At 70.0% G+C, this 114961-nt stretch carries 94 protein-coding genes and 1 tRNA gene (1 of these 95 cut by a window edge); 50 read left to right on the plus strand and 45 right to left on the minus strand.

Annotated elements, in window-relative coordinates:
• The first annotated feature begins 266 nt into the window (after nt 1–266).
• Genes JJQ90_RS10870 through JJQ90_RS10920 form a run of 11 tightly spaced genes read left to right on the plus strand, consistent with a single transcriptional unit; the run spans nt 267 to nt 14997 of the window.
• Nucleotides 267–1490 (plus strand): ABC transporter substrate-binding protein, encoded by a 1224-nt coding sequence (locus JJQ90_RS10870; protein WP_216875280.1) that lies wholly within the window; start codon nt 267–269, stop codon nt 1488–1490.
• A gap of 9 nt (nt 1491–1499) precedes the next feature.
• The gene (locus tag JJQ90_RS10875; protein ID WP_216875282.1) at nt 1500–3353 is read left to right on the plus strand and encodes an ABC transporter permease; all 1854 of its coding nucleotides are present in this window, start codon (nt 1500–1502) and stop codon (nt 3351–3353) included.
• Nucleotides 3350–4132: an ABC transporter ATP-binding protein gene (locus tag JJQ90_RS10880; RefSeq protein WP_216875284.1), complete on the plus strand. Its 783-nt coding sequence runs from the start codon at nt 3350–3352 to the stop codon at nt 4130–4132. The genes JJQ90_RS10875 and JJQ90_RS10880 overlap by 4 nt, the downstream gene beginning before the upstream one ends.
• Nucleotides 4125–4838, plus strand: coding sequence for an ABC transporter ATP-binding protein (locus tag JJQ90_RS10885; protein WP_216875286.1), 714 nt, complete (start codon nt 4125–4127; stop codon nt 4836–4838). Before JJQ90_RS10880 ends, JJQ90_RS10885 begins: the two co-directional genes overlap by 8 nt.
• A gap of 5 nt (nt 4839–4843) precedes the next feature.
• Complete coding sequence (locus tag JJQ90_RS10890; protein WP_216875288.1) at nt 4844–6874, plus strand: hydantoinase/oxoprolinase family protein; 2031 nt, start codon at nt 4844–4846, stop codon at nt 6872–6874.
• Entirely contained in the window at nt 6871–8544 is a 1674-nt protein-coding gene (locus JJQ90_RS10895) for a hydantoinase B/oxoprolinase family protein (protein WP_216875290.1), read from the plus strand. The genes JJQ90_RS10890 and JJQ90_RS10895 overlap by 4 nt, the downstream gene beginning before the upstream one ends.
• A complete protein-coding gene (locus JJQ90_RS10900; RefSeq protein ID WP_216875292.1) occupies nt 8541–9383 on the plus strand; it encodes an FAD binding domain-containing protein in 843 nt (280 codons plus the stop codon). Before JJQ90_RS10895 ends, JJQ90_RS10900 begins: the two co-directional genes overlap by 4 nt.
• Nucleotides 9380–12067: a molybdopterin-dependent oxidoreductase gene (locus JJQ90_RS10905; RefSeq protein ID WP_216875294.1), complete on the plus strand. Its 2688-nt coding sequence runs from the start codon at nt 9380–9382 to the stop codon at nt 12065–12067. Before JJQ90_RS10900 ends, JJQ90_RS10905 begins: the two co-directional genes overlap by 4 nt.
• Nucleotides 12064–13560, plus strand: a complete 1497-nt coding sequence (locus JJQ90_RS10910) for a 6-hydroxynicotinate reductase (protein WP_216875296.1) — start codon at nt 12064–12066, stop codon at nt 13558–13560. Before JJQ90_RS10905 ends, JJQ90_RS10910 begins: the two co-directional genes overlap by 4 nt.
• A gap of 10 nt (nt 13561–13570) precedes the next feature.
• Nucleotides 13571–14413 carry a UPF0280 family protein gene (locus JJQ90_RS10915; RefSeq protein ID WP_457851883.1) on the plus strand — a complete coding sequence of 281 codons (843 nt, stop codon included), beginning with the start codon at nt 13571–13573 and terminating at the stop codon, nt 14411–14413.
• Nucleotides 14410–14997 carry an amino acid synthesis family protein gene (locus JJQ90_RS10920; protein ID WP_216875300.1) on the plus strand — a complete coding sequence of 196 codons (588 nt, stop codon included), beginning with the start codon at nt 14410–14412 and terminating at the stop codon, nt 14995–14997. Before JJQ90_RS10915 ends, JJQ90_RS10920 begins: the two co-directional genes overlap by 4 nt.
• Here the strand turns inward: JJQ90_RS10920 and JJQ90_RS10925 are convergent.
• The gene (locus JJQ90_RS10925) at nt 14972–15943 is read right to left on the minus strand and encodes a GlxA family transcriptional regulator (protein WP_216875303.1); all 972 of its coding nucleotides are present in this window, start codon (nt 15941–15943) and stop codon (nt 14972–14974) included. The genes JJQ90_RS10920 and JJQ90_RS10925 overlap by 26 nt on opposite strands.
• 224 nt (nt 15944–16167) lie before the next feature.
• Here JJQ90_RS10925 and JJQ90_RS10930 point away from each other — a divergent pair, with 224 nt between their 5' ends.
• From JJQ90_RS10930 to groL, 4 genes are all read left to right on the plus strand, one after another.
• Nucleotides 16168–16977, plus strand: a complete 810-nt coding sequence (locus JJQ90_RS10930) for a transglutaminase-like domain-containing protein (protein ID WP_216875306.1) — start codon at nt 16168–16170, stop codon at nt 16975–16977.
• Between the two features lies 1 nt (nt 16978).
• Nucleotides 16979–17698 (plus strand): N-formylglutamate amidohydrolase, encoded by a 720-nt coding sequence (locus tag JJQ90_RS10935; protein WP_216875307.1) that lies wholly within the window; start codon nt 16979–16981, stop codon nt 17696–17698.
• Nucleotides 17699–17845: 147 nt separating this feature from the next.
• Entirely contained in the window at nt 17846–18136 is a 291-nt protein-coding gene (groES, locus tag JJQ90_RS10940; RefSeq protein WP_216875309.1) for a co-chaperone GroES, read from the plus strand.
• Nucleotides 18137–18206: 70 nt separating this feature from the next.
• The gene (gene groL / locus JJQ90_RS10945) at nt 18207–19808 is read left to right on the plus strand and encodes a chaperonin GroEL (protein ID WP_216875311.1); all 1602 of its coding nucleotides are present in this window, start codon (nt 18207–18209) and stop codon (nt 19806–19808) included.
• Between the two features lie 36 nt (nt 19809–19844).
• On the opposite strand, the gene JJQ90_RS10950 is transcribed toward groL, so the two are convergent.
• Nucleotides 19845–21563, minus strand: a complete 1719-nt coding sequence (locus JJQ90_RS10950) for an N-acyl-D-amino-acid deacylase family protein (RefSeq protein ID WP_216875314.1) — start codon at nt 21561–21563, stop codon at nt 19845–19847.
• A 109-nt stretch (nt 21564–21672) separates the two neighbouring features.
• Here JJQ90_RS10950 and JJQ90_RS10955 point away from each other — a divergent pair, with 109 nt between their 5' ends.
• From JJQ90_RS10955 to JJQ90_RS10995, 9 genes are read left to right on the plus strand one after another with little or no spacing between them, the layout of a single operon-like run.
• Nucleotides 21673–23256: an ABC transporter substrate-binding protein gene (locus tag JJQ90_RS10955; RefSeq protein ID WP_216875317.1), complete on the plus strand. Its 1584-nt coding sequence runs from the start codon at nt 21673–21675 to the stop codon at nt 23254–23256.
• Nucleotides 23256–24266, plus strand: coding sequence for an ABC transporter permease (locus JJQ90_RS10960; protein WP_216875318.1), 1011 nt, complete (start codon nt 23256–23258; stop codon nt 24264–24266). Before JJQ90_RS10955 ends, JJQ90_RS10960 begins: the two co-directional genes overlap by 1 nt.
• Nucleotides 24263–25138, plus strand: coding sequence for an ABC transporter permease (locus tag JJQ90_RS10965; protein ID WP_216875319.1), 876 nt, complete (start codon nt 24263–24265; stop codon nt 25136–25138). Before JJQ90_RS10960 ends, JJQ90_RS10965 begins: the two co-directional genes overlap by 4 nt.
• Nucleotides 25135–26106: an ABC transporter ATP-binding protein gene (locus tag JJQ90_RS10970; RefSeq protein WP_216875320.1), complete on the plus strand. Its 972-nt coding sequence runs from the start codon at nt 25135–25137 to the stop codon at nt 26104–26106. The genes JJQ90_RS10965 and JJQ90_RS10970 overlap by 4 nt, the downstream gene beginning before the upstream one ends.
• Nucleotides 26103–27092 carry an ABC transporter ATP-binding protein gene (locus tag JJQ90_RS10975; protein ID WP_216875321.1) on the plus strand — a complete coding sequence of 330 codons (990 nt, stop codon included), beginning with the start codon at nt 26103–26105 and terminating at the stop codon, nt 27090–27092. The genes JJQ90_RS10970 and JJQ90_RS10975 overlap by 4 nt, the downstream gene beginning before the upstream one ends.
• Complete coding sequence (locus JJQ90_RS10980; protein WP_216875323.1) at nt 27085–27813, plus strand: class II aldolase/adducin family protein; 729 nt, start codon at nt 27085–27087, stop codon at nt 27811–27813. The genes JJQ90_RS10975 and JJQ90_RS10980 overlap by 8 nt, the downstream gene beginning before the upstream one ends.
• Before the next feature lie 24 nt (nt 27814–27837).
• A complete protein-coding gene (locus JJQ90_RS10985; RefSeq protein ID WP_329959427.1) occupies nt 27838–28926 on the plus strand; it encodes a putative 2-aminoethylphosphonate ABC transporter substrate-binding protein in 1089 nt (362 codons plus the stop codon).
• Nucleotides 28926–30032 (plus strand): ATP-binding cassette domain-containing protein, encoded by a 1107-nt coding sequence (locus JJQ90_RS10990; RefSeq protein WP_230410588.1) that lies wholly within the window; start codon nt 28926–28928, stop codon nt 30030–30032. The genes JJQ90_RS10985 and JJQ90_RS10990 overlap by 1 nt, the downstream gene beginning before the upstream one ends.
• Nucleotides 30025–31725 (plus strand): putative 2-aminoethylphosphonate ABC transporter permease subunit, encoded by a 1701-nt coding sequence (locus tag JJQ90_RS10995; protein WP_216875326.1) that lies wholly within the window; start codon nt 30025–30027, stop codon nt 31723–31725. Before JJQ90_RS10990 ends, JJQ90_RS10995 begins: the two co-directional genes overlap by 8 nt.
• A 3-nt stretch (nt 31726–31728) precedes the next feature.
• On the opposite strand, the gene JJQ90_RS11000 is transcribed toward JJQ90_RS10995, so the two are convergent.
• The 3 genes from JJQ90_RS11000 to JJQ90_RS11010 are packed head-to-tail and all read right to left on the minus strand — an operon-like array spanning nt 31729 to nt 35440.
• Complete coding sequence (locus JJQ90_RS11000; RefSeq protein ID WP_216875328.1) at nt 31729–32733, minus strand: aldo/keto reductase; 1005 nt, start codon at nt 32731–32733, stop codon at nt 31729–31731.
• A gap of 12 nt (nt 32734–32745) precedes the next feature.
• Nucleotides 32746–34047 carry an NtaA/DmoA family FMN-dependent monooxygenase gene (locus JJQ90_RS11005; protein ID WP_216875330.1) on the minus strand — a complete coding sequence of 434 codons (1302 nt, stop codon included), beginning with the start codon at nt 34045–34047 and terminating at the stop codon, nt 32746–32748.
• A gap of 10 nt (nt 34048–34057) precedes the next feature.
• Nucleotides 34058–35440 carry an amidohydrolase family protein gene (locus JJQ90_RS11010; RefSeq protein WP_216875332.1) on the minus strand — a complete coding sequence of 461 codons (1383 nt, stop codon included), beginning with the start codon at nt 35438–35440 and terminating at the stop codon, nt 34058–34060.
• Between the two features lie 94 nt (nt 35441–35534).
• On the opposite strand from JJQ90_RS11010, the gene JJQ90_RS11015 reads away from it, so the two are divergent.
• Complete coding sequence (locus JJQ90_RS11015) at nt 35535–37100, plus strand: ABC transporter substrate-binding protein (protein WP_216875334.1); 1566 nt, start codon at nt 35535–35537, stop codon at nt 37098–37100.
• 1 nt (nt 37101) lies between these two features.
• Entirely contained in the window at nt 37102–38208 is a 1107-nt protein-coding gene (atzD, locus tag JJQ90_RS11020; RefSeq protein WP_216875337.1) for a cyanuric acid amidohydrolase, read from the plus strand.
• On the opposite strand, the gene JJQ90_RS11025 is transcribed toward atzD, so the two are convergent.
• From JJQ90_RS11025 to JJQ90_RS11050, 6 genes are all read right to left on the minus strand, one after another.
• On the minus strand, nt 38205–38960 hold the full coding sequence (locus tag JJQ90_RS11025) for an ABC transporter permease (protein ID WP_216875339.1): 756 nt from the start codon (nt 38958–38960) through the stop codon (nt 38205–38207). The genes atzD and JJQ90_RS11025 overlap by 4 nt on opposite strands.
• Nucleotides 38960–39919 carry an ABC transporter substrate-binding protein gene (locus tag JJQ90_RS11030; protein ID WP_216875342.1) on the minus strand — a complete coding sequence of 320 codons (960 nt, stop codon included), beginning with the start codon at nt 39917–39919 and terminating at the stop codon, nt 38960–38962. The genes JJQ90_RS11025 and JJQ90_RS11030 overlap by 1 nt, the downstream gene beginning before the upstream one ends.
• Before the next feature lie 13 nt (nt 39920–39932).
• A complete protein-coding gene (locus JJQ90_RS11035) occupies nt 39933–40700 on the minus strand; it encodes an ABC transporter permease (RefSeq protein WP_216875344.1) in 768 nt (255 codons plus the stop codon).
• Entirely contained in the window at nt 40690–41460 is a 771-nt protein-coding gene (locus JJQ90_RS11040; RefSeq protein WP_216875347.1) for an ABC transporter ATP-binding protein, read from the minus strand. Before JJQ90_RS11040 ends, JJQ90_RS11035 begins: the two co-directional genes overlap by 11 nt.
• Nucleotides 41461–41525: 65 nt before the next feature.
• The gene (locus JJQ90_RS11045; protein ID WP_216875350.1) at nt 41526–42941 is read right to left on the minus strand and encodes a glutamine synthetase family protein; all 1416 of its coding nucleotides are present in this window, start codon (nt 42939–42941) and stop codon (nt 41526–41528) included.
• Entirely contained in the window at nt 42938–44263 is a 1326-nt protein-coding gene (locus JJQ90_RS11050; RefSeq protein WP_216875352.1) for an aromatic ring-hydroxylating dioxygenase subunit alpha, read from the minus strand. The genes JJQ90_RS11045 and JJQ90_RS11050 overlap by 4 nt, the downstream gene beginning before the upstream one ends.
• 107 nt (nt 44264–44370) lie before the next feature.
• Here JJQ90_RS11050 and JJQ90_RS11055 point away from each other — a divergent pair, with 107 nt between their 5' ends.
• The 5 genes from JJQ90_RS11055 (at nt 44371) to JJQ90_RS11075 (ending at nt 50884) form a co-directional block, all read left to right on the plus strand.
• Nucleotides 44371–45171, plus strand: a complete 801-nt coding sequence (locus JJQ90_RS11055; protein WP_216875354.1) for an IclR family transcriptional regulator domain-containing protein — start codon at nt 44371–44373, stop codon at nt 45169–45171.
• Nucleotides 45172–45256: 85 nt separating this feature from the next.
• Nucleotides 45257–46498 (plus strand): NAD(P)/FAD-dependent oxidoreductase, encoded by a 1242-nt coding sequence (locus JJQ90_RS11060; RefSeq protein WP_216875356.1) that lies wholly within the window; start codon nt 45257–45259, stop codon nt 46496–46498.
• Nucleotides 46498–48324 (plus strand): hydantoinase/oxoprolinase family protein, encoded by a 1827-nt coding sequence (locus JJQ90_RS11065; RefSeq protein ID WP_216875358.1) that lies wholly within the window; start codon nt 46498–46500, stop codon nt 48322–48324. Before JJQ90_RS11060 ends, JJQ90_RS11065 begins: the two co-directional genes overlap by 1 nt.
• The gene (locus JJQ90_RS11070; RefSeq protein ID WP_216875360.1) at nt 48321–49919 is read left to right on the plus strand and encodes a hydantoinase B/oxoprolinase family protein; all 1599 of its coding nucleotides are present in this window, start codon (nt 48321–48323) and stop codon (nt 49917–49919) included. Before JJQ90_RS11065 ends, JJQ90_RS11070 begins: the two co-directional genes overlap by 4 nt.
• Entirely contained in the window at nt 49916–50884 is a 969-nt protein-coding gene (locus tag JJQ90_RS11075; protein ID WP_216875362.1) for a tripartite tricarboxylate transporter substrate binding protein, read from the plus strand. Before JJQ90_RS11070 ends, JJQ90_RS11075 begins: the two co-directional genes overlap by 4 nt.
• A gap of 12 nt (nt 50885–50896) precedes the next feature.
• Here JJQ90_RS11075 and JJQ90_RS11080 read toward each other — a convergent pair whose 3' ends face one another.
• Both JJQ90_RS11080 and JJQ90_RS11085 read right to left on the minus strand, forming a co-directional pair.
• On the minus strand, nt 50897–51208 hold the full coding sequence (locus JJQ90_RS11080; protein ID WP_216875364.1) for a putative quinol monooxygenase: 312 nt from the start codon (nt 51206–51208) through the stop codon (nt 50897–50899).
• 196 nt (nt 51209–51404) lie between these two features.
• Nucleotides 51405–52160 carry an SDR family NAD(P)-dependent oxidoreductase gene (locus JJQ90_RS11085; protein ID WP_216875367.1) on the minus strand — a complete coding sequence of 252 codons (756 nt, stop codon included), beginning with the start codon at nt 52158–52160 and terminating at the stop codon, nt 51405–51407.
• Nucleotides 52161–52301: 141 nt separating this feature from the next.
• On the opposite strand from JJQ90_RS11085, the gene JJQ90_RS11090 reads away from it, so the two are divergent.
• The 3 genes from JJQ90_RS11090 to JJQ90_RS11100 are packed head-to-tail and all read left to right on the plus strand — an operon-like array spanning nt 52302 to nt 54570.
• Nucleotides 52302–53285: a phosphatidate cytidylyltransferase gene (locus JJQ90_RS11090; RefSeq protein ID WP_216875370.1), complete on the plus strand. Its 984-nt coding sequence runs from the start codon at nt 52302–52304 to the stop codon at nt 53283–53285.
• Nucleotides 53282–53998 (plus strand): lysophospholipid acyltransferase family protein, encoded by a 717-nt coding sequence (locus JJQ90_RS11095; RefSeq protein WP_216875372.1) that lies wholly within the window; start codon nt 53282–53284, stop codon nt 53996–53998. Before JJQ90_RS11090 ends, JJQ90_RS11095 begins: the two co-directional genes overlap by 4 nt.
• Nucleotides 53995–54570 (plus strand): CDP-alcohol phosphatidyltransferase family protein, encoded by a 576-nt coding sequence (locus tag JJQ90_RS11100; protein WP_216875374.1) that lies wholly within the window; start codon nt 53995–53997, stop codon nt 54568–54570. Before JJQ90_RS11095 ends, JJQ90_RS11100 begins: the two co-directional genes overlap by 4 nt.
• 5 nt (nt 54571–54575) lie before the next feature.
• Here JJQ90_RS11100 and JJQ90_RS11105 read toward each other — a convergent pair whose 3' ends face one another.
• The 6 genes from JJQ90_RS11105 to JJQ90_RS11130 all read right to left on the minus strand — a co-directional run bounded on the left by JJQ90_RS11105 (nt 54576) and on the right by JJQ90_RS11130 (nt 65253).
• Nucleotides 54576–55733 carry a sensor histidine kinase gene (locus JJQ90_RS11105; RefSeq protein WP_216875376.1) on the minus strand — a complete coding sequence of 386 codons (1158 nt, stop codon included), beginning with the start codon at nt 55731–55733 and terminating at the stop codon, nt 54576–54578.
• A gap of 150 nt (nt 55734–55883) precedes the next feature.
• Nucleotides 55884–56498: an invasion associated locus B family protein gene (locus JJQ90_RS11110; protein WP_216875379.1), complete on the minus strand. Its 615-nt coding sequence runs from the start codon at nt 56496–56498 to the stop codon at nt 55884–55886.
• A gap of 7 nt (nt 56499–56505) precedes the next feature.
• Nucleotides 56506–63030 carry an autotransporter-associated beta strand repeat-containing protein gene (locus tag JJQ90_RS11115; protein ID WP_216875381.1) on the minus strand — a complete coding sequence of 2175 codons (6525 nt, stop codon included), beginning with the start codon at nt 63028–63030 and terminating at the stop codon, nt 56506–56508.
• 92 nt (nt 63031–63122) lie between these two features.
• Nucleotides 63123–64016 carry an amidohydrolase family protein gene (locus tag JJQ90_RS11120; protein WP_216875383.1) on the minus strand — a complete coding sequence of 298 codons (894 nt, stop codon included), beginning with the start codon at nt 64014–64016 and terminating at the stop codon, nt 63123–63125.
• 15 nt (nt 64017–64031) lie between these two features.
• Complete coding sequence (locus JJQ90_RS11125) at nt 64032–64610, minus strand: histidine phosphatase family protein (RefSeq protein WP_216875385.1); 579 nt, start codon at nt 64608–64610, stop codon at nt 64032–64034.
• Nucleotides 64611–64629: 19 nt separating this feature from the next.
• Nucleotides 64630–65253 carry a glutathione S-transferase family protein gene (locus JJQ90_RS11130; protein ID WP_216875387.1) on the minus strand — a complete coding sequence of 208 codons (624 nt, stop codon included), beginning with the start codon at nt 65251–65253 and terminating at the stop codon, nt 64630–64632.
• Nucleotides 65254–65365: 112 nt separating this feature from the next.
• On the opposite strand from JJQ90_RS11130, the gene JJQ90_RS11135 reads away from it, so the two are divergent.
• From JJQ90_RS11135 to JJQ90_RS11145, 3 genes are all read left to right on the plus strand, one after another.
• Entirely contained in the window at nt 65366–66361 is a 996-nt protein-coding gene (locus tag JJQ90_RS11135) for a Bug family tripartite tricarboxylate transporter substrate binding protein (protein ID WP_216875389.1), read from the plus strand.
• A 172-nt stretch (nt 66362–66533) separates the two neighbouring features.
• On the plus strand, nt 66534–67427 hold the full coding sequence (locus JJQ90_RS11140; protein ID WP_216875391.1) for a fumarylacetoacetate hydrolase family protein: 894 nt from the start codon (nt 66534–66536) through the stop codon (nt 67425–67427).
• A gap of 132 nt (nt 67428–67559) precedes the next feature.
• The gene (locus JJQ90_RS11145; protein ID WP_216875393.1) at nt 67560–68993 is read left to right on the plus strand and encodes an amidohydrolase family protein; all 1434 of its coding nucleotides are present in this window, start codon (nt 67560–67562) and stop codon (nt 68991–68993) included.
• 69 nt (nt 68994–69062) lie between these two features.
• Here the strand turns inward: JJQ90_RS11145 and glnA are convergent, their stop codons facing one another.
• Both glnA and JJQ90_RS11155 read right to left on the minus strand, forming a co-directional pair.
• Complete coding sequence (gene glnA / locus JJQ90_RS11150; RefSeq protein ID WP_216875395.1) at nt 69063–70502, minus strand: type I glutamate--ammonia ligase; 1440 nt, start codon at nt 70500–70502, stop codon at nt 69063–69065.
• A gap of 183 nt (nt 70503–70685) precedes the next feature.
• Entirely contained in the window at nt 70686–71024 is a 339-nt protein-coding gene (locus tag JJQ90_RS11155; RefSeq protein WP_168045998.1) for a P-II family nitrogen regulator, read from the minus strand.
• A gap of 356 nt (nt 71025–71380) precedes the next feature.
• Here JJQ90_RS11155 and JJQ90_RS11160 point away from each other — a divergent pair, with 356 nt between their 5' ends.
• The 6 genes from JJQ90_RS11160 to JJQ90_RS11185 all read left to right on the plus strand — a co-directional run bounded on the left by JJQ90_RS11160 (nt 71381) and on the right by JJQ90_RS11185 (nt 75496).
• On the plus strand, nt 71381–72574 hold the full coding sequence (locus JJQ90_RS11160; RefSeq protein ID WP_216875397.1) for an aminotransferase: 1194 nt from the start codon (nt 71381–71383) through the stop codon (nt 72572–72574).
• 1 nt (nt 72575) lies between these two features.
• Nucleotides 72576–72980, plus strand: a complete 405-nt coding sequence (locus JJQ90_RS11165) for a cytidine deaminase (RefSeq protein ID WP_216875399.1) — start codon at nt 72576–72578, stop codon at nt 72978–72980.
• A gap of 61 nt (nt 72981–73041) precedes the next feature.
• Nucleotides 73042–73114 (plus strand) — tRNA-His (locus JJQ90_RS11170).
• A 31-nt stretch (nt 73115–73145) separates the two neighbouring features.
• Entirely contained in the window at nt 73146–73931 is a 786-nt protein-coding gene (locus JJQ90_RS11175) for an SDR family NAD(P)-dependent oxidoreductase (RefSeq protein ID WP_216875401.1), read from the plus strand.
• 11 nt (nt 73932–73942) lie between these two features.
• Entirely contained in the window at nt 73943–74623 is a 681-nt protein-coding gene (locus tag JJQ90_RS11180) for a zinc metallopeptidase (RefSeq protein ID WP_216875403.1), read from the plus strand.
• A 63-nt stretch (nt 74624–74686) separates the two neighbouring features.
• Nucleotides 74687–75496: an aspartate dehydrogenase gene (locus tag JJQ90_RS11185; RefSeq protein ID WP_216875405.1), complete on the plus strand. Its 810-nt coding sequence runs from the start codon at nt 74687–74689 to the stop codon at nt 75494–75496.
• Between the two features lies 1 nt (nt 75497).
• Here JJQ90_RS11185 and JJQ90_RS11190 read toward each other — a convergent pair whose 3' ends face one another.
• From JJQ90_RS11190 to JJQ90_RS11220, 7 genes are all read right to left on the minus strand, one after another.
• Nucleotides 75498–75914 (minus strand): invasion associated locus B family protein, encoded by a 417-nt coding sequence (locus tag JJQ90_RS11190; RefSeq protein WP_216875408.1) that lies wholly within the window; start codon nt 75912–75914, stop codon nt 75498–75500.
• 200 nt (nt 75915–76114) lie between these two features.
• Nucleotides 76115–76729: an ankyrin repeat domain-containing protein gene (locus tag JJQ90_RS11195; protein WP_216875411.1), complete on the minus strand. Its 615-nt coding sequence runs from the start codon at nt 76727–76729 to the stop codon at nt 76115–76117.
• Between the two features lie 122 nt (nt 76730–76851).
• A complete protein-coding gene (locus JJQ90_RS11200; protein ID WP_216875413.1) occupies nt 76852–77202 on the minus strand; it encodes a hypothetical protein in 351 nt (116 codons plus the stop codon).
• A gap of 67 nt (nt 77203–77269) precedes the next feature.
• Nucleotides 77270–79423, minus strand: coding sequence for a hypothetical protein (locus JJQ90_RS11205; RefSeq protein ID WP_216875415.1), 2154 nt, complete (start codon nt 79421–79423; stop codon nt 77270–77272).
• A gap of 3 nt (nt 79424–79426) precedes the next feature.
• Complete coding sequence (locus JJQ90_RS11210; protein WP_216875417.1) at nt 79427–82153, minus strand: DUF4159 domain-containing protein; 2727 nt, start codon at nt 82151–82153, stop codon at nt 79427–79429.
• 250 nt (nt 82154–82403) lie between these two features.
• On the minus strand, nt 82404–83264 hold the full coding sequence (locus JJQ90_RS11215) for a DUF58 domain-containing protein (protein ID WP_230410589.1): 861 nt from the start codon (nt 83262–83264) through the stop codon (nt 82404–82406).
• Nucleotides 83257–84261: an AAA family ATPase gene (locus JJQ90_RS11220; RefSeq protein WP_216875420.1), complete on the minus strand. Its 1005-nt coding sequence runs from the start codon at nt 84259–84261 to the stop codon at nt 83257–83259. Before JJQ90_RS11220 ends, JJQ90_RS11215 begins: the two co-directional genes overlap by 8 nt.
• A 298-nt stretch (nt 84262–84559) precedes the next feature.
• Between JJQ90_RS11220 and JJQ90_RS11225 the strand changes: the two genes are divergently transcribed.
• Both JJQ90_RS11225 and JJQ90_RS11230 read left to right on the plus strand, forming a co-directional pair.
• Nucleotides 84560–85099: a DUF1285 domain-containing protein gene (locus JJQ90_RS11225; RefSeq protein ID WP_329959428.1), complete on the plus strand. Its 540-nt coding sequence runs from the start codon at nt 84560–84562 to the stop codon at nt 85097–85099.
• 11 nt (nt 85100–85110) lie between these two features.
• Complete coding sequence (locus JJQ90_RS11230; protein WP_216875423.1) at nt 85111–85722, plus strand: NUDIX hydrolase; 612 nt, start codon at nt 85111–85113, stop codon at nt 85720–85722.
• Between the two features lie 111 nt (nt 85723–85833).
• Here the strand turns inward: JJQ90_RS11230 and gmd are convergent, their stop codons facing one another.
• From gmd to JJQ90_RS11245, 3 genes are all read right to left on the minus strand, one after another.
• Nucleotides 85834–86868: a GDP-mannose 4,6-dehydratase gene (gene gmd / locus JJQ90_RS11235; RefSeq protein WP_216875425.1), complete on the minus strand. Its 1035-nt coding sequence runs from the start codon at nt 86866–86868 to the stop codon at nt 85834–85836.
• A 157-nt stretch (nt 86869–87025) separates the two neighbouring features.
• Complete coding sequence (locus tag JJQ90_RS11240) at nt 87026–88219, minus strand: glycosyltransferase (protein WP_216875427.1); 1194 nt, start codon at nt 88217–88219, stop codon at nt 87026–87028.
• Nucleotides 88216–92355, minus strand: coding sequence for a methyltransferase domain-containing protein (locus JJQ90_RS11245; protein ID WP_216875429.1), 4140 nt, complete (start codon nt 92353–92355; stop codon nt 88216–88218). Before JJQ90_RS11245 ends, JJQ90_RS11240 begins: the two co-directional genes overlap by 4 nt.
• A 252-nt stretch (nt 92356–92607) precedes the next feature.
• On the opposite strand from JJQ90_RS11245, the gene JJQ90_RS11250 reads away from it, so the two are divergent.
• A complete protein-coding gene (locus JJQ90_RS11250) occupies nt 92608–94080 on the plus strand; it encodes a glycosyltransferase family 4 protein (protein WP_216875431.1) in 1473 nt (490 codons plus the stop codon).
• Nucleotides 94081–94291: 211 nt separating this feature from the next.
• Here JJQ90_RS11250 and JJQ90_RS11255 read toward each other — a convergent pair whose 3' ends face one another.
• The 9 genes from JJQ90_RS11255 to JJQ90_RS11295 form a co-directional block, all read right to left on the minus strand.
• The gene (locus JJQ90_RS11255; protein WP_457851884.1) at nt 94292–94957 is read right to left on the minus strand and encodes a response regulator; all 666 of its coding nucleotides are present in this window, start codon (nt 94955–94957) and stop codon (nt 94292–94294) included.
• A gap of 41 nt (nt 94958–94998) precedes the next feature.
• Complete coding sequence (locus JJQ90_RS27285) at nt 94999–97656, minus strand: sensor histidine kinase (protein ID WP_216875435.1); 2658 nt, start codon at nt 97654–97656, stop codon at nt 94999–95001.
• 20 nt (nt 97657–97676) lie between these two features.
• Nucleotides 97677–98204 carry a K(+)-transporting ATPase subunit C gene (kdpC, locus tag JJQ90_RS11265; protein WP_216875437.1) on the minus strand — a complete coding sequence of 176 codons (528 nt, stop codon included), beginning with the start codon at nt 98202–98204 and terminating at the stop codon, nt 97677–97679.
• Between the two features lie 3 nt (nt 98205–98207).
• Nucleotides 98208–100241: a potassium-transporting ATPase subunit KdpB gene (kdpB, locus tag JJQ90_RS11270; protein WP_216875439.1), complete on the minus strand. Its 2034-nt coding sequence runs from the start codon at nt 100239–100241 to the stop codon at nt 98208–98210.
• A gap of 10 nt (nt 100242–100251) precedes the next feature.
• Nucleotides 100252–101937 carry a potassium-transporting ATPase subunit KdpA gene (gene kdpA / locus JJQ90_RS11275; RefSeq protein ID WP_216875442.1) on the minus strand — a complete coding sequence of 562 codons (1686 nt, stop codon included), beginning with the start codon at nt 101935–101937 and terminating at the stop codon, nt 100252–100254.
• The gene (kdpF, locus tag JJQ90_RS27630; protein WP_216876279.1) at nt 101937–102023 is read right to left on the minus strand and encodes a K(+)-transporting ATPase subunit F; all 87 of its coding nucleotides are present in this window, start codon (nt 102021–102023) and stop codon (nt 101937–101939) included. Before kdpF ends, kdpA begins: the two co-directional genes overlap by 1 nt.
• A 217-nt stretch (nt 102024–102240) precedes the next feature.
• Nucleotides 102241–102876: a potassium channel family protein gene (locus tag JJQ90_RS11285; RefSeq protein WP_329959429.1), complete on the minus strand. Its 636-nt coding sequence runs from the start codon at nt 102874–102876 to the stop codon at nt 102241–102243.
• 22 nt (nt 102877–102898) lie between these two features.
• Nucleotides 102899–104230, minus strand: coding sequence for a TrkH family potassium uptake protein (locus tag JJQ90_RS11290; protein WP_216875446.1), 1332 nt, complete (start codon nt 104228–104230; stop codon nt 102899–102901).
• Nucleotides 104231–104605: 375 nt separating this feature from the next.
• Complete coding sequence (locus JJQ90_RS11295) at nt 104606–106522, minus strand: glycosyltransferase family 2 protein (protein WP_216875448.1); 1917 nt, start codon at nt 106520–106522, stop codon at nt 104606–104608.
• A 273-nt stretch (nt 106523–106795) separates the two neighbouring features.
• On the opposite strand from JJQ90_RS11295, the gene JJQ90_RS11300 reads away from it, so the two are divergent.
• Both JJQ90_RS11300 and trxC read left to right on the plus strand, forming a co-directional pair.
• Nucleotides 106796–107791 (plus strand): class I SAM-dependent methyltransferase, encoded by a 996-nt coding sequence (locus JJQ90_RS11300; RefSeq protein ID WP_216875450.1) that lies wholly within the window; start codon nt 106796–106798, stop codon nt 107789–107791.
• A gap of 64 nt (nt 107792–107855) precedes the next feature.
• Nucleotides 107856–108296: a thioredoxin TrxC gene (gene trxC / locus JJQ90_RS11305; protein WP_216875453.1), complete on the plus strand. Its 441-nt coding sequence runs from the start codon at nt 107856–107858 to the stop codon at nt 108294–108296.
• Between the two features lie 8 nt (nt 108297–108304).
• On the opposite strand, the gene JJQ90_RS11310 is transcribed toward trxC, so the two are convergent.
• Complete coding sequence (locus JJQ90_RS11310; RefSeq protein WP_216875455.1) at nt 108305–108523, minus strand: hypothetical protein; 219 nt, start codon at nt 108521–108523, stop codon at nt 108305–108307.
• A complete protein-coding gene (locus tag JJQ90_RS11315; protein WP_216875457.1) occupies nt 108520–108732 on the minus strand; it encodes a hypothetical protein in 213 nt (70 codons plus the stop codon). Before JJQ90_RS11315 ends, JJQ90_RS11310 begins: the two co-directional genes overlap by 4 nt.
• Nucleotides 108733–108884: 152 nt before the next feature.
• On the opposite strand from JJQ90_RS11315, the gene JJQ90_RS11320 reads away from it, so the two are divergent.
• Entirely contained in the window at nt 108885–109235 is a 351-nt protein-coding gene (locus tag JJQ90_RS11320; protein ID WP_329959430.1) for an ArsR/SmtB family transcription factor, read from the plus strand.
• A gap of 181 nt (nt 109236–109416) precedes the next feature.
• Complete coding sequence (arsB, locus tag JJQ90_RS11325) at nt 109417–110493, plus strand: ACR3 family arsenite efflux transporter (RefSeq protein ID WP_216875459.1); 1077 nt, start codon at nt 109417–109419, stop codon at nt 110491–110493.
• A gap of 178 nt (nt 110494–110671) precedes the next feature.
• On the opposite strand, the gene JJQ90_RS11330 is transcribed toward arsB, so the two are convergent.
• The 3 genes in view from JJQ90_RS11330 to JJQ90_RS11340 are tightly spaced (at most 43 nt apart) and all read right to left on the minus strand, a layout consistent with a single transcriptional unit that may run on beyond the window.
• Nucleotides 110672–112489 carry a SulP family inorganic anion transporter gene (locus tag JJQ90_RS11330; RefSeq protein ID WP_216875461.1) on the minus strand — a complete coding sequence of 606 codons (1818 nt, stop codon included), beginning with the start codon at nt 112487–112489 and terminating at the stop codon, nt 110672–110674.
• 1 nt (nt 112490) lies between these two features.
• Nucleotides 112491–114164: a bifunctional protein tyrosine phosphatase family protein/NAD(P)/FAD-dependent oxidoreductase gene (locus JJQ90_RS11335; protein WP_216875463.1), complete on the minus strand. Its 1674-nt coding sequence runs from the start codon at nt 114162–114164 to the stop codon at nt 112491–112493.
• Nucleotides 114165–114207: 43 nt separating this feature from the next.
• A protein-coding gene (locus tag JJQ90_RS11340; protein WP_216875465.1) for an MBL fold metallo-hydrolase crosses the window boundary here: on the minus strand, nt 114208–114961 show its 3' portion. The gene runs 140 nt beyond the window's last position; the window shows 754 of its 894 coding nt (coding positions 141–894); the start codon falls outside the window, past its right edge — the gene reads right to left on this strand; it ends in the stop codon at nt 114208–114210.

Consider the following 114961-nt stretch of genomic DNA (forward strand, 5'->3'; position numbering starts at 1 on the left):
CGTGAGCGCCAAGCTTTGGGAACTGGCCGATATGGTGGTGGTTTTGGAGGAATGGGAAAAGAGTCAGGGTCAGAAATCAAACTGACCCACTACCGCGGAGCCGCGTCTTGTAACCATGCGTCCCGTTTCGGCAGGCCGGCGCGGCTTTGGGCAAAGGGGTGATGCCCGGGCCGCATCGGCCGCCCTTGCAGACCGCGAAAGCCGCTGGACCCAGGCCGCGACCCGGGGGAGGATGCGGCCCAGACAGCGAGATGGGGATCTCTGGCATGGCTGGTTTCACCTTCACCCGGCGCACCGCCCTGGCCGCGGGCACTGGCCTGGTTGCCGGGCTGCGCCCCGGCATGGCACCGGCGCAGGGCGCGCCGATCAAGATCGGGGAGCTGAACTCCTATTCCCGCATGGCGGCCTTCGCGGTGCCCTATCGCAACGCCATCCAGCTCGCGGCCGATGCGATCAACCAGGCCGGCGGCGTCATGGGCGGGCGGCCGCTGGAATTCGTGTTCCGCGACGACGGCTCGACCCCCGGCGACGCGGTGCGCGTGGCGGAAGACCTGCTGACGCGGGAAGGCTGCGCCTTCCTCGCCGGCACCTTCCTGTCGAATGTCGGCCTCGCCGTCTCCGACTTCGCCAATCAACGGAAAAAACTGTTCCTGGCGACGGAGCCGCTGACCGATGCGCTGACCATGGCCCAGGGCAATCGCTACACCTGGCGGCTACGGCCGGGCACCTACATGCAGACCCGCATGGTGGTGGAAGCGGCGCGCGGCAAGACCGCGAAGCGCTGGGCGATCGTCGCGCCGAACTATGAATACGGGCAATCGGCGGCGGCGAACTTCAAGAAGCTGATCGGCACTGCCATCCCGGGCGCCGAAATTGTGGCGGAGCAGTATCCGGCGCTCGGCCGGGTGGATGCCGGCGCCACGGTGGGCGCGCTGGCCCAGGCGCGGCCGGATGGCATCTTCAACGTGCTGTTCGGACCGGACCTGACCGCCTTCGTGCGGGAGGGCAATACCCGCGGGCTGTTCGAGCGCCGCCTGGTGCTGTCCCTGCTGACCGGGGAGCCGGAATACATGCTGCCGCTGGGCGATGAATGCCCCGATGGCTGGATCACCACCGGCTATCCCTGGGAACAGGTGGAGGAGGCGTCGCACAAGGCCTTCATCGCCGCCTATCGCGCCCGCTTCAACGACACGCCGCGCAAGGGCAGCGTGCTGGGCTATGTCACCGCCCAGGTCGTCGCCAGCCTGCTGAACAAGGCGAATTCGACGGAGACGGAGGCGCTGGTCGATGCGCTGGCCGACCTGCCGACCCAGACCATCGTCGGCAATGTCACCATGCGCGGCCTGGACCACCAGGGCACCATGGGCACCTGGGTGGGGGAGACGGTGCTGCGCGGCCGCACCGGCACCATGCGCAATGCGCGCTATGCCGATGGCGCCAACTACCTGTTCCCCGAGGATGAGGTGCGCGCGGCGCGCCCACGGGCCTGACCGCGGCGCATGGATCTCGGCTTCCTGCTGGTCCAGTCCCTGTCGGGGCTGGCCAGCGCGTCTTCGCTGTTCGTCATCGCATCGGGGCTGACGCTGGTCTTCGGCGTCACCCGCATCGTCAATTTCGCGCATGGCAGCTTCTACATGCTCGGTGCCTATGTGGCGGTGACGGTGGTGCCCTGGCTGCTGGATTTCGACCGATCGCCGCTGCTGTTCTTCTGCGGCGTGCTGATTTCCGCCGCCGTGGTGGGCCTGCTCGGCGTGCTGATGGAAATCCTGCTGCTGCGGCGGCTCTACAAGGTGCCCGAACTGTTCCAGCTTCTGGCCACCTTCGGCGTGGTGCTGATGGTGCAGGATGCGGTGCTGTGGCTCTGGGGGCCGGTGGAGATCCCCGGGCCGCGCGCGCCCGGCCTGCGACATGGCGTGGAGATCCTCGGCCAGCGCTTCCCGGCCTATGAGCTGTTCCTGATCTGCGTCGGCCCCGCCGTGCTCGGGCTGTTGTGGTTGCTGATGCACAAGACGCGCTTCGGCATCCTGATCCGCGCGGCGACGCGGGACCGGGAGATGGTGGGCGCGCTGGGCGTGAACCAGGCGCTGCTGTTCACCGGCACGCTGTTCCTCGGCGCCTTTCTCGCCGGGCTCGGCGGCGCCCTGCAGATTCCGCGCGTCTCCGCCTCCTCCCAGATGGATCTGTCGATCATCACGGAGGCCTTCGTGGTGACGGTGATCGGCGGCATGGGCTCGGTGCCGGGCGCCTTCCTGGCGGCGGTGCTGATCGGGCAGTTGAATTCCTTCGGCGTGCTGATCTTCCCGAAGATCACGCTGGTGCTGGTCTTCCTGCTGATGGCCGTGGTGCTGGTGGTGAAGCCCTGGGGGCTGCTCGGCCGACCGGAACCGGCGGCGGGGCGCGCCGCGCTGCCGGAAGGCGTGCTGGCCATGCCGCGCTTCGGCGTGTGGGAAAAGGCGATCGCCGCCGTCGCCGTGCTCGCCACCCTCGCCGTGCCGGTCTTCGGCGACGCCTATACGGTGAAGGTGGTGACGGAGGTGCTGATCTTCGCGCTGGCCGCCTTCTCGCTGAACCTGCTGGTCGGGCATGGCGGCATCGTCTCCTTCGGCCATGCCGCCTATTTCGGGCTCGGCGCCTATGCGGCGGGGCTGCTGGTGACCAAGGGCGGGCTGCCGATGGAACCGGCGCTGATCGCCGCCCCCATCGCCGGCGCGGCCTTCGCGGCGCTGTTCGGCTTCTTCATCGTGCGGCTGAGCGGCATCTACCTGGCAATGCTGACCCTGGCCTTCGCGCAGATCGCCTATGCGGTCTGCTTTCAATGGGTGGAGGTGACGGGCGGCGACAATGGCGTGGTCGGCGTCTGGCCCAGCCCCTGGGCCAGGTCGCGGGAGGTGTTTCACTACCTCGTTGCCATCTGCTGCATCCTCGGCATCATCGGCCTGCGCCGCGTGGCCTATGCGCCCTTCGGCGCGACGCTGCGCGCGGCGCGGGATTCGGAACAGCGGGCGGATGCCATCGGCGTGGATGTGCGGCGGCATCGCTGGCTGGCCTTCACGCTGGCCGGCGGGGCGGCGGGGCTGGCCGGCGGGCTCTATGCCTTCTCCAAGGGCTCCATCGACCCGACGCTGCTCTCCATCCCGATGTCCATCGACTTCCTGGCGATGATCCTGCTGGGCGGCATGCAGACTGTGATGGGCGCCGTCGCCGGTGCGGCCGCCTTCCACACCATCAAGGACTTCTTCATGCCGCTGACGGACCATTGGCGGTTCTTCCTCGGCGCCTCCATCATCGCTTTGGTGCTGATCTTTCCGCGCGGCCTGTCCGGTGCCTATGGCGCGCTGCGGAGGCGCGCATGACGCTGCTGTCGGTGGAAGGGCTGAACAAGCGCTTTGGCGGCGTCGTCGCCGCGAAGGACGTGTCCTTCGCGCTGGCGGCGGGGGAAATGCTGGCGATCATCGGCCCGAATGGCGCCGGCAAATCCACCACCTTCAACATGGTCGGCGGACAGTTGCGGCCGGATACCGGGCGGGTGCTGCTGGACGGCCAGGACATCACCGGCCAGCCGCCGCGCCAGGTGTGCAAGCTGGGCGTCGGCCGCACCTTCCAGGTCGCGCAGACCTTCCTGTCCATGTCCATCCTGGGCAATGTCCAGATGGCGCTGATCGCCCATCACGGCCGCACCCGCGACCTGATTTCCGACGCCGCGACGCTCTACCGAACGGAGGCGCTGGCCCTGCTGGCCCGGGTCGGGATGGAGAGCGATGCGGACCGGCCGATCGGGGAACTGGCCTATGGCGATGTGAAGCGCGTGGAACTCGCCATCGCGCTGGCCGCCGCGCCGAAACTGCTGCTGATGGATGAACCGACCGCCGGCATGGCGCCGCGCGAACGCGCCAGCCTGATGCAGCTCACCGCCGATATCGCCCGCGGCCAGGGCATCGGCGTGCTGTTCACGGAACATGACATGGATGCGGTCTTCGCCCATGCCGACCGCATCCTGGTGCTGGTGCGGGGCGAGGTGATCGCGGAGGGTTCGCCCGAATCCGTGCGCGCCAATCCGGAAGTGCAGCGCGTCTATCTCGGCCAGTCCGGCCACAAGGCGGCGCTGCGGGCAAGGCGTGCGGCGCATGGCTGAGCCCGTGCTGGAAGTCTCCGGTGTCACCGCCGGCTATGGGCCGGCGGAGGTGCTGTTCGGCGTGGACATCACCCTGGAACGCGGCGAGGTGGCGGCGCTGATGGGCCGCAACGGCGCCGGCAAATCCACCACCATGAAGGCGATCATGGGTCTGCTGCCGCCGCGCGCCGGCCAGGTTCGCTTCGCCGGCCAGGACATCACCGGCTGGGCGCCCTTTCGGATCGCGCGCGCGGGCCTCGGCTATGTGCCGGAAGACCGGCGCATCTTCACGGACCTGACGGTGGCCGAGAATCTGGAAGTCGGGCGTCGCCCCGCGCAGGGCGGCCGCACGGCCTGGACGGTGGAACGCCTCTACGAGATTTTCCCTAATCTCGCCGAGATGCGTGGGCGGCGCGCTGCCGCCATGTCGGGCGGGGAACAGCAGATGCTGACCATCGCGCGAACGCTCATGGGCAATCCGGAAGCCGTGCTGCTGGACGAGCCCTCCGAGGGCCTGGCGCCGGTGATCGTGGAGTTGATGGCGGAGGCCGTGCTGCGCATGAAGGCGGAGGGGATTTCCGTGCTGCTCTCCGAACAGAGCCTCGACTTCGCCGCCGCCGTCGCCGACCGCGCCTTCGTCATCGAAAAGGGCGCCATCCGCTTCGCCGGCAGCATGGCGGCGCTGGAAGCGGATGAGCAGGTCCGCACCACCTATCTGACGGTGTGACGCGCATGTCCCACATCACGGCCGGCATCGATGTCGGCGGCACCTTTACCGACCTGCTTCTGCAGGACGCGGAAGGGCGCGTGCGGCTCGCCAAAGTGCCGACCACCACAGCGAACCAGGCGGATGGCGTGCTGGCGGCGATCGCGGCGGCGGGCAGTTCGCCGGCGGAGCTGGATCTCATCATCCACGGCACCACAGCCACGACCAATGCGGTGCTGGAGCGCAAGTTATCCCGAGTTGGCCTGATCACAACTGCCGGCTTTCGCGACGTGCTGGAGCTCGGCCGCCGCACGCGCCCACACCCCTACGGCCTCAAGGGGACCTTCGAACCGCTGGTGCCGCGCGAATGGCGGCGCGAGGTGGCGGAGCGCATGGATGCGCGCGGTGCCGCTGTCACGCCACTGGATGAGGAAGCCGTGGCGCGGGAGGTGCGCGCGCTGCTGGCGGAAGGCTGCGAGGCGCTGGTCGTGCATTTCCTGCACGCCTATGCAAACCCGGCGCATGAACGGCGCGCCGGGGAGATCGCCCGCGCGATCTGGCCGAATGACTACGTCACGCTGGGCCACGAACTGCTCTCGGAATTCCGGGAATACGAACGCGGAACCACGGCCGCGGTGAACGCCGCCGTGCAGCCGATCCTGGACCGCTACATCACGCGGCTGCAGGCCCAGCTTGCCGCGCAGGGTCACAGGCGCGAGTTGCTGGTGATGAACGGCAATGGCGGCACGGTGCCGGCCCGGCTTGTCGCGCGGGAGGCCGCGAAGACGGTCATGTCCGGCCCGGCCTCCGGCGTCATGGCGGCGGCGGCGACGCTGGCCCAGAGTGGGCTGCGCAATGCCATCACCTACGACATGGGCGGCACCTCCACCGATGTCGCGCTGATCGCCGGCGGCGTGCCGGAAGTCTCCGCCGAGCTGTCCATCGCCTATGGGCTGCCGATCCATCTGCCGATGGTGGATGTGCGGACGGTGGGCGCGGGCGGCGGTTCCATCGCCGGACTGGACCGCGCCGGCATGTTTAGGGTCGGTCCGGAAAGCGCGGGCAGCCTGCCGGGACCGATCTGCTTCGGGCGGGGCGGCACGCGGCCCACCATCACGGATGCCAATCTGGTGCTGGGGCGGCTCGACCCCGCGCGGCTGCTGGCGGTGCGGGATGCGGTGCCTGTGGAAGCCGTGCGCGCGGCCTTCGCGGCGCAGATCGGCGCGCCGCTCGGCATGAGCGTGGAACAGGCGGCGGAGGCGACGCTGCGGCTGGCCAATGTGCATATGGCTGGCGCGATCCGCATGGTCTCCCTCTCCCGCGGCCACGACCCGCGCGATTTCTGTCTGTTTGCCTTCGGCGGCGCCGGGCCGCTGCATGCGGTGGCACTGGCGCGGGAAATCGGCATCCCGATGGTGCTGGTGCCGGCACGGCCGGGGCTCACCAATGCGCTGGGCTGCCTGGTGGCGGACCTGCGGCAGGATGCGGTGAACACGCTGAATCGCGGGTTGGACGATATTTCTGCCGAGGAGATCACGGAGACGCTGACGGCACAGCGCGATCGCGCCCTGGCCGTCGTCGCCGCCGATAGCGCGGAGATCGAGCGGACAGAAGTGCTGCACGCAGCGGACATGCAGTTTCGCGGCCAGACGCATCTGATCCGCGTCGCCCTGCCGAGGATCGATATGACGCGCCCAGAGATCCAGGCCGCCTTTGAGGCCGCTTATTTCGCCCGCTTCCAGGTGCAGCTTCCCGAGGTCCGCGCCGTCCTGGTGAACCTGACCACCACCGTCATCGGCCGCCGCCGCGCCTTCCCGCTCTCCGCACTGCTGGACCCGGCCGAACGTGGCGGTGAAGCGCGGGTCGGAGAGCGGGACCTCTATGCCGAGGGCAGCTGGCACCGCGCCACGGTCTGGCAGCGCGAAAGGCTGGCAGAAGGCGCGCGCATCGCCGGCCCCGCCATCATCCAGCAGGCGGATGCGACCACGGTGCTGGAACCGCGATCTGAAGCCGTGGTCGATGCCATCGGCAATCTCCGCATCACGGTGCTGCCATGATCGATGCCCTGACGCTCGCCGTGATCCAGGCCGGGTTGCAGCAGGTCTGCAACGAGATGGACGTCACCTTTTCCCGCGCCGCGTTTTCCCCGGTGATCGCGGAGGCCGATGACCGCTCGGATGGCATCTATGCCGCGGAGGATGGCGCGCTGATCGCGCAGGGCGAGCTCGGCCTGCCGGTCTTCGTCGGCACGATGGCGCATTCGGCGGCGCATCTGGTGCGGCTGATCGGCGAAGGCGCGGTGGCGGCACCGGAGCCGGGCGATATCTACATCGTCAACGACCCCTATCTGGGCGGCACGCATCTGATGGATGTGCGGTTCGCCAGGCCCTTCTTTGTCGATGGCGAGCTGTTCTGCTGGCTTCAGAACACGGGTCACTGGCCGGATATCGGCGGCATGGTCCCTGGCGGCTTCTCCGCCCATGCCACGGAAGTCGAACAGGAAGGCCTGCGCCTGCCGCCCGTAAAACTGTTCAAGAAGGGCGTGCTGGATCGGGAGATCCTGTCGATCATCCAGTCCAATATCCGCGTGGCCGACCAGCGCATCGGCGACATCAAGGCGCAGGCCGCGGCGCTGCTGGTGGGAGAGGCGCGGCTGGCCGAGATGGTGTCCCGATATGGCCTGGTGACCCTGCGCGAGGCCATCGCCGGCATCCGCGCGCGCGCGGCGGAGCGGATGCTGGCGGAAATCCGGCGCATCCCGGACGGCGTCTATGTCTCGGAAGCCTTCGTGGATTCGGACGGCGTGGTGGATGCACCATTGCGCATCGCGCTGACGGTGACGCGGCAGGGTGATGAGCTGGTCTTCGACCTGGGCGAATCCTCGCCGCCCTGCCAGGGGCCGATGAATTCCGTCTGGGCCACCACCTGTTCTGCCGTCTACCTCGCGATGAAGCACATTTTTCCGGATGTGCCGATCAATGCCGGCACCTTTGCGCCACTGCGCGTGATCCGGCCTGAAGGCACGTTCCTGGATGCGCGCTACCCGCGCCCGGTCTCCGGCTGCGCGGCGGAGGTCTCGCAGCGGATTGCGGAGGCGGTGTTCCTCGCCATCGCGCAGGCGCTGCCAGCGGAGGTCTGGGCGGCGCCCGCCGGCACCTCCGGCAATTTCGCGCTCGGCGGCTTCGATCCCGCGCGCAACGCCGGCTATGTGATGTACCAGATCACCGGCGGCGGCTATGGCGGCACGGCGGAAGCCGATGGGCTGACCAATGGCTGCTCCACCATCGGCATCAGCAAGACCGCGCCGGTGGAGGTGATGGAGCAGTACTACCCCGTCCTGTTCAGGCGTTTCGCGATCCATGAGGGCTCCGGCGGCGCCGGCGCGCAGCGCGGCGGCTTCGGCGTGCACTACGAGGTGGAGCTGCTGCGCGGCGAGGCCAAGGCGAGCTTCGTGATGGACCATGGCCGCTTCGGCCCGCCGGGCGTGCTCGGCGGCGGCGAGGGTGCGAAAAATAGCGTCAAACTGCACCGCAACGGCACCACCACCATCCCGCTGCACCTGTCGAAGGACCAGGGGCTGCAGCTGCGCGCCGGCGATCGGGTGGAGGTGATGACGCCGGGCGGCGGCGGCTATGGCAACCCACGCGACCGCGACCCGGCGCTGGTCGCGCGGGATGTGCGGCGCGGCTATTACACGGCGGACCAGGCGAAGGCGCTATGGGGATGACCGCCTATCACCGCCCGACGACGCTCCTCGATGCGCTGGCGATCCGCGCCGGGGCGGATGTGGCCGTGCTCGCCGGCGGCACGGATATCTTCCCCGCCCGCATCGCGCGCGCGGCTTGGGGCGATCCGACGCATCGGGATGTGCTGGACATCAGCGCCCTGCCCGGCCTGCGCGACATCGAGGAAACGGATGACGGCTGGCGCATCGGCTGCCTCGTCACCTGGTCCGCGTTGGCGCGCAGGACGCTGCCGCCGCTGTTCGATGGGCTGAAGGCCGCGTCGCGGGAAGTGGGCGGCATGCAGGTGCAGAATCGTGGCACGCTGGTGGGCAATCTCGTCACCGCGTCGCCGGCCGGTGATGGCATTCCCAACCTGCTGGCGCTGGACGCCGCTGTGGAGATCGCCAGCCCGCGCGGCACGCGCCTGCTGCCGGTGGCGGAATTCCTGACCGGCTATCGCGCCACCGCGCTGGCGGCGGATGAGCTGGTGCTCGCGCTTCATGTGCCGCGGCTGGAAGGCGCGCAGGGCGCCTTCCGCAAGCTGGGCGCGCGGCACTACCTGGTGATCTCCATCGCCATGGCCGCCGGCGTGATCGCCACCGATGACACGGGGCGCATCACCGAGGCGCGCATCGCCCTCGGCGCCTGTTCGGCGGTGGCGCAACGCCTGCCGGGGCTGGAGGCCGCGCTGCTCGGCGTGGCGCGCGCACAGGCCACGCGCGTGCCGCAGCCACATCATCTGGAAGCCATCACGCCGATCGACGACATCCGCGCCACCGCCGCCTATCGCCGCGATGCCGCGCTGGTGCTGTTGCAGGATCTGCTGGAGGCGCGCGCATGATCGACCTCGCCTTCACCCTGAACGGCGCGCCCTGCACCGTCGCCGCGCCGCCCTTCGCGCCGCTGTCGGATACGCTGCGCGAAAGGCTCGGCCTGACCGGCACGAAGGAGGGTTGCAACGCCGGCGATTGCGGTGCCTGCACGGTGCTCGTGGATGGCGCGCAGGCCTGCGCCTGCCTGATCCCCTCGGCCCAGGCGCAGGGCGCCGAGATCCAGACCGTGGACGCGACGCAGGGCGCGGTGGGCGCCGTGCTGGCGCGGCTGCGCGCGTCCTTCCTGGCCCATGGCGCGGCGCAGTGCGGCATCTGCTCGCCGGGGATGTTGATGGCCGCGGCCGACCTGCTGCTGCGCGATGCGGCGCCGGATCGTGCGGCGGTGCGTGATGCACTGGGCGGCGTGCTGTGCCGCTGCACCGGCTATGCCAAGATCCTGGACGCCGTGCTGGATGCGGCGCCGAAGGCCGTCCCTGCGCCGCTCGCGGGCGAGGCCGTCGGCGCCAGCATCGCGCGGCTCGATGGCGTGGCAAAGCTGGATGGTACGGACCGTTTTGGTGCGGATGAGGCGCCGGCGGATGCGCTGTGGCTGCGCGTGGTGCGATCGCCGCATGCCAGCGCGCGCTTTTCGCTCGGCGATCTGGAAGCCGCAAGGCGCGAGCTGGGGCTGGAGGCCATCCTGACCGCGGCCGATGTGCCTGGCGTCAACGCCTTCGGCATCATGCCGAACCTGAAGGACCAGCCCGTGCTGGCGGATGGCCTCGTGCGCTTCCGCGGCGAGGCGGTGCTCGGCCTGGTCGGCACGCGCGAGGCCGTGGCGGCGGTGCGCGATGCGGCGCTGCCGATCACCTGGCATCCCCTGCTTGCGCTGCATGGCGCCGAAGCCGCCAGCGCGGCGGAGGCGCCGCAGTTGCATGCGCATGCGCCGAACAATCTGCTGATCGAGGGACGGCTCAATCGCGGCACGCCGGCGCGCGACGTCGCCCATGCCGAAGGCCGCTTCACCACAGCCTTCGTCGAGCACGCCTATATCGAACCCGAGGCGGGCTATGCGCAGCCCGCGCCAGATGGCTTGGGCATGGAGGTTTTTGCCTGCACCCAGGCGCCCTATATGGACCGCGAGGAGACCGCACGCGTGCTCGGCGTGGCGGAGGAACTCGTGAGAATCCGCCCCAGCGCCTGCGGTGGCGGCTTTGGTGGCAAGCTGGATGTCTCGGTGCAGCCGCTGCTGGCGGTGGCCGCGCGCAAGCTGAACCGGCCGGTGCGCATCATCTATTCGCGCGCCGAGAGCATGGCGAGCACCACCAAGCGCCACCCCGCCAGCATCACCGCGCGCATGGCCGCCGATGCGCAGGGCCACTTCACCAGCTATGAATTCGATGCGGACTTCAACACCGGCGCCTATGCGAGCTGGGGCGCCACCGTCGCCAATCGCGTGCCCGTGCATGCGGGTGGCCCCTACCGCATCGCCAATCTCCGCAACCGCGCGCGCGCCATCTACACCAACGATACGCCCGCCGGCGCCTTTCGTGGCTTTGGTGTTCCGCAGGCGGCGATCGCGACGGAATCTCTGGTGGATGACCTGGCCGAACAGCTCGGCCTCGATCGCTGGGAGATCCGCCGCCGCAACGCCATCGGCCGCGGCGACACGACGCATAGCGGCCAGGTCCTGCACGCCTCCGCCGGGCTGCCGGAATGCCTGGATGCGCTGAAGCCGGATTGGGAGGCGATGCTGGCGCAGGTCGCCTCGCATAATGCCGATGAGCCGCGCATCAGGCTCGGCGCCGGCATTGCCTGCATGTGGTATGGCTGCGGCAATACCAGCATGTCCAACCCCTCCCGCATGAAGCTCACGCTGGCACGCGATGGGACGCTGACGCTGTTCAACGGCGCCGTGGATATCGGCCAGGGCAGCACCACCGTCATGGCCCAGATCTGCGCGGATGCGCTGGGACTGCCGCTGGAGAACTTCCGCTTCGTGCTGGGCGATACCTCCCGCACCTACGACGCCGGCAAGACCAGCGCCTCCCGCCAGACGTTTGTGAGTGGTCGCGCGGCGATGGAGACGGGGCTGGCGCTGCGGCGGCGGATTCTCGCCCTGGCCAATGCGGGCGACGATGCCGCGCTGCGGCTGGAAGGCACGCAACTGCATGTCGGCAGCGCGCGGGTGATCGACCTGGCGACGCTGCCCGCGGACCTCGAAGCCGAAGGCCGCTATGACCCTCCGACCACGGCGCTCGACGAGAACGGCCAGGGCACGCCCTATGCCACCTACGGCTTTGCCGCGCAGATCGCGCTGGTCTCGGTGGACACCGGGCTCGGCGTCACCAAGGTGCGGCGCATCGTGGCGGCACAGGATGTGGGCCGCGCGGTGAATCCCACGCTCGTGCTCGGCCAGATCCATGGCGGCATCGCCCAGGGCCTCGGCTTGGCGCTGATGGAGGAATTTCTTCCAGGCCGTACGGAAAACCTGCACGACTACCTGATCCCGACCGTGGGCGACGTGCCGGAGATCGCGGTGCATCTGATCGAGGATCCGGAACCCGAAGGCCCTTATGGGGCAAAAGGCGTTGGCGAGCCGGCGCTGGTGCCGACCGCGCCGGCCATCCTCTCGGCCATCCGCCACGCCACCGGCGTCACCCTGCGCCAGGTGCCCGTGCTGCCGCACCGGCTGTGGGAGCAGATGCGATGAGCGACCATGGCAGCCTCGCCGCACGTTCGCAGAAATTCGGCGCGGCGGAAGGCGACCAGGGCATCGTGCGCTGCGATGCCTGCCCCGTGCTGTGCCGTATCCGTCCCGGCCGCAGTGGCGCCTGCTCGCGCTATGCCAATGACAACGGCCAGCTTGTCCGTACCGATCCGGCGGTGACGCTGGCGCGTGCGGTGGAGAACGGCGGCCCCGTCGTGGCTTTCGCGGAGGGTGGCTGGGACGGACAGTTGCTCGATCCCTCCCACGCCTTCGTCACCGGCATCGGCGCCGGCACCACCTATCCAGACTACAAGCCCGCCCCCTTCATCGTCGGCGCCAGCCATTCGGGGGTGGATACCGTCACCATCGTGACGGAGGGAATCTTCAGCTATTGCGGCGTGAAGGTGAAGATCGACACGGATCGGCACCTCGGCGCCGAAACCGCCGCCGTGCGCGCCAATGGCGAACAGGTGGGCCATGTCACCACCGCCGAATATGGCAGCCAGATGCTGTCGCTCGGCGGCGTGCGGCACCTCACCGGCGGTTCCAAGCGCGAAGGCACCACCACCTGCGACACGCTGCTGAAACTGTGTGCGGGTGACGCGGTGGAACTCACCATCGATGGTGGCCACGCGGTCCGCGTGCAGGCCGGCCAGGCGCCGATTGTGGATGGCAAGCCGGAGGTGCGCATGCGCGTCGGCTGCGGCAGCGCCACCATCGGCATCTTCGCGCAACAGTGGCTCGGCCAGGTGGATGAGGTGATCGTGGTGGATGACCACATCACCGGCCTGCTCTCCGAACACCAGGCGGGCAAGGTGCTCGGCATGAAGCCCACCGGCATACGGCTGCGCGGGCGGCGCTCCACGCCCGGCCGGTATTTCCAGGTGGCGAATCCGGGCCTCGGCTGGGGCGGCACGGATATCAGCGACCCGCTGGCGATCATCGAGAGCATCGACCCGAAGACCGCCTGGCCCGGGCTGCGCCTGCTGCTGACCTCCACCACCGGGGAGGATGCGCTGTGGTGCGTGCTGGACGATGCGCTTCGCCCGGTGCCGGCGGAGATGCCGGATGGCGTCGCGAAAGTGGTTGAGCGGATCGGCGAGAATTGCGAGCCATCTCTCTGCAGCGTCATCTTCATGGCAGGCGCCGGCGGGTCGCTGCGCGCGGGCGTTACGGAAAATCCCGTGCTGCTGACGCGCAGCGTGGCCTCGGGCGAAACCCGCGTCACCATGGGCGGCGCGCCGGTCTATCTCTGGCCCGGCGGCGGCATCACGGTGATGGCGGATGTGCTGCGGCTGCCGAAGAACGCCTTTGGCTATGTGCCGACGCCCGCCATCGTCGCGCCCATCGAATTCACGCTGCCGCGCGCGCTGTATGAGCGCCTCGGCGGGCACATGGCCGAGATTGTGCCGGTGCAGGATCTTCTCCGGGATCTCGGCCCCTCGCTGCGCGTCGAGGACTGGCAGGCCGACAATCCCTGGCCCTTCACCGGCTGACATGCCGAGCGTGCAGCGCCTGACCGGGGATCGGCTGCATCTTCAGCACGGCCCGATCGACATCGTGCTGCGCGCCTGGGGGCCGCCCGATGCCGTCGCCGCGGCGGAGGCCGCCGCCATCGCGCGGTTCGACACTGCGCTGGACGAGTTGGTGGCCGAATTGCCGCTGCTGCGCCGCGCCACCGATGCCGCCACGCCGCCATGTGGCGCCATCGCGCGGACGATGCACGCCGCCTGCCTGCCCTATTCCGCGCGCGGCGTCTTCGTCACGCCGATGGCGGCGGTGGCGGGCGCGGTGGCGGATGCGTTGCTGGCGGCGATGCGCCACGCCGCGCCGGACCTCACCCGCGCCTTCGTCAATGATGGCGGCGATATCGCCGTGCTGGCCGGGGATGGCCTGGATATCGGCATGGCCGCCAACCCCGGCGGCGCGTTCGATGGCGCGCTGCATCTGCGCGCGGTGGATGGCATTGGCGGCATCGCCACCTCCGGCCGGCATGGCCGATCCTTCTCGCTGGGCATCGCCGATGCCGTCACGGTGCTGGCCCCCACCGCCGCGGCGGCGGATGTGGCGGCGACGCTGATCGCGAATGCGGTGGATGTGGTGAGCCCCGCCATCGCCCGCCATCCCGCCTGCGCGCTCGACCTGGACAGTGACCTTGGCGCGCGGCTGGTGACGGTGGAGGTCGGCCCGCTCACCGCGATCGAGATCGACACGGCCCTCGAATCCGGCGCCGCCTTCGCCGAATCCTGCTGTCGGGCCGGCCTGATCCGCGCTGCCGCACTGCGCCTCGGCGGCCGGTTCCGCATGGCCGGCATTCCCTTCCCCCTGCTGACGGAATCCCGCCCATGACCCAGACACTCGAAATCCGGAAGACGGTGCTTTGCGTCGAGGAAGTTCGCCACGACGGCGGCCCACCGCTGACCACGCCCATCCTGAAGGGCTGGTGCGCCGTCATCCTCAAAAACCCCTTCGCCGGACGGCATGAGTCCGATCTGATGTGGATGATGGAGGCGATGAAGCCGATCGGCCTGATGGTCGCGGAAAGGCTGCTGGCCGGCCTCGGCGGCGACCCGGCGCGGATTGAGGCCTATGGCAAGGGCGGCCTGGTCGGCGCGGCCGGGGAGTTGGAGCACGGCGCGCTGTGGCATGTGGCCGGCGGCTATGCGATGCGCGGGCTGCTCGGCCAGGCGCTGTCCATCGTGCCCTCCATGACCAAGGTCGGGCCGATGGGCGCCATGCTGGACCTGCCGATCCACCACCGCAACGCCGCCTATGTCCGCAGCCATTTCGACGGCATCACCGCGACCGTGCCGGATGCGCCGCGGCCGGACGAAATCCTGTTCGCGCTGGCCATGACCACCGGCGGCCGCCCGCATGCGCGCGTCGGCGGGCTGACGCAGGCGGCGATCAGCGCCTGGGACGGGCAGCGGTGACCTCGCCACGCCGGTCCTGCCGCGGCGATCGCCCGAAGCGCGCCGCATAGGCCCGCGAGAAATGCGCCGCGCTGACGAAGCCGCAGGCCATCGCCACCTGAAGCACCGAGAGCGCGGTCTGCCGCAACAGCCGCCGCGCATGATCGAGCCGAAGGCCCAGGTAATGCGCGCCGATGGTCAGGCCCAGATGGCCGCGGAACAGCCTTTCCAACTGCCGTACCGAAAGGCCGGCGCTGGTCGCCAGCGCCTCGCGCGGCAGCGGGTCCTCGATGGCGCGCTCCATCTGTTCCAGCGCCGCCAGCAGGCTGGGGTGGTTGGTGTCGTAGCGTTCCGGCAGGCCCATCCGCTGCGGCTCGTCCCCCGCCCGCGGCCGGGTGTGCAGGAACCACTCAGCCACCGCGCGGGCCAGGGGCCGGCCCTGCGCCGCCTCGATCAGCGCCAGCATCATGTCGAGCGCCGCGGTGCCGCCGGAGCAGGTGCAACGATCCCGGTCCACCTCAAAAAGCGCGCCGGTCACGGTCAGGCCAGGGAAACGCTCGGCCATCGCCGGCACGTAGTCCCAATGCGCCGTGCAGCGGTAGCCCTGGAGCAGCCCGGCGCGCGCCAGGATATAGGCCCCGCCGGAAATGCCGCCGATGCGGATGCCGCGCGCGGCTTCCGCCCGCAGCCAGGCGAGCGTCGCGGGATGCTCGAATTCCGCGGGATTGCCACCGGCGCAGACGAACAGCAGGTCGATCTGCCCCGGCCGCGCCAATCCCTGGTCCGCCATGATGCCCACGCCATTGGAGGCCCGCACCGGCAGCCCATCCGGCGAGATGTGCACCCATTCATAGAGTTTGGTGCCGGCCAGGTCGTTGGCGGCACGGAAGGGCTCCACCGCGCAGCCATAGGACAGCAGCGCGAAGCCGGGCAGCAGCAGGAAGCCGATGCGCAGCACGGCCGGCATGCCACGCTCCGTCCCGCGGACCAAAGCGCCCCTGCGCGGCGGTGCGACCGGGTCGTGTGGAGCGGAGGCCGGAACGCGGGAGGTGGGCTTGCTGGGCATTGGGGCACGTCATGGTGGAGCCGGAACAAGGCACTGTCCACCTTGGGCTGAACCGTTCATTATGAGGAACCCTGGCGGAGTCATTTCGTTCCTGCCATTGCACCCCCTCCGCGAAGGATTTCTCCATGCGCATCCGCGCCGGCTGCCAGATAACCTATGACTGCCCGCAGCCGACGCCGATGCTGCTGATGGTGAACCCGCATCCCTCCCGCGCGCCGGACCTGATCGGACCGCATGAGATCAGCTTCAATCCGCCGATCCCGCATCACGACTATCAGGACGGCTTCGGCAATACCTGCACCCGCATCGTCGCCCCCACCGGGCGGCTGGTGATCCGCACCAACTTCCTGGTGCAGGACAGCGGGTTGACGGACCCGGTGCATCCCGAAGCACGGCAGCACCGGGTGGAGGACCTGCCCGACGACGCGCTGGTCTATCTGCTGGGCAGTCGCTACTGCGATACGGACAAGCTGGGCAATTTCGCCTGGGCGCAGTTCGGCCAGGGGCCGGAAGGCTGGGCGCGGGTGCAGGCCATCTGCGACTATGCGCACAACCACATCAAGTTCGACTATCAGCGGGCGAGCGCCACCCGCAGCGCGCATGACGCGCATCAGGAACAGGTCGGCGTCTGCCGCGACTTCGCGCATCTCGCGGTCACACTGTGCCGCTGCGTCAATATCCCTGCCCGCTACTGCACCGGCTATCTGGGCGATATCGGCATGCCGCCGCCCTATGGCCCGATGGATTTCGCCGCATGGTTCGAGGTGTATCTGGACGGCGCCTGGCACACCTTCGACGCGCGCAACAACATGCCGCGCATCGGTCGCATCCTGATGGCACGCGGGCGCGATGCCACCGATGTGGCCATCGCCACCACCTTCGGCCCCTGCACCCTGGCCGACTTCCAGGTCTTCACGGATGAGGTCACCGGCTGAGATGGTGCCTGCCGTCAGCGTGGTGAATGAGGGCGGCAGCTCTCCCCTCGTGTTGGTCTGCGAACACGCCAGCAACCACATCCCGGAAGGCTTCGCGGGCCTGGGCCTGCCGCTGGAGGAATTGCGGCGGCACATCGCCTGGGACATCGGCGCGGCGGCCCTGGCCGGGCGGCTCGCCGCGCTGCTGGATGCGCCGCTGTTCCTGTCCGGCACTTCGCGCCTGCTGATCGACTGCAACCGCCCACCCGGCGTGCCCAGCAGCATCCCACGGCGCAGCGAGGCCACCGACATCCCGGGCAACCAGGGGCTGACGCCGGCGCAGGTGGCGCAGCGGCAGGACGACTACTTCTGGCCCTTCCAGCACCGCATCGCGCAGTTCCTGGATGCGCAGCCGACCCGCTTCATCCTCGGCGTGCACAGCTTCACGCCGGTATTCCATGGCATTCCCCGCCCCTGGCAGGCCGGCGTGCTGTATGGCGAGGCCACCGTCTTCGGCGCCGCCCTGATCGCAGGGCTGCGGCAGGACCCGGCACTGACCGTGGGCGACAACGAACCCTACCGGATCGAACTGGCCGAGGACTACACCGTGCCGGTGCATGGCGATGCCCGTGGCATTCCCGCCGCGCTGATCGAGGTGCGGCAGGATCTTCTGGCCGATCCGGCCGGGATCGAGGCCTGGGCGCTGCGGCTGGCCCCCGTGCTGGCCGCCGCCATCGCCTGAAGCCGCTGCCTGAAACCGACCGGCGGGACGGTTTCACCTTGCAACGGACCCCCGGCCGCCCGATATTGCTGGCACTCCGAGGGGCCGAGTGCCAGCCCGCGCGGCTGCCCCCGACCGGGGCGCGACATCCGCGAAAGAAACCCCACCATGAGCTTCCGCCCCTTGCAGGACCGCGTCCTGCTGCGTCGCGTCGCGGCCGAGGAAAAGACCCGCGGCGGGATCATCATTCCCGACACCGCGCAGGAGAAGCCGCAGGAAGGCGAGATCATCGCCGCCGGACCGGGCGCGATCCACGCCAATGGCCATCTGGTCCCGCTGGATGTGAAGGCCGGCGACCGCGTGCTGTTCGGCAAATGGTCCGGCACCGAGATCAAGATCGACGGTGAGGATCTGCTGATCCTGAAGGAATCCGACCTGCTGGGCGTCCTGAAGGCCTGATGCCCGCGGCCGCAGGGCCGCACGCCGTGCCTCGCTCAGCCGGGCCATGCGCCCAACAAGGATCGAAAAAATGCCAGCCAAAGACGTGCGCTTCGGCGCCGATGCCCGCAAGCGGATGCTGCGCGGCGTGGATGTTCTCGCCCAATCCGTGAAGGTCACGCTCGGCCCCAAGGGCCGCAACGTGCTGCTGGCCAAGAGCTGGGGCGCGCCGCGCATCACCAAGGACGGCGTTTCCGTCGCCATGGAGATCGAGCTGCCCGACCGCATGGAGAACATGGGCGCGCAGCTTGTGCGGGAAGTCGCCTCCAAGACCAAGGACATCGCCGGCGACGGCACCACCACCGCCATCGTCCTGGCGCAGGCCATAGCCCGCGAAGGCATGCAGGCGGTCGCCGCCGGCATGAGCCCGATGGGCCTGAAGCGCGGCGTCGATGCCGCCGTGGTCGCGCTGGTGGCGGAGCTCGCCGCGCGCAGCCGCCCGATTGCCAGCGAGGCCGAGATCGCCCAGGTCGGCACCGTCTCCGCCAATGGAGAGGCCGAGATCGGCCGGATGATCGCGGAAGCGATGACCAAGGTCGGCAAGGAAGGCGTCATCACCATCGAGGAAGGCAAGATCGCCGCCACCGAGCTGGAGATCGTCGATGGCATGCAGTTCGACCGCGGCTATCTCTCGCCCTACTTCATCACCAATGCCGAGAAGATGGCGGTGGAGCTGGAAGCCCCCTACATCCTGATCTGCGAGAAGAAGCTCTCCGCGCTGCAGACCTTCCTGCCGCTGCTGGAAGCCGTCGCGCAATCCAGCCGCCCGCTGCTGATCATCGCCGAGGATATCGAGGGCGAGACGCTGGCCACCCTGGTGGTGAACAAGCTGCGCGGCGGGCTGAAGGTGGCGGCCGTGAAGGCGCCGGGCTTCGGTGACCGTCGCAAGGCGATGCTCGAGGACATCGCAGCGCTGACCGGCGCGCAGGTGATCTCCGAGGATCTCGGCATGAAGCTGGAGAATGTGACGCTCGAGATGCTCGGCACCGCCAAGCGCGTGCGGATCGAGAAGGAAACCACCACCATCGTCGATGGTGCCGGCGAGAAGGACGCGATCCAGGCGCGCATCGCCCAGATCAAGGCGCAGATCGAGGATACCACCTCGGATTACGACAAGGAGAAGCTGCAGGAGCGGCTCGCCAAGCTGGCCGGCGGCGTCGCCGTCATCAAGGTCGGCGGCAATACCGAGGTCGAGGTGAAGGAACGCAAGGACCGCGTCGAGGACGCGCTGCATGCGACCCGCGCCGCGGTCGAGGAAGGCATCGTCCCCGGTGGCGGCGTCGCGCTGCTGCGCGCCAGCCTGATCCTGGCCAGCCTGAATGCCGAGGATGCCGACCAGAAGTTCGGCATCGAGATCGTCCGCCGCGCCGTCTCCGCACCGCTGCGGCAGATCGCCACCAATGCCGGCGAGGATGGGGCCGTGGTGGCCGGCGACGTGCTGCGCAATCCGGACCCGAGCTGGGGCTACGACGCCCAGGCCGGCGAGCACAAGGACCTGGTCGCGGCCGGCATCATCGACCCGACCAAGGTGGTGCGTGCCGCCTTGCAGCACGCGGCCTCCGTCGCCGGCTTGTTGATGACGACCGAGGCGATGATCTGCACGGCGGCCGAGCCGGACGAATCCGAGGGCTGAGCAAAAGGCCGGAAGCGCTGCTTCCGGCCATTCGGACTACCGGGTCGCGCGCACCAGTTGTCCCGGGCGCGCGCCCGTCTCCTGCCCCCGCTCCATGATCGGCTGGCCCGACACGATCGTCATGTCGTAGCCCTCCACCCGCTGCACCAGGCGGCGGCCGCCGGCCGGCAGGTCGTAGATCATTTCCGGATGGTGCAGGCGCAGCGCGTCGAAATCGATGACGTTCACATCGGCCTTCTTGCCGACCTGAAGCCGCCCGCGATCCGTCATGCCGAAGAAATCCGCCGTCTCGCTGGTCTGCCGCTTCACCGCGAATTCCAGGGAGACGCGATCGCCGCGCGCCCGGTCGCGCACCCAATGCGTCAGCATGAAGCTGGGCATGGAGGCGTCGCAAATCACGCCGCAATGCGCGCCGCCATCGGACAGGCCGTTCACCGTATGCGGGTGCACCATCATGTCGCGCACGACGGAAAGGTCGCCGCCGACATAGTTCACCACCGGGAAATACAGCATCCGCCCGCCATCATCGGCGGTCAGGTAGTCGTAGCAGAAGGCGGCGGGGTCCTGCCCGGCCTTGGCGGCCAGCGCCGCGATGGAACGCTCCGGCGGCGGCTCGTAATCCGGCGGATCGCCAAGGGCGAACATATTGTCCCAGCGCGTCGCGATCTGTCGGGACAGCGGCGGCACCACATGCAGCAGCCGCTCCGAGGCCTCCTCGGCCAGAATCTTGGCCCGGATTGCCGGCTCCCGCAGCTTTGCCAACTGCTCCTTCGGCGGCAGCGCGGCCAGTTCATGAAAGCCTTCGCGCAGGGCGAAGGGGTTCAGGGACGTCGTCAGGCCCAAAATCAGCCCGACCGGACGGCAAGCCACCTGGGCGGACAGCGGCAGGCCATCGGCGCGCGCCGCATTCACATTGCTCATCAGCCGGCGCCAGCGCTGCGGGTCGTAGTTGCGGTCCGTCAGCAGGAACCAGACCGGGCGGCCGGAAATCGTCGAAAGCTCACGCATCCAGCGGAAATCCGCCGCCTCATCCTCGAAGTCGGACAGCATGCCGAAGGTGCCGCGGCCGGCGCGGCCCATGGCGCGGCCGATCGCCAGCAACTCCTTCTCCTCGGCATAGCGGCCGGGCACCAGGTCGCCGGTCGGCGTCTTGTGCTGGTCGGTGCGGGAGGTGGTGAAGCCGAAGGCGCCGGCGCGGAGCGCATGCTCCGTCAGCGTCGCCATCTCCTCCATGTCCTCGGCCTTGGCGGCCTCCCGGTTCAGGCCGCGCTCGCCCATCACATAGACCCGCAGCGGGTGGTGGGCGATCTGGGCGCCGATATCGATGGTGCGCGGCATGGAGCCGAGCACGTCGAGATATTCGGGAAAACTCTCCCAGTTCCACTTCAGCCCTTCGGTCAGGGTGATGCCGGGGATGTCCTCCACCCCTTCCATCAGGTCGATCAGCGCCTTGTGGTCGCGCTTGCGGACGGGCGCGAAGCCGACGCCGCAATTGCCGAACAGCACCGTGGTGGCGCCATGCCAGACGCTGGGGGCGAGCACCGGGTCCCAGGTGGCCTGGCCATCGTAATGCGTATGCACATCGACCCAGCCCGGCGTGACGAGGCGACCCTCGGCCGGCACGTCGCGCTTCGCCGGGCCGGCCTTGCCGCCCACCTGGGTGATGCGGTCGCCATCGATGGCGACGTCCCCGGTGAAGGCGGGCTGTCCGGTGCCGTCCACGATGGTACCGCCGCGAATGACCAGGTCGTGCATGGGGAGCCCCTCTGCCTGATGCGCCCCTGGAAGGGCACTTGCATCCCAGGCTTGAAATCTTTGTCGAGTGCGGTGTCAATGCGCGCGGGGCGAATGAGGGACCAAATTGATGACCATCGAACGGCGCGACCTTCTGCTCGGCACCGCGGCGCTCGCCGCCGGCACCACGCTCGGCGCCCCGGCGGTGCTGGCCCAGCGCGGCGGCCGCACCCTGCTGCTGGCCGCCCCCGGCGCGCCGGAGGGGTTCGAGGGCGATGCGCTGCGCCCCGGCACCCAGGAAGTCGTGGTGCAATGCTATGAGGGCCTGACCCGCTACGGCCGCACCACCCGCGACGGCCGGCCCTACCTCAACCCCGATGTCATCGAGGGCCATCTGGCGGAAAGCTGGACCAGCTCGGAGGACGGCAAGAGCTGGGTGTTCAAGCTGCGCCAGGGCGTGAAAAGCGCCTATGGCAACGAGCTGACGGCGGCGGATGTGGAATGGAGCTGGGCCAAGTCCTTCGCCCAGCGTCGCACCGGCAATTTCATCGCCAATGTCGCCAATGTCACGGCGGTGAAGGCGACATCCCGCTACGAGGTGGAGTACACGCTCTCCGCCCCCAGCCTGATCCTGCTCTCCGCCCTGACGCTGTATGTGCCGGGCATATACGACAGCACGGAGGTGAAGAAGCACGTCACCGCCGAGGACCCCTGGGGCCTGAAGTGGATGGAGACCCATACCGCAGGCTTCGGCGCCTATCACCTGGACAGCCTGCGTTCCGGCGAACAGGCCGTCTTCGTGGCCAATCCGAACTACTTCCGCGAGGAGCCGCATTTCAACCGGGTGATCTTCCGCGCCGTGCCATCCGCCGCGTCGCGCATCACCCTGCTGCGCAGCGGCCAGGTGCATTGGATCCACCGGCCGCTGCTGCAGCAGGTGGCGGAACTGCGCGCCGACCGGCGGGTGAAGACGCAGGACAGCTTCGGCCGCACCATCTCCTCCATCCGCATGAACCTGCGCTTCGCGCCCTTCGACAACAAGCTGGTGCGGCAGGCGCTGAACTACGCGGTGGACAAGCAGGCGCTGATCCAGGGCGTGTATTTCGGCCTCGCCGAGCAGGCACGCTCCATCATCCCGCCCATCGTCGCCGGCTACGACCCCAGCGCCTTCAACTACGACTACAATCCGGATCGGGCGAAGGCACTTCTGGCACAGGCGAATTTCGACTTCAGCCAGGAGATCGAGATTCTCTACAGCCAGATCTTCAACTGGGAGGAGGCGCTGTCCATCCAGGTGGCCTCCCAGCTCCAGGCCATCGGTGTGAAGGCGCGGGCGGTGCGGATCAGCGACAGCGACATGCGCGCGCGCGGCGCCCCGGCGCGGCAGGACATGCCGATGTTCGCCTTCGAGGACGGGCCGATCGTGCTCGACCCGGTCTACACCACCTTCCTGCTGGCGCATTCCCGCGGCGTGTCCAACCGCGCCCGCTTCGCCGATCCGCGCATGGATGCGCTGATCGACGAGGCGCGGCAGAGCCTGGACGTGCCACGGCGCAACGAGCTGATGCGCCAGGCCCAGGCTCTGTGGATGGAGGAGGCACCCTGGATCGCCACCGTCTATCCCAGCGTATGGGAGGCGATGGCGCCCAATATCTCCGGCTGGTGCCCGCATCCGGACGACCACGAGCGCTGGTACGATCTGAAGGTGGGCTGATGGCCGGGCTGCTCGCACGACGAATCATCCTCGTCGTGCCGTTGTTGGCGGTGATCCTGCTGTTCACCTTCCTGCTGGTGCGGATCAGCGGCGGCGATCCCGTGGGCCTGCTCGCCGGCCCCACCGCGACGACGGAGGAAATCGCGCTGGTCCGCGCCTCCCTCGCCCTGGACCAGCCGATCTGGGTGCAGTTCGGCGTCTATATGGGCAAGGTGCTGCAGGGGGACCTGGGCAACAGCTGGCTCAGCAACCGCCCGGTGCTGGCCGAGATCCTCGACCGCGCGCCGGCGACGATCGAGCTGATGTTCTGGGGCGTGCTGATCGGCGCCGGCATCGGCATTCCCGCCGGGCTGCGCGCCGCCTTCCGCCCCGATGGCAGCTTCGACCAGACGACGCGCTTCCTGTCGCTGCTGGGCTTTTCCGTGCCGACCTACTGGCTCGGCCTCATCATGCTGTTCGTCTTCTTCTACCTGCTCGGCTGGGCACCGCCGGGGATGGGGCGCATCGACCTGTTCCTCACGCCGCCGGACCGCATCACCGGCAGCTACCTGATCGACGGGCTGTTGGCTGCGGACTGGGAAGCGGCGGGGTCGGCCTTCAGCCAATTGGTGCTGCCGGTGCTCTGCGTGGCGATCATTTCCGCGGCGCCGATCATCAAGCAGACGCGGGCCATCGCGCTGGAGGTGCTGGCCTCCGACTACATCCGCTACGCCCGCGCGCAGGGCCTGCCGCATGGGCAGATCCGCGCCATGGCGCTGCGCAACAGCATGACGCCGGTGGTGACCTTCATCGGCACGGAAATCACCGGGCTGGTGGGCACCACCTCCCTCATCGAATACGTCTTCGCCTGGGGCGGCCTCGGGCAATATGGGCTGTCGGCCATCATCGCCGGGGATTTCGCGGTGGTGCAGGGCTATGTGCTGGTGCTGGCGCTGTTCTCCGTGCTGGTTTTCCTCGCCGTCGATGTCTTCGTGATGCTGACCGAGCCGCGTGCGGGGGCCACGCCATGAGCGCGACTTTGGCCCCGGCGCCGCGCTGGGCGCGCCGCCTCGCTGGCATCACCCGGCGCAGCCCCACGCTTGCCATAGGCGCGGCGATCCTGTTCGGCTTCGCGCTGATGGCCCTGCTGGCGCCCTGGATCGCGCCCTTCGACCCGGTGCAGGCGGATGCGCGCAATGTGCTGGCGGCGCCGGGTGGGGCGCATCCCTTCGGCACCGACGGCAATGGGATGGATGTGCTCTCCCGCGTCATCGCCGGCGCGGGCTGGGCTTTTGGTATTGCCATCCCCGCCGTGCTGGTCGGGCTGGTGGTGGGTGTGCCGCTCGGTTTGTACACCGGCTATCGGGGTGGCTGGCCGGATGAGATCATGATGCGCGGCTTCGACGCGCTGCGGGTTTTTCCTTCGATCATCCTGGCACTCGCCGTGGTCGCCGCTGCGGGGCCGTCGCTGCTGAACGTGGTTCTGGTCATCGGCTTCCTGGACAGCCCCGTCTTTGCCCGGGTCGTGCGGGCGGAGGTGATCGCGCTGCGGGGTTCCACCTTCGTTGAATCGGCGGTCTCCGCCGGCAATCCGACCTGGCGCATTCTGTTCGTCCACATCCTGCCCAATGCCATCCAGGGCGCCATGGCGCAGACCGCGGTGCGGGCGGCCTGGGCGGTGCGGATTTCCGCGACGCTGGCCTTCCTCGGCGTCGGCATCCAGCCGCCGACGCCGGAATGGGGTGCGATGATCCGCCAGGGCGCCGAATACCTCGTCACCGGCCAATGGTGGGTCGGCATTTTCCCGGGCGTCGCGCTGATCCTGATGGTGCTGGGGCTGAACATGCTGGGCGACGGGATGCAGGACATGCTCGACCCGCGCCGGAAGGCGGCCACACGGTGACACTGCTTTCGGTCGAAGACCTGCACACCCACTTCATCTCGCGTGACCTGGACAACCAGATCCGCACCGCACGCGCACTGAACGGCGTGTCCTTCTCGCTCGATGCCGGGCGCATCCTGGGGCTGGTGGGGGAAACCGGCGCCGGCAAATCGCTGACCGCCACCTCCATCATGGGCCTGCTGCGCCCACCCGCCCGAGTCGTCGGCGGCCGCGCGCTGTTCGAGGGGCGCGACCTGCTGGCCATGCCGGAGGCCGAGATCAACGCGTTGCGCGGCCGCGACATGGCGCTGGTGGTGCAAAGCCCGAAATCCTCGCTGGACCCGCTCAGCCGCATCGGCGACCAGCTCATCCGCATCCATCGCGCGCATCGCAAGGCCAGTGAGCGGCAGGCGCGGGAAAGGGCGGTGCAGATGCTGGCCTCGCTCGGCATTCCGGACCCGTCGCGGCGCATGCAGGCCTGGCCGCATGAACTCTCGGGCGGCATGGCGCAGCGCGTGCTGATCGCGCTGGCCCTGATGAACGAGCCTCGCCTGCTGATCGCGGATGAGCCGACGACCGGGCTGGATGTGACGGTGCAGGCGCAGATCCTGGACCTGCTGCGGGACCTGGTGCGGCGCACCGGCATCGGCGCCATCATCATCACCCATGACCTGGGCGTGGTGGCGCATTACTGCGACGAGATGGCGGTGATGTATGCCGGCACCATCGTGGAAAGCGGCCCGGTGCGGCAGGTTTTTGCCCATCCCGCCCACCCCTATACCGCGAACCTGATCGGCGCGACGCCGGAACGCCTGAAGCTCGGCGGTGCGCGCACGGTCGGCGGGCCGCCCCCGAACCTGTTCCGCCTGCCGGAGGGTTGCGCCTATCGCGACCGCTGCCCACAGGCGGGTGCCGATTGCGCCACCTCGCCGCCGGATGTGGCGCTGGGCGCGGGCCACATCGCGCGCTGCCACCGGGTGGCGGCATGACGCCGGTGCTTGAGGTCGAAGGGCTGGAGAAGCGCTTCCCGGCGCAGGGCGGTCGCACCGTCCATGCCGTCAACGGCGTCTCCTTCACCATCAATGCCGGCGAGACGCTCGGCGTCGTGGGCGAAAGCGGCTCCGGCAAGTCCACCATCGGCCGCGCCGTCATCCGGCTGCTGAAGCCCGATGGCGGCCAGGTGCGTTTCCAGGGGCGGGACATCACCCGCCTGCCCGAATCCGCCTGCCGCCCGCTGCGGTCCGAGATGCAGATGGTGTTTCAGGACCCCTGGAGCGCGCTGAACCCGCGCATCCGCATCGGCGATCTGATCGCCGAACCCCTGCTGCTGCACACAAAGCTGCCGCGCGGCGAGCGCCAGGACCGGGCGGAACATCTGGCGCGCCGCGTGCGGCTGACAACGGAACTGCTGACGCGCTACCCCTCCGAACTCTCGGGCGGCCAGTTGCAGCGCGTCTGCATCGCACGCGCCATCGCGACCAATCCGAAGCTGATCGTGCTGGACGAGCCGACCAGCTCGCTGGATCTGTCCGTGCGCGCCGGAATCCTGGAATTGCTGGCGGAGCTGAAGGCGGAAACCGGGGCGGCGATGATGTTCATCAGCCACGACCTGGGCACGGTGAAGCTGATTTCGGACCGCATCATGGTTCTGTATCTCGGCGGCGTCGTGGAATACGCGCCCGCCGCCCAGGTCTTTGCCGAGCCGGCGCATCCCTATTCGCAGGCGTTGATGTCCGCGCATCTGCCGGCGGACCCCATGGCGGTGCTGCGCCGGCATGTGCTGGAGGGGGAGGTCCCCTCCCCCATCAACCTGCCCCCCGGCTGCCATTTTGCGAGTCGCTGCCCGGTCGCGGTGCCGGATTGCCGACGGCATGCGCCGGAGCTGCGCCCCGTTCATGGCGACACCGCGCACCAGGCCGCCTGCCTGCGCATCGCCGAAGGCGCCAACCGCATTCCTGAGTTGCAGCATGGATGAGCTGAAGCGCGAGCTGCTCGCCGCCTATCACATCCTCGATGTGCATGGTCAGAATGCCGGGATCGCCGGCCATCTGACGGCGCGGGCGCCCGGTGGCGACAGCTTCTGGTGCCATGGCTATGGCCAGGGGTTCGAGGAGGTGCGCGCCGCCGACCTCCACAATGCCGACATGGCGCTGCGCGTCCTTTCCGGCCCCGGCCGCATCAACCCGTCGCTCGTCATCCATACCGGCCTCTATGCCGCGCGGCCGGATGTGAACTGCGTCATCCACACCCACAGCCCGCATGCGGTGATGCTGACCGCCACCGGCCAGAACCTGCTGCCGCTGTTCCAGAGCGCGCTGATGTTCCAGGGCGACTGCACGCTGCACGCCGAATATGGCGGCATCGTCGATACCGAGGAGACCGGCGTGGAGATGGCCCAGGCGCTCGGCCCGCGCCGCGCTCTGCTGCTGGCCAATCACGGCGCGCTGCTGGTCGGCCGCAACATCCGGGAGGCTGTCCACTGCGCCATCATGCTGGACGAGGCCTGCCGCATCCAGCTCGGCGCCATGGCCGCCGCCTGCGGCCGCCCGCTGCAACAGGTGGATGACGCGACGGCGGCGGCGGAGGCCAAGCGCTTCCTGCTCTCCGACAAGGTGCTGGCGCTGCGCTGGAACCACTATCTGCGCCGCACCCTGACCGCCCGGCCCTGGCTGGCGGAGGAACTGGCGCAACTCTAGCCGCAAGCGCCATGAAACCGTCACGTGACGGCCCGTTCCGGCTGCGCCATCAAGCCGCGCGGAACGCCCGGAGCCGCCACCATGTACCGCCGCACCCTGACCGCCACCGCCGTCGCGCTGGCCTGCACCCTGCTGCCGCCCGCCGCCGAGGCGCAGCAGCGCACCCGCCTGACCGTCTACACGGCGCTGGAGAATGAGCAGCTCGCCCCCTTCAAGCGCGCCGCCGAGGCCGCGGTACCCTCCATCGAGATCGCCTGGGTGCGCGATTCCACCGGCATCATGACCGCCCGCCTGATCGCCGAGCGCGAGAATCCGCGCGCCGACATGGTCTGGGGCCTCTCGGTGTTCTCGCTGCTCCAGATGGAAGCGCAGAACATGCTGGAGCCCTATACGCCGCAGGGCGCCGAGGCGCTGCGGCCGAACTTCCGCTCCGACCGCAGCCCGATGACCTGGACCGGCATGGATGCCTTCGTCTCGGCCATCTGCTTCAACACGGTGGTGGCGCAGCAGCGCAACCTGCCGCGGCCCAGCACCTGGGCCGACCTGCTGAACCCGGTCTATCGCGGCCATGTCGTCATGCCGAACCCGGCCTCCTCCGGCACCGGCTTCCTCAGCGTCGCCGGCTGGCTCGGCGCCCAGGGCAATGACGCGGCCTGGACCTACATGACCGGGCTGCACCAGAACATCCAGGTCTACACGCACAGCGGCAGCGCCCCCTGCAACAACGCCGCGCGCGGCGAATACGGCCTGGGCATCTCCTTCGACATGCGCGCCGTGACCCTGCGCAACCAGGGCGCGCCGATCGAGATCATCGTGCCGACCGACGGTGTCGGCTTCGATCTGGAGGCGACCGCCATCCTGCGTGGCAGCCGCAACATGGAAGCGGCGAAGCGCCTGGCCGACTTCGCCGTCAGCCGCCCGGCGATGGAGCTCTATGGCCGCTACTACGCGCTGGTCGCCCTGCCCGGCGTGCAGCCCAGCGTGCAGAACTACCCGGCCGAGTTCGAGCAGCGCCTGGTCGAGCAGAATTTCCGCGATGTGGCGCTGCGCCGCGACGCGATCCTACGCGAATGGGCCAGCCGCTTCGACAGCAAGTCGGCGCCGCGCAACTGATGAGTGCGGAACTGGCCGTGGCGTCGGCCGCGGCCGCCGCGGTTGCAGCGCCGCCCTATCTGGTGGTGGAACAGGTGTCGAAGCATTTCGGCACCACCATCGCGCTGGAACGCGCCAGCCTGACGGTGGCGGCGGGGGAATTCGTCTGCTTCCTCGGCCCCTCCGGCTGCGGCAAGACCACGCTGCTGCGCGCCATCGCCGGGCTTGATCCCGCGACCAGCGGGCGCATTCTGCAGGACGGGCGGGACATCACCTTCCTGCCGCCGGCGGCGCGGGATTTCGGGATTGTCTTCCAATCCTACGCACTGTTTCCGAACCTCAGCGTGAACGAGAATGTCGGCTACGGCCTGCGCGGCCGCGCCTGGCCCACGGCGCGCCGCACGCACCGCGTGGCCGAACTGCTGAGCCTGGTCGGCCTTTCGGAACACGCAAAAAAATATCCGGCGCAGCTTTCAGGTGGCCAGCAGCAGCGCGTGGCGCTCGCCCGTGCCCTGGCCGCGGAACCCGGCCTGCTGCTGCTGGATGAGCCGCTCTCGGCCCTCGATGCCCAGGTCCGGCTGCATCTGCGGCAGGAATTGCGCGCGCTGCAACGCCGGCTCGGCGTGACCACTGTGATGGTGACGCATGACCAGGAGGAGGCGATGGGCGTCTCCGACCGCATCGTCGTCATGTCCCGCGGCCATATCGAGCAGATCGGCACGCCGGAGACCATCTATCGCCACCCGGCCAGCGCCTTCGTCGCCGGCTTCGTCGGCCATGCCAGCCATTTCGATGCGGTGGTGGATGCCTCCCCCGGCACGCTGCTGGCGGATGGGATCACACTGCCCTGCCTCGGCGCGCGGAAGATGCTGTACGGCACACCGGTGCAGGCGTTCATCCGGCCGGAGGATGTGGCGCTCGGCCCCAGCGCCACAGCGCTGGAGGGGCATTTCGCCGCGCGCGTGATGCACCAGGAGTTCCTGGGGCCCGTCTGCCGCGTGACGCTGCAGGTCGGCCGCCTGCAACTGGAGGCGGATGTGAACCCCAGCGTGGCACCTGCCATCGGCGAGGTGCTGCTGGCCGCCCTGCCGGCTGAACGGCTGATGGTCTTCCCGCGACATGTCTGACGCGGTCCTGCCGGCGCGCGCCCCATCCCCGGTGGTGGTGCCGCTGGAGGCACGGTTGCTGCGCTTCGGGCTGCTGCTGGCGCTGGCCGTGCTGGTGGCGGGGCTGGTGCTGCCGCTCGGCACGCTGCTGCTGCGCGCCTTCCAGGACCCGGAGGGCAGCTTCGTCGGCCTGCGCAACTTCGCCGAATACGCCACCACGCCGAGCCTGCGCCTGGCCGCCTGGAACAGCCTCTGGACCGCCGCGCTGACCACGCTGCTGGTGGTGCCGCTGGCCTTTGGCTTCGCCTATGCCCTGACGCGTGCCTGCATCCCCGCCAAGGGCTTCTTCCGCGCGGTGATGCTGCTGCCGGTGCTGGCGCCGTCGCTGCTGCCGGCACTCGCGCTGATCTATCTGTTCGGCAATCAGGGCATGCTGCGCGAACTGCTGTTCGGCAACAGCATCTATGGTCCCATCGGCATCATCGTGGCGCAGGTCTTCTACTGCTTCCCGCACGCAGCGCTGATCCTGGTGGTGGCGCTGTCCACGTCGGATGCGCGGCTGTATGAGGCGGCGACGGTGCTGCGCGCCGGCCACCTCCGCATCTTCGGCACGGTGACGCTGCCGATGGCGCGTTATGGGTTGGTCTCCGCCAGCGTCGTCGTCTTCACGCTGGTGGTCACGGATTTCGGCATTCCGAAGGTGATCGGCGGGCAGTTCCCGGTGCTGGCGACGGATGTCTACAAGCAGGTCGTCGGGCTGCAGAATTTCAACATGGGCGCGGTGGTCGGGCTGGTGCTGCTGCTGCCGGCCCTGCTCGCCTTCGCCGCGGATCGCTGGGCCAACCGGCAGCGCAGCGGCCTGCTGTCGGGCCGCGCCGTGCCCTATGTGCCCCGGCCGCGCCGGGCGCGCGACCTGCCGCTGCTGGCGCTGTGCCTGCTGGTGGCGGTGGCGCTGGTCGGATTGGTGGCGGTGGCGGTCTGGGGGTCGCTGGTCACCTTCTGGCCCTACAACCTCAACCTGACGCTGCAGAACTACGATTTCGACCGTTTCGACACCTCCGGCTGGGCGGCACTTTGGAATTCCGTGCGCATCGCCGCCACGGCCGCGATCGTCGGCACCGCGCTGATCTTCGGCACCGCCTGGCTGCTGGAACGTGGCGCGCCGGGCGGGGCCTTGGCGAGCGCCGTGCGCTTCATCGCCGGGGTGCCGCTGGCCGTGCCCGGGCTGGTGCTCGGCCTCGCCTTCATCCTGTTCTTCAACCACCCGGCCAATCCGCTCGGCTTTCTGTACGGCACCCTGGCGATCCTGGTGCTGAACGGCGTGGTGCATTTCTACACCGTGATGCACCTGACGGCGGTCACGGCGATCCGCCAGCTCGATCCGGAATTCGAATCGGTCGGCGCCTCGCTGAAGGTGCCGGCCGTGGTGACCTTCGGGCGGGTGACGGTGCCGATCTGCCTGCCGGCGATCCTCGACATCGCCGTCTATGCCTTCGTCAATGTCATGACCACGGTCTCCGCCGTGATCTTCCTCTACGGCCCGGACACCAAGCCGGCCTCCGTCGCCGTGGTGCACATGGATGAGGCCGGGCAGTCCAGCGCCGCGGCCGCGATGGCGGTGACCATTCTGGCCATCACGGCCTCGGTCAAGCTTGCGCAGATCGCGACGACCGGCGCGGTGAACCGGCTGACGCAGGGCTGGCGGGCGCGGTAGGCCTCAGCGCGGAATGCGGCCTTCCAGCGGATAGGCCGGATCGTTGTAGCCGGGCGTCGAGGGATGGCCGGCCGCGACCAGCCCATCGACCAGCGCCTCATCCTCCGTCGTGAAACGATAGTCCAACGCGCCGACATAATCCGCCCAATGCGCCTCCGTCCGCGGGCCGACGATGGCGCCGGTGACCAGCCTGTTGTTCAGCAGCCAGGCCAGCGCGAACTGGCCCGGCGAGATGCCGCGCTCCGCCGCGGCCGCCGCCATCTCCGCCGCGATACGCAGGCTTTCCGGGCGCCACTCCGTCTCCATCATACGCTTGTCCTGGCGCGCGGCGCGCGTGCCCTCGGGCGGTGCCGCATCCAGCCTGTACTTGCCGGTCAGCACGCCACGCGCCAGCGGCGAATAGGGAAACACGCCAAGGCCGAGATGCGCGCAGGCGGGCAGATGCTCCACCTCCACCATCCGGTTCAGCGCATTGTACAGCGGCTGGCTGACCACCGGCCGGTCGATACCTGCCAGGTCACACAGCCGGCAGATCTCCGCCACGCGCCAGGCGCGGTGGTTCGACACGCCGAAATAGCGGATCTTCCCGGCACGGATCAGGTCCGCCATGGCGTGCACAGCCTCCGCCAGCGGCGTGCCGTGATCCTCCTTGTGCCAGTAGAGGATATCGATGCAGTCGGCGCCCAGCCGCTTCAGAGAGGCATCCACGGCCAGCATGATGTGCAGCCGCGATAGCCCGCCGCCATTCGGCCCCGGCATCACCGGATTGGCGAGCTTCGTCGCCAGCACCCACCAGGCGCGATCCGCGGCGATGGCGCGGCCCACCACCTCCTCCGACGCGCCGCCGTTATAGGCGTCGGCCGTGTCGATGAAGTTGATTCCCTGGCCGCGCGCCGTGTCGATGATTCGGCGGCTGGTCGGCTCATCCGTCGCACCGCCAAACATCATGGCGCCGAGGCACAGCGGCGAGACGCGCAGGCCACTGCGGCCCAGATTGCGGTACTTCATCGATCGTGTTCCTCACCCGGGATTGTGCAGATTCTCCCGCAAGGTAGACCCGGCATAGGCTGTGCGGAACAGGCCACGGCGTTGCAGCTCCGGCACCACCATGGTGCCGAATTCCTCGAAGCTCGTGGGCCAGGTGGTGGGCGGCAGGATGAAGCCGTCGCAGGCGCCTGACCTGAACCAATCCTCGATGATATCGGCGATCATGCTGGGCGTGCCGGCGGTCAGGTCGCGTGGGCGGCGCACCGCCTCGGCAAAGCTGATGCCCTTGGCCTTGGCCACCTGCATCATGCGGTCGCGATGGCCCTGCACACCCTGGTTGCCGCCCTGGCCCTCGATCGCCTCCGGCGTCTCCAGCAGGCTGAGATCGGCGGCAACGGCCCAGGAACTGGCGGCGAGCACCAACTCCGGATCGGCGAGGGAGGCGTAGAGCTCCGCCTTCTCTTTCGCGATCGACTCCGTCTCCCCGATCACAAGTTGCAGCGTGGGCAACACGGCGCATTCATCGGGGTTGCGACCGATCGCTTCCATGCGCGCACGGATATCGCTGCGATAGGCGACGGCGGCGGATTTGGTCGCCGGGGAGCAGAAGATCATCTCCGCCCATCGCGCCGCGAAGGTTCGCCCGCGTTCGGAAGACCCGGCCTGCATGATGACGGGCCGCCCCTGCGGGCTGCGCGGAATGGAAAGCGGACCGCGGGAGGAGACGTGTTGGCCGACATAATTCGCATAGCGGATCTTCGTCGCATCGGCGAAGACACCGCTGGCCTTGTCGAGAACCAGCGCATCCTCGTCCCAGCCATCCCAGAGCGCGAAACAGGCTTCGAGAATCTCATCCGCGCGATCGTAGCGCGTGTCCTTCGGCGGCAACGATTCCGGCCCGCAATTCTGCGCCTCGAATTCCCGCGCCGTGGTCACGACATTCCAGGCCACGCGCCCCTTGCTGAGCAGATCCAGCGAGCCCAGCGCGCGCGCCAGGTTGTAGGGATTGTGGAAGGTGGTGGAGAGCGTGGCGCCGAGGCCGAGATGCTTTGTCACCCGCGCCATCAGCGGCAGCACCACCATCGGGTCCAGCATGCTGGTCTGCCCGCCGCGCCCGGCATAATCGGCAAAGTGGTTCTTGTAGTTGTCCGGCAGGCCGAGGCCATCGGCGAAGAAGCAGGCGTCGAAACAGGCGGCTTCCAGAACGCGGGCGATGTGCTCGTAGCGGGAGGGTTCGAACAGGTCGTGCAGCGTCGCCGTCGGGTGGCGCCAGCTTCCCGGGTAGCTGGCACTCGGCCCGGTCTTCATATAGGCGACAAGATGCATCTTCTTCATGGTCGCGGCCTCACACATCCAGCCAGTTGAGCTTGCGCGGCGGCGGCAGGTCCGGATTGTTCGCCAGCATCCGCGCCCAGACCGCCTTGGTCACCGCCTGCGCTTCCTCCAGCAGCGCCTGTTCATCCGTCACCAGCACCTTGCCGTCCCGCAGAACGAACTCGCCATCCACCATCACGGATTCGACGGTGCCCGGATGCCCGTAATGAACGATATTGCCGATCAGGTTCGTCACCGGCCGCAGCGCCGGCGTGTTCAGGTTGAGGAAGGTGAGGTCGGCCTTCTTGCCGATTTCCAGGCTGCCGATGTCGTCCAGCCGACCGATGCTGCGTGCACCGTTGCGGTTGCAACTGTCAAAAATGTCCTCCGGCTGCGGATCGGTGCCCTGCTGGTTCTCCGCACCACGATGCACGATCAGGCCGATCTTCATGGCGTGGAACATGTCCTCCGTCATGTTGTCGGTGCCGAAGCAGATGTTGATGCCCGCGCGGCGGATGGATTTCGCCAGCACCGGATGCGGGCCGCGGCGCGACCCGTTGGCCGGGCAATGCACCATCTGCATGCCACGCTCGCCCAGAAGGGCGATGTCGCGCTCCGTCAGATAGGTCCAATGCGCGCCGACCACATCGGGCTCCGCCCAGCCATGGCGCGCCAGATACTCCGCCGGGGTGCAATCGTACTTCTCCCGGATCACGCGGATCTCCTCCACCGACTGCGCCAGGTGGATGGTGCGCGGCATGTTGTGCTGGCGCGCGAGTTCCGTCAGCTTCTCCAGGTATTCGGGCGTGCAATTGTCCGTCGCATGCGCCGCGATCTGGATCTGCAGGCGGCCGTCATGCGTGTTGTGGAAGCGTTCGATGCCCGCCCGCGTGCGTTCGAGAAAGCCCTCGCCGAAGGCCGGATCCTTCGACCAGTCGCCATGGCGGATCTTCAGCGTGTTCACATCGGCACAATTCTCGCTGAGCACCAGGCGCACGCGCAGGGATGCCATCGCGTCGGCATAGTCCGGCACGTGGCGGAAGGGATCGACGAAGGTGGTGGTGCCGGAACGGATGCCCTCGACGATGCCCAGCATGCCCATCACGGCCCGCTCATGCGGCGTCATCGTGTAGGACACCGGCGACATGTAGCCGTAGACGGCGTTGCCGGACCAATCCTCCACCGTGGCCCGCAGCACCGTCAGGATCGTATGCGTATGCGCATTGACGAAGCCCGGCAGCACCGCCTTGCCGCGGCCGGCCATGCGGGGCAGCTCCGGATGCGCGGCTTCCAGCTGGGCGGTCGGCCCGATATCGGCAATCCGGTCCCCGCGGATCGCGATCGCCGCCCGCTCATGAATCGTGCGGTCTGCATCCTGGGTGACGATGACTGCATCGGTGACGAGCAAATCCATCGGTAACTTTCCTCCCGGGCGCATGACAAGGTGGTTGCAGCCGCATTGTACGGACAATACGATGCGCGTCACGAGCATGTCCGGGGAGACATCCATGCGCAAGACCCTGCTGGCCGCAACCTTTCTGGCATTGGGTGCCACAGGCGTGATGGCGCAGACGCTGACGATCGGTGTCGGCGGCGCCTTCACCTCGATGGATCCGCACTACCACACGCTGACTCCGAACAATGCGCTGAACAAGCACGTCTTCGAGCGGCTGGTCGGCACGGATGAGGATTTCCGCCTGCGCCCCGGCCTGGCGGAATCCTGGACCTCGGTCAGCCCGACCGTCTGGGAATTCAAGCTGCGCCAGGGCGTCACCTTCCATGACGGCTCGCCCTTCACGGCGGAGGACATCGTCTCCACCTTCGCGCGCGTGCCGAATGTGCGGAACAGCCCCGGCAGCTTCACCATCTACACCCGCCAGGTGCAGCGGCTGGAGGTGGTGGATGCGCATACGATCCGCATGCACACCGCCGCCCCGAACCCGCTGCTGCCGAACCTGATGAGCGGCATTTCCATCATCAGCCGGCAATTCGGCACGGATATCGATACGGCCGATTTCAACAACGGCCGCGCCGCGCTGGGCACCGGCCCCTATCGCCTTGTTACCTACACCCCGGGCAGCGAGGCCGTGATGGAGCGCAACGCCAATTGGTGGGGTCCGGCGCAGCCCTGGGCACGGGTGAATTACCGCATCATCGCCAATGATGCGTCCCGCATCGCCGCGCTGCGCGCGGGCGACGTGCAGGCGATCGATGCCGTTTCCACGCGCGACGTGGACATGCTGAAGAACGACCAGAACATCCGCATCGCCAGCCGCCCCGCGCTGCGCAACATCTACCTCTATCTCGATCACCAGCGCGACGACTCGCCCGGCGTCTCCGGCCCGAATGGAGAGAAGCTGGAACGCAGCCCGCTGCGCGACAACCGCGTGCGGGAAGCGCTGTCCATCGCCATCAACCGCGACGCCATCGTCAGCCGGGTGATGGGCGGCCATGCATCGGCCTCCGGCCAATTCCTGGCGGAAGGCGTCATGGGGCATGACCCCACACTGAAGCCCGCCGCCTTCAACCCGGCCCGCGCGCAGCAATTGCTGCGGGATGCCGGCTTCCCCAATGGTTTCCGCGTGATGCTGGCGGGTCCGAACAACCGCTACGTGAATGACGAACAGATCATCCAGGCGGTGGCGCAGATGTGGGCGCGCATCGGCGTGCGGGCGGATGTGCAGGCCATGCCGTCCAACGTCTATTTCAGCCGTTCCGCCCGCAACGAATTCCCCATCGGCCTCTCCGGCTGGGGCACCGGCACCGGCGAGCCGGACAGCCCGATGGCGGCGCTGATCGCGACGCAGAACCGGGAACGCGGACGTGGCATCTCCAACCGCTCCATGTATTCCAGCGCGGAGTTCGACCGCATCCTGGAACAGGCGCTGACCACCATCGACACGCCGCAGCGGGAGGAGCTGTATCGCCAGGCGACCCGCATCGCCATGCGCGACCATGCCATCATCCCTCTGCATCACCAGGTGAACATCTGGGCGTCCCGCCGAAACGTCGAGGTCATTGCACGCAACGACGAGGAAACCTACGCCATGTCGATGCGCCCCGCCGGCAACTGAGATGACGCGCCGCGCCACGGTCCATCTGGTCGCCGCCCGCCACCCGGGCGATGCGGCCGCGGTGGCGGCGCTGCTGGACAGCGGCGCGGTGAAGGCCAACCGGATCGTCGCCATTCTCGGCAAGACCGAGGGCAATGGCTGCGTCAACGACTTCACCCGCGCCTATGCCGTTGAGGCGCTGTGCCACATGCTGGCGCCGCGCCTCGGCCTGGGCGCGGCACAGGTGGCGGAACGTGTCGCCATGGTGATGTCGGGCGGCACCGAAGGTGGTCTTTCGCCACATTTCCTGGTCTTCGCCGTGGATGAGGCGGCAGCACCGACCCCGGGCGGCGCGCTGGCTCTTGGCACCGCCTTCACCGCCGATTTCCAGGCGGAAGAACTCGGCCGCATGGCCCAACTACGGGCCACGGCCCGCGCGGTGCGGGAGGCCATGGCGCAGGCCGGCATCGGCGACGTCGCCGATGTGCATTATGTCCAGGTCAAATGCCCGCTGCTGACCATGGAGCGGATCACCGCCGCCCGTCGCCGCGGCGCGACCGTGGCGACGGAGGACACCTACCATTCCATGGGCCTGTCCCGCGGCGCATCCGCCCTTGGCGTCGCATTGGCGCTGGGCGAGGTGACGGAGGAGGCGCTGTCGGATGCCGTGATCGGTGCCGACTGGTCCCTGTTCTCGGCGCGCGCGAGCTGTTCCGCCGGCGTGGAGCTGCTGCGCAATGAGGTGGTGGTGATGGGCAATTCCACCGCATGGGGCGGAGAGCTGCGCATCGCCCATGCGGTGATGCCCGACGCCATCGCCTTGCCCGCCGTGCACCAGGCGCTTCGCGGCGCCGGGCTGGATCCCGGTGGCGGGCAGATCGGCGCGGCGGATGCCGCGCGGCTTGTCGCGGTGCTGGCGAAGGCGGAGCCTTCCTCCACCGGCCTGATTCGTGGCCGCCGCCACATCATGTGGGACGACAGCGACATCAACGCCACGCGCCACGCCCGCGCTCTGGTCGGCGGCGTCATCGCCGCTGCCGTGGGCCGCACCGACATCTTCGTCTCGGGCGGCGCGGAACATCAGGGTCCGGATGGCGGTGGTCCCATCGCGGTGATTGCCAGGGTTTAGCGCCCCATCGCGAACCACCAATGGATCGCGCGCTTCTCCAGGGTGACAAAAGCCCGGTTCAACGCATAGCCAAGTGCCGCCAGCAGAAGCACCGTCGCATACATCTCCGGCGCGCGGCCGGCGAATTGCATGACGACGAGGTAGTTGCCGACGCCCTGCTCGCCCGCGATCATCTCCGCCACCACCGTGACCACCAGCGCCAGGCCCAGCGCCACGCGCAGCCCGGCCAGGACATAGGGCAGGCAGGCGGGCAGCACGATGAAGGCGGCGCGGCGCCAGGGGCCGATGCCGAAGGTGCGGCCCATGGCGATGGCCTCCACCTCCACCGCGCGCACGCCCTGCATCGTATTGGTCAGCACCGGGAAGAAGACGGTTAGCGCCACCACGGTGATCTTCATCGGATCATCGAGGCCGAGGAACAGCACCAGCGGCGGAATCACCGCCGGCACCGGGATCGGCCGCAGCGCTTCCACCACCACGCCGAACAGCCGCGCCGTGACAGGCACCAGCGCGAAGGCCAGCCCGACCACGACGCCCGCCAGCCCCCCGGCCAGCAGGCCGGAGAACATGCGCCAGAGCGAACCGCCGACGCGCAGCGGCAATTCGCCCGTGATGCTGTCGCGGATCAGCGCGGCCACCACCTCCGTCACCGGCGGCCAGTTCGGACTGTCCACCCAGCCCAGTCGCGCGGAGGCTTCCCACAGCGCGAAAAGGCCGAGCACCAGCCAGGTGCCGGAGGTGATGCGCCGCATCAGACCCGCGCGGTGCGGTGGATCAGCCCGGCGCTGGCCGGATAGGTGCCGGTCAGACCGTAGCGCTGCATCGTCGCGACCAGCTCATCCAGCTCCGCCGGCGTGACGCCCTTCGGATAGGCGGGCAGCGCCGTCTTCTGCAGACGCGCGAGTGGCACGCGGGAGAAGTTGGCGATCAGCTCCAGCAGGGCCGGCTGGCCGGCGCGTTCATTCACCCAGTCCACGCCCTTGTGCAGCGCGCGACCGAAGCGGTCGAACAGATCGGCATTCGCGGCGAGGTCCTCGGCCATCGCGACATACTGGGCATTGGTGCCGCCCGGCGCCGTCTCGCTGATCGGCCAGCCGATCCGCTCCAGCTTGTCGCCGTGGGTTTCGAGCGCCGCGGCGACGAAGGGTTCGGAGAAGATGGCGGCATCGACGCGGCCGCCGGCCAGCGCATCGGCCATCTGCGGGAAGGGCACTTCCACCGTGCTGACGCGGCGCCAGTCACCGCCGGTCTTCTCCACCCAGGCCATGCCGCGCAGCCAGACGATGTTGTTGCGGGTGTTGGAGGCCATGCGCTTGCCCTCCAGGTCGCGGCCCGTGGTGATGCCGCTGCCCTTGCGCACCAGCAGCGCCAGGATATCCGGCGGTGCGTCCTTGCCCTTGCTGGCGCCGGAGACGAAGCGGAAGGGCAGGCCCTCGCGCACGCCGAGCATGATGGAGACGACGTTGGAGAAGACCACGCGGAACTGCCCGGCGACGAGCCCCGGCAGGCCTGTGGCGCCGCCCGCGGTGGTGGAGGTGTCGATCTCGATCCCCTCCGCCGCAAAGTAGCCTTCGCGGATGGCCGCATGCAGCGGTGCCACGTCCAGCACCGGGATCACGCTGACCCGCATCTTGGTGAGGGACTGCGCGCGCAGCGACGGCGCCGCCAGTGCGGCGGGAATGGCAAGGGTGGCACGGCGGGTGATGTTCACGGAAACCTCCTTGTTATGCGTTGCGATTCTGCCAATGCAGCGCCCGGCGTTCGAGGGCGGCAAAAATGCCGTTCAGCGCCAGGCCGAGCACGGCGAGGATGACCAGCCAGGCATACATCTGGCGGATCAGGAAGCTGCGCTGCATGTCGAGGATCAGGAAGCCCAGCCCACCCTCCCCGGCCAGCATCTCGGCCAGCACCGCCAGCACCAAAGCCAGGCCCAGGCTGATGCGCATGCCCGCCAGCACGAAGGGCAGCGCGGCCGGCAGCACCAGGTGCCACAGCGTATGCGCCGTGCCCCAGCCATGGGTGCGCGCCGCGTCCAGCATCACCCGGTCGACGCCGCGCACGCCCTGGAGGGTGTTGAGCAGCACGGGGAAGATCACCACCAGCGCAACGGAGGTGACCTTCATGGTGAAGCCGATGCCGAGGAACAGCATCAGCGGCGGCACCAGCGCCGATTTCGGCACCGGCCGCACCAGTTCCACCAGCGGTTCGAACAGCCGGAAGGCCGCCGGCCACCAGCCCATGGCGGTGCCGAGCACGATGCCTATCAGCGAGCCGATGGCAAAGCCGGCGAAGACCAGCTTCAAGGTCGCCATCAGCGGTTCCACGAATTCCCCGCTGGCCAGAAGATCGAACAGCGTGGCGCCGATAACGGAGGGCGGCGGCATCAGCACGCGGCGGATCATGCCCGCCTGCACCGCCGCCTCCAGCCCCGCGATCAGCAGCGCCAGCACGGCGAGCCCCGGCAGGATGGCACGCAGCCGGTCAAGCAACATGGCGCGTCATCAGCCGGTCCAGCAGCGCATGGCGCAGTTCCAGGAAGCGCGGCAATTCGCGCGTCGCCACGGGGTCGCGCGGCCGGTCGATGCCGACCTCGATGATCTCCGCCACCGTGGTCGGGCGCGGCGTCAGCAGGGCGATGCGGTCGGCAAGCGTGATCGCCTCCTCCACATCATGCGTCACCAGCAGCACGGTCAAGCGGCGGCGCGTGCAGATCTCCAGCACCAGCGCATGCAGATCGAGCCGCGTCAGCGCATCCACGGCGCTGAAAGGCTCGTCCATCAGCAGCAGGGCCGGTTCCGCGGCCAGGGCGCGGGCGATGGCCACGCGCTGCTGCATGCCGCCCGAAAGCTGCCAGGGGTAATGGTCGCCGAAGCCGGCCAGGCCGACCTGTTCCAGCGGCGCTTCCGCCGCCTCCCGCGCCCGCTTGCGGCCCAGGCGGTGTTCGGTGGCGAAGGCGACGTTGTCGCGCACCTTGCGCCAGGGCAGCAGCGACCGGCTGTATTGCTGGAAGACATAGACCGCTTCGGGCGGTGGCGCGGTGATCGGCCGGCCGGCGACGCGCACGACGCCAGAGGTCACCGGCAGCAGCCCCGCCGCCATCTGCAACAGCGTGGACTTGCCGCAGCCCGAGGGGCCGAGCACCGCCATGAACTCGCCCGCCCGCACATCCAACGAGACGCGATCCATGATCCGCGCCGGCGGACCGCCACGCGTCGGGAATTCCTTGGTGACCGCATCCAGCTCGAGGAGCATCCGCTTCCTTTCCAGTGAGCCGTGCGGCGTTTCCGCAGGCGGGGTCGTTGCCCCGCCCGATCCCGTCAGAAGAGTTCGAAATACTCGCGATGTTCCCATTCCGAGACCTCGGTCTCGAAGCGGGCGATCTCCGCGCGCTTCATGCGCGCGAAATAGTCGATGAAGCCGGCACCGAAGGCATCCCGCGCCGCGTCACTGTCCTCCAGCGCCGCAATCGCCTCCGCCAGGCTGCGCGGCAGCAGCGGTGCCTCGGTGTCGTAGGGCGTGTCGGCCGGCGGGCCGGGGTCGCGCTGGGCGGCGATGCCTTCCAGCCCGTAGGCAAGTTGCGAGGCGAGGTAGAGATAGGGGTTTGCCGCCGGCTCCCCCACCCGGTTCTCCAGCCGCGTCGCCGGATCGCCCGGCGCGCCGAGTGCGCGCACCATCACGCCGCGGTTGTCGATGCCCCAGATGGCACGGTCGGGCGCCAGCGACATCGGCCGGTAGCGCCGAAAACCGTTGATGGTGGGCGTGGAAAAGGCGGAGGCCGCGCGCGCATGGTGCAACAACCCACCGAGGAAATGCCGCGCCGTGTCCGACAGCAGCGTGTCTTCGCCGATGAAGGCGTTGCGGCCGTCGCGGACCAGCGACTGGTGCAGGTGCCAGCCGCTCGACATCACATTCGGGATGCGCGGGCGGCACATGAAGGTGGCGTGGTAGCCATGCCGCCGCGCCACCTGCTTCACCGCGCTGCGGAACAGCACCATGGCGTCGGCGCTGGCCAGACCGGATTGCGGGCCGAAGGTGAACTCCACCTGGCTCGGCCCATATTCCACCTCCATCGAGCGCAGGGGAAGGCCCAGCGCCTGGATGTCACGGCGCAGGATTTCGAGGATGGGGTCGAGTTGGTCGTAGCGCAGCTCGGTCAGGTAGTTGTAGCCCTGCGTCAGCAGGGCGATGTCCGGCGGCGTGCCCGGCTGCCCCGCATCGCTGGGCGCCAGCTTCGGGTCGGTCAGGCGGAACAGGTGGAACTCCACCTCCAACCCGGTGACGTAGTCGAATCCCTGCTCCGCAGCCCGGGAAAGCTGTTGGCGCAGCAGGTGGCGCGTGCCGAGTGGCACCGGGCGGCCATCGGCGAAATAGGCGTCGCAGAGAATCCAGCCGGTATGCGGCGCCCAGGGCAGGATGCGGAAGGTGCCGGGGTCCGGGATCAGCAGCGCATCCGCCGCGCCCTCCATCGCCTTCTCGCCCATCGCGCCGCCCGCCGCCCACACCGGAAACACGGTGCGATGCGACGAATCCTTCAGCAGCAGCGTGGTGGTCATCGCCACGCCATTGGCCAGCGCACCCCTGGCCTCGCTGGCCATGATGGTCTTGCCGCGCAGGATGCCGTGCTGGTCGGGGAAGGCGAGGCGCAGCACGCCGAGGCCGGCGGCCTCGATCTGCCGCAGGATCTCGACGCGGTCGGCTTCGGCGTGCAGCCCGTGCCGCTGAACAAAACTCATTCGGCGGCGAGTGCCGGCGGGGCCCAGGGGGCGGCGCCGCGGCGGCGTGCCACCGCTTCGCGCCAGCGCGTCTGCCATTCGGCGGCGGGCGACATGGTGTCGATGGTGGCAGGCCCCACGATGCCCGATGTCGTCACGGCGTCCTGCATCAGCGCCGGCAGCTTGCCTTCCTCCATCGCCGCCATGGCGCGCATCAGCAGGCGGCGATTGGCGGCGATCGCCTTGTCGGTACTCGCCAGATTCTCCCGCGTGCGGTCCTGGATGGCACCTTGCGATTCAACGGCCCATTGGTCGTGGACGTTGATATCCTCGCCCATGCCCGTATAGGTCTCGCGCGCCTGTTCCTCCGGGTCGAAGCCGTAGTCGTTATGGGCGCCGAGTTTCGGCAGGTAGTCCGGCAGGCTGTAGGATTCCAGCCGCTGCGCGCGCATCTGCGCCTTGTCCACGGGCTTGGCGAAGCTGGTGAAGATCGCGACCCAGTAGGTATGCGTGTCATCCACCGGCATGTGCCATTGGGTGATGGTCATCTCCGCGCTCATCGGAATCACGAAGGCCTGCGGGAAGACCAGGTTGGTCACGCGCACATGGGTGGTCGCCTCGTTGATGCTGCGCAGCGCCGTCACGCGCAGGCCGTAATCGGTGTTCTCCACCTCGATCCGCGGTCGGGCATATTCGCGCAGCACATAGGTCATCGGCAGGTCGGAACCGTCGGAAGTGGCGCGGAACTGCTTGCCATAGGCCTCCGCCGCGTCGCCATCCTCGAAGAAGCGATGCAGGAAGCTGGCATGGGCGGGGTCGATGCCGACTTCCAGCGCCTGAAGCCAGTTGCAGGAGATCAGGCCCTTGAAGGCGAAGACATGCGTGTCCGGCGCGGTGAAGCAATCCAGCGCCGGAAAGGGCGGCGCCGCACCCTCGCCCAGGAAGGCGAAGACGATGCCGCTGCGCAGCTCCACCGGATAGGAGCGCTGGCGGATACGGGTGCAGAGCGTGCTTCCCTCCGCCTCCGCCGGCGTGTCGAGGCACTTGCCCTGCACGTCGAACAGCCAGCCATGGAAGGGGCAGCGCAGCCCGCCATCCTCCAGCCGCCCGAAAGCGAGGTCGGCGTTGCGATGCGGGCAGTCGCGGTCGAGCAGGCCGAGACGCCCCTGCTCGTCGCGGAACAGCACGAAGTCCTGCCCCAGTGCGCGCACGGCCCGCACCGGCCGCTTCGCCTCCAGCTCGTCCACCAGGGCGATCGGCTGCCAGTATTGCCGCAGCACGCGCCCGCCCGGCGTGCCGGGACCGACGCGGGTCAGGCGTTCGTTGTGTTCGGCGGAGATCATGGCGGCGGCGGCTCCGGCAGCAGTGTTCACTGACCGAACACTTGTGCGATAGAGTAAACAAAGCCGCGGGCCGCCGGCAAGCGGGAGATTGAGGGAATGGGAATCCAATGCCGCGCCTGAAGGCCGAGGATGCGGAACGCCGGGAAGCCGCGGGCCATGGACCGGATTTTCTCGAGGCCCTGGCGCGTGGCCTGGCCGTACTCCAGGCCTTCGGGCCGGAGCGCCGACAGATGACGCTGGCCGAGACGGCGCGCGTTGTGGACCTGCCGCGCGCCACGGTGCGCCGCGCGCTGCACACGCTGGTCACGCTCGGCCATGTCGAAAGTGACGGGCGGCTGTTCCGGCTGACGCCGCGCGTGCTGCGGCTGGCCTCCGGCTATCTCGGCGCCAACGGCCTGTCCGCCATCCTGCAACCGCGCTGCGAGAGGCTGAGCGCCGAGGTCGGCGCGCCCTGCTCGGCCGCGGTGCTGGATGGGGGCGACATCGTCTTCATCGCCTATGGCCAGCCGGCGCGCCTGCTCAATCTCACCACCATGGTCGGCCTGCGCCTGCCCGCCTTCTGCACCGCGTTGGGCCGCGTGCTGCTGGCCGGACTGCCAGAGGCGGAGATGGACGCGGTGCTGGCACAGCACCCGCCCTTCGCCGTCACGCCGCAGACGGAACTCGACCCGCTGCGCATCCGCAAGCGCATCGCCAAGGCGCGCAGCGACGGCTTTGCATTGGTGGACCAGGAAGCCGAGCAGGGCTTTCGGTCGCTTGCCGTACCGCTGCGACGGCATGATGGGCGCGTGGTCGCCGCGCTGAACATCGGCATGCACAGCGAACGCGGCACGGCCACGGTCTTGCGGGACAGCTACCTGCCGCTGCTGCGCGCGCAGGCCACCGACCTCGCGCCGCAATTGTTGTGACCTTGTTGCGCGCCGCGCGCAACGCGGGTTAGCATTCCGCACAGCGGTTCGGTCTTCGAACACCGCCAGGCCCCAGGGACCCAGCATGCGCATCGCGGTGATCGGCAATGGCATCGTCGGCACCGCCACCGCGGCTTGGCTGCAGCGCGATGGCCACCAGGTCACGTTTGTTGATCCGCTCGGCCCGGCGGAGGCGACCTCCTTCGGCAATGCCGGCTCGCTCTCCCCCTCCGCCTGCCTGCCAGTCGGCATGCCGGGGATGTGGAAGAAGGTGCCGGGCTGGCTGCTGGATCCGCTCGGGCCGCTCGCCGTGCGCTGGTGGTACACGCCCGTGGTCGCGCCCTGGCTCGCGCGCTTCCTCAAGCATTCGTCGCGAGAGGAGGTGGTGCGTATCGCCACGGCACTGCGCGGCTTGTTGGCGCCGATCTTCGATTGCTACGAGCCACTGCTGCAACGTGCCAATGCCAGCGGTCTGATGCGCCGTTCCGGCTGCCTCTATGTCTACTCCGGACCCGAGGCCGCGCGGCAATGGGCCTGGGGGATGAACCTGCGCCGTTCGCTCGGCGTCGAGATGCGCGACGTGGCCGAGGACGAACTCGTGGCGCTGGAGCCCGACCTGAAAGGCCGCTTCCGCTTCGGCATTCTGGCGCCCGAGAATGGCAGCACGCTCGACCCCGCCGCGATGACGCGCGCGCTGTTCGAGCAATGCGAACGCGACGGCGCCCAGGTGCATCGCGCCCGCGTCAGCGGCTTTCGCGTCAAGGGCGGTTCCGTCCATGCGCTGGAATTGGAAGGCGGGGAGACGCTGGAGACGGAAGGCGTGGTGCTGGCCGGCGGCGCCTGGTCCGCGAGGCTCGCAAACCAGCTCGGCCCACGGATCCCGTTGGAGACGCAGCGCGGCTATCACGTGACCGTCGGCAGCAACAACCTGGCGCTGCGCCACACCGTGATGGCGGTGGAGCACAACCTGATGGTGAACCCCATGCGGATGGGTCTTCGCCTCGCCGGCTCCGTTGAATTCGCCGGCCTCCACGCCGCGCCGGATTATCGCCGCGCCGCCATGCTGCTGGCCCGTGGCCGCGAGATGTTTCCGCATCTGGATACCAGCCAGACCAGCGAATGGATGGGCCATCGCCCCTGCCTGCCGGACAGCCTGCCGGTGATCGGCCGGGCGCCGCGCGTCGACAATGCCTGGTTCGCCTTCGGCCATGGCCATATCGGCATGTGCGGCGCGGCCAGCACGGGGCGCGAAGTGGCGCATCTGGTCGCCGGCCGCGATCCGGAGATCGATCTTTCGGCGTTTGCGCCGACGCGCTGGTCGTGGTGATGCAGGGGTGGAGTGTCGCCATCGATCTCGGCGGCGATTTTTCCGACCTTTTTGCGAGTGCGCCGGACGGCCCACCGCGGATGCTGAAACACCCCGCTTCCACGGCGCCACTGGCCGAAGCCATCGGCGCACTGCTGGCGGAGGCCGGCATCACGCAGATCGCGCAGCTTCGCATCGCCACCACGCTCGCGACAAACGCCCTGGTCAGCGGCCGGGCCGGGCCGGTGGCGCTGGTGGCGACGCGGGGCTTTGTCGATGTGCCGGATCTCGGCCGGCAATCGAAGCGTGACCCGATGGATGAACGGCCACCGCCGCCCACGCCACCAACCCTGTCACCCGCGGCGCTGCGCATGGAGGTCGGCGGCCGCATCGATGCGACGGGCGCGGAGGTCGAGCCGCTCGATGAACTGGAAGCGCTACGCGCCCAGATCGCCAAGCTGCCGGCGAACACGCCCGTCGCCATCAGCCTGCTCTTCGCGCCGCTGAATTCCGCCCATGAGCTGGCCGTGGCAGAAGCCATCGCGGCGGAGCGTCCCGACCTGCCGCTGTCGCTCTCGCACCGCGTCGATCCGGGCCTGCGCGAATTCGAACGCACGCTCGCCACACTGGCCGATGCCGCGCTGAAGCCGCTGCTGGCCGGGCGCTTCGACGGGGTCCTGCCCGCCCCCTGGCTGCTGCGCGCGGAAGGCGGTCTGGCGCCACTGGCGGAGGCCCTGGCGCAGCCCCTCGGCCTCGCTCTGTCCGGCCCCGCCGCCGGGGCGCGCGCCGTTGCCTTCTGGGCGCAAGGCGAGGACGCCATCGGCCTCGACATGGGCGGCACGACCACGGAGATCAGCCTGGTCCGCGCCGGCACGCCGCTGACGGCGCGGGAGATCGGCCTGGGCGCGCTGCGGCTGCGCTGCCCGGCGCTGGATGTGGAAAGCCTGGCCATGGGTGGCGGCACCACGGTCACGCTCGACGCCGGCAGGCTGCGCTTCGGCACCCCCGCGCGCCCGGCCTGCCGTGGCGGCAGCGCGGCGACGCTGACCGATGCGGCGCTGCTGGCCGGCTGGCTGCCCGGCACGGCGCCGGGACTGGCGCTGGATGCGGCGGCCGCCCGAACCGCGCTGGTCGCGGCGCTGGGCACGGAGCAGGTCGCGCCGGTGCTGGAACTGGCGGAGGCCAGGGTGGCGGATGCGCTGCGCCGCATCGCGCTGCGCCGTGGCCTGGACCCGACCCGCGCCTTGCTGGTGGCCGGCGGCGGCGCCGGGCCGCTGCATGCCGCCGCCATCGCCGCCCGCATCGGCGCCCGCCGCGTGCTGGTGCCGCCCGCGCCCGGGTTGCTTTCCGCCTTTGGCCTGGCCCTGGCCCCGGCCGCGGCGAGCCTGGAGGCGCCCTGCGACCTGCCCTTGGCCGATATCGCCACGCTGGAGCCCCAGGCAGCCGCCCAGGCGGCGGCGCTGACCACCCGGCTCGCGGCCTGGGTCTGCCCCGCCACGCCGCACCACAGTCTCGCCATGGCCTATGCCGGCCAGTCGGAGCCCCTGACCCTGGCCTGGACCTCGGGCGAGCCGCCGGAGGCGCTAGCGGCGCGTTTCGACGCCGCCCACGCCCTGCTGCGCGGCCATGCCCCCGGCGGCGCGCGGCGCATTCTCGCTCAAAGCTGCGTCGCGCAGGCCGCGCTCGGCCTGCCACCCACGCCGCCTTCGCCACCGCCCACGAGGTCCCGCGAACTGCCGGATGGCACGATGCTGCAGGACGGGCCGGACGCCACGCTCCGCATCCCGCCCGGCTGGCGCGCCACCCCGCGCGCCGATGGCGCGCTGCTGCTGGAAGCCGCGCCATGAGTCTCGCCGAGGCCGCCGCCCGGGAAATCCTGCATCTGGCGCTCGAAAGCGTCGCCGACCGCATGCAGGACAGCCTGCTGGCCAGCGCCCTGTCCCCGGTGGCGCGGGAGGGTATGGACTGCGCCGCCGCCCTGTTCCTGGCGGATGGCCGCGTGCTGGCCCAGGCCAATTCGCTGCCGCTGCTGCTCGGCGGCATGATCCCCGCCATCGCCGCCCTCTGCCGCGCCTTCCCGCCCGCCACGCTGGCGGAGGGCGACGGGCTGCTGCTGAACGATCCCTGGTCCGGCGGCACGCATCTGCCCGACCTGATCCTGGCGCGGCCGGTCTTCGCGCAGGGCCGCGTGGTGGCCTTCGCCGCCACCATCCTGCACCACCAGGATGTCGGCGGCATCGCCCCCGGCTCCGTCCCGCCGGATGCCCAAAGCATCTTCCAGGAGGGGCTGCGCCTGCCGCCGGTGAAGTGGCGGCATGCGGGGGTGGAGGATGCGGGCATCGCCACCATCCTCGCCGCCAATACCCGCACGCCGCACATGCTGGCCGGCGACCTGGCCGCGCAATGGGCCGCCGTGTCCCTGGCGGCGCGGGAGGTGGCGCAGCTCGCCACCGCCATGGGTACCGAGACCTTCGTCACCGGCTGCGAAGCGCTGCTGGTCGAATCCCGCGCCTTGCTGGCCGCCGCCCTGGCCGCCCTGCCGGAAGCCGAGGCCAGCGCCGAGGATGCCCTGGAAGGCGATGGCCTCAGCGCCGGCGCCGTGCCCATCCGCGTCACTCTGCGCCGCCTGCCGGGGCCGCGCCTCGCGGTCGATTTCACCGGATCGGCGCCACAGACGGCCGGGCCGGTCAACGCCGCGCCTTCCGGCCTTTTGGCCGCCTGCTTTTGCCTGCTGCGGCGGATCGCCCCGGGGGCGGCGGCGAATCATGGGTTGCTGGACTTGTTGGACCTGCACCTGCCGGAGGGCAGCCTGGTCAATCCGCGCTTCCCGGCGGCGGTGAATGCCCGCACGGCGACGGTGAAACTGGCCTGCAACGCCCTGTTCGCCGCCCATGCCCGGCTTTCGCCCGCGCCGGCCGCGGCACCCAATGCGGGGGTGGCCGTGGTGCTCTCCATCGGCGGCACCGATGGCGCCGGCCGGCGCTGGATCTTCACGGAGATTGTCGCGGGCGGGTCCGGCGGGCGGCCGGATGGGCCGGGGCTGCCCGGCCTTTCCGCCGATGTCTCCAACGCCCGCAACCTGCCCGGCGAAATGCTGGAATCGGTGGCGCCGATCCGGGTGGAGGCGATCGAGCGCCGGCGCGGCTCCGGCGGCGCCGGGCGGCATCCCGGGGGCGATGGCGTGCGGCGGGTCTACCGCCTGCTCTCGGGCACGGCCGAAATCTCCTATCGCGGCGAGCGGCACCTGGCCGGCGCGCCGGGGGCGCAGGGCGGTGGCCCGGGCGCCCCGGCGGCGGCGCGGCTGGTCCGACTGGACGGCACACCCCACCCCCTGCCCTCCAAGGCGCGCATCGCCTGGGCGGCCGGGGAGCGCTTCATTCTCGAAACCGCGGGCGGGGGCGGCTGGGGCCCCGCGCAACAACAGGGAAGCTTCACAAAATGACCCTTACCCGTCGCACTCTCGGCACGGCGCTCGCCGCCGGCCTCGCCGCGCCAGCCCTGGCGCAGTCCTGGCCGAGCCGCACCATCCGCATCGTCGTGCCCTTCCCGCCCGGCGGCAGCACCGATGTGCTGGCGCGGCGGCTGGCGGAGAAGCTGACCGCGGCGCTCGGCCAGACCGTGGTGGTGGAAAACCGCCCCGGCGCGGGTGGCACCGTCGGCGCCGATGCCGTGGCGAAATCCGCGCCCGATGGGCACACGCTGCTGATGGGCGTCACCGGCAGCAATGCCATCGCCGGCAGCCTGTTCCGCAACCTGCCCTATGACCCGGCGACCTCCTTCGCGCCGCTGTCGCGGGTGGTCTCCGCGCCGCTGATCCTGGTGGTGAACAAGGACAGCCCCGCCCAGGACCTGGCCGGCTATATCGCGGCGGCCAAGGCGGCGAATGGCGGGCTGACCTATGCGACGCCGGGCAATGGCACCTCCATGCACCTGACCGGGGTGATGTTCGGCCAGGCGGCGAAGGTGGAGCTGACGCATGTGCCCTATCGCGGCTCCGCCGCCGCGCTGACGGACCTGATCGCCGGCCAGGTGCAGTCGAGCTTCGCGGATTTCCTGGTGGCCCTGCCGCAGGTCCGCGCCGGCGCCATCCGCCCGATCGCCGTCACATCGCCGGCCCGGCACCGCCTGCTGCCGGAGGTGCCGACGATGCAGGAGGCCGGGCTGCCGGGCTTCGCCGCCACCTCCTGGCAGGGCCTGTTTGCCCCCGCCGGCACGCCGGCCCCGGTGCTGGCCAGGCTGCATGCGGAGGTGGCGCGGGCCATGACCTCCCCCGAGATCCAGGACAGTTTCGCGGCCCAGGGCTTTACCGTGGAAGCCACCACCCCGGCCGATTTCGACGCCTTTGTCCGGGCCGAGGTCGCGAAATGGGCGGTGGTGGTGCGCGAGGGGCGCGTCAGCCTGGATTGACGGCGGGCTGGATCACCCAGCCGGGCTCAGCACATGGATGACCCGGCTGGCGATCATGTCGCGCACCTTGGCGCCATAGGCCTTCATATGCGGCGCGGCGCCATGGGCGGCGAGCGTCGCCGGGCTGGACCACTTCTCCACCACGACGAAGCTGTCCGGCCCGATCGCGGTCTGGATCGCGCCGATGCCTTCCGCATCCACGGCCGGGCCGTATTCCAGGCAGCCTTCCTCGGCCAGGACGGCCGGCATATTGGCGCGGAATTCGGTCAGCACCGCCTCCCGCATTCCGGGCTTCGTGGTGATGAAGGCGAGCACATGGATCATCCTGGCATTTCCCTCTTTGTCCCGGCAGCAAGGCAGGGCGCCGGGTCGCCGTCAATCATACCAACGACCCTTCCGCGTGACCGCGTCGGGCCGCCCTCACACGCCGGGCGGAAACCTCCGGTTTCCTTGGCTTCGCCGCATAAGCGGCGGCGGCCATTCGGCCGCTCGGACCGGTCGAGAAACCGGCCCGCTGTTATCAGATCAGCCCGCCATTCACATGCAGCACCTGGCCGGTGACATAGCCGGCGCCCGGCGAGGCGAGATAGGCCACCGCCTGGGCCACATCCGTGGGCGTGCCCAGCCGGCCAAGCGGAATCCGCGCGCGCACCGCGTCCCATTGCGCCTGGGTCATGGCGCTGTGGCCGCTGGCATCCTTCTGGGTGAAGCCGGGCGCCACGGCATTCACCGTGGTGCCGCTGGCCGCCGCCTCCACCGCCAGGGCGCGCACCAGCGCCTCCACCCCCGCCTTGGCGGCCGCCGTCGCCGGGAAGATCGTCGCATCGGTGCGGAAGACATGTGCGACGAAGGAGGAGATGGCGACCAGCCGCGGCGCCTCGCCCCGCGCCAGCACCGGCATCGCCGCCTGCGCCAGCCGCAGGAAGGCCCAGAGCACCGTGTCCATCGACCGCGCGAAGGCGGCTTCCGTCAGGCTGGCCACGGGGGTGCGGTCGGCGAAGCCGGCATTGGCCACCACCACATCCAGCCCGCCGAAGCGTGCCTGCGCCCGTTCCACCAGCGCCGCGGGCATGGCGGGGTCGGCGATGTCGCCCAGCATCACCTCCGCCACGCCGCCCGCCGCGCGCACGGCCTGCGCCACGGCCTCCGCCCCCGCCTCGTTTTTCCGCGTATGCACCAGGATGGACGTGCCCGGCCCGGCCAGCGCCCGGCAGCAGGCGGCGCCGATGCCGCTGGCAGCGCCAGTGACCAGGATGGTGCGGGGGCGGCTGGGCATGGGGGACTGGACTCCGGCGAAATATGTCGCGCAACAGGCCATATCGCGCAGCCGATGGAAACACTGTGACCGGCCCTGCCGCTATCCCCGCCGATGCCGCTCCGTCATGCTGGCACCGACATTTCGGGAGAACCACCGCCGATGCGCGGATGGGACATCGCCTTCGGCCATCCGGTGACGCAAGGGCTGGTCGCCGCTACCATCGGCATCCTGCTGCTGGCCGCCGCCGTGATTGGCGCCTTGACCGTCACCGGCCGCGCCAGCCCGGCGCTGCGCCGGGAATTGTGGCTGCGCCTTGCCTCCTGGGCCGTGCTGCTGCCGCTCATCATGGCGCCGATCCTGCTGGGACGGGAATGGGTGATCGCGGCGGTGACGTTGCTCGGCCTGGCCTGCCTGCGGGAATATGACCGCGCCACCGGCCTGTTCCGCGAGCATTGGCTGGTGGCGGTGGTGGTCCTCGGCATCCTGGCGGTGAATTTCGCCGCGCTGGATCACTGGTATGGCTTCTTCGTCGCGCTCTGGCCGCTGACGGTGACGGTGATCGCGGTCGCCTCGATCCCGCTGGACCGGCCCGCCGGCTATATCCAGCGCACGGCGCTCGCGATCTTCGCCTATATGCTGTTCGGCGCCGGCCTCGCGCATCTCGGCTACATGGCGAATGATCCGAACTACCGGCCGCTGCTGCTGTTGCTGGTGCTCGCGGTCGGGCTGAACGACGTGGCGGCCTTCACCAGCGGCAAGCTGATCGGCGGCCGGAAGCTGCTGCCGGCCACCAGCCCGAACAAGACCCTGTCGGGCGCGCTGGGCGCCCTGGTCTGCACCACGCTGCTGGTCGCTTATGTCGCCGGGCTGATCTTCGAAGGCACGCCGATGGACAGCACCTGGAAGCTGCTGGCGCTGGGCGCGCTGGTCAGCATCGGCGGGCAGGCCGGCGACCTGATGCTGTCCTCCATCAAGCGCGACATCGGCATCAAGGACATGGGCGTGCTGCTGCCCGGCCATGGCGGCATATTGGACCGCTTCAACAGCCTGCTGCTGGTGGCCCCCGCGACCTTCCACCTGATCCAGTTCTATATCGGCTGGGGCCTGGACGCGCCGACCCGCATCCTGACGGGCGGACCATGAGCGACTGGAAGATCAAGCCGGCCCGCGACCTGGGCCTGCCAACGGCGGAGCGGCTGCGCAGCCATGGGCGGGAGGCCGGGCTGGTCGGCGGGCTGCTGCAAGGCGGCTGGCGGCGCCTGGTCCGCCTCTACATGGCCGTGATGCACCGCTTCGCGGTGACCGGGCGGGAACACCTGCCGCCGCCACCCTTCGTCATCGTCGCCAACCATGCCAGCCATCTGGACGCGCTGGCGGTCGGCGCCGCCTTGCGCGGCCCGGCGGCACGACGCGCCCATGCGCTGGCGGCGGGCGATACCTTCTTCACCTCCACCCCCATGGCCGCCTTCGCCGCCTATGCCATCAACGCCCTGCCGGTCTGGCGCCGCCGCACCCGGCCGAAGGACCTCGCGACGCTGCGCGCACGGCTGGAGGAGGATGGGCTGGTCTTCATCCTGTTCCCCGAGGGCACCCGCTCGCGCGACGGCGCCATGGCCGCCTTCCAACCCGGGCTCGGTGCCTTCGTCGCCGGCTCCCCCGTCCCGGTGGTGCCCTGCTGGCTGGAGGGCGCCCATGCCGCCTGGCCGCCGCAGCGCCGCTGGCCACGGCCCGGCCGGCTGCATCTGCATATCGGCCCACCGCTGTCCTTCGCCGAGACGCCGCAGGACCGCGCCGGCTGGACGCAGGTCGCGGCACAATGCGAGGCCGCGGTGCGCGCGCTGGAGCCCCGACGATGAGCCTCTACAGCCTGAAACCCCGCTTCCAGGCGCTGCTGCGCCCCATGGTCGGGCGCCTCGCCGCCGCCGGCGTCACCGCCAACCAGGTGACGCTGGCCGCCGCCATCGGCTCCGTCGCGCTGGGGGGCGTGCTGCTGCTGGCCTCCCCCGCCTGGTTCCTGCTGCTGCCGCTCTGGCTGCTGCTGCGCATGGGACTGAATGCCGTGGATGGCATGCTGGCGCGCGAACATGGGCAGAAAAGCCGGCTCGGCGCCTATCTGAACGAGCTGGGCGACGTGGTCTCCGACGCCGCGCTGATCGCCCCCTTCGCGCTGATCCCGCCCTTCGGCCCGGCCTGGGTCGGCCTGGTGGTGGTTCTTTCCGTCATCTCGGAATTCGCCGGCGTGCTGGGCGCGGAGCGTCGCTATGACGGGCCATTGGGCAAAAGCGACCGCGCGCTGCTGTTCGGCGCGCTCGGCCTCTGGGTCGGGTTGGCGGGCGCGCTGCCGGCGCTGGCCTATTGGATCATGCCGGTGCTGGCGGCGCTGCTGGCCGCCACCACGGTCAATCGCGTGCGCGCCGGGCTTCGGTAGTCAGACTACCCGCCATTGCCCGCGGGCGGCGGCGCCAGTGTGGCGACGAAGCGGAAGCCACCCTCCGGCGGCCGTTCCGCCGCCAGCCCGCCGCCCCGCAGCAGCGTCGTCAGGATGCGCATGCCGAGGCCGCCCTTGGCCTGGTCGAAGCCGGGGGGCGGCCCATCGCCCTCATCCGCCACCACCAGCGTGCCGCCGCCGGTCAGGGCCGCGATCTCGAAGCGCAGCGTCACGGTGCCGCGGCCGTATTTGAAGGCGTTGGTCACCAGCTCCGTCGCCACCAGGCCGAGGGTCGTCACCCGGTCGCCGTCCCAGACCGCCTCCTCGCTCGCCGGTGTCACCTCCAGCGCCAGGGGACGGCCGCCATCGCCAACGCCGAGCGAGGCGCGCAGATCCTCCACCAGCCCGCGCAGATAGGTGGCGACCACCACCAGCCCGATGGCCGGGCCGGAAAACAGGCGTTCATGCACCGCGCCGATGGTCATGATGCGCCGCGCGGCCTGTTCAAGCTGCCGCTTCGCCTCCGGATCCTCCACCTCCCGCAATTGCAGGCGCAGCAGGGTCTGGGCGATCTGAAGGCTGTTCTTGACGCGGTGATGCGCCTCCCGCGTCAGCAGGTCGCGGTCGCGGCGATCCCGGTCACGGTCGATGGCCAGGCCCACGACATTGGCCAGGGATTGCAGGAAGGCGACATCGCTTTCGGAGAATTCCTCCTGCGCATCGCGGCTGTCCACTTCCAGGACGCCGAAGGGTGGTGCGCCGGCCTCGCCGCGGATCAGGACGTTCACCGCGCGGCGCACGCCGTGCTCCACCATCAGTTGCGGGGTGCGGAATCGCCCCTCCCCACCCAGGTGGTTGGAGATCACCGGCGCACCGGTGCGGAGCGCGAAGCCGGCGGGGGAGGCGAGGTCGGTGCCAAAGCGCACCACCCCGATCACATCCGGCCCCCAGCCCACGCCCGCGACGATCAGCAGGCATTGCTCGCCCGGCAGGTGCTGCAGGACCTTGGCGAGATCGGTATCCAGACCTTCCGATGCGGCCCGCGCCGCATCCTGCAACAGCCCGTCCAGCCCGGCACCGCGCAGGGCTTCCCGCCCGAAGGCGGAGATGAGCTGCTGCTGATGCAACCGGCGGCGCAGTTCCCGCGCGGTCTCACTGGGCATCAGTGGAAATCCATTGCGAGAACAATCTGTCCCTGCGCCGGAACCCCATGCCCCGCTCGCGCCTGCCCTCTCCATCCCATGCGCGACGGGCGGGGTGCAAGTCGCCGTCGCGTAACGGTTTCCCGCGATGCGCGGGGCCGGCGCCGTGGTTCAGCGCAGCTCCCGGCCCAGCGCATCCGCCGCCGCGACGAAGCCACGGAAGGAAATGGGCAACGCCACCTCCTGCCCCGCCGCGTCGCGCCATTCCAGCCGGCCCGGCTGATCGGCCGGGCGGGCACGCAGGCGGCGCAATGCCTCCTCCCGCAGCTCGATCTCGGCGAAGCAGCCGAGGCGGTTGCAGGTCTGGAAGGGCAGGGCCAGCGGCTCCGCACCCTCCATGGCCAGCCGCGCCGGCTGGGCGACGCGGATGTTCACCGGCACCTGGGCGACCAGACGCAGCGGGGACTCCCGCGCGATCCGGCCGATGGCCAGGGCGGCGGCGAGTTGCCGCGGCGGGTCGCGCACCGCCATCACCATCTCGCAGTTCCGTGCCGGGGCACGGCCGGTGCAATTCACCGACCAGTCGCCGAACTGGGCGCTGGTCCGTTCCGGCCCCTCGGCCGCGGGGGCGGCAGGGGCTGCCGGCGCCACCGCCGGGGCGCGACCCGCCGGCTGGGCCACCGGCCCGGCCAGCGGCCAGAGAAGCACCGCGCCGAGCAGGCCGGCGAGGCCACTGGCCAGCGCCCAACGGCGCCGACCCTTCATCATGTCCTGCATGCGCATCATGCCGCCCTCACCACTGGTACCGCAGGCCGACGGTGCCGGCATGGTTCGACACGTGCTGCTGCACCGTGCCGCTATAGCCGCCGAACAATGTCACACCGTTCGGCAGGGTCAACTCCGCGCCCAGCCCCGCCAGCCCGGCGGTGCGGCCACGATCGGCGGTCCGCGCCACCATGGCGGCGCCCGGGGCGCCGACGAAGGCGGAAGTGGTGCTCGTTTCCGTATCGCCCATCTCCTGCGCCACATGCAGGCGCAGATGCGGCCGCAGGTGGTAGCCCTCGCCCAGCATCAGGCTGGTCTCGGCGCGGAAGCCGGCGGTGGCGCGCAGGCTGCTGGCCTGGCTGTCCTCCACCGCCAGGGACAGCACGCTGGCGCCATCCTCGGTCAGCCGGTCACGGCTCAGCGCGTCGTAGCGCAGGCCGAGGCCGGGCTGCACCTGCCAGTTGCCGAAGCGATGGCGGGTGCCGGCCTCGATCGCCGCGCTGCCACCCAGCCCGCTGGCAGAACCCCGCGCGGTCAACCCGTTCACGCCCAGGTTGCGGCTGGCATTGACCTCCGCATGGCTCAGGCCGAGTTGCGCATCGACGTAGTAGGGACCACCGGTCCAGCCGCCATAGAGCGCGGCATGCACCATCTCGCCGGAGATGCGGGCATCGGTGGCGGAGGAGCTGATCCGCCCGCTGCTGCCGCCGAGCGCCATGCCGACCAGCAGGCCGGCATCGAGGCGGAAGTCCACGCCCACCGCCATGCCGGTGGTGGTGTTGCGATAGCCCGTGTCGCCCGTGGCGTCGAAGCGGGCATTGCCGCCGAAGCCCGTGGCCCAGGCCGTGCGCCGCCCGTCGCCGTCGGTGGCGGCACGGCCGGTCAGGCCACGCCGGGCCGCCGCCTGGTCGGCGATGACCTCGCCGAAGCCACGGCTGCGGTCGAGGCCCACCATCAGCGCATCGCCATAGATGGTGCCGGCGAGGCGCGTCATGATCGGCGGCAGCGCCGCCGGCACCTGGCTGAACAGCGTGCCGAGCACCGCCGTCGCCTCCGCGCCGGTCCGCACGCCCGGCATCGGGCGCAGCGCGTCCAGGCCGAGGCCGACCTGCGCCTGGTTCGGCGTCAGCCCGACGCCGAAGGGGTTCAGGTTGGTGTAGCTGCTGGGCGTGACATACAGCGTCAGCGCCTGGGCGGTGTAGAGCGCATCCATGCGGCTGCCGGCCAGCAGCCCTTCCGGCTGGGTCAGGCTGGCGAAGCTGCCGAAGACGCCGCCCTCGGCCTGCACCACGGCGAAACTCTGGCCCACCGGCGGGGTGTAGCTGTTGCTGGCATCGCCGCTGATGCCGCGCAGCAGCGGCACGATGGTGCCGCCCTGGGCGGTGAAGCTGCTGCCGCTGCCGGTCAGCACCACGCGGCTGTAATTGCCCGCGCCCGTGCCGGTGCCCGTGCCGTCGATATCCAGCCGCAGCGTGCCGCTGGGGGAGATGGTCAGCGGCGCCAGGAAGGTCAGCGTGCCGGGGCTGTTGCCGGGCGCCAGCACGCCATCGATGACGGTGCTGGTGAAGACCTCGCCGGTGCCGCGCAGGATGGCGTTGGACAGCACGGTCAGTCCGGCCGCATCCACCGTGATCGGTCCCTCCACCGTCGCATCGCCGTTGAACAGCACGAGGTCCGGCGCATCCTCCTGCTGAAGGTTGATCGGGCCGCTGAGGCTGAGGACGAAGCCATTGGCGTCGATCTCGCCCGCGGTATTGACCTGGATCGCGCGGGTGGAGGCGAAGCTTGCCAGCGCCAGCAGCTTGCCGTTGTCGATCACCACGGCGCCGTCCGGCGCGCCCAGCGCCGAGTCCTTGCCGACCGCGAGCGTGGTGCCGCCGATCACCAGCGTGCCGCCGGCATAGCTGTTGTCGCCGGTCAGCGTCAGCACGCCGCCGCCATCCGCCACCAGCCCACCGCTGCCGCCAATGGTGCCGGACAGGGTGATGCTTTGCGCATTGGTGTCGACCGTGCCCTGGCCACCCATGGTGAAGTTACGGGCGGAGGTGGTGTCCGCCATGAAGCGCAACCGCCCATCCTGCAAGGTGACACCGCCCGAGGCCGCGCCGAGCGCCGCATCGCTGGCCACGACCAGCGTGCCGTTGCTGACACGCGTGCCGCCGGAATAGGTGTTGAGGCCGCTCAACGTCTGCGTGCCGCCGCTGACCGCGAAGCCGCCGGTGCCGCCGATGGTGCCGGCGAAATCGGTGGAACCGTCGGTCACCGTCAGGGTGCGCGCGCCCAGCGCCACGATGCCCGCGCCGGTCAGCGTGGTGATGGAGGCGCCGGCCGTGGTGCCGGAGATGTCGAAGCGCCCGGCCAGGTCGACGCGGGAAGCCTCGGCCACGCTGCCGGTGCCCAGCAGGTCCAGCGCGCCGGCCGCGCCGATGGTCAGCGGACCCTGGAAGATGTTCTGGCCGCTGAGCTGCTGCGTGCCGCCGGTGATGGTGACGCCGCCGCTGCCGGCGATGCCGCCGGCAAAGGCCGTGCTGCCCGCCGTCACCGTCAGGTCCTGGCTGCCCAGCAGCACCACGCCATTGCCCGACAGGGTGGTGATGGCGGCGCCACTGCTCGTATTGGCCACGGAGAACACGCCATCGCTGCGCACTTCCGACGCCGTGGCGATGCTGCCGGTGCCGGTCAGTTGCAGGGTGGCGCCGGAGTCCACCTGCACCAGACCGGTCAGGCTGTTGCCGCCGGACAGGCGCTGCGTGCCGCCGGCGACGTTCAACGTGCCGGTGCCGGAGACATCGCCGCCGAATTCCGTGCTGCCCGCCGTCACGCGCAGGGTCTGCGCGCCCAGCGTCACATCGCCCGTGCCCGCCAGGGTGCGGATCTGCACCGGGCTGGTGGCGCCGGTGATGTCGAACTGCCCATCCGCCTCCACCTGGCTGGCGCTGGCGATGCTGCCGGCGCCGAGGATGTTCAGCCGCGCGCCATCGGCCACCACGACCTGACCGGTCATGGCATTGCTGCCGGACAGGCCCTGCGTGCCGCCGCTGACATTCAGGTTGCCGGCGCCGAGGATGTTGCCGGCGAACACGTCGTCGCCCGCCGTCACCGACAGGGTCTGCGCGCCCAGCACCACGAAGCCGCTGCCGGACAGGCTGCGGATGGCGCTGCCGCCGCTGGTACCGGCGATGTTGAACTCGCCATCGGCCTGCACGCGCGCGGCCTGGGCCACGCTGCCGGTGCCGGTGATCGACAGGCCGGCGACGCTGTCCACCACGGCGGTGCCGGTGAAGCTGTTGGCGCCGCTCAGGGTCTGCGTGCCGCCGCTGACCGTCAGCCCGCCGGTGCCGGCGATGTCGCCCGCGAAGGTCGTGCTGCCATTGGTCACCGTCAGGCGCTGCGCGCCCAGCGCCACATCGCCCGTGCCCGTCAGGGTGGTGATGCTGGCGCCCGCGCTGGTGGCGGAGATGTCGAAGCTGCCATCGGCCTGCACCTGCGATGCGGCGGCGATGCTGCCCGTGCCGGTCAGGGCCAGCGTCGCGCCGTCGTTGATGGTCGCGGCGCCGGTGAAGCCGTTGCTGCCGCTCAGCGCCTGGGTGCCGCCGGAGACGGTCAGGCCACCCGTGCCGCCGATCGCGCCGGCGAAGGTGGTGCTGCCATTCGTCGCCGTCAAAGTCTGCGCACCGAGTGCCACCGTACCGCTGCCGGACAGGGTGGTGATGCTGGCGCCCGCCGTGGTGGCGGAGATGTCGAAGCCGCCATTGGCCGCGACGCCGGACGCCGCGGCGATGCCGCCCGTGCCGGTCAGGGCCAGCACCGCGCCGCTGTCGATGGTGACGGCGCCCGCCAAGGTATTGGTGCCGCTGAGGATCTGCGTGCCACCCGCGATGGTCAGCGCGCTGCCGGCCTCGCCCTGGATATCGCCCGCGAAGGTGGTGCTGCCATTGGTGATGCGCAGCGCCGCCGCGCCCAGCGCCACATCGCCGCTGCCGGACAGGGTGGTGACATTGGTGCTGGTATTGCCGGAGACATCCAGCGTGCCCTCCACCTGCACCAGGCTGGCGCTGGCGATACCGGCGCTGCCACCGGACAGTGCCAGGGTGGCGCCGTCATCGACCTGCACCGTGCCGGTCAGGCCATTGCTGCCGGTCAGCGTCTGCGTGCCGCCCGCCACGGTCAGCCCGCCGGCGCCATTGATGGCGCCCGCGAAGCTGGTGGAGCCATCGGCGATGGTCAGGGTCTGCGGCCCGAGCGCCACCGTGCCGTTGCCGGACAGGGTGGCGATGGTCGCCCCCGCGCTGGTGCCGGCGATGTTGAACTGGCCATTGGCCTCGACGCCGGAGGCCGCGGCGACACTGCCGGAACCCACCAGGGCCAGCACCGCGCCGCTGTCGACGGCGACGGCGCCCGTGAAGGTATTGACGCCGGAAAGCGCCTGGGTGCCACCGGCCAGGGTGAACCCGCCCGTGCCGGAGATCACGCCACCGAAAGTGGTGCTGTTGCCATTGGTCACAGTCACCGTGCGCTCACCGAGCGCCAGGCCGCCATCACCCGCCAGGGTGACGATGCTGGCGCCGGAATCGGTGCCGCTGATGTCCAGCGTGCCGTTGCTGCCGATGGTGACGCTGCTGGACTGCGCGATGCTGCCCGTGCCCTGCAGGGCCAGCGTGCCGCTGGTGATGGTGGTGGCACCCGCATAGGTGTTGGTGCCCGTCAGGATGAGCTGCGCGGCATTGTTCTCCGCCGTCAGCGTCAGCCCGCCATTGGACAGCACGCCGGACATCGTCGTGGTCACATCGGTGCCGTGACCGAGATGGATGTTGCGCGCCGCGCCGGCCAGGTTGATGCCGTTCTCGAAGGTCACGTTGGCGGTGCCGGTGGCGGAGCCGAAGATCAGCGCATTGCTGCCGCTGACGAAGCCGCCCTGGCCCCAGGTCAGGGTGGTGCCGGCATTGAGGCGGACGGTCAGCCCATCCCCCACCCCGGCGAAGCCGCCAGAGCCGCTCCACTGCACACGATCGGCGAAGGTGCCGGTGAAGCGGTCGAGGACACCACTCGATTCCAGCACGCCGCCCGCCAGATTCAGGTTGCTGTTGGAAGGCAGCCCGACGCCATCCTGCGCGCGCAGCGCGCCGCCGGTGATGATGGTCTGCCCGGTATAGGTATTGGCGCCGTTGAACACCACGAGCCCGCTGCTGATGGTGACATCGGCGCCCTGCCCGTTCGGCACGCCGCCGAAGCTGATATTGGCGGAGCTGTCATCGGCGATGCCGCCATTGACGGTGATGACATTGCCCGTGCCGGCGGCGAAGTTCACTGTGGCGCCGCGCATGATGAAGATGTCGCTGCCCGCGACCTCACCGGCCGCGCCGCCATTCAGGCTGCCGCCGGCCTGCACATTGTTCCGCCCGAAGGTGGAATTGCCGGTGACCGTCAGGCTGCCGCCATCGCGCACGAAGATCGCGCCGCCGAGGCCCGAGCCGCCGCCGCCGCCCGCCACATCCGCCGCGCCATTGCCCGAACCGCTGCTGCCGACGCCCGCGCCAAAGCCGGCCGCGCCACCATCGCCACCGCTGCCGGCCATGGCGCCAGACCCGCCGAGACCGCCGCGACCGCCACCGCCGCCGAAGCCACCCTCGCCGCCCGTGCCGCCATCGCCGCCGAAGCCGTCCCGCGCGCCGCCGGTGCCGTCACCGCCGGCGCCGCCGCTGCCGCCCGCGCCGCCGCCGAAGCCGAAACTGCCGGCACCACCGATGCCGCCCGCGCCGCCATCGCCGCCGAGGCCGACATAGCCGTCGGAATTGGCCAGTTCCCAGGCCACGAGCTGCGCCGTCGCCTCGCCCAGCGCCGCGGTTGCCGCGACCAGCGCCGCCGCCGCCGCGGTGGCCTGCAACGGATTTGGCGGTACCTCCGCCCCCGCTGCAGAAACATCGGCTGTCGCCAGCGCCACTGCGACGGTCGCCTGGGAGACATCGTAGATCAGCTTGGGATTGGTGGACCAGCCATCGCTGCCAGCGCCACCGATGCCGCCGCTGCCACCGAATCCGGCGCTGGCCGCGCTGCCATTGCCGGCATTGCCACCGGCCACGCCATTGCCGTTGCCGTCGCCGAGCAGGACGATGTTGTCGACGAAGACGGACCCGTTGCTGCCGGCACTGCCATTGGCGCTGGGCGACATCAGCCCGTTCAGCACGCCGCCCTGAAGCCCGCTGCCGCCCGTGCCGCCGATGGCGGCATTGCCGCCCATGGTGACGTTGTTCAGCACCGCCGCAGCGCCGGAATTGACGAAGATCGCGCCGCCAAGGCCGGCACCGCCGCCCGAGCCCGTGCCGCCCTGGGTGATGAAATTGGTGACGGTGGCGTTGTTGATGGTCAGCGTGCCGCTCTGCACCAGGTAGCCGCTGCCGAGGCCGCCATCGATCGTGCCGGACAGGGTGCGGTTGCTGGTCAGAACCTCCCCCGCGGTGACCGGAAGGGCCATGCCGGCCAGGATAAAGACCGGAACGATGACGACGGCGCGCGGCGCGGCCGGACGGTTCTTCCGGGGACGTTTGGACTTCATGCGGCGGAGTCTTTCCACAAGGCCGACAGGATTTTCTGCCTGCCGCACTCCTAGCCGCCGGAAATTACCAGCAAGTTAATGCGATATCGTATCTAACGAAATAGCCGGTCGGGATTTTCTACCAGGACGCGAACGCGATCCTCCGCCCGCGGTGTCCAATCCATGAACAGGTCCAGCAGCGCGCCGTCATCCGGCATCACCGCCGCGTCGATCGAGGTATGCGGCCAGTCCGTGCCCCAGAGCAGGGCATTCGGATTGGCGGCCAGCAGCGCGTCGTGGAAGGGCCGGGCATCCCGGTAGTCAGGAAAATCCTTGGAAAGGCGATAGGCGCCGGAGAGCTTCACATGCGCCTTCCCCTCCCCCACCAGCCGCAGCAGCGCCTGGAAGCCGGGGTCGGCGATGCCGCGGGCGGCCGGCACCGTCAGCATATGGTCGATCACCACCGGCATCTCCGCCGAGATGGCCGCGAGGTCCTCGGCGATGGCGGGCAGGCGGCGGTGGTCGCAGAAGACCTGCACCACCCAGCCGAGGTCGCGCATCACCGCGCGGAAATGCGGCAGCGCCTCCAGCCCCACGCCCCGGACATAGCCGGGCTTCGCCTCCGCCGCATGTTCATGGAAGCGCAGGCCCCGCATGCCCAGGCGGTGCCAGCCCCGCAGGGTCGCGGCCGGGATGCGGGTGTCGGTGATGGCCACGGCGCGGAGGCGATCCGGCGCGCGTTCCAGCGCATCCAGCAGCACCGCGTTGTCGAAGCCATGCGCATTGCCCTGCACCAGGACGCCCCGCGCCAGGCCGAGCTGGTCGAGCAGCGCCAGATAGGATTCGAGCGGCGCATCGGGCGGCGTGTAGCCACGCCCCTCCGCATAGGGGAAGCGGGCCTCGGGGCCGAAGAGATGGGCGTGGGAATCCACCGCGCCGGGCGGCGGCGCGATGCGCGGACGGCGTGGCTGCGCCACAGGTCCGGCGATGCGCGGGGGCTGGGCCATCATCTGCCGCGCCGGTCAGACCTCCGCCGCCAGCTTGGCCGGGGTGATCCGCCAGGCGGATTCACCGGCCAAAGGCGGCTCCATCCACAGCGGCAGCGCGTTGGGCGTGCGCACATTCGCCTCCAGCCCCGCTGCCTGGCGCAGCGCGCGGAACAGCGCGCCATGCGCCACCACCAGCACCGGGCCGGGCAGCGACAGGGCGGCATTCACCCCGCGCACGGCGCGGTCGCGCAGTTGGACGAAAGTCTCCGCGCCTTCCGGGGTGTAGGCGCCGTCGATCCAGTCGTCATACCAGTCGCCCATCGGCAGCCCTTCCTGGCTGCCGAAATTCACCTCCGCCAGGTCGGGGTCGAGCGACACCGGCAGGCCGATCGCCGCCGCCGCGATTTCCGCCGTGCGGCGGGCGCGCAGCAGCGGGGAGGCGACGATGCTGGCGATACCGAGCGCGGCCAGGGTGCGCGCTGCACGTTCCGCCTGGGCCAGGCCGACATGGTTCAGCGGGATGTCGGTGCGGCCCTGGGACAGGCCCTGGGCGTTCCAATCCGTCTCGCCATGGCGGAGGAACCAGAAGGGGGTGGGGTTCAGCATCGTCATATCCTTCCGCCGCGCCCCGTCAGCCCTTCAGGCCTTCCTGCGCCAAGGCGCGCTGCACCGCCGGGCGGGCCAGCATCGCGTCCAGATGCTTCGCCAGGTGCGACGGCAGGGTCATGCCGGAACGGCGGGTTGCCCAGTATTCCACGAAGAACAGCGCCGCATCGGCCACCGAATAGCCCGAGGCCAGCACATAGGTACCGCCGGCCCAGTTCTTCTCCAGCGTCTCGAAATACTTGGCGGCCAGCGCCTTGCCCTGCTCCACCACCTTGGGGTGGTCTTCCTCACGCACCGTGAAGTTCGCGGGGCGGAACTGGCGGGTGAAGCCCTGCGGATGGATGGTGCCGCAGACATAGTCCAGCATCTCCAGGCAGCGGGTCTCCGCCTCGAAATCCGTCGGCATCAGCCCGGCCTCGGGGTTCGACTTGCCGAGCCACCAGGCGATCACCGGGAATTCCGTCAGCACCCGGCCATCGCCCCGATCCAGCGCCGGCACCTTCGACTTCGGGTTCACCGCCTGGAATTCCGGCTTGTGCTGCGCGCCATCCTTCAGCGCCACCAGCGACAGCTCATAGGGCTTGCCGATTTCCTCGAGCACGATGTGGATGCCGAGGGAGCAGGCGCCGGGCGAGTAGTAGAGCTTCATGAACGTGTCTCCGCAGGTTGGCAGGACACTAGGCTGTGCCAAACGGGGCGTCACCCCCTTGGCCTGCCCCCGACAGCATGGGAAAAGACCCCATAATGTGGGAGGAATGAACATGACGACGCGCCGAATCCTGCTCGCCGGCCTCAGCGCCGCCCCTGCCCTGGCGATGCCGGGGGTGCTGCGCGCCCAAGGGGGAGGCCAAGGCGCGGCCTATCCCTCCCGCACCGTCACCATCGTCGTGCCCTTTCCGCCCGGCGGCGGCACCGATGTGCTGGCCCGCATCCTGGCGCAGAATTTCCAGGAGAGCTGGCGGCAGTCGGTGATCGTCGAGAATCGCGGCGGCGGCGCCGGGCGCATCGGCCTGCAGATGGTCCAGCGCGCCCAGCCGGATGGCTTTACCCTGCTGGTCACCTCCACCGGCGGCATCATGGGGCTGGCGGGGGCCGGCGGCGACACGGCCTTCAAGGTGCGCGACCAGCTCACCCCGGTCACCATGATCGCGGCGCCGGCCTATGTCATCGCCATGCATCCCGGCGTCGGCGCGAAGAATGTGGGCGAGCTGGTGGCGCTGGCGAAGCAGCGGCCGGGCCATTTCACCTTCGGCAGCAGCGGCACCGGCGCCGCCAGCCACCTGGCGGCGGAACTGTTCTGCTCCATGGCGGGGATCGAGATGCTGCACGTGCCCTATCGCGGCACCGGCCCGGCGCTGACCGACCTGATCGCCGGCCGCATCCACCTGATGTTCGCCCCGCCGCAGACGGTCGCCGCCGCCGTCGCCGCCAACCAGGTGGTGAACCTGGCGGTGACCTCGGAACGTGCCTCCGCCCTGCTGCCGGGCGTGCCGCCCGCCAGCAGCACGGGCCTGCCGGGCTATGCCGCCGTGGGCTGGTTCGGCCTGTTCGGCCCGCGCGGGATGCCGGAGGCGGTGACGGCCAAGGTCGCCGCCGATGCCGCCACCGCGCTCGGCCTGCAATCCACCAGGGACCGCCTGGCGACGCTGGGCGCGGAGCCGGAGCCGATGACGCCGGATGTCTTCACCGGCTACATCGATGCGGATATCGCGAAGTGGCAGCGCGTGGTCCGTGAACGTAACATCACCCTCGAATAGGCCAAGGGCCTATGGACAGTTGGGTTGCGGGCGCGTCCGGCGGTGCTTTTCCGCGCCGGGTGCGTCAGCCATGCTCGCCGATGGAAAGCCATCGGCTCCGCTGTCTTTCTCCCCGGCACGAAAAATCCCTCACCGGCCGCATCCCGGCCCCAACTGTCCATAGGCCCTTCTCATGATCCGACTGGCGACTTTTCTTTCCCGGGGCGACCTGCGCCCGCGGCTCGGCGCGGTGGAGGGGGATGCGCTGCGCGACCTCTCCGCCACGCATGGCCCGGACTGGGACATGCGCCGGGCCCTGGCGCTGCCGATCGCGGAGCTGAAGGCGCTGATCGGGGCGGCGACGCAGATCCTGCCGCTGTCGGCCTGCCACATCCTGCCGCCCATCCCGAATCCTGGGAAGATCTTCTGCGTCGGCAAGAACAGCAAGGTGCATCGCGCCGAGCTGACCGCGCAGGGCATGCTGAAGGAAGACCCGCAGGAGCCGACCGGCTTCGTCAAGCTGGCCGAGACCCTGGTCGGCGAAGGCGCGCGCGTGGTGCGGCCGGAGGGTATCACCACCTTCGACTACGAGCCGGAGCTCGCCTTCGTGGTGACGAAGCGCGCCTTCCACGTCTCGCGGGAGGATGCGCGGAATTACGTCGGCGGCATCACCGTGCTGAACGACCTGACGGCGCGGGAGATCCAGAAGCAGGAGGTGATCTCCGGCACCAAGTTCTGGGTGTCGAAGAACATGCCGGGCTTCACCCCGGTCGGCCCCTATGTCGTGCCGATGGCGGAGGTCGCCGATCCCTACGACCTGTGGCTGACCTGCGACGTGAATGGGGAGCGCCGGCTGCGCGTCAGCACCGATGAATACATCCACCGGATCGAGGGCATCATCGCGCATTTCACGCGCTTCATGCCCTTCGAGGTGGGCGACATCATCGCCACCGGCGCGCCGCGCGGCACCGCCATCGGCCATGCCAATGCGGCGGAGCTGTACATGAAGCCGGGCGATGTCTGCGTCGCCGGGCTTGAGGGGCTGATGCAGCTGACGACGCATATCGTGGCACCAGGCGAGGCCTGAGCAACACGCGCGCATCGCGAAACCCCTGATGCCAACAAGGCATCGCGGGTTTCGCGATGTTGAGGGACCGCGCCCCTCGCCACAGGACGCCCGCTTCCCTAGGCTCCGCTGCGAAGCAGGAGGAGCCTGGGAATGTCAGAACAATCGCTGATCGTGAACGGCCTGGTGGTCACCATGGATGCCGGGCGCCGGGTGATCGAGGGCGGCTCCGTGCTGGTGGCCGATGGCCGCATCGCCGCGATCGGCGACACCGCCGCGCTGCGCGCCGCGCATCCCGGCACGGCGGAGATCGACGCCGCCGGCAAGGCCGTGCTGCCCGGGCTGATCGACGCCCATGCCCATGCCGGCCATACGCTGGTGAAGACGCTGGGCGGCGGCGATGGCGGCCGCTGGACGGAATCGGTGGAGGCCATCTATCCGCGCGGCGCCACGCCGGAATTCTGGGGCGCCGATGGCGCGCTGGCGGCGCTGGAGCGGCTGAAGGCCGGCGTCACCACCGGCCTGTCCATCTTCGGCGCCTATGGGTCCCGCACCGACGATGCCGCGCATGCGGAGGCCCATGCCGAGGGCTATCGCCGCATCGGCATCCGCAGCGTGCTCTGCCCCGGCGTCTCCCCCCCGCCCTACCCCAACCGCTTTTTCGAATGGCAGGGCGCGACGCATCGCGAAAGGCAGATCGGGCTGGAGGACCAGCTCGCCGTCTGCACCAGGCTGGTCGAGCGCCTGCATGATACGCAGGACAGCATGACCCGCATCATGCTCTGCGCCCCGGTGGGTTATCCCGGCCGCCACGGCGTGACGCCGGAGACCGCAAAAATCTATCCGGAAGTCGCGAAGCAGGTCCGCGCGCTGTCCCGCGCCAAGGGCGTCGGCTTCACCCAGGATGGCCACAAGGGCGGCACGGTGCGGGATGCGATGGACCAGGGCATCCTTGGCCCCGACGCGCTGCTCTCGCATTGCATCGACCTGGGCGAGGACGAGATCCGCATGGTCGCGGAGACCGGCACGAAGATCGCCCACAACCCCTCCGCCAACATGTCCATCATCGGCCGCTGCCCGGCGATCGAGCTGATGGATGCGGGGGCCACCGTCGCCATCTGTTCGGACGGCACCGCGCCCGACCGCAGCTTCGACATGTTCCGCCACATGACCCAGGCGATGCACTACCACCGTCGCCATTTCCGCGACGCCAAGGTGCTGCCGCCCGGCAAGGCGCTGGAGATGATCACCTGCGACGCTGCCAAAGCGCTGGGGTTGGAGGCGGAGATCGGCAGCCTGGAGGTCGGCAAGCGCGCCGACATCGCCATCATCGACCTGCACAAGCCGCATCTCTGGCCCGGCGACATGCCGCTGTACCGCCTGGTCTGCTTCGCGCTGGGGTCGGATGTGGACACGGTGCTGGTCGGCGGCCGCGTGGTGATGCGGGACCGCGTGGTGCAGACGGCCAGCGAGGATGCGGTGATGGACACGGCGACGCGGGAGATCGGCCTGGCGCTGGCCCGCACCGGCCTCCAGCACATGACGGCGACGCCGCCCGGCTTCTGGAAATCGACGCGCTACGGCTGAACGAAAAAGGGCCGGGCCGCTCGCGCGACCCGGCCCCTCGGGTCGGCCCCGAAGGGCCGGCCATGGGTGTCAGACGGAGTAGTACATCTCGAACTCGACCGGGTGCGGGGTGTGTTCGAACTTGTACACATCGGCCCACTTCAGCTCGATGTAGCTCTCGATCTGGTCCTTGCTGAACACGTCGCCGGCCAGCAGGAACTCATGGTCGGCGGCCAGCGCGCCCAGCGCCTCGCGCAGCGACCCGCAGACGGTCGGGATGCCCTTCAGCTCCTCCGACGGCAGGTCATACAGGTCCTTGTCCATGGCATCGCCCGGATGGATCTTGTTCTTGATGCCATCGAGGCCGGCCATCAGCATGGCGGCGAAGGCGAGGTAGGGGTTCGCGCCCGGATCCGGGAAGCGAACCTCGACGCGCTTGGCCTTCGGGCTGGTCGCATAGGGGATGCGGCAGGAGGCGGAGCGGTTGCGGGCCGAATAGGCCAGCAGCACAGGGGCCTCGAAGCCCGGGATCAGGCGCTTGTAGCTGTTGGTGGTCGGGTTGGTGAAGGCGTTCAGCGCCTTGGCGTGCTTGATGATGCCGCCGATGTAGTACAGCGCCATCTCGGACAGGTCGGCATAGCCGTTGCCCGCGAACACCGGCTTGCCGGCCTTCCAGATCGACTGGTGCACATGCATGCCGCTGCCGTTGTCGCCGTAGATCGGCTTCGGCATGAAGGTCGCGGTCTTGCCGTAGCTGTGCGCCACGTTGTGCACGCAGTACTTGTAGATCTGCATGTGGTCGGCCTGCTGCACCAGCGGGCCGAACTTGGTGCCCAGCTCGTGCTGGGACTGCGCCACCTCGTGGTGGTGCTTCTCGATCGCCAGGCCCATCTCGCCCATGGTCGACAGCATCTCGGCGCGCAGGTCGCCCTCGCTGTCCACCGGCGCCACCGGGAAGTAGCCGCCCTTGACCACGGGGCGGTGGCCCATGTTGCCCTCGGGGTAGTCCTTCAGGCTGGCGCCCGGACCCTCGATGCTGTCGAGCTGATAGATGCCGTAGTTGCCGCCGGTGCCGAACTTCACGCTGTCGAACACGAAGAATTCGGCTTCCGGGCCGAAGAAGGCCGTGTCGCCGATGCCGGTCGACTTCAGATAGGCCTCGGCGCGCTTCGCCGTGCTGCGCGGGTCGCGCGAATACATCTGGCCCGTGGAAGGCTCCACGATATCGCAGAACAGGATCATCTGCGGCTTGGCCGCGAAGGGATCCATCACGGCGGTGGAGGCGTCCGGCATCAGGATCATGTCGGACTCGTTGATCGCCTTCCAGCCGGCGATCGAGGAGCCGTCGAACATGATGCCGTCGACGAACACGTCCTCATCGATCGTGGAGACGTGCTGCGCCGTGTGCTGCCACTTGCCCTTCGGGTCGGTGAAGCGGAAATCGACGTATTCGACGCTGTGCTCCTTGATCATTTCCATGACCTTGGAGACGGCGGCGTTGCTGCCCCCAGTTGCCGGCTTCTTCGCCATCGTGTGCGGTCCTGTCTTTGTTCGTCCCGGTCCCATTGCCGCGCGACGGGGACCGGCCCCCGCCACGCGCCCGAACTCACCCGTCGCCCCGCGAGGGGGCGCCCCGGTCATCCGGCCAGCCTTCCCCGGCGCATGCCGGTCCAGCCCGTCTTCGCCCGCCTGGCCCCGGCCAGGCGGAAAGCATCACACCGCGTCGTCGCCCCGTTCGCCGGTGCGGATGCGGATCACCTCCTGCACGTCGCTGACGAAGATCTTGCCATCGCCGATGCGCCCGGTGCGGGCCGCGGCGGTGATCGCCTCGATCGCGCGTTCCATCAACTCATCGGGGCAGACCACCTCGATCTTCACCTTCGGCAGGAAGTCCACGACGTATTCGGCGCCGCGGTAGAGCTCGGTATGGCCCTTCTGCCGCCCGAATCCCTTCGCCTCGACCACGGTCAGCCCTTGCAGGCCGATCTCGTGCAGCGCGTCCTTCACCTCATCGAGTTTGAAGGGCTTGATGATCGCCTCGATCTTTTTCATCGGCTCCGTCGCTCCGCGTGCCGGCCGCCAGGGCCGAGGCACACGCTGTTTCCTCCCGGCCTGCGCCGCAAGCAGGCGGCCGGTCTTCCGGCCACCCGGATCACTGGCATGGTTCCGCCCCCAACGGCGACAGGCCATGCCCATTCTCAATGCCCCGTGTTGCATGGAGCGTGCCATCCGGGCAACGGCACAGGTCGCGGATTCTGGCCCAGCCAGCACCAAAAACGATCAATTCATGGTCAAACAGCCTATTTATTAGGCGGCCGTCCTTGGCCTGTTGCGCCTTTCCGCGCCGCCCCCCATCATCCTTCCCCCGTCGCAAGACCCCGGCCAGGCCCGCGCCCGAGAGAGCTTCCGTGAAACCCCAGAACGACCTGCTGTCCGCCACCGGCACCACCATCTTCACGGTGATGTCGGCGCTCGCCACGGAACATGGCGCGATCAATCTCGGCCAGGGTTTCCCCGACTATGACGGGCCGGAGGATGTCATCGAGGCCGCGGCCGCCGCGCTGAAGGATGGCCGCAACCAGTACCCGCCGATGTCCGGCCACCCCGAGCTGCGCAACGCGGTGGCCGCCCACAACCGCCGCTTCTATGGGCTGGAGGTGGATGCCAATGCGGAGGTCATCGTCACCTCCGGCGCGACGGAGGCGATCACCGCCTGCCTGATGGCGGTGCTGAACCCCGGCGACGAATGCGTGCTGATCGAGCCGCTGTATGACACCTACCTGCCGGTGGTGAAGTTGCTGGGTGCGATCCCGAAGCTGGTGCGCCTGACCCCGCCGAAATGGGAACTGCCCCGCGCCGAACTGGCCGCCGCCTTCGGCCCGAAGACCAAGGCCATCCTGCTGAACACGCCGATGAACCCCACCGGCAAGGTCTTCACCAACGCCGAGCTGGCCTTCATCGCCGACCTGATCGAGCGCCATGACTGCTACGCGATCTGCGACGAGGTCTATGAGCACCTGACCTTCGACGGCTGGAAGCATGTGCCGCTGATGACCCTGCCGGGCATGCGGGAACGCTGCATGCGCATCGGATCGGCGGGCAAGACCTTCAGCCTGACCGGCTGGAAGATCGGCTACGTCACCTGCGACCGGTCGCTCGCGCCCAATGTCACCAAGGCGCATCAGAACCTGACCTTCACTACCCCGCCCAACCTCCAGCGCGGCATCGCCGTCGGCCTGGCCAAGGACGACGCCTATTTCGCGGGCGTCTCCGCCAGCCTGCAATCGAAGCGCGACCGCATGGCGGCGGGCCTGGCGCGGCTCGGCTTCGGCGTGCTGCCGACCCAGGGCAGCTACTTCATCACCACCGATTTCCGCCCGCTGGGCTTCAACGGCGACGACGTGGCCTTCTGCCGCGCCCTGACGGTGGAGGCGAAGGTCACCGCCATTCCCGTCACCGCCTTTTACGCAAGCGCCGATGCGCCGAACCACTACGCCCGCTTCGCCTTCTGCAAGGGCGAGGCCGTGATCGACCAGGCCCTGGCCCGCCTGGAGGCCTGGATCGCCGCCCGCGGCGCGAACCGCCAGGCCGCGACGGGCTGAGATGGATGCGCCGGCCCTGATGGCGGCGGCGGAGGCGGCGCGGGCCATGGCGCACGCCCCCTATTCCCGCTTCACCGTCGGCGCCGCCCTGCTCTGCGCCGATGGCAGCATCCAGCCCGGCTGCAATGTGGAAAATGCCAGCTACGGCGCCACCCTCTGCGCCGAGCGTGTGGCGCTGGGCGCCGCCGTGGCGCGCGGTCAGCGCCGCTTCACCGCCATCGCGGTGGCCGGCCCGGCCGGCATCGCGCTCAGCCCCTGCGGCCTCTGCCGGCAGGTCCTGTCCGAATTCGCGCCGGATGGCCACCTGCTGGTGCTGATGCGCGCGGCGGATGGCAGCCCCCGCCAGGCCACCCTCGCCGCTCTGTTGCCCGATGCCTTTGGCCCCGACCAGCTTCACCCCGGTTGACGCGACCGCCCCCCGCGCCTTATCACCCGCGCCCGGGGTCAATCCCGGCCTTTGGCGTGTGGCGGTCGTAGCTCAGTTGGTAGAGCGCCAGGTTGTGGTCTTGGATGTCGCGGGTTCGAGCCCCGTCGATCGCCCATTCGCCCACACGTCCAGGAAACAAACCCCATGCAGATTCGCCTCGATGGCCGCACCGCCCTGATAACCGGGGGGTCGAAGGGCCTCGGCCTCGCCATTGCCGAGAGTTATGTCGAGTCCGGCGCCGCCGTGGCGCTCGTCGCCCGTGGCGAGGAAGCCCTGGCCAGCGCCAAGGCCCGCATCCTGGGCAAGTTCCAGGGCGCCCGGGTCGCCGCCATCTCCGCCGATGTCGGCACCGCGGAGGGCTGCGCCCAGGCCGCCCGCCAGGCCGCGGCCGAACTCGGCCCCGTCGACATCCTGGTGAACAATGCCGGCACCAGCCAGCGCGGCCCCTTCATGGAGGTGGATGACGCGCTGTGGCAGGCCGACCTCGACCTGAAGCTCTTCGCCGCCATCCGCCTGACCCGCGCCGTCTGGCCGGGCATGCAGGAGCGCCGCTGGGGCCGCATCATCAATGTGCTGAACATCGGCGCCAAGGCCCCGGCCGCCGGCGGCGCCCCCACCGCCGTCTCCCGCGCCGCGGGCATGGCGCTGACCAAGATCCTGGCCGGGGAGGGTGCGCCCCACAACATCCTGGTGAACGGCATGCTGGTCGGCATCATCGAGAGCGACCAATGGGTGCGCCGCCACGCCGCCGATCCGCGCGGCATTTCCTGGGAGGACTGGAAGGCCGAGCAGGGGAAGGCGGTGCCGATGGGCCGGATCGGCAAGGCCGAGGAATTCGCCGCCATGGCCACCTTCCTGGCCTCCGAACAGGGCGGCTATGTCACCGGCACCGCCATCAACGTCGATGGCGGGCGCAGCCCGGTGGTCTGAGGCACCCTGCCGTGGCGATCCTGGCGATCCTGGGCGGCGCGCTGCTGCTGGCACTGGTCTTCGGCCCGACCCTCTGGGTGCGCCACGAGTTGCACCGCGCCGGCACGGAGCGCGGTGACCTGCCGGGGACGGGGGCGGAGCTGGCGCGCCACCTGCTGGACGAGGCCGGCTTGCAGGCCGTGCGGGTGGAGCCAACAACGCTGGGCGACCATTACGACCCGGCCGCCCGCGCCGTGCGGCTGCTGCCGCAGCACCATGATGGCCGCTCCATCGCCGCCGTGGCGGTCGCGGCGCATGAGGTGGGCCATGCGGTGCAGGATGCCTGGGGGGAGCCCGCCTTCCGGCGTCGCCAGGCGCTGGTCCGCCTGCTGCTGCCGCTGCAACGCGCGGCGCAGGTGGTGATGATCGCGGCGCCGCTGATCTTCCTGGCAAGCCGGTCGCCGCCGCTGCTGGCGCTGAACATTGGCCTGGCGATGATCCTGCTGGGCGGGCGGGTCGCGGTGCATGCGGTGACCCTGCCGGTGGAATTCGACGCCAGCTTCGGCAAGGCGCTGCCCGTGCTGCAACGTGGCGGCTACCTGGCCCCGGCCGACCTGCCCCAGGCCCGCCGCGTGCTGCGCGCCGCCGCGCTGACCTATGTGGCGGCGGCGCTGCTCACCCTGGTGGACATCGCCCGCTGGTTCCGGCGCTGAGGGGTGGGAAGCACGGCAGGCCCGTGCTAGCCCGCCTGGCCTGATCTGCTGGAGGGCGCCGCCATGGCACGAGAACTGACCGTCGGAATCGCTGGCCTCGGCGCCATCGGCCTGCATCTGGCCCGCGCGCTGGATCAGGGGGTGGAGGGCCTGCGCCTGATCGCCGTCTCCGCCAGGGACCAGGCCAAGGCTGCCGCCAATATCGCGGACTTCTGCAGCAAGCCGGCTTTGGTGGGCCTGGCCGACCTCGCCCAGGCCGATATCGTGGTGGAAGCCGCCCCCGCGGCGGTGTTCGAACAGGTGGCGGTGGCCGCCATCGAGGCCGGAAAAATCTTCGTCCCCAGCAGCGTCGGTGCCCTGCTGCCGCGCATGCATCTGGTGGAGCGGGCGCGGGCCACCGGCGCGCGCATCATCGTCCCCACCGGCGCGCTGCTCGGCCTGGATGCGGTGCGGGCGGCGGCGGAAGGGGATGTCGCCTCCGTCACCATCGAGACGCGCAAGCCGCCGCGCGGCCTGGTCGGCGCGCCCTATCTCGACCAGCACAAGATCGACGTGACCACCATCACCACGCCCACCCTGATTTTCGAGGGCAATGCCTTCGACGCGGCCCAGGGCTTCCCTGCCAATGTGAACGTCGCCGCCGCCCTGGCGCTGGCCGGCATCGGGCCGGAACGCACCACGGTGAAGATCTGGGCGGACACGACGGTGACCCGCAACACCCACACCATCCGGGTGGAAGCGGCCAGCGCCCGCCTGACCATGACCATCGAGAACGTGCCGAGCGAGGAGAACCCCCGCACCGGCAAGATCACCCCGCTGTCGATCCTGGCCTGCCTGCGCGGCCTGACCAGCACGCTGAAGGTGGGAAGCTGATCTACCGCTCCGCGGTTTCGGCGGCGAACATCTCCGCCGCCGCCGCCGCGAAGCCGGCCAGCGGGATCGGCACGCCCAGCGTTTCCCGCCGCGCCGCCACCACGAAGGTCAGGCGCAGCGTGGTGCCCTGCCGCAGCGTGGCCAGCATGGCATCCGTCACCACCAGCGCGGCATAGATCCCGGCCTCGTCGGTGGTCTGGAAGGCCAGGCGCTCGGCCGGCGCGCCATCCACCTCCCAGGACAGGCCGGCGGGCAGCCAGGTGCCGTGGGGAATCTGGAAGATCAGGGTGAGGGAGCGGCTTTCGCGCTGCCGGGTCAGCAACACCTGGGCCAGCGGCCGGTTCTCCGGCCGCAGCAGCACCGTGGTGGTCACCCGGCAGGCGCGGGGCGCGCCCGCCGCCGCCGCGTCACAGCGCATGTCCCAATGGCGTGTCGGCGTCTCCGCCGCAGGCAGGGGCTCGACGACCGGTGCCGCAGGCTCGGCCTGGGCCAGATCCTGGGCAACCGGGGGGGCAACAACGGGGGCAGGCGGCGGCGGCAGGGGCAGCGGCGCCGGGCGCTGCGCCAGGGCGGGCCCGGCCAGCAGCAGAAGGCCGAGCGGGGCCAGAAGGCGCCGGATCAGGGCCGTGCGCTGCGGCGGCTGGGGGTCGCAGGCGGCGTCGCCCCCGCGGGTCGGCCGGCATCGAAGCCGAGGAAGCCGACTTCCGGCAGCGGCGCCCCGCCATTGCCGGACCAGGGCACCGCGCCCACCGGTTCCGCCGCCACGGCCGGGGGCGCGTTCAGCGGGGCGCGGCGTTGCGCCGGCGGGGCGGCCATGGCCGCGACCCGGGCTGCGGCCGCCGCGGCGGCGCCGGACGCCGTGGTGCCGGGCGGCGGCGGTGCCGAACCTCGGCTGCGGTCACGGGCGGAGAGCAGGTAGAAGGCGATCTCGTTGCGGCCCTGATCCACCGCCGCATCCAGTGGCGAAAGGCCGAGCGCATTGCGCGCCTCGATATTGGCGCCGCGCGCCACCGCATCCCGCGCCGCGGCCAGGTCGCCACGGCCGATGGCATCGAACAGCGCCGCATTGGGCGCCAACGCCGCCGTGCCCGGGGCGGCCGGGATCGGTGCCGGGGTGCTGCGCGCCGCGAGGCCCGGGAGGGCCGGCGCCAGGGCGCTGGGCGCGCGCTGGGTCTCCGCCGGCCGGATGATGCCCTGCGCCGACGCCGCGGGGGCGAGGATCAAGGGGGCCATGAGGGGGGCCAGGAGGGCGGCGGCCGGCAGGGGCAGTCCAGGGAAATGGCGCATGATCGGGAAATACAGCAAGAGCGGCCTGTCAAGGAAGGGCAAGGCGCGCGCCTCACCCGCTTTTGGGGTCAGAAGCAGCCCTCGCCGCGATAGCTGAAGCTCTCCACCCGTCCTTCCCGCAGCGCGAAGGTCAGGTCGCAGGTCGCCATGGCGATGCCGGGCGGTGGCGGCCAGTAGCCGAAGCGCGGCCCCCAGGGGCCGTAGACGGGGGCGTAGTAGCCGGGCGGTGGCGCGACCGCGACGCCACGGCGCCGCTCGAACTGCAGGAAGCGCCGGCCGTCGGCCTCATGCACCCGCAGCGGCACGCCGAGTTCACCGACCAGCTCCCCCTCGCTGCGCCCCACGAAGGTGGACAGGCGCTGGTCCAGGCCGGGACCCTGGGCACAGCCGGCGAGCAGCAGGAACAGGGCGGGAATCACGGGTCTCATGCGGCGGAGGTGGTGCGCCGCCGCCGGCCCGTCCATGCGGATCAGCGGATCTTGAGCGTCAGCGCCCCTCCCGCCGCCATGCCAGCAGGGCCAAGCCGAGCACCATGGGCAAGGCGAGCCAGGGCGGCAGCAGCGGCAGGGCGGTGATGCCCGTGACGCTGTGGTCGCCATTCCGGCGCAGCCCGATCCAGCCCGTGCCCTGCGCATCCCGCCCCGGCGCCACCCGGCGCAGCTCCGGCACAAGGGGCGTCTCCCCATTGCCGAGCCAGCGCACCGCGCCTCCCGTGGCCGCGGCGAGCGGCGTCAGCGGCGCCGCATCGGCGCGCAGGTCGGCGACCTCCATGGGGTTGGGCGCGTCGGCGGCGGCGAAGGCGGTGCGGCGGCCATCGCTGGCCTGCCACACTCCGGCCTGGTTCGCCGGCATCTCCACCACCGCCCGCCCCGCACCGCGCGCGACGGGCATGTGGCGGGAGGTCGCACCATCCGGCGTCGTCACCGCAATCTCCGGCAGCGCGCCGGGTTCCAGGGACCGGCGGGTGACGGTCATGCTGCCATGTTCGATCCGGGCGGTGAGGTCCTCCTCCTCCAGCTCCGGCTCCTTCATCGTCCAATGGGCGATGCGGCGCAGCAGTTCCTGCTGCGGGCCGCCACCCTCATGGCCGCGCGACCACAGCCAGATATGGTCCGACAGCATCAGGGCCACCCGCCCCTCCCCCACCCGGTCCAGCACCATCAGCGGCGAATTGCCCGGCCCCTGCATCACCGTGCTGCCGGCCCGCGCATCGGCGCGCAGCGCGCGATACCAGCGGCCCCACGTGGCCTCGGCCAGGTTGGCGCCGTCGGGGCCGAAACTGTTCGCGCCCGGCAGGTTTTCGGTGACGGGATGCCGCGCGCCCAGCTCCGTCACGAAGGGCCGGAAAGGCTGTTCCAGCAGCGCCGCCTGGGCCGCGCCGGGGCCTGTAGGCGGCCGCGCCGGCAGGATCTGGCCGAGCGGCGTGGAAGCCAGGCTGGTCGGCCCCGCGAATTCCGGCCCCACCGACAGCAGCAATGCCCCGCCACCGCGCACGTAGTCGGCAATGTTCCTGAGATAGACCGGCGGCAGCAGCCCCCGATTGCCAAAACGGTCGAAGACGATCAGGTCGAATTCGCGCAGCTTCACCTGGAACAATTCGCGCACCGGGAAGGCGATCAGCGCCAGCTCGTGCAGCGGGGTCAGGTCGTCCTTTTCGGGTGGGCGGAGAATGGTGAAGTGGACCAGATCGACATTCGGATCGGCCTTCAGCAGCCGTCGCCAGGTGCGCTGCCCGGCATGCGGTTCGCCGGAGACCAGCAGCACCCGCAGCCGGTCGCGCACGCCATTGATGGTCACCACGCTGCGGTTGTTGAGGTCGGAGACCTCGCCGGGGCGGGTTTCGGCGGTCAGTTCCACCACGGTCTGGCCACCGCGCTCGATCGGCACGGCGATGCGGTGCTCGCGGCCCACCGGCACGGATTCGACACGCGGTGGCTGTCCGTCGCGGCGGATGGTCAGGCGGGCAGCCGCGCCCTCATTCGGACGGGCGCCCAGATCCTCCACCACCACGCGCAATTCGACGGGGCGGCCGACGATGCCGAAGCCTGGCGCCTCGATCACCCGGATGCGCCGGTCCACCTCCCCGGCCTGGCCGGGCAGCAGCAGGTGGAAGGGGGCATCGAGCGCGGGCGCCGGGGGCACGTCATGCACCTGGCCATCGGTCAGGGCCATCACCCCGGCGAGGCGGGCGCGGGGGATGTCGGCCAAAGCGCGTTCCATGGCGGTGAACAGCCGCGTGCCCTGGTTGCCGCCCTCCGGCACCTCCACCGTGCGCAGTTCCAGCTCCGGCAGGCGGCGGGCGCGGGCCTCGATCTCGTCGCGGGCGGCGGTGATCTGCGCCGGGCGGGCGTTCAGCCCGGCGCTGTCGCTGCGATCCACCACCAGCAGGGCGATGTCCGGCCGGGTCTGGCGGGTTTCCTCCACCAGCCGCGGATTGGCGAGTGCCAGCAGCAGCGCGGCGAAGGCCAGCGCCCGCAGCCAGGCGCCCCGCGCCGGCTGCCAGCGCCGCGCGCCCTGCGCATCGCGCGTCAGCCGCAGCAGCGCCGGGACAAGGGCCAGGGCCGCCAGCACGGCAAGGCCGGCCAGCAGCCAGAGGGGAATGACCGGGGCGAAGTCGATGCCGGCGAGGGCCTGGTTCATGCGCTAGTTTCCCAGCCGCTCGAGAATGGCCGGCACATGCACCTGGTCGCCCTTGTAGTTGCCGGTCAGCGCGTACATCACGAGGTTGGTGCCGAAGCGATAGGCCAGGGTGCGCTGCCGCGCCCCGCCGGGGATCGCCGCATAGGGGTTGTTGCCCCGCGCATCGATCGCCCAGGCCGCCGCCCAGTCATGCCCACCGATGATGACGGGGCTGACGCTGTCATTCGCCCGGTCCTGATCCCGCGCCACCCAGACGGTGCCACCCGTGAATCGGCCAGGAAGGTCCTGCAACAGGTAGAAGGCGCGTTTCAGCACATGGTCCTCCGGCACCGGGGCCAGTGGCGGCACCGTCAGATCCCGCGTCAGCCGCCGCAGCGCCTCGCGCGAGCCGGGCGAAAAGCCCTCGCCCGAGCCCTCGTCCCGCGTGTCGAACAGGATGATGCCGCCCTGGCGCATGAAGCCGTTGATCGCCGCCGCCGCTGCCGCATCCGGCTGTGCGGAATGGCCGGTCACCGGCCAGTAGAGCAGCGGAAAGAAGGACAGGTCGTCGCGCCCCGGCACCACCGCCGCCGGCTCCGCCAGCGCCGCCGCCGTGCGCCGGTTGACGAAATCGGACAGGCCGACGAGGCCGGCGCGGCTCACCTCATCCACCTGCGGATCATCGGTGACGACATAGGCCAGCCGCGTCGCCAGCGCCTGGCTGCCCTCCTGCGCCCAGGCCGGCATGGCCAGCAGCCCGGCCAGCAGCACTGTTCCAAGCGCCGCGCGCGGCCGCCCCAGCACGCCGCGCAAGCCAAGCGAGACCAGCAGGTCGGCCACCAGCAGCAGCATCGCCGCCGCCAGCAGCCACGGCCCCAGGTCGCGTTCCGCCGGCACCCCGCCGATCGCGCGGGTGGCAGTGCCGGCGGGCGGCGCGGCGCCGAGACGCGGCGGGGCGATGCCGGCGCCGAGGTTCAGCGCCCGGCGATGCGCCGCCTCGCCCCCCGTGCCGCTGCCGTACCAGCCCGGCGGATGGCGCGGCGACGGCACCTCCCGCTCCACCCGGCTGGCGGAGACGGGCTGCGCGCCGGGCGGCGGCGGGCCGAGCTGGCCAAAGCCGTCCAGCGTCTCCATCGGCGCCAGGGGTGCCTCCCCTTCCGCCCCGGCGACGCCGGCCGAGAGCGCGACGATCCGCCGCAGCATGTCCACGAACAGGCCCGACAGCGGCAGGGTCGACCATTCGGCATTGGCGGTGACGTGGAACATCACGATCCGCCCGGCGCCGCGATTCTCCCAGGTCACCAGCGGCGTCCCATCCGCCAGCCGCGCCCAGGTGCGGCCCGAAAGCTGGGCAGAGGGCTGGGCGAGAACCTGGCGTTCCACCGTCACTTCCGGCGGCGGCAGCAGGCCCTGGAAGGGCGAACCCTCCGGGAAGGGCGCCAGCGTCTGCGGTCTTTCCCAGGACAGGGCGCCGCCCAATTGGCGTTCCCCGGCGCGCAGCGGCACCGGCAGCAGCCCATCCGGATTCTCGGCCAGACGCGGCCCGGCGAAGCGCAGCAGCGTGCCGCCGGCCTCGATCCAGGCGGTCAGCTCCTGCCGCTCCGCCCCCGCCTCCACCGGCCGGTCGGCCAGCACCAGCACGGACAGCCGCCGCGCCAGCAACTCGGAGACGGAGCCGCGCCGCAGCTCGGCATGGGGCGACAAGGCGCGGTCCAGATAGAACAGCTCCCCGATCAGCGGCACATCGGCCGCCGCCGCGCCGGCACCCGCGATCAGCCCGACCGGGCGGCGGCGAAAGCGCTCATCCAGCAGCACGCTGGCATTGGCGCCGACGACGCCATCCAGGTCCAGCCGCACCACCTGGTTGCGGATTTCGAGCGGCAGGGGCAGCGCCACCTCCGCCTGCGTCGCCCCGGCCGGCATGGCGACCACGGCGCGGGCCAGGGTTCGGCCATCGCCGGTGCGGGCCAGAACCGGGACTTCGGTCGCCACCGGCAATGGCGTGCTGTGCAGGGCGACGACCAGCTGGTCAGCCTCGGCCCGCGGCGGCGGCAGCAGGCGGGTGGGGCGGCCCTCGCTGCGGGCCAGCGTCAGGGCGCCGCCCTCGGCCAGGGCCGTGGCGAGCGGGGTGAAGGCATCACCCTCCGCCGCATGTTCCACCCCATCCGCCACATACAGCGCGCCAAAGCCGCCCGGATTCTGGGCGCGCCATTGGCGCAGCGCGGCCAGCGCGCCCGGCCGATCCGGCGCCCAGGGTTTCGGGCGCAGTGCGACCAACCGGCCGCGCAGCTCCTCGGCCGGCATCAGCCCGGTGATGCGGGGCGCGTCGGGCACCGGCGGGGGGGCGGTCAGCAGCAGGGCGGTGCGGCGGCCTGTACGGGCCGCGCCATCCAGCTCCGCCTCCGCCGCCGCCATGCGGTCCGGCCAGTCGGCGGCCGAGGCCCAGCCGTCATCCACCACGATCAGCAGCGGCCCCTGCCCGCCGCCGCCGGCGCCAGGCCCCCAGATCGGCCGCGCCAGCCCCAGGATCATCAGCGCTGCCGCCGCCAGCCGCAGCGCCAGCAGCCACCAGGGGGTGCGGGCGGGTGTTTCCTCCGGCGCCGGCATGTCGCGCAGCAGGCGCAGCGCGGGGAAATCCTGGCGCTTCGGGGCCGGCGGGGTGACGCGCAGCAGCCACCACAGCACCGGCAGCGCCGGCAAGGCGAGCAGCAGCCAGGGGGCGGCGAAGCTCAGCGATCCGAGGCTCAGCATGTCATCCGCCTCCTGTCATACCAACGGCCCTTCCGCGTGACCGCTCCAGGCCCCCTCATACGGGCGTGCCGAAGGCACGCCTGCGGCGTGACGCGGAAACCTCCGGTTTCCTTGGCTTCGTCGCGCCGAAGGCGCGCCTTCGGGGCGACGCATTTGCGGCGGCGGCCATTCGGCCGCTCGGGCCGATCAAGAGACCGGCCCGCCTGAGTCACACGGCATCCGGGCGCAGCAAATCCCATGCCGGTCCGCCTCATCCCGGCGCCAACCTCTGATGCAGCGCCAGCAGCGCCACCTCCGGCGGCTGGTCGGTGCGATGGGTCGCGAAAGTCCAGCCGGCGGTGGCGGCCAGGGCGGCGAGGCCTTCCCTGTGCCGGGTCACACGTTCGGCATAGGCCCCCCGCACCGCCTCCACCCGCGGCACCAGCGCGCCGGCATCGCCCGGCTGCACCGATTCGAAGCGCACCCGCCCGGCATAGGGCAGCGTCTCCTCCGCCGGATCGACCACCTGCAGCAGATGGCCGCGCACCCCCTGGCCGGCAAGCCGGGCGATGGCGCGGCGTGTGTCCTCCAGCGGGTCCCAGAAATCGCCGAACAGCACGGCGCGCGCATGCCGCGCCAGGCGCGGATCTTCCGGCCGCGTCCCGATGGAGGCGAGCCCATCGGCGATCTGCGGCAGGGCGCTGCGCCCGGCATAGGGGCGCGGCAGGCCGAACAGCCGCACCCTTTCGCCACCACGCAGCAGCAGCGCGGACAGGGCCAGCAGCAGCAGTTCGGCCCGGCTGGCCTTGGTCGGCAGGTCGCGGCTGCTGCGCCAGCCCATGCCGGCATCGGCGGCCCGCCACAGCGCCACGGTCTGCGCCGATTCCCATTCGGTCTCGCGGATGAACAGCCGGTCGGACTTGCCCGACTGCCGCCAGTCGATCCGGCTGACCTGATCGCCCGCGACATAGGGCCGGAACTGCCAGAAGGCCTCGCCGGGGCCGGAACGCCGCCGCCCATGCACGCCCGGCATCACCGTGGCGGCGACACGTTCCGCCTGCACCAGCAGCGGCGGCAGCCGCGCCCCGAGCTGTTCCGCCCAGGGGATCGTCAGGCGGGCGGGGCTAACCAAGCTGGGCCTTCAGCACGTCCAGCACCTCGTTCAGATGCACCCCGTCCGCGCGGGCGGAGAAATTCAGCGCCATGCGGTGGCGCAGCACCGGCTCCACCAGCGCCGCCACATCCTCGATGCTGGGGGATAGCCTCCCATCCAGCACGGCCCGCGCCCGGGTCGCCAGCATCAGCGCCTGGGCGGCACGCGGGCCGGGGCCATAGGCAAGATGGCGCCGCACCGCCTCGATCTCCGTGGTTTCGGGCCGGGCGCTGCGGACCAGCCGCAGGATCGCCTCCAGCACCTGCTCGCCCACCGGCAGGCGGCGGATCAGCACCTGCGCCGCCGCCAGTTCCGCCCCGGTCATCGCCGGCACGGCGCGGACCTCCTTCGCCCCGGTCGTCGCCAGCAGCATGGCGCGTTCGGCGGCGAGGTCGGGATAGGTGACATCGACCTCCAGCAGGAAACGGTCGAGCTGCGCCTCGGGCAACGGATAGGTGCCCTCCTGCTCGATCGGGTTCTGCGTCGCCAGCACATGGAAGGGCGCGGGCAGGGCGTGGACCTCCCCGGCAATCGCCACCTTGTGTTCCTGCATCGCCTGTAGCAGCGCCGATTGCGTGCGCGGGCTGGCGCGGTTGATCTCATCCGCCATCAGCAACTGGCAGAAGATCGGCCCCTTGATGAAGCGGAAGGCGCGGCGGCCCTGGGCATCCTCCTCCAGCACCTCGCTGCCCAGGATGTCGGCGGGCATCAGGTCCGGCGTGAACTGCACCCGCCGCGCATCAAGGCCCAGCACCGTGCCCAGCGTCTCCACCAGCTTGGTCTTGCCGAGGCCGGGCACGCCCACCAGCAGCAGATGGCCGCCCGACAGCAGGGTGATGAGCGTGCGCTCCACCACCTGTTCCTGCCCGAAGATGACACGGCCGACACCTTCGCGCACCTTGGCGAGCCGTGCGGCCAGCGCATCGGCCTCCTGCAGCAGAGATTCCGCTTCCGCCGCGCCAACCACTTCCACCATGCGGGTCAGGCTCCCTATATGCGTCACATCCGATATGGGGAGAGTATCCACTCCGCCCATGCCGGATGCCACCTTCGCGTGCATCAATCGTCATCGAGATGCCATGCGGCGCGAAGGGGGCGGAGAGGGGAACCGGGAGGTGGCCAGGGTCGTGGGGACCCCGGCGGCGCTTCCCGGACAGTGTGTGTGGAAGAGCGGCATGAGCCAGGCACAATCCGACGGAACAGGGCAGAGCGGGCTTCCGGGCGCCTGCCCCAAGCCTCCCGCGCGCCTGCCGAAGGGTGGCAGGCCGGGCCGGATGCCGGCACTGCGCACCGAATGCGGCGACTTCTCCATGCGCATCGCCCGCGACGGAAGCTGGCACTACAAGGGCAGCCCGATCGGCCGGAAGGAGCTGGTCTGCCTGTTCGCCTCCGTCCTGAAGCGGGAAGCCGATGGCAGTTTCTGGCTGGAGACCCCGGTCGAACGCGGCCGGATCGAGGTGGAGGACGCACCCTTCGTCGCGGTGGAGATGTGGTGGCGAAGCTGCGCCGATCCCTTCCTTCCCACCGATGCTCCCGCCGCCGAGCCGCGCCAGTGTCTGACCTTCCGCACCAATCTCGATGAGATGGTGACCGCCGACGCCGACCACCCCATCCGCGTCGCCATCGACCCCCGCACCCGCGAGCCCCGCCCCTATATCACCGTGCGTCCGGGCCTGGAGGCGCGCATCAACCGCGCCGTCTTCTACGAGCTGGTGGCGCTGGCGGAGCCGGAACGGATCGAAGGGCGCGACGTGCTCGGCGTCTGGTCGCAGGGCGTTTTCTTCCCGATCGACGACGCGCCGAACCTGGCCTGAAACGGCCTGCCATGACGCTGTTGCTGCCGAGCCGACAGGAGATCGCGGCCCGCCTGTCCGATGCCGAAGCGCTGTCCCGAATCGGCGCCACCGCCTTCGACGATGAGGAGAACTGGGGCGCCCGCCCGGGCGGCCCGGTACCGGCCGCCGTGCTGGTGCCCATCATCTGGCATGCCGAAGGGCCGGGGGTGCTGCTGACGCTGCGCTCGGCCAGACTCAGTGCCCATGCAGGCCAGGTCGCCTTTCCCGGCGGCCGGATGGAACAGGGCGAGACCGCGGAACAGGCGGCCCTGCGCGAAGCGGCGGAGGAGGTGGGGCTGGACCCACGCCTGCCGGTGATCGCCGCCACCCTGCCCGACCACATGACCGGCACCGGCTACCGGGTGACGCCGGTGGTCGCCTTCCTCGATCCGCCGGTGCCGCTGACGCCGGACCCTTCGGAAGTGCAGGCGGTGTTCGAACTGCCGCTGGCCCTGCTGTTCGACCCCGCCGCACCCAGCCGCCGCAGCACCGAATGGCGCGGCCGGATGCGGGACTACTGGGTCTGGCCGCATGCGGACCACCTGATCTGGGGTGCCACGGCCACCATCCTGATGAACCTGTCGCGGGTGCTGCGCGGCTGAGCGACCGGCACGCCGGCGGGCGGCCGCCATCCCGACCCGCATGGCCGAGACAACGACAAGGCCAGCCCACGCCAGTATGGCGTGCCGGTCCCGCTGTGGGTCCTGCGCGGGCTAGATCGGCGCGCGCCCGTCAACCACCCGCCGCTCATCGGCCTCCGCCATCAAGGCGACCATCGCGGCGAAGCTGGTCTCCGGCTCCCAGCCCAGGACGCGCTTCGCCTTGTCGGCGGAGCCGATCAGCAGGTCGACCTCGGCTGGCCGGTAGAAGGCCGGGTCCACCTCGACAATGGTCCGACCTGTGCGGCGGTCACGGCCGATCTCGGCCTGTCCCGCCCCTTCCCATGCCATGTCGAAGCCAAGCGGCTCCGCAGCGCATTCGACGAATTCACGCACCGTGCGGGCCTGCCCCGTCGCCAGCACGAAATCATCCGGCTTTTCCTGCTGCAGCATCAGCCACATGCCGCGCACATAGTCATCCGCATAGCCCCAGTCCCGTTTTGCATCGAGGTTGCCGAGGCGCAGCACATCCAGCCCACCATGCTTCAGAAGCGCCAGGCTGTAGGTGATTTTCCGTGTGACGAAGTCGATGCCGCGCAACGGCGACTCATGATTGAAAAGGATGCCGCTGCTGGCATGCATGCCGTAGCTCTCGCGATAGTTCACCGTCAGCCAATGGGCATAGAGCTTCGCCACGCCATAGGGGCTGCGCGGATAGAAGGGCGTGCCCTCGGTTTGCGGAACCGCCTGCACCTTGCCGAACATCTCGGAGGTGCTGGCCTGGTAGAAGCGCATGCCATTGCCGGCCTTGCGCACGGCCTCCAGCAGCCGTGCCGGGCCCAGGGCGTCGATCTCCGCCGTGTAGATCGGCTGCTCGAATGACAGGCCGACGAAGCTCTGCGCGGCAAGATTGTAGATTTCGTCCGGCTTCACGCTATCGATGGCGCGAAGGATGTTGGTCAGCTCGTACAGGTCGAGATCGACCCGCCCCACCTGATTCTCGATGCCGAGCTCGCGGAGCCTGCCATCATTCGATGACGACGACCTGCGGAATGTGCCGACAACCCGATAGCCCTTGGAAAGCAACAGGCGAGCCAGATACGCGCCATCCTGGCCGGTTATTCCGGTGACCAAGGCAGTTTTCGTCATCGCATGGATCTCCACGGCCAAACAGGCCAGGTCTCGAAACGGGTGGTCTGCAATCTCAACGGCTGCAACGCGCCAGGGCGCACGTGGATGCATTGGGATCGCCTGGGGCGACGGGACGCCGCCACGAGGACTGCTGTCGCGCCTTCTGTCATCACGCTCAGTGGTCGGCGCGCCTCGCATGGCGCGAGTGCCCCGGCAGCAGCGCCCGGTAGTCGGGAGGTGGGAAGTCCTGTGGCGGTGGGCGGCGCAGCGCCGGGTCCGCGGCGATATCCCGCAGCAGCCGCGCGGCCATGCCGATATCGGGCTCGGCCCAGTTCGCGCCCGGAATGTCGTAGGTGGCCTGCAGGTCGGCGGCGGGCACAAGACGGCAAGGCACCTGGTGGGCGCCCGGCGCATCCATGAAGTCCAGGTTGCCGGACCAGGCCGTGGCGACCACCGGCCGGCCCAGCGCCAGCGCCTCGGCCATGGTGAAGCCAAAGCCTTCCGCCCGGTGCAGCGACAGCAGCACGTCGCAGGCCAGGATCAGCGCGGAAAGCTCGCCCTCCGCCATCGGGGCATCCAGCACGCGCACATTGGGCCGTGTGGCGGCCATCTGCGCCACCTCGTGCCAGGCCTCTCCGGCGCGGGCGGTGTTGTGAACCTTCAGCACCAGCAGGTGGTTCGGATCGTCACCGAAGGCCGCCCAATGCGCGGCGATGCTCGCCGCCGGATTCTTGCGTGCGATGGAGGAGGCGGCGTCGAAGATCTGCAGGGCGATGAAGGCCTCCGCCGGCAGGCCGAAGGCGGCGCGGTCCATGGCCCGTGGCGCCACCGGCTGCACCGGATAGGGCACCACCCGAACCGGCACGCGGTCGCCAAAGGCCGCGGCGGTGAAGCGCGACGCGGCCCAGATCTCATGGCAGCAGGCGAAGCCGCGCTGCCAATCCGCCGGCAGCACAGGCAGTTCCCAGTTCCATACGGCAATCACGCGCTTTCCCGCCACCGCCTGGCGGCCAAGCACGGCCAGCGCCCAGGGCAGCATCGGGCCATTCACATGCACCAGAAGCGTCCCCGGCCCCGGTGCGACATCGGGCGATGCCACAGCCACCCCCTGCACCGGGCCCTGTCGCAGCGCCAGGGTCAGATCGGCGGGTGACGCATCCAGCCCCCGCGCGACCAGTCCGGATTGCAAGCGCCGCGCGGCGGTGCCAAGGCCGCTCATCGCGCTGAAATAGCCGGCATGGGTCAACGGCCCCTCGCCACTGGGCGCGGGCTGGGCGACGGCCGGGGCCCGCAGCGCCATCAGACTGAAAAGCGCCTCCCGCCGCAGACGGCGCGGCAACAGGCCCCAGGCGCGTTGGATCAGGCTCAATCGACGGTCCTTGCCCCCGGGGAACCGGGAAATGGCGGCTTCACCGCCTCGAAAACCCGTAACGCCGCAGCGGCGCCCGGGATCCATACCTCGTGCTCCTGCAACACGAAGCCGGCCGACTCGACGATCCCGGGCAGATCGAGGCCATAATCCGTGAAGACCAGCGCGCCCTCATCCCGCACCGGGTCGCCGTGATAGGTGGCCGGCAGCAGATGCTCGACGCCGTTGGGTCCCAGCCGCGCGCGGGTCACGCTGTGCCGCAGGTCACGGTCCTGCGGCACGGTGAAGATATGGGCGCCGCCGGGCCGCAGCACGCGGAAGGTCTCGGCGAAGCCCCGCCGCGGATCCGGCACATGCTCCATCACATCCTGGCTCAGCACCACGTCGAAGCTTTCCGGGTCATAGGTCAGCCGCGTCACATCCTCGCAGCGCACGCCCTGCGGGCCGGGTTCGCCCAGCGGCACATCGTCGAAGTACTCGGAACTGGAATAGCCGTGCCAGCCGCGCATCACCTCGGCGATGCCGCCGACGAAGCCCAGCTCATGCACCCGCAGTTCCGGCGCCCTGCGCAGAAGCTCCACCAGCGTCTGCTCGGCGGATTGGCCGAAGCGCTGAAGCAACACCTGCGCCACCGCCTGGCTGCGGCCCAGGGCGTAGCAGGAATGGCAGCGGATCGACTCGCGCAGCCCCGCCTCCTCGACCGGCGTCAGGCGCGCGGACCCACAGACGGGGCAGCGCCGCGTGTCGAAGACGGCGGCGGCCGCCCGCCGACCCGCGCTGCGGGAGAAACGGCGGCGCACCAGCGCGGCGCCGGCTTCCGACAGCGCGGCACAGCGTTCCGGATCGCGGAACAGGGCGAGCGCCGCGGCGGCGAGGCCGGTGGACGTCTGTTCCACCAGCGCGTCGCGCCCGGCCTCCAGGTCGATCCCCTCCGCGCCGACGGCGGTGGTCACCACCGGCACGCCGTTCTGCAGCGCCTGCACGACCTTGCCCTTCACCCCGGCGCCGTAGCGCAGCGCGGCGAGGTTCAGCCGCGCCGCTGCCAGATAGGGCTCCACCAGCGGCACCTGGCCGGTGACCAACACGCGGGGACCGGCCAGCGACAGCACCTCCGGCGGCGGGGCGTAGCCGACCAGCACCAGTCGCGCCTCCGGCTCCTCCTGCCAGATCTGCGGCATGATCTCATTGGCCAGCAGCAGGGCGGCATCGACATTCGGGGTATGGGGAAAGCCACCGACGAAGACGACGTCGCGGAGCCCGGCGAAATGCGCAGGGTCATGCGCGCGGATCTCGCCATCCTCGAAGAAATAGGGCGGGATCGCCACGACCTCGCGGCCCGGCACCAGGGCGCGGATGATCGCGGCCTCCGCCTCGCTCGGGGTGGTCACGCGATCGACCTCGCGGAAGATCGCGGTCTCGATCGCCTCCATGCGGTCCGCCTCGGCGTGCAGCACAGCGTCGTCGCGCAGCTCCGCCTCGCGCCGCATGCGCTGGTGGTGCAGGTCGTGGGTGTAGTAGGCGAGCATCGCCGTGCCATGCGCCCGCACCGGACCGATCAGCCGCTGCGCCACTTCGGGCCGCGCCAGCCAGACGGCGTCCAGGTGCCGGCCATGCGCGGCCAGCCAATCCTCCGCCGTCTGCGGCGCGCGGACCAGTTCGATCCCGCGCGTCTCCAGCGCCTCGGCGGCCGGCCCCTCGGCCAGGCCGTCCATCGGCGCGAAGACCACGCGCCAGCCGGCGGTGGCCATCAGCTCCAGATAGCGGAATATCGTCACGTCGCCGGCATGGCGATCCGGCCGCGGCACGGAATTGTCCGCCACCAGCAGCAGCGGGCCTTCGCCGGCCGCGTGGCGCAGTTCGAATTCGTCGCCGCGATCCCAGGGGTGCTTGCGCAGCACCTCCGCGAAGCGCGCGGTGAACTTGGCATGGTTGGCGGCCGAGAGCCGGTCCCGCGCCTCCGCGCCGTAGGAGGCGCTGCCGAGATGCACGACGCGGCAGCGCGGCTCATAGATCACGGAAAGACCCATCGCGCGGGCGCGGAATGCCAGGTCGAATTCCTCGTAGAAGGCCGGCGCGTAATGGGCGTCGAAGCCTTCCAGCGCGTCGAACACCGCGCGCGACAGCAGGAAGCAGGCGCCGGTGACGCAGTCGACGGGCCGTCGATAGGTATAGGCGCCATCCTCCGCGCTGGCATCGCGGCCGATCGGATGGCCCCAGCCATTGCCCAGGATGCGCCAGCCGGCATCCTGGATGGTGCCATCGCGGTTCAGCAGCATGCCGCCGACCAGGCCGGCGCGCGGCACCGTCTCCGCCACCTCCACCAGCGCCGCCAGCCAGCCGGACTGCACCAGCGTGTCGCTGTTCAGGAAACACAGGTGCCGCCCGCGCGCCAGCGCCGCGCCGCGATTGCAACTGTGCAGGAAGCCGAGGTTTTCGGTATTGGCCAGGCGCAGCAGGCCGGGGCTTTCCGGAATCTCGGGCAGCACGGGATTGGCCGGGTCGTCATCGACCACCACCACCTCGAAGCTCGGCCCAGCCTCCCGCGTCGCGACCAGGGATTGCAGGCAGGCGCGCAGATCGTCGAGGCCGCGATAGGCGGGGATGATGATCGACACGGCCGGCGCGTCGACCGCCGGGAAGACGATGGGCAGGTCGCCATGCATCCCGAGGAAGGCCGCGCGCAGGTCGCGGCGCGGCGGCGCGGGCGGCGGCGTCAGCGACATGCTGGGTGTGACGATTTGCGCGGGCGCCGACCGCACTTCCGCCCAGGGCGCCGCCGGCGGGGCCTCGACCAAGGTGGCGGGCGCGGTGACCGGCACGGGTTCCGGCGCCGTCAGGCGCAGCCGCGCCTGATTCTGGCGCCATTGCTGGTAGCGATGGCCGATCTGCAGCGTGGCGGTCCACCAGGCCACCTTCACGCCGCGGCTCATCCATCTGGCGGCTGTCGGGTGGCGCCGGCCGAACCAGCGCAGCGGGCCAAGGGCGCGCCAGCCGGTGCTGGTATGGATCCCGTGCAGCAGCGACAGCAGATGCGCCTCATGCGCCTCCGCCCGCTCGCGCGCCTGCTGCACCGCATGCAGCCGGGCATGGGCTTCCGCCTGGTGACGGGCGAGTTCGCTGCGGGCGCCGTCGCGTTGCTGGCGGATCGCCGCCTCCAGCGCCGCGGCGCCACCCCGGCGGGCTTCATCCCGTTCCAGCAGCGTGCGGCGTTGCTGGGCCTCCGCCGCCTCACGCTGCCGGCGCTCTGCGGCCAGCGCCGCCGTCAGCGCCTGGATCTCGGCGGCACCTTGCTGGGCCTGCGCCTGGGCGCTGCGCGCCTCCGGCCGCAGCACCTCCAGCGCCTCCCGCAACTGGGCGGCCTCGGCGCGCGCCGCGTCGCGCTCGGCGATCATGGTTTCCAGCAGCGCCTGAAGCCGGGGCAGTTGGCTTGTCGCCTCCATCACGTCATGCACGCGGCGGCGGTCGAGATAGGCGGAGGAGGCCAGGGCCGGCAGCGCGCCGTCGCTGGCGATTCCCAGCAGGTAATGCGGCCGTGCCAGGCCGCCGGTGGCCTCGATCACCTCGTCCGAGCGCCGCTCATAGCTGCGCCAGGACGCGCTGTCGTCCGCGGCGACGACCGAGCCCAGCACCGGGCGCTGGCGCAGCACCTGGCGGGCCGCGAAATGGCGCGCCAGCAGGGCGCCGAACTCGGCCTCCGTCAATTCCAGCACATGATAGGGGTTGGGATCGCTGCCGGCAGCGGAATAGACCGCACGCTCCGGCGTGCTGACCAGGAACACCCCGCCGGGCCGCAGCACCCGACGCACCTCGGCCAGGAAGCGGGCCTGGTCGGGCAGATGCTCCAAGGTCTCGAAGGACACCACGAGGTCGATGCTGGCGTCCTGCAGGGGCAGCGCCTGGGCGTCACCGCACAGGAAGCGCAGGCGGTCACTGCCATATTGCGCCTGGGCGTGATCGACCGAGGCCGCATCGATCTCGACACCGACGACGCTGCGCGCCAGCCCGGCCAGGATCGCCGCGCCATACCCCTCGCCAGAGGCCACATCCAGAACATCCAGCCCGTCGCAAAGATCGCGCGCGATACAATACCGATGCAGGTGCTCGAATTCGATCTGGCCTTGAACGGAACTCGTCATGCGTTCCCCGGTAAAGGGAAGTGACTTCCGCGGTTGCATCAGACGAAAGTTTCCGTCATTCCGCGTATGCACTTCACTTTTCCGAGATTCACTCAACACTGATGACCTCTTTATCGTCCCGACGAGCGACTTGTTCGACTGATAGGTTCTTCATGAGCGAACCGCCAGAGGTCTTTGCCGCCGGGTCCGCTTGGCCTAAGGCAGGCCACGCGCCCCCGGACAGTCGGAGGCGGCTTGGTTGTGGATGGTGCGATGGATAGCCGGGGCCCGGATGCCTCCCCTTCGATGCTCGTGGATCTGCGCAACTGCTATGAGGGATTCGCCGGTATCCCTCAGGAATTGCGGCTGCTTTTCGCGCATTTCACGGAGATGCCGTTCCGTGCCCTGGCGGGCCTGGCTTCCGGCATCCATCACCGCGCGCCACGCGAGAAGGCGCCGCGCTCTGCCTACGAAAACGTGATGCAGCAGACGCGGATGATCATCGCCCAGGACAGCCGCCGGCACCCGCTGCCCCTGCTGATGCGCCTGCTGCCGGGGCGGCTGCGGGACCGGGTGCTGTATCCCTTCTCCGCCCTGGTCACCGCGCACCGGCCGGAGATGCTGGACCGGCCGATCGATCGCGAGATGTTCGAGGACTACCTCTGGACCAAGCTGTTCGACAAAACCCTGCCGCCCGACCGCCGCGGCATCATCGGCAAGGCGCAGTTCTTCGCCACAGAGCTGGGGCATGAGAATGCGCGGCATCTGGCGATGCTGCCAAAACCCTTCGCGAAGAAGCTGGACAGCAAGGGCTGGGACCTGTTTTTCGCCGCCAGCGTCTCGCCCTACCAGGTTCCGGCCAGCACCCAGATGGTCGTGCGCTATTACGATGCGCTGCCGCTGACCAGCCCGCACACCATCGGCGATCCCTGGCCGCATGCCACCTCCCACGGCCGGATGATGGCCCGCAACATCGCCGCCGGCGCCACCTTCGTCTGTGATTCGGAGCCGGTGCGGGAGGATGTGCTGAAACTGTTCCCGGAAGCCGAGCCGCGCATCCTCACCATCCCTGCGCTGCTCTCCTCCGACTTCCGGCCGGAGCCGATCTCCTGGCCGATGGTGCAGGAGATCCTGGCGCGGCGTGCGAGCCCCAAGACCGGCGCCACAGCCCCGCCGGCGGAAGGCACGCGGCTGGTGATGGCGGTCTCCACGCTGGAGCCGCGCAAGAACTACATGAAGCTGTTCGAGGCCTTCGAGATGGCGCAGCAGATGAGCCAGGTGCCGATGCGGCTGGTCGTCGTCGCCAATCCCGGCTGGCGCTCGGAGGCGGAGATGGCGGCGCTGAAGGCGCTGGTGAAGCGTGGCGCGGCGCATCACCTCTCGGCCGTGCCGTTGCCGGAGCTGCGCCGGCTGTATTCCGCGGCGCATTGCGTGGTCAGCCCGAGCCGGGCGGAGGGCTTCGATTATTCGGGCGTCGAATCCATGGCCTGCGGCACGCCCGTCATCGCCTCCGACATCCCGGTGCATCGCTGGGTCTATGGCGCGGGTGCGGAATATTTCGACCCCTACAGCGCGGAAGCCATGGCCGAGCTGATCGCGCAATTTTCCGAATTGCCGGCGCGCGAGGGCTTTCTCGCGCAGCTCGGCGATACCGGCCTGCGCCAGGCGCGGCTCTACAGCCCGGCAACGCTGATGCCGCGCTGGGAAGAACTGTTGATGCGTCTGGGGCGCGCGAAGCGGCGCTAGCAGGCTGCGGAAATTCGCTTCGGGATTGGCGGCCTTGCTGACCTTTTGGCGGCGTGGCCTGTGATGAGGTCCGGGGAGGGCTGACGTCGATCCGCCCCACGCATCCCTCCGCCCCTTCCATCCGCCTCATCACCGAATCAGATCGATGCGGCTCTCGGCGTGATTCCAGACTGTCTCTCGCGAGGAGGGGGAGTGCCGTTCTCGAACGACGTCACAGCGCATCGCCAAACCGATACCCCACGCCCGGCTCCGTGCGGATGAGCGACGCGGCATCCCCCAGCTTCTGGCGCAGCTGCGCGACGTAGACGCGCAGATATTGCGTGTCCTCCAGATGGGCCGCGCCCCAGACGGTGGCCAGCAGGTGGCGCTGGGTCACGACGCGGCCATCCCCCGCCCGTGCCAGTGCCGCCAGCAACGCCCATTCGCGCGGCGTCAGGCGCAACGGGTCATGCCCATCGAGGCGCGCGGTGCGGCGCGCCAGATCGACCTCCAGCGGCCCGAAGCGCCGCACGGTCTCCTGCTTCGTCCCGGGTGGCGCCACGCGCCGCAGCGCGGCCCGGATGCGGGCCAGCAGCTCGGCCAGGGCAAAGGGCTTTTCCACATAGTCATCGGCGCCGGCATCCAGCGCCTGCACCTTCTCCGCCTCACGCGCGCGGGCGGAGACGATGATGACCGGCACGGCGCTGAAGGCGCGCAGCCGGACCAATGCCTCCTGTCCATCCATGTCGGGCAGGCCGAGATCCAGCAGGATGAGGTCCGGCGCCTGGGTCGCGGCCAGGCGCAGCGCCTCGGCCGCCGTGTCGGCGCGCAGCACCGCGAGGCCGGCGGCCTCCAGCGCCGGCTTGAGGAAGCGATGGATCTGCGGCTCGTCATCCACGACGAGAATGCGCCCAGTATCCCGTCCAGTATCCCGCCCGGTCATGCCGGAAAACGCAGCGTGATGCGCGTGCCGCCGCCCGCGGGGTGAATGGGGCTTTCCGCCGCCATCCGCCCGCCCATGGCCTGCGCCAGGCCGCGGCAGATGGCGAGGCCCAGCCCGGTCCCGGCGGCCACGCGATCGGTGCGCGTCACCCGGAAGAAGGGGTCGAAGACGCGGTGCAGGTCCTCGGTGGCAATGCCCATCCCATCATCCTCCACCGCAATGGCGACCTCGTGCCCGTCCCGCCGCGCCGCGACGCGCACCGGCCCTTCCGAGAACTTCAGCGCGTTGTCCAGGACATTGCCCAGGATCTGGTCCAGCAGCGCCGGGTCCAGCCGGGGCTCGGGGAGGCGTTCCGCCACCAGGACGCCGATCTCGCGCCCCGTCGCGCGCCGCGCCCGCCCCACGGCCACCTCCAGCGCCTCCGCGATGTCCACCGCCTCGCGCCGCGGCGTCACCTGGCCATGCTCGATCCGCACCATGTCGAGGATGTTCGACAGGTAGCGCGACAGCCGCACCGCTTCCTCCTCTGCCGCCAGCAGAAGGTCGGCGCGGGTCTCCGCGGGCAGCGCGTCACCCGAGGCCCGCAGCGTGCCGAGTGCGCCGCGGATGGAGGTCAAGGGCGTGCGGAGATCATGGCCGAGGGAGGTCAGCAGCGCCGTGCGCAGTTGCTCGGTCTCGGCGCGGGCGGCGCCGCGGGCCTCGCGTTCCATCAGCTGCGCGCGTTCGATGGCGACCGCCGCCTGGTCCAGCAGGGCCGTCAGGGCCTTGTCCGTCTCGCCTGCCAGGGGCTCCGCCCGGTCACCAAGCTTCACGCCCACCAGGCCCACCACGCCACGCGCGGTGCGCATGGGGCGGAACTGCCAGGGGGCCGTGGGCAGGGTGTCCGTGTCGCGGCCCGCGGGGCGCCCCTGCGCCAGCGCCCAGCGCGCGGCGGCCATCGCCGTCTCGTCCAGTTCCATCGTCACCGGCATGGCGGCCCGCACCACGGGCTCCGGCGCGGCGCCCGGCAGCAATGGCTCCAGCGGCATCACCACCGCGCTGGGCGCGCCGGCCACCCGCGTGGCTTCCTCCGCCACGGCGGGCAGCAGGTCCGGCAGACCGCCCGGCCCGCCCAGGCGACGGCTGAACTCCACCAGCCGGCGCAGCGCCAGCATGCGCGCCCGCGCCGTGCGCACCGAGCGCCCCAGCCGACCCGTCGTGCCGGCCAGCAGAAGCGCCACCGCAGCGAAGGCGCCGAGGCCCACGAGGTCCGCACCGTCGATGAGCTCCAGCGTGTAGCGTGGCTCCAGGAAGAAGAAATTCCAGGCGAGGAAGCCCAGCAAGGCCCCCGCCGCCGCGTGCCACGGCCCCAGCAGCGCCGCCAGCGCCACGACCACGGCGAGAAACACCATGCCCAGCGTGCGCTCGGGCAACAGCCCCTCCGCGGCATGCCCCAGCGTGACCACCAGGGCGATGGCGCACGGAACCGCCAGCCATCCCAGCCAGGGCGGCAGCGCGCCCGGGGCGGCGGGCACCGCGCGCCCTTTGCCGGCCGGCCCTGGCACGATGTGCAGCGTGAAGTCGGTGGCGCGCCGCGCGAGCGTTGCCGAAAGCGTCCGCCCCAGCCAGCGCCGCCAGAAACCCGGCTGCCCCCGCCCGATGACGATGTGCGAGGCGTTGCGCGCCCGCGCCTGGGCCAGGATGGTGGCGGGCAGGTCGGTCGCCACCACGGTCTCCACCTCGGCGCCCAGCTCCTCGGCCAGGCGCAGCATCGGCGCGGGGTCGGTCGCATCCACCATGCCCGGCCGTTCCACATGCAGCACCACCAGCGGCGCGCGCAGCGCATCGGCGATGCGGCGGCCCTGGCGCACCACCGTCTCGGCCGAGGCATCGGCGCCGACCAGGGCCAGCACGCGGTCCCCGGCCGGCCATGGCCCGGCGATGGCATTGGCGCGCATGTAGCCGGTGACGTCGGCATCCACGCGCTCGGCGGTGCGGCGCAGCGCCATCTCGCGCAGGGCGGCCAGGTTGCCCTCCCGGAAGAAGCCGCGCATGGCGCGCGCCGCCTGGTCGGGCTGGTAGATCTTGCCCTGGCGCATGCGCTCCAGCAGTTCGGCGGGCGGGATGTCGATGAGCTCCACCGCGTCGGCGCCGGCCAGCACGGCGTCGGGCACCGTCTCCGCCACGCGGACGCCGGCGATGCGCGCCACGGCGTCCGACAGGCTTTCCAGGTGCTGGACGTTCATCGTGGTCCAGACCTCGATGCCGGCGTCGCGCAGCTCCTCCACATCCTGCCAGCGCTTGGGGTGGCGGCTGCCGGGGGCGTTGCTGTGGGCGAGTTCGTCCAGCAGCAGGATCTGCGGGCGGCGGGCCAGCGCGGCGTCGAGGTCGAACTCCGCCAGCACCTGGCCGCGATGGTCCAGCCGGGCGCGGGGCAGGATGGGCAGGTCGCCGATCTGGGCGATGGTCTCGGCGCGACCATGGGTCTCGATGATGCCGGCCAGCACATCGGCACCGCCGGCCTGGCGGCGGCGGGCCTCGGCCAGCATTTCGTGCGTCTTGCCCACGCCGGGTGCGGCGCCGAGGAACACCTTGAGGCGCCCGCGCCCCTCCCGCGCGGCCAGGGCCAGCAGCGCGTCGGGGTCCGGGCGGTCCGGGTCGCGGGGGTTGCTCATGAAGCCGTTCTAGCGGGCCGTCACGGCGCACCCAAGGCGAGGTTCAGGCGCAGCACGTTCACGCGCGGTTCACCCAGGAAGCCCAGCAGGCGACCTTCCGTGTGGCGGTCCACCAGCGCCTCCACCTGCGCACGCGGCAGGCCGCGCGCCTCGGCGACCCATGCGGCCTGCCGCGCGGCGTTCGCCGGGCTGACATGCGGGTCGAGGCCGGAGCCCGAGGCCGTGGCGGCATCCGCCGGCACATCGCGTTGCCCCTCCGCCCGCGCACGCACCGCCTCCAGCAGCGCGGCGCTGGTGGGGCCGAGGTTGCTGGGTGCGGCGCCCGTGTCGCTGCCGGAGGCGCGTGGCTGGAACCATGCGGGCCCTTCCATGCGCCGGGCGATGAGGTCGGAGCCGACCACGCGCCCCTCCTGGACGATCAGGCTGCCATTGGCCGCCTGCGGAAACAGCGCCTGCGCGACGCCGGTGAAGCCCAAGGGCACGATCAGCCCGAGCAGCAGGGTGAAGCCGCCCAGCATCACCAGGGCGGGACGAAGCAGGTTCCACATGGTTCAGACGATCCCCAGCAAGGTGAGACACAGGTCGATGGCCTTGATGCCGAGAAAGGGCACCACCAGCCCCCCCAGCCCGTAGACCAGCAGGTTCCGCCGCAGCAGCGCCGCGGCGCCCAGCCCGGATCGGCCCACGCCGCGCAGCGCCAACGGCACCAGCGCCACGATGATCAGCGCGTTGAAGATGACGGCAGAGAGGATGGCGGATTCAGGGCTGGTGAGGCCCATCACGTTCAGCGCCGCCAGCCCCGGATACTGCGCGACGAAGATGGCGGGCAGGATGGCGAAGTACTTCGCCACGTCGTTGGCGATGGAGAAGGTGGTCAGCGCGCCGCGGGTGATGAGCAGCTGCTTGCCGATCTCCACCACCTCGATCAGCTTCGTGGGGTCGCTGTCGAGGTCCACCATGTTGCCGGCCTCGCGCGCCGCCTGGGTGCCGGTCTGCATGGCGAGGCCCACATCCGCCTGGGCCAGCGCCGGCGCATCGTTGGTGCCGTCGCCGGCCATGGCGACCAGGCGGCCCTCGGCCTGGGCGCGGCGGATGTAGCCGAGCTTGTCCTCCGGCGTGGCCTCGGCCAGGAAGTCGTCCACGCCCGCCTCGGCGGCGATGGCGGCAGCGGTCAGCCGATTGTCGCCGGTGACCATGACGGTGCGGATGCCCATGCGTCGCAGCGCATCGAACCGCGCGCGGATGCCCGGCTTGATGATGTCCTTCAGCGCGATGGCGCCCAGCACCTGGCCGTCGCGCGCCACCACCAGCGGCGTGGCGCCGGCGCGGGCGATGCGGGCCACGGCTTCGGCCAGGGTGGGCGGGGTCTCGGCCGCCATGCGGTCGGCCGCCGCCTTGCGGAAGCTGCCGCGCCCGGGCAGGTCGAGGCCCGAGACGCGGGTCTGCGCGGTGAAGGGGATGATGGTGGCGCCGTCCGGCACCGCCTCCGCCGCCACGCCGTGCCTATCGCGTGCCAGAACCAGGATGGAGCGGCCCTCCGGCGTCTCGTCGGCCAGCGAGGCCAGGACGGCCGCCTCCGCCAGGTCGCGCTCGGTCACGCCGGGGGCCGGGATGAAGCTGGCGGCCTGGCGGTTGCCCAGCGTGATGGTGCCGGTCTTGTCCAGCAGCAGCACATCCACATCGCCCGCCGCCTCCACCGCGCGGCCGGAGGTGGCCACCACGTTGAAGCGCACCAGCCGGTCCATGCCCGCAATGCCGATGGCCGAGAGCAGCCCGCCGATGGTGGTCGGGATCAGCGTGACCAGCAGCGCGGCCAGAACCGGCACGGAGGGCGACGTGGCGTGGAAGCTGGCCAGGCCGACGATGGTCGCGACCGCGATCAGGAACACGATCGTCATGCCGGCCAGCAGGATGTCGAGCGCGATCTCGTTCGGCGTCTTCTGGCGGGAGGCGCCTTCCACCAGCGCGATCATCCGGTCCATGAAGCTGTTGCCGGGGGCGGCGGTGACGCGCACCACCAGCCAGTCCGAGACCAGCGTGGTGCCGCCCGTGACCGCGCTGCGGTCGCCACCGGATTCGCGGATGACGGGCGCACTTTCGCCGGTGACGGCGGCCTCGTTCACGCTGGCGATGCCTTCGATGGCCTCGCCATCGGCGGGGATGAGGTCGCCGGCCTCGACGAGGATGAGGTCGCCCTCGCGAAGCTCGGCCGCCGAGCGGTCCTGCCACTGGGTGCGGTCGCCCGCGCGCGCCAGCAGCTTGGCACGCGCCTCGCCGCGCGACCGGCGCAGGCTTTCGGCGCGCGCCCGGCCACGGCCCTCGGCGATGGCCTCGGCAAAGGTGGCGAACAGCACGGTGAGCCACAGCCAGGCGGCGATGCCGGCCTGGAAGCCCCAGGCCTCGCCACGCCAGGCCGCGAGGATGGCGAGCAGCGTGACGAGGATGGAGACCACCTCCGTCACGAAGATCACCGGGTTGCGGATGAGATGCGCGGGGTTGAGCTTCAGCACCGCGTCGCGCAGGGCGCGGGCCAGGATCGGCCGGCCCCTTGCTTCAGGACTGGGCGCTTCCGTCAGGGTGTTCATGTCAGGTGCCTCAGAAGGTCTGGCCGGCCATCAGCGCGAAATGCTCCGCGATGGGTCCGAGGAAGAGCGCGGGCAGGAATTGCAGCCCGCCCAGGATCAGGATCACGCCGCAGAGCAGCCCGACGAAGAGCGGCCCATGCGTCGGAAAGCTGCCGGCGGAAGCGGGCGCGCGCGGCTTGCCCGCCAGGCTGCCCGCGATGGCCAGCACCGGCACGATGATGGCGTAGCGGCCGAGCAGCATGGCGATGCCGAGCGTGGTGTTCATGTAGGGCGTGTCCGCCCCGAAACCCGCGAAGGCCGAGCCGTTGTTCCCCGCGGCCGAGGAATAGGCGTAGAGGATCTCGGACAGCCCATGCGGCCCGGCATCCTGCACGCTGGCGAGTGCCACAGGCAGCATCGCGGCCACCGCGCTGAAGCCCAGCACACAGACCGGCACCACGAGCACCGCCAGCATGGCGAGCTTCACCTCGCGTGCCTGGATCTTCTTGCCGAGATATTCGGGCGTGCGCCCCACCATCAGCCCGGCGATGAACACCGCCAGCAGCACGAAGACCAGCATGCCATACAGCCCCGAGCCGACGCCGCCGGGCAGCACCTCGCCCAGCTGGATCAGGAACATCGGCACCAGCCCGCCGAGCGGCGTGAAGCTGTCATGCATGGCGTTCACGCTGCCATTGGAGGCGCCGGTGGTGGCGACCGCCCAGAGCGCGGACAGCGCGATGCCGTGCCGCACCTCCTTGCCCTCCATGTTGCCATCGGCAGGGTCGAGGCCGGCCAGGATGTGCAGCGGGTTGCCCGCCGCCTCGGCGGCATAGGTGATGGCCGTGCCGGCGACGACGAAGAGCATCATCACCGCGAACAGCGCCCAGCCCTGCCGCATGTCGCCCACCATGCGGCCGAAGGTCAGCGTCAGCGCGAAGGGAATGGCGAGGATGGCCCAGAGCTGCAGCAGGTTGGTGATGGCCGTTGGATTCTCGAAGGGATGCGCCGCGTTCACGCCGAAGAAGCCGCCGCCATTGGTGCCGAGCTGCTTGATGGCGATCTGGAAGGCGGCGGGGCCGAGGGGCAGCACCGCGCCGCCGTCGAGGGTGGCGCCGGCCGAGAGCGTCTGCGGCACGCCCTGCGCCACCAGCAGCAGGCCCAGCAGCAAGGCCAGCGGCAGCAGCAGGTAGAGCGTGATGCGTACCAGGTCCGCCCAGAAGTTCCCCAGCGCCTGCACGCCGCCCGCCGCCAGCGCGCGCGTGAGCGCGAGCGCGAGCGCGATGCCCGTCGCGGCCGAGAGAAAGTTCTGCACCGCCAGCCCGGCCATCTGCGACAGGTGGGACATGGACGTCTCGCCGCTATAGGCCTGCCAGTTGGTGTTGGTGACGAAGCTGATGGCGGTGTTGAAGGCGAGCCAGGGCGAGAGGCCGGGCAGGCCCGCCGGATTCAGCGGCAGCCAGGCCTGGGCGCGCAGCAGCGCATAGAGCAGCAGGAACCCCGCCGCGTTCAGCGCCAGCATGGCCAGCACGTAGCGCTGCCAGCCCATGCCCTGCGCCGGGTCCACGCCGGCCGCGCGGTACAGCCCGGCCTCGACAGGCCGCAGGAAGCCAAGGCGCCCATCGGCCACAGCCGCCGTGTAGCGGCCCAGCGGCACGGCGGTGGTGACGACGAGGGCGAGGACGAAGGCGATCTGCGCCCAGCCGATGAGGGTCATCACAGATCCTCCGGACGCAGCAGCGCCCACAGGAGATAGCCAAGCAGGCCCGCCGCGACGGCGCTGCCGAGGATGAGGTCCAGCATGGCGGCGTCAGACCCTGGCGCAGGCGGCGACGTGGAGTGCCATCAGCGCAAAGGCGCCGAGGCCGAGGGTCAGGAGAAGAATGTCCAGCATGGGTGCTCCTCGCCGGGCAATGAGGGCCCGACTCGGAGGGATAGTGGTTGCAGGGCGCGTAAGGGCGCGATTGGGAAGCGAGGCGCTGGCCGTAAGGGGGACGTAAAGGCCGCCGCGGCCTCCGGTTCAGGTCACCGCGGCGAACGCCTCGACCTGCCTCGTCGTGCCGGAGATCACCAGCAGGTCGCCTGCCTCCAGCACGGTCTCGGGCGTTGCGTGCACGAACTCGCGTCCGGGCCGCTTCACGCCAACGACGGTGACGCCGTAGCGCTTGCGCAGGGCGCATTCGGCCAGCGTCCTGCCTGCCTCGGTCACCGGTACGCGCGTCTTGCCGATCGCTACCCCGTCATCGAGTTCCATGAAGTCGATCATCTTGCTCGCAACGAGATGAGCCACGCGCCGGCCCATTTCCGCCTCGGGATAAATGACATGATGCGCACCAGTGCGCTCCAGGATACGGCCGTGCTTCGGGCCGAGCGCTTTGGCCCAGATATCCGCAATGCCGAGCTCGGTCAGAGCAAGCACCGTGAGAACGCTGGCCTCGATGTCGGTCCCGATCCCAACCACAGCGCGCGGGAAGTCCTGCACCCCGAGTCGGCGCAGCGTCTCGCTGTCCGTGGTATCCGCCTGCACGACATGGGTCAGCCGTTGGGCCCAGGATTGTACGATCTCGGCGCTCTCATCGATGCCGAGCACCTCGTGGCCGAGTTCGGCCAGGGACTGGGCGACAGCGCCGCCGAAGCGCCCGAGCCCGATAACCACGACGGCGTCGTCGGATGGTTGCCTAGCCAACGATGGGGCGCTCCTCTGGATAGCGGAAGGGGGATTGCCGGCCGCGCAGGGCGAGCGCGGTGGCGACCGTGATGGTGCCGACGCGGCCGACGAACATCAGCACGATGATGACGAGTTGTCCGACCGGCGGCAGCTGTGCCGTGATCCCGGTGGAGAGGCCGACGGTCGCGAAGGCCGAGACGACCTCGAAGATCACGTCGCGCAGATGGAAATCGGTCAGGCTGAGCAGCAGCAGGGTCGCCAGCCCGATGAGGCCCACGGCGAGCAGCACCACGCTCAGTGCCTGGCGTTGGACCTCCGGCGGGACGCGTCGGCCGAAGGCGGTGGTGTCCGCCTCCCCACGCGCAACTGACCAGACAACCAGGCCCAGCAGGATGAAGGTGGTCACCTTGATGCCACCCGCGGTGCCGGCGCTGCCGCCGCCAATCAGCATCAACGCGTAGCTCACCGCGAGCGTCTCGTCGCGCATCTGCCCTACATCGAGGGCGTTGAAGCCCGCGGTCCGCAGCATGACCGAGTGGAACATTGCGTTCGTCGCGCTGTCGAACACCGGAAGGCCAGCAAGGGTCGCAGGGTTGGTCCATTCGTAGAGAAGCACGACGAGGAAGCCAGTCGGAAGCAGGATCGCCGTGCCGAGCAGTGTGAGCTTGGTGTGCAAGGTCCAGCGGGACGGCCGGCGGGGGTCACGCTTCAGGTCGAACAGGACGGGGAAGCCGATGCCACCGATGATGACCGCGGCGGCGATCAGCCCGAGGATGACTGGATCGCGCGCAAAGCCGACAAGGCTGTCCGAGAAGGTCGAGAAGCCCGCATTGTTGAACGCCGAGACGGCGTGGAAGAGCCCGTGCCAGGCGGCATCCGTCCAGGGCATGTCGAGTGCGAGGCGCAACCGGATCGCGAGGCCCAGGGCAACGGCGGATTCGACCGTGATCGTCGTGAGAAGGACCAGCCTGAGCACGGCCCCGATGTCGCCCAGCGCGAGGCTGCGTGTTTCCGCCTGCGCCACCAATCGCGTGCCGAGGCTCAGCCGCCGCGCGACGACCATCCCGAGCAGTGTGGCGCCACTCATGATTCCGAAGCCGCCCACCTGAAACAGCACCAGGATCACCGTTCGGCCGAACCCCGACCAGTGGGCCGCGGTGTCCACGACGACGAGGCCGGTGACGCAAACGGCCGAGGTGGCCGTGAAAAGCGCAGCGAGAAATCCGGTCGTGTCCCCGGAGGCGCTGGCCTGAGGCAGCATGAGCAACCCCGTGCCCAGCAGGATAGTCAGCAGGAAGGCTATCGGGACAAGGCGCGCGGGATGCCCGAGGAGGCGGGTCAATGGACGTCTCGTCTCTGGTGGGGATCGCTGAGAGCCATGGCGGAGAATTGTGTTCGATACGGATACCACGCATGTGCACAAGGCAGGCGCCTGGATTCAGGCCTTCAGGACCGAATCCGATGCCGTCATACCGAAGGCGATAGGCGGACGGAAGGGTCGTGCCCTGGGTGGTGCTGGTGCGACCTGGCTGCGCGGGCAGCGAGGCAGGCTGCGGGTGGTTCGCCCCGGTGCGGCCATGGGCGCAATGCTCTTGCGCTCGCCAGGCAGCAGCAGGCCCGCGCGGCAGCGGCGAAGCGGGCCGACGCGGTCGGCATGGCCGGGAGCCGCGCCAGGCGCCCCGGCACAGGCGGCGAACCGCGATTCACTGCCGTCGTACTAACCGCCCGCGCACCAGGACCGCGCCATACGCGGCGCCGGGGCGAGGACGATGTCGTCGTCCGTCGCCAATAGGTTCGGATTGAGGAAGGGGTCGTGCCGCATCGCCGCCGGCCAGCGCTGCATCACCCAGCCCTGCTCGCGCTGGAAGCGCGCGATGCGCTCGGCGGATCCGGCATCGGCGCGGGTCGCGGATTCCAGGTGCAGCAGTTCCGCATGCGGCGTGTACAGCACGCGGTAGCCATGGGCGCGGGCGCGGATGCAGATCTCGATGTCGGACCATTCGAGGGTCAGGTGCTCCGCCTCGAAACCGCCCAGGGCGTCGAACGCCGCGCGCGACATGGCCATGCAGGCGCCGGTGACAGCGCCGACATCGCGGACCACGGCCAGTTGGCTGAGATAGCCAGGGTCGGTGCCGGCGGCGAAGCGCTGGATATGCGTCGCGCGGCCCTCCGGCCCCAGCGCCACGCCACCATGCTGCAAGCGGCCATCGGGGTAGAGCAGCCGGGCGCCGACGACGCCGATGCCGGGCCGCCTGGCCTGCCCGGCCAGTTCGCCGAGCCAGCCGGGCTGCGTCACCAGCGTGTCGTTGTTGAGGAACAGCAACACCTCGCCCTTGGACTCGGTCACCGCCTGGTTGTTGGTGGCAGACCAGTTGAAGGGGCCGGGGCGGTGCAGGAGGCGGATGCGCGGCTCGGCCTCCAGCCGTCGCAGCAGGGCCAGCGCGTCATCCTCCGTGCTGCCGGTATCGACCAGCAGGATTTCCAGGGCCTGATGATCGGTGCGGTGCAGGATGCCCTCGATGCAGGGGCCGAGCAGGTCGGCGCGATCGCGCGTCGGGATGATGATGGAGACCAGCGGCGCCGGGCCGGTGAACGCAGCGGGCACGGTGCGCGTTTCCAGCGGTGCCGGCGCGGCGCGGTGCAGCAGCACGGCGGGGATGTGGCGCACCGCTTCGGGCCGGCCGAGCGCCACCTGGCGGATCATCTCCAGCGGCGTGCCGGTTGCGGTCATGCGCGACCGGCGCAGGAAGGCCGGGCGGCCCACGGAATCCATCACCCGCAGCGGCTCCGGGCTCCAGCCCGGCTTGAAGCGCGGCGCGGCGCGCAGGCCGCCGGCGCCGATACTGTCCTCATCGGCGAAGACCATGTCGAGATCGGGTTCCTGTCGCAGGGCCAGCGCGAGTTCCGCCAGTGCCTCCGGCGCCAGGGCGTCGCCGGGGTCCAGCACGGTCAGGAACGCGCCCGTCGCCGCCGCGATCGCCTGGTCCAGCGTCGTGCCCACCGGCTGCACGGCCTCTAGCCCCGCGCGCCGCAGTGCGTCCTGCAGGGCCGCGTCGCGCCCCGGCGGCACGGCGAGGCAGAGCTGCCAGTCCGCATGGATCTGCGCATGCAAGGCGCGAATGCTGTGCAGCGCCGGCAGCACCGGTCCGTCGCCCAGCGTCAGGCAGACGGAAACGCGCGGCCCCTGCCCGAGCCGCGCGCGGATCGCCTGCTCGTCCTGCCCGGACAGCGTGCCATAGGCCTCGATCCAGAGGCGATAGGCGGCGGCATCGTCCAGCTTCGCGCCTTGCGGAAAAAGCTGGGCGAAGAGCGGCCGTGCCTGCGCCGCCACGGCCTGCCGGGCGCGCCGCACCAGCGCTTCGGCGGGGCTGACGCCGGCCGCGGCGGCCTGCCGTGCCAGCTCGTCGCGCAGACCCTGCGGCGCATGCTGGCGGAATTCCGTCGACTCCAGGATGCCGGCGGCCGCCTGGTCCCACCCCATGCCCCGCCGCAGCGCCGCCACCAGCCCCGCCAGGCCCACCGCATCGGGCGCGCGATCCAGGCCCGCGCGATACAGCGCGAGGATCAAGGGGGCCAGGCGCTGTGCCTCCTCCATCGAGGCGAAGGGCGCGGGGCCGGGATCGGAGGGGCGCATGGGGGACGAAACACCTTGCAGTCACGTCGCGTGACCTAGCGGGCAGCGCCCTTCCCCGGCAAGCATCGTCCGGGAGTTACGCAATCACGCCGCGCCGGTAGACGTGATCCACTCGTGATAACAGAGGGCATTTCCCACTCACTTCAACGCGAGTTGTCGATGGTTTGCCAGAATGATCGGCGACTTCGCACAGGATAGTGATGCGCCCGCCCGGCAGAGCACCAACGGCTCTGCTAGCTTGCGCGGCGCAACATGTCAGCCGAGGTGAAGCCGTTGAACGTCGACGCGGAGGATCTGGTCGAGTTCGGCCGCAAGGTCACTATGCACCTCAATGGCCGCGAGGTGGTCGCCCAAGCCGATCGCGCCAGCGGCTACGTGTATTTCGAGGCGCCGCCGCCAGATGAGCTGGAAGCCTACTATCTCAACACCTACCAGCAGAGCTCCACGATCTATTACACGGTGGAGACCGACTACGAGCCGGGCAAGAACCGCTACCATGCGGACCGCATCCTGGCCGCCGCGCAGCATTTCGCGGGCCGAATGCCGCGCAACAGCGTCGAGCTGGGTTGCGCCTATGGGGGGCTGGTCCAGGAAATGTCGCGGCGCGGCATCGCCGCCTGTGGCTTCGACATCAATGCCAATGCGGTGGCGGAAGGCCGGACCGTCAAGGGCAACATGACCCTGGAAGCCGGCGACAACATCACCGCCCTCAACAGCCTGAAGACACCGGTCGACCTGATCTACACGCTCCATGTGCTGGAGCATGATCCGAAGCTGGTGCAGGCCCTTCGCCTGGCACGACAGGCGCTGGCGCCGGAGGGGCTGGTCTTCGTGAGCGTGCCCAACGCGATGTATGCCGGGTCGGTGTTGCGCGGCTTCACGGCCAATCCCTGGGTGAACTACCCGCAGCATCTGCACATGCTGTCGCCCGGTGTCATTCCCGCGCTGTGCGAGGCGACAGGCTTCGTGCCCCTGGCCTGGAACACCAACCTGTTGTTCGAGACCGACAGCCAGTTGAGCGGGCTTCTCAGCGCGGAGGGCTCGAGCACGGGGCTGCCCGAGCGTCTCGCCATGCTGATGGTGCAATCCGGTTTCGGCATGGAGTTGAACATGTTGCTGGCGCCGGCGCGCTCGGTTCTGGCCACGCGCCACGCGGCCGAGGTGAGCCTGCAGATGGCGTCGCTGGAAGTGCAGCGACGACGGGAGGTGGCGATCCGCGCCCATATGAAGGCCCCTGTGCAGGAAGGCGCCCGCGGCGAGGGCTCGTGACCCGACCAGGACCGGCGCCACGCCAAAGCCGCGCGGAGAGCATGGGGAGAACAACGCCACGACCATGACGGAGACGACGCAGATCCTCTGCCCGCATTGCGATGCGATCAATCGCGTGCCGAAGGCGCGGCTGGGGGAGGCGCCACGTTGCGGCGCCTGCAAATCGCCCCTCTTCACGGGCAAGCCGGTGGCGCTGTCGGAGGATCGCTTCCGCCGGCATCTGCGCCTCAGCGGCATCCCGCTGCTGGTCGATTTCTGGGCGTCCTGGTGCGGCCCCTGCCGCGCCATGGCGCCGGCCTTCGAGGCGGCAGCGGCGGCCCTGGAGCCGCGGATACGCCTGGTCAAGGTCTCGACCGAGGAGGCGCCGGGCCTGGCGGGCGAATTGGCAATCCGCAGCATTCCGACCCTCGCCCTGTTCGCGGACGGGCAGGAGGTCTCGCGCCAGGCCGGCGCCATGTCGGCAGGGCGCATCATCGCCTGGGCCGGGGCCACAGCGCCCCGATGACAGGGATTTCACCGACAGCCGGCGGACATGATGTGGATCGCCTCTCGCAGCAGAGAGACGGTGCAGTCCTCCCCGGCCGCCAGGCCGTTGCGCAGCGCCGCGTGCAACGGCATCGAGAAGCCAAGCGTGCCGCCCGCGGCATCGCCGACATCGAGCGTGACGCGCGCCTCCTCCCCCCATCGGCAGCAGGTCCACCACGCGCGCCGGGACGGGGTTTTCGCGTTCACCGGCGGAGGTTCGGCCCCGGCGATGCAGCACGATGCCGGAACCCGCGACCGCGATGCATCACCACCATGCGGTCGGCCAGCGCCAGTGCCTCCTCCAGGTCGTGCGTCACCAGCAGGATCGGGATGGCGAGGCTACGCCGCAACACGGCCAATTCGGTCTGCAGGCGCCGGCGCAGTCGATGCGCCCCTGCTCGACCTGTCGAGCTCATGTGCAGGGATCCCTTTCAAAGGCATCGTCTGGCGGAACCTGGCCGCGGGTCGCCGAGGACACCCCTTGCAATCCTGACCGGCACCTTTCACATCGGCATTCGACGATATACGAAAGTGACCGGCCCTGCTCGACCGCGCCAACAAGACAGCCGTGCCCGCCGCCGAAGCCGATGCGATCGCCGCGGTGGCCAAGGCGCTGGCGCACCCGGCGCGGGTGAGGATCATCGCCTTCCTGCTATCCCGGCCGGGATGCATCGGCGGTGACATCGTGGACGAGGTCGGCCTCGCCCAGTCCACCGTCTCCGAACATCTGCGCATCCTGAAGGCCTCGGGTCTGGTGGTCGGCACGATCGAACATCCCCGCATCTGCTACTCGCTCGACCCGTCCGTGCTGGTCCCGCTGCGGGGCCTCATCGGCGCTATCGCGTCACGCGCCGTCGGGGAGGAGGCGGCGTGTTGCTACACGCCCCAGGGCTGCATCCCAAAGAAGACCAACAGATGACAGCACACGCCATCTGTGGCCCGCCCATGGGCTGGGCGACTGGCATCTGCGGCGCCGATCTGCACCGAAAGCGGCCGGGTTCGTGGCGAATGGCGCGATCAGCGCTTTGATGCGGGAACACGACGGCGAGGATCATCGAAATGCCGCTGCTGAAATCCGACAAGAGTAGGTGAAGAACAAGATGTCCGCATTCGAACGCTATCTCTCGATCTGGGTCGCGCTGGCCATCCTGGCCGGCGTGGCGCTGGGCCAGCTCGTGCCGGGTCTCGTCGCGTTTCTGGCCAGCCTGCAATACGGCTCGGTCAACCTCGTCGTCGCTGTCCTGATCTGGTTCATGGTCTATCCCATGATGGTGGCGGTGGACTTTCGCGCACTGGCCCGTGTGCATGAACGTCCCAAGGGGATGATCATCACGCTTGTCGTGAACTGGCTGATCAAGCCCTTCACCATGGCCGCGCTCGGCCTGCTGTTCTTCGAGTGGATCTTCGCGCCCTTCATCGAACCGGGCACCGCCGGGCAGTACATCGCCGGCATGATCCTGCTGGGCACGGCGCCCTGTACGGCCATGGTCTTCGTCTGGTCCCAGATGACGAAGGGCGATCCGAACTATACGCTGGCGCAGGTGTCGCTCAACGATGCGGTGATGGTGTTCGCCTACGCACCCATCGTTGCGCTTCTGCTGGGCGTGACCGACATCGTCGTGCCGTGGGAGACGCTGGTGCTGTCGGTGGTGCTCTACGTCGTCATCCCGCTGGCGGCGGGTGTGCTGACGCGGGCGCGGATGACGCGGGGCGCCGCGAACCCTGGCCAGGCCGAGGCGGCGGTTGCCGCCTTCACAGCCAGGATCAAGCCTTTCTCCGTCGTGGGGCTGCTGGCGACGGTGGTGCTGCTGTTCGGCTTCCAGGGCGAGGTGCTCGTCAGCCAACCCCTGGTGATCGCGATGATCGCCATACCGCTGCTGATCCAGTCCTACGGCATGTTCGCCGTGGCCTATTGGGCCGCCAAGGCGTGGCGCGTTCCGCACAAGGTGGCGGCACCCTGCGCCATGATCGGCACTTCGAACTTCTTCGAACTGGCAGTGGCGGTGGCCATCGGGCTGTTTGGCCTGAATTCGATCGCGGCCCTCGTCACCGTGGTGGGTGTGCTGGTGGAAGTGCCGGTGATGCTGTCGCTCGTCTGGTTCGCCAATCGCACGACCCATTGGTTTCCGGCCGAGGAATCCACCACCGGCGTGGTCCGGACAGGGCAGCAGAGCTGATCTGTCGCAACGCCCTCACCGCGCTCGACCATGTGAATACCGAAACGCCGATGGCGACCGCCTGAAAGACCTGCGGGACGAGGTCCGCCATCCAGCGCCTTCGTGCCGGGCAGGCGTTGACGATGGTGGGCGAAGGCCTGCGGCCCGGTGCAGCGGGGTTTCCACGAGGCATCGGAAGCTACCCTGCTCCGGGAGTCACAATGCCAGCCGAGAGCGGTTGTGCCAGCCTGTGGCACGCCGGCGCCACGGATGCGCCGTTGGCTGCGATAGCAGCCGCGCCCGTCTCCGAAGCCAGAAGCCGCACCGCCTCGAACTGCGAGAGAAACACGTGGCCCTTGAAATGCTCGAAGAAGTCCGAGCGCTTCAGCGCATCCATCACCGGTCCCTTCACCTCCGACAAATGGAAGCCGACACCGGCCGCGTGCAGGCGATCCGCGATAGCCTCCAGACTTTCGAGCGCACTGGCGTCGATCAGGTTCACCGCCGGGCACATGAGGATGACATGTCGCAACGCGGGACGCGCGGCCGCCTCTGCGTAGATGCGGTCCTCGAGAGCGCGCGCATTCGCGAAGTACAGGCTTTCATCCACGCGCAGGGACAGGATCCTCGGATCGGTGACCACCGCGTGCCGGTCCACATTGCGGAAATGCTCGGTGCCGGGCACCTGCCCGACGATCGCCATGTGCGGCGTGCTGGTGCGCCACAGGAACAACAGCAGCGACAATGCCACGCCCGCCACGATCCCGGCCTCCACACCGACAAGAAGGACCAGAAGGATGGTCACGGCCATCGCCGCGAAGTCCGCCTTTGAATAGGTGAAGGTACGCCGTATCGCCTTCAGGTCCACCAGCGACAGCACAGCGACGATGATGGTGGCCGCCAGCACCGCCTGCGGCAGCAAGCGGAACAGCGGAGTCAGGAACAGCGTGGCTGCCAGGATGCCGATGGCGGTGATCGCACCCGCCAGGGGCGTTTCGGCGCCGGCATCGAAGTTCACCACCGAGCGTGCGAAGCCGCCCGTCACCGGATAACCGCCCGAAAGCGCCGCGGCGATGTTCGAGGTGCCGAGGCCCACAAGCTCCTGGTTCGCCTCGATGCGCTGGCGCCGCTTCGCGGCCAGTGTCTGCGCGACAGAGACGGATTCCACGAATCCCACCAGGCTGATCAGCAGCGCAGCGGGCAGCAACTGCACCCACAACTCGCCATCGAATACAGGCCACGCGAAGGGCGGCAGGCCGGCGGGGATCTCGCCCACGATCTTCACACCCTGCCGGTCCAGGCCAAAGGCTGCGACCAGGAGAATGGAGACCAGGATGGCGGCGAGCGGCCCCGCCTTGGCCAGCAGATCGGCCAGCCGCGGCCTGAGGCCAAATGCAACCAGGCGCGGCTTCAACCGCTTGCGCACCCAGAACAGAAAGCCGACCGATGACACCCCGATCAGCAGCGTGAAGATGTTGGTTGCCGTGATCCGGCCGAGAATCCCCTCGATGATGCGCGGCAGCGTGTCGCCCTCCGCATGGATGCCCAGGATATGCTTGAGCTGGCTGGCCGCGATCAGGATGCCCGACGCCGTGATGAAGCCCGAGATCACCGGATGGCTGAGGAAGTTCGCGAGGAACCCCAGCCGCAGCATCGCCATCACCACCAGGATCAGCCCCGACAGAAAGGCCAGCGTGACCGCCGCGGCGAGATAGGCGGCCGTGCCCTGCGCCGCGATCGGTGCCAGGGCCGCCGCTGTCATCAACGACACCACGGCCACCGGACCCACGGCAAGCGTGCGACTGGTTCCAAACACGGCATAGGCGATCAGCGGCAGAATGGAGGCATAGAGCCCGACCACCGGCGGCAGGCCGGCCAGCATGGCGTAGGCGAGGCTCTGCGGCACCAGCATGATGGTCACGATGACTGCGGCGAACAGATCGTTCACCGCTTCGCCGCGCGTGTAGCGCGGTGCCCAGTCCAGGATGGGGAACAGGCGTTTCAGGCGCGTGCTCATCTCACGCCGCCATCTGCGGCTTGGCCATCCACTCACGGCCGCGCAACATGGCCTGCCAGTAGATCGGCGGCAGCATCCGCTCCTTGAGCAGCCAGGCGAGATGGCTGGGCTGGGTGCCATCGATCAGCCAGGCCGGAAAGCTCGGCAGCAGCTTGCCGCCATAGCCGAATTCGGCAAGCACGATTTTGCCGCGCTCGACGGTAAGCGGGCAGGAACCGTAGCCATCATAGTGCGCATCGGCCTCGGCGGTGGCGCCCAGATCCTTCAGCAGGTTATGCGCCACCACCGGCGCCTGCTTGCGCGCGGCCGCCGCCGTCTTGGCGTTGGGCGCATTGCAGGCATCGCCGAGGCCATAGACGCCAGGCAGCGTCTTGTGGCGCAGCGTCGCCTGGTCGACATCGACCCATCCGGCGGCATCCGCCAGCGGCGAGACACGGATGAAGTCCGGCGCCTTCTGCGGCGGCACGGCGTGCAGCAGGTCGAACTCGGTCTCGACAATGGTCTTCGAGCCATCGGCCTCGGTGCGGCTGAACCAGGCGCGCCGCGCCGGCCCATCGACCCGCGTCAGCGTGTGCTGGAAATGCAGCTGCGCCTTGTAGCGCTCGATATAGCGCATCAGCGCGGGAACATAGGCCGCCACGCCGAACAGCACCGCGCCGGCATTGTAGAAGTCGATCGAGATGTCCTTGAGCCGGCCGCTGCGCAGCCAGTGATCCCCCGAAAGATACAGCGCCTTCTGCGGCGCGCCGGCGCATTTGATCGGCATCGGCGGCTGGGTGAAGATCGCGCGACCGGACTTCAAGCCCTGCACGCATTCCCAGGTATAGGGCGCGAGGTCGTAGCGGTAGTTGGAGGTCACGCCATTGCGGCCGAGTGTCTCGGACAGACCCTCGATGCCGTCCCAGTTCAGCTTGAGCCCGGGCGCCACGACCAGCGCCGTGTACTTCACGACGCGGCAGCCATCGAGGATGACAGCGCGCTTCTCCGGCTCGAACGCCGCCACCGCGGCCTTGATCCAGCGCACGCCGGGCGGGATCAGTGAGGCCATGGTCTTGGCGGTCGTCGCAGGGTCGAAGATGCCGCCGCCGACCATGGTCCAGCCCGGCTGGTAGTAGTGGATTTCGGCCGGGTCGATGATGGCGATGTCGAGGCCGGGCTGGCGGGACTTCAGGCTGGAGGCAAGCGACACGCCCGCCGCACCGCCGCCGACGATCACCACGGTATGCGTGGCGTCAGCCACGTCGGTGGGCGTGCGCCCGCCATTGGCGATCCGGCGTGCGACGGCACCCATGTCATAGCCTGCCGCCTTGGTGGCGCTGAGGATTTCCGGCAGTGGTCGTCCCTGGGCGGCCTCCGCCAGCGACCACAGCGTGGCGGACCGGGTGCCGGTTCGGCAATAAGCGAAGACCGGCTTGGGCAGACTGGCGAACAGCGCGCCGAAAGCCGCAGCGTCGCTGTCCTTCACCTGGCCGGAGATCACCGGCTGATAGGCCGCCTGCAGGCCGGCGGCCGCGGCCGCCGCCTCTATCTCCGCAAAGCCCGGCTGGTCGGCGCCCTCGCCATCCGGCCGGTTGCAGATGATGGATCGGAACCCGGCCGCTGCGATGCCTGCCAGGGCCTCCGGCAGGATCTGTTCCGATACCGAGAGGCTCGGGTTGATTCGCTTCGGCTGCATGGCTGCTTCTCCCGGAGTTTTTTGGCCGCGGCGGCGGCAGGTCTTACAGGGCGTTGACGGGCAGTTTGAGAAAGACGCGGCCGCTCTCATCCGGCGGCGGCAGGGCACCAGCGCGCATGTTCACCTGCAGCGAGGGCAGGATCAGCCGCGGCATGCCGAGCGTGGCGTCACGCGCCTCCCGCATCGCGACGAACGCATCCTCGGTGACGCCTTCCTTCACATGGATGTTGTGGGCACGTTCCTCGGCGACGGTGGTCTCCCATTGGATGTCGCGCCCGTTCGGCCCGTAGTCGTGGCACATGAACAACCGTGTCTCGGGCGGCAGTGACAGCACGCGATGGATCGAGCGGAACAGCGTGCGCGCGTCACCACCGGGGAAGTCAGCGCGGGCGGAGCCGCCATCGGGCATGAACAGCGTATCGCCGACGAAAGCGGCATCGCCGATCACATGGGTCATGCAGGCCGGCGTGTGGCCCGGCGTGTGCAGCGCGAAGGCGGTCATGCCGCCGATGGCGTAGGTATCGCCATCCTTGAACAGGCGGTCGAACTGGCTGCCGTCGCGCCGGAATTCGGTGCCCTCGTTGAAGACTTTCCCGAAGACGTCCTGCACCACGGTGATCCGCTCGCCGATGCCGATCCTGCCACCGAGCTGTCCCTGGATATAGGGCGCGGCGGAGAGATGGTCGGCATGCACATGCGTCTCGATCAGCCATTCGAGCTTCAGGCCATGCGCCCTGATGTGGGCGATGATCGCATCGGCCGAGCCATGCGTGATGCGGCCCGCCGCGTAGTCGATG

This window comes from Falsiroseomonas oleicola, assembly GCF_019029495.1.
Taxonomy (GTDB): domain Bacteria; phylum Pseudomonadota; class Alphaproteobacteria; order Acetobacterales; family Acetobacteraceae; genus Falsiroseomonas; species Falsiroseomonas oleicola.

Excerpts from the sequence above, each read along its gene's own strand:
- JJQ90_RS10870 (WP_216875280.1), top strand. The coding sequence starts at position 267 with ATGGCTGGTTTCACCTTCACCCGGCGCACCGCCCTGGCCGCGGGCACT.
- JJQ90_RS10875 (WP_216875282.1), top strand. The coding sequence starts at position 1,500 with ATGGATCTCGGCTTCCTGCTGGTCCAGTCCCTGTCGGGGCTGGCCAGC.
- JJQ90_RS10880 (WP_216875284.1), top strand. The coding sequence starts at position 3,350 with ATGACGCTGCTGTCGGTGGAAGGGCTGAACAAGCGCTTTGGCGGCGTC.
- JJQ90_RS10885 (WP_216875286.1), top strand. The coding sequence starts at position 4,125 with ATGGCTGAGCCCGTGCTGGAAGTCTCCGGTGTCACCGCCGGCTATGGG.
- JJQ90_RS10890 (WP_216875288.1), top strand. The coding sequence starts at position 4,844 with ATGTCCCACATCACGGCCGGCATCGATGTCGGCGGCACCTTTACCGAC.
- JJQ90_RS10895 (WP_216875290.1), top strand. The coding sequence starts at position 6,871 with ATGATCGATGCCCTGACGCTCGCCGTGATCCAGGCCGGGTTGCAGCAG.
- JJQ90_RS10900 (WP_216875292.1), top strand. The coding sequence starts at position 8,541 with ATGACCGCCTATCACCGCCCGACGACGCTCCTCGATGCGCTGGCGATC.
- JJQ90_RS10905 (WP_216875294.1), top strand. The coding sequence starts at position 9,380 with ATGATCGACCTCGCCTTCACCCTGAACGGCGCGCCCTGCACCGTCGCC.
- JJQ90_RS10910 (WP_216875296.1), top strand. The coding sequence starts at position 12,064 with ATGAGCGACCATGGCAGCCTCGCCGCACGTTCGCAGAAATTCGGCGCG.
- JJQ90_RS10920 (WP_216875300.1), top strand. The coding sequence starts at position 14,410 with ATGACCCAGACACTCGAAATCCGGAAGACGGTGCTTTGCGTCGAGGAA.
- JJQ90_RS10925 (WP_216875303.1), bottom strand. The coding sequence starts at position 15,943 with ATGCCGGCCGTGCTGCGCATCGGCTTCCTGCTGCTGCCCGGCTTCGCG.
- JJQ90_RS10930 (WP_216875306.1), top strand. The coding sequence starts at position 16,168 with ATGCGCATCCGCGCCGGCTGCCAGATAACCTATGACTGCCCGCAGCCG.
- JJQ90_RS10935 (WP_216875307.1), top strand. The coding sequence starts at position 16,979 with ATGGTGCCTGCCGTCAGCGTGGTGAATGAGGGCGGCAGCTCTCCCCTC.
- groES (WP_216875309.1), top strand. The coding sequence starts at position 17,846 with ATGAGCTTCCGCCCCTTGCAGGACCGCGTCCTGCTGCGTCGCGTCGCG.
- groL (WP_216875311.1), top strand. The coding sequence starts at position 18,207 with ATGCCAGCCAAAGACGTGCGCTTCGGCGCCGATGCCCGCAAGCGGATG.
- JJQ90_RS10950 (WP_216875314.1), bottom strand. The coding sequence starts at position 21,563 with ATGCACGACCTGGTCATTCGCGGCGGTACCATCGTGGACGGCACCGGA.
- JJQ90_RS10955 (WP_216875317.1), top strand. The coding sequence starts at position 21,673 with ATGACCATCGAACGGCGCGACCTTCTGCTCGGCACCGCGGCGCTCGCC.
- JJQ90_RS10960 (WP_216875318.1), top strand. The coding sequence starts at position 23,256 with ATGGCCGGGCTGCTCGCACGACGAATCATCCTCGTCGTGCCGTTGTTG.
- JJQ90_RS10965 (WP_216875319.1), top strand. The coding sequence starts at position 24,263 with ATGAGCGCGACTTTGGCCCCGGCGCCGCGCTGGGCGCGCCGCCTCGCT.
- JJQ90_RS10975 (WP_216875321.1), top strand. The coding sequence starts at position 26,103 with ATGACGCCGGTGCTTGAGGTCGAAGGGCTGGAGAAGCGCTTCCCGGCG.
- JJQ90_RS10980 (WP_216875323.1), top strand. The coding sequence starts at position 27,085 with ATGGATGAGCTGAAGCGCGAGCTGCTCGCCGCCTATCACATCCTCGAT.
- JJQ90_RS10990 (WP_230410588.1), top strand. The coding sequence starts at position 28,926 with ATGAGTGCGGAACTGGCCGTGGCGTCGGCCGCGGCCGCCGCGGTTGCA.
- JJQ90_RS10995 (WP_216875326.1), top strand. The coding sequence starts at position 30,025 with ATGTCTGACGCGGTCCTGCCGGCGCGCGCCCCATCCCCGGTGGTGGTG.
- JJQ90_RS11000 (WP_216875328.1), bottom strand. The coding sequence starts at position 32,733 with ATGAAGTACCGCAATCTGGGCCGCAGTGGCCTGCGCGTCTCGCCGCTG.
- JJQ90_RS11005 (WP_216875330.1), bottom strand. The coding sequence starts at position 34,047 with ATGAAGAAGATGCATCTTGTCGCCTATATGAAGACCGGGCCGAGTGCC.
- JJQ90_RS11010 (WP_216875332.1), bottom strand. The coding sequence starts at position 35,440 with ATGGATTTGCTCGTCACCGATGCAGTCATCGTCACCCAGGATGCAGAC.
- JJQ90_RS11015 (WP_216875334.1), top strand. The coding sequence starts at position 35,535 with ATGCGCAAGACCCTGCTGGCCGCAACCTTTCTGGCATTGGGTGCCACA.
- atzD (WP_216875337.1), top strand. The coding sequence starts at position 37,102 with ATGACGCGCCGCGCCACGGTCCATCTGGTCGCCGCCCGCCACCCGGGC.
- JJQ90_RS11025 (WP_216875339.1), bottom strand. The coding sequence starts at position 38,960 with ATGCGGCGCATCACCTCCGGCACCTGGCTGGTGCTCGGCCTTTTCGCG.
- JJQ90_RS11035 (WP_216875344.1), bottom strand. The coding sequence starts at position 40,700 with ATGTTGCTTGACCGGCTGCGTGCCATCCTGCCGGGGCTCGCCGTGCTG.
- JJQ90_RS11040 (WP_216875347.1), bottom strand. The coding sequence starts at position 41,460 with ATGCTCCTCGAGCTGGATGCGGTCACCAAGGAATTCCCGACGCGTGGC.
- JJQ90_RS11045 (WP_216875350.1), bottom strand. The coding sequence starts at position 42,941 with ATGAGTTTTGTTCAGCGGCACGGGCTGCACGCCGAAGCCGACCGCGTC.
- JJQ90_RS11050 (WP_216875352.1), bottom strand. The coding sequence starts at position 44,263 with ATGATCTCCGCCGAACACAACGAACGCCTGACCCGCGTCGGTCCCGGC.
- JJQ90_RS11055 (WP_216875354.1), top strand. The coding sequence starts at position 44,371 with ATGCCGCGCCTGAAGGCCGAGGATGCGGAACGCCGGGAAGCCGCGGGC.
- JJQ90_RS11060 (WP_216875356.1), top strand. The coding sequence starts at position 45,257 with ATGCGCATCGCGGTGATCGGCAATGGCATCGTCGGCACCGCCACCGCG.
- JJQ90_RS11065 (WP_216875358.1), top strand. The coding sequence starts at position 46,498 with ATGCAGGGGTGGAGTGTCGCCATCGATCTCGGCGGCGATTTTTCCGAC.
- JJQ90_RS11070 (WP_216875360.1), top strand. The coding sequence starts at position 48,321 with ATGAGTCTCGCCGAGGCCGCCGCCCGGGAAATCCTGCATCTGGCGCTC.
- JJQ90_RS11075 (WP_216875362.1), top strand. The coding sequence starts at position 49,916 with ATGACCCTTACCCGTCGCACTCTCGGCACGGCGCTCGCCGCCGGCCTC.
- JJQ90_RS11080 (WP_216875364.1), bottom strand. The coding sequence starts at position 51,208 with ATGATCCATGTGCTCGCCTTCATCACCACGAAGCCCGGAATGCGGGAG.
- JJQ90_RS11085 (WP_216875367.1), bottom strand. The coding sequence starts at position 52,160 with ATGCCCAGCCGCCCCCGCACCATCCTGGTCACTGGCGCTGCCAGCGGC.
- JJQ90_RS11090 (WP_216875370.1), top strand. The coding sequence starts at position 52,302 with ATGCGCGGATGGGACATCGCCTTCGGCCATCCGGTGACGCAAGGGCTG.
- JJQ90_RS11095 (WP_216875372.1), top strand. The coding sequence starts at position 53,282 with ATGAGCGACTGGAAGATCAAGCCGGCCCGCGACCTGGGCCTGCCAACG.
- JJQ90_RS11100 (WP_216875374.1), top strand. The coding sequence starts at position 53,995 with ATGAGCCTCTACAGCCTGAAACCCCGCTTCCAGGCGCTGCTGCGCCCC.
- JJQ90_RS11105 (WP_216875376.1), bottom strand. The coding sequence starts at position 55,733 with ATGCCCAGTGAGACCGCGCGGGAACTGCGCCGCCGGTTGCATCAGCAG.
- JJQ90_RS11110 (WP_216875379.1), bottom strand. The coding sequence starts at position 56,498 with ATGATGCGCATGCAGGACATGATGAAGGGTCGGCGCCGTTGGGCGCTG.
- JJQ90_RS11115 (WP_216875381.1), bottom strand. The coding sequence starts at position 63,030 with ATGAAGTCCAAACGTCCCCGGAAGAACCGTCCGGCCGCGCCGCGCGCC.
- JJQ90_RS11120 (WP_216875383.1), bottom strand. The coding sequence starts at position 64,016 with ATGGCCCAGCCCCCGCGCATCGCCGGACCTGTGGCGCAGCCACGCCGT.
- JJQ90_RS11125 (WP_216875385.1), bottom strand. The coding sequence starts at position 64,610 with ATGACGATGCTGAACCCCACCCCCTTCTGGTTCCTCCGCCATGGCGAG.
- JJQ90_RS11130 (WP_216875387.1), bottom strand. The coding sequence starts at position 65,253 with ATGAAGCTCTACTACTCGCCCGGCGCCTGCTCCCTCGGCATCCACATC.
- JJQ90_RS11135 (WP_216875389.1), top strand. The coding sequence starts at position 65,366 with ATGACGACGCGCCGAATCCTGCTCGCCGGCCTCAGCGCCGCCCCTGCC.
- JJQ90_RS11140 (WP_216875391.1), top strand. The coding sequence starts at position 66,534 with ATGATCCGACTGGCGACTTTTCTTTCCCGGGGCGACCTGCGCCCGCGG.
- JJQ90_RS11145 (WP_216875393.1), top strand. The coding sequence starts at position 67,560 with ATGTCAGAACAATCGCTGATCGTGAACGGCCTGGTGGTCACCATGGAT.
- glnA (WP_216875395.1), bottom strand. The coding sequence starts at position 70,502 with ATGGCGAAGAAGCCGGCAACTGGGGGCAGCAACGCCGCCGTCTCCAAG.
- JJQ90_RS11155 (WP_168045998.1), bottom strand. The coding sequence starts at position 71,024 with ATGAAAAAGATCGAGGCGATCATCAAGCCCTTCAAACTCGATGAGGTG.
- JJQ90_RS11165 (WP_216875399.1), top strand. The coding sequence starts at position 72,576 with ATGGATGCGCCGGCCCTGATGGCGGCGGCGGAGGCGGCGCGGGCCATG.
- JJQ90_RS11175 (WP_216875401.1), top strand. The coding sequence starts at position 73,146 with ATGCAGATTCGCCTCGATGGCCGCACCGCCCTGATAACCGGGGGGTCG.
- JJQ90_RS11185 (WP_216875405.1), top strand. The coding sequence starts at position 74,687 with ATGGCACGAGAACTGACCGTCGGAATCGCTGGCCTCGGCGCCATCGGC.
- JJQ90_RS11190 (WP_216875408.1), bottom strand. The coding sequence starts at position 75,914 with ATGCGCTGTGACGCGGCGGCGGCGGGCGCGCCCCGCGCCTGCCGGGTG.
- JJQ90_RS11195 (WP_216875411.1), bottom strand. The coding sequence starts at position 76,729 with ATGGCCCCCTTGATCCTCGCCCCCGCGGCGTCGGCGCAGGGCATCATC.
- JJQ90_RS11205 (WP_216875415.1), bottom strand. The coding sequence starts at position 79,423 with ATGAACCAGGCCCTCGCCGGCATCGACTTCGCCCCGGTCATTCCCCTC.
- JJQ90_RS11210 (WP_216875417.1), bottom strand. The coding sequence starts at position 82,153 with ATGCTGAGCCTCGGATCGCTGAGCTTCGCCGCCCCCTGGCTGCTGCTC.
- JJQ90_RS11220 (WP_216875420.1), bottom strand. The coding sequence starts at position 84,261 with ATGGTGGAAGTGGTTGGCGCGGCGGAAGCGGAATCTCTGCTGCAGGAG.
- JJQ90_RS11225 (WP_329959428.1), top strand. The coding sequence starts at position 84,560 with ATGCCGGCACTGCGCACCGAATGCGGCGACTTCTCCATGCGCATCGCC.
- JJQ90_RS11230 (WP_216875423.1), top strand. The coding sequence starts at position 85,111 with ATGACGCTGTTGCTGCCGAGCCGACAGGAGATCGCGGCCCGCCTGTCC.
- gmd (WP_216875425.1), bottom strand. The coding sequence starts at position 86,868 with ATGACGAAAACTGCCTTGGTCACCGGAATAACCGGCCAGGATGGCGCG.
- JJQ90_RS11245 (WP_216875429.1), bottom strand. The coding sequence starts at position 92,355 with ATGACGAGTTCCGTTCAAGGCCAGATCGAATTCGAGCACCTGCATCGG.
- JJQ90_RS11250 (WP_216875431.1), top strand. The coding sequence starts at position 92,608 with ATGGATAGCCGGGGCCCGGATGCCTCCCCTTCGATGCTCGTGGATCTG.
- JJQ90_RS27285 (WP_216875435.1), bottom strand. The coding sequence starts at position 97,656 with ATGAGCAACCCCCGCGACCCGGACCGCCCGGACCCCGACGCGCTGCTG.
- kdpC (WP_216875437.1), bottom strand. The coding sequence starts at position 98,204 with ATGTGGAACCTGCTTCGTCCCGCCCTGGTGATGCTGGGCGGCTTCACC.
- kdpB (WP_216875439.1), bottom strand. The coding sequence starts at position 100,241 with ATGAACACCCTGACGGAAGCGCCCAGTCCTGAAGCAAGGGGCCGGCCG.
- kdpA (WP_216875442.1), bottom strand. The coding sequence starts at position 101,937 with ATGACCCTCATCGGCTGGGCGCAGATCGCCTTCGTCCTCGCCCTCGTC.
- kdpF (WP_216876279.1), bottom strand. The coding sequence starts at position 102,023 with ATGCTGGACCTCATCCTCGGCAGCGCCGTCGCGGCGGGCCTGCTTGGC.
- JJQ90_RS11295 (WP_216875448.1), bottom strand. The coding sequence starts at position 106,522 with ATGCGCCCCTCCGATCCCGGCCCCGCGCCCTTCGCCTCGATGGAGGAG.
- trxC (WP_216875453.1), top strand. The coding sequence starts at position 107,856 with ATGACGGAGACGACGCAGATCCTCTGCCCGCATTGCGATGCGATCAAT.
- JJQ90_RS11315 (WP_216875457.1), bottom strand. The coding sequence starts at position 108,732 with ATGAGCTCGACAGGTCGAGCAGGGGCGCATCGACTGCGCCGGCGCCTG.
- arsB (WP_216875459.1), top strand. The coding sequence starts at position 109,417 with ATGTCCGCATTCGAACGCTATCTCTCGATCTGGGTCGCGCTGGCCATC.
- JJQ90_RS11330 (WP_216875461.1), bottom strand. The coding sequence starts at position 112,489 with ATGAGCACGCGCCTGAAACGCCTGTTCCCCATCCTGGACTGGGCACCG.
- JJQ90_RS11335 (WP_216875463.1), bottom strand. The coding sequence starts at position 114,164 with ATGCAGCCGAAGCGAATCAACCCGAGCCTCTCGGTATCGGAACAGATC.